Annotated in this window: 106 protein-coding genes and 1 other RNA gene (2 of these 107 only partly in view); 50 read left to right on the top strand and 57 right to left on the bottom strand. The window is 60.5% G+C overall.

Translation table 11 applies throughout. The annotated features are described in order from the left end of the window. Positions 1-55: the end of an isochorismatase family protein gene (locus HB393_RS11515; RefSeq protein ID WP_213805318.1), read on the top strand. 515 nt of this gene lie to the left of the window's left edge; only the last 55 of its 570 coding nucleotides appear in the window; its start codon lies off the left edge, out of view; its stop codon occupies positions 53-55. A gap of 254 nt (positions 56-309) precedes the next feature. Then, positions 310-705: a nuclear transport factor 2 family protein gene (locus tag HB393_RS11510; RefSeq protein WP_213805317.1), complete on the top strand. Its 396-nt coding sequence runs from the start codon at positions 310-312 to the stop codon at positions 703-705. A gap of 693 nt (positions 706-1,398) precedes the next feature. On the opposite strand, the gene HB393_RS11505 is transcribed toward HB393_RS11510, so the two are convergent. After that, positions 1,399-1,815, bottom strand: coding sequence for a secondary thiamine-phosphate synthase enzyme YjbQ (locus tag HB393_RS11505; RefSeq protein WP_213805316.1), 417 nt, complete (start codon positions 1,813-1,815; stop codon positions 1,399-1,401). A 309-nt stretch (positions 1,816-2,124) separates the two neighbouring features. Between HB393_RS11505 and HB393_RS11500 the strand changes: the two genes are divergently transcribed. Further along, positions 2,125-2,451: a hypothetical protein gene (locus HB393_RS11500; RefSeq protein ID WP_213805315.1), complete on the top strand. Its 327-nt coding sequence runs from the start codon at positions 2,125-2,127 to the stop codon at positions 2,449-2,451. Positions 2,452-2,732: 281 nt separating this feature from the next. Here the strand turns inward: HB393_RS11500 and HB393_RS11495 are convergent, their stop codons facing one another. Then, positions 2,733-3,818 carry an SGNH/GDSL hydrolase family protein gene (locus tag HB393_RS11495; protein ID WP_255550992.1) on the bottom strand — a complete coding sequence of 362 codons (1,086 nt, stop codon included), beginning with the start codon at positions 3,816-3,818 and terminating at the stop codon, positions 2,733-2,735. A gap of 412 nt (positions 3,819-4,230) precedes the next feature. On the opposite strand from HB393_RS11495, the gene HB393_RS11490 reads away from it, so the two are divergent. The 4 genes from HB393_RS11490 to mnmG all read left to right on the top strand — a co-directional run bounded on the left by HB393_RS11490 (position 4,231) and on the right by mnmG (position 8,484). Further along, positions 4,231-4,938: a sigma-70 family RNA polymerase sigma factor gene (locus HB393_RS11490; RefSeq protein ID WP_213805313.1), complete on the top strand. Its 708-nt coding sequence runs from the start codon at positions 4,231-4,233 to the stop codon at positions 4,936-4,938. Then, positions 4,935-5,756: a zf-HC2 domain-containing protein gene (locus HB393_RS11485; RefSeq protein ID WP_213805312.1), complete on the top strand. Its 822-nt coding sequence runs from the start codon at positions 4,935-4,937 to the stop codon at positions 5,754-5,756. The genes HB393_RS11490 and HB393_RS11485 overlap by 4 nt, the downstream gene beginning before the upstream one ends. A gap of 45 nt (positions 5,757-5,801) precedes the next feature. Then, complete coding sequence (locus HB393_RS11480; protein WP_213805311.1) at positions 5,802-6,416, top strand: OmpH family outer membrane protein; 615 nt, start codon at positions 5,802-5,804, stop codon at positions 6,414-6,416. Positions 6,417-6,477: 61 nt separating this feature from the next. Beyond that, positions 6,478-8,484, top strand: coding sequence for a tRNA uridine-5-carboxymethylaminomethyl(34) synthesis enzyme MnmG (mnmG, locus tag HB393_RS11475; RefSeq protein ID WP_213805310.1), 2,007 nt, complete (start codon positions 6,478-6,480; stop codon positions 8,482-8,484). A 13-nt stretch (positions 8,485-8,497) separates the two neighbouring features. On the opposite strand, the gene HB393_RS11470 is transcribed toward mnmG, so the two are convergent. Then, on the bottom strand, positions 8,498-9,439 hold the full coding sequence (locus HB393_RS11470; RefSeq protein WP_213805309.1) for an oxidoreductase: 942 nt from the start codon (positions 9,437-9,439) through the stop codon (positions 8,498-8,500). Positions 9,440-9,730: 291 nt separating this feature from the next. On the opposite strand from HB393_RS11470, the gene msrA reads away from it, so the two are divergent. The 4 genes from msrA to HB393_RS11450 all read left to right on the top strand — a co-directional run bounded on the left by msrA (position 9,731) and on the right by HB393_RS11450 (position 14,876). Continuing rightward, on the top strand, positions 9,731-10,378 hold the full coding sequence (gene msrA / locus HB393_RS11465) for a peptide-methionine (S)-S-oxide reductase MsrA (RefSeq protein WP_213805432.1): 648 nt from the start codon (positions 9,731-9,733) through the stop codon (positions 10,376-10,378). A 235-nt stretch (positions 10,379-10,613) separates the two neighbouring features. After that, positions 10,614-13,208: a TonB-dependent receptor gene (locus tag HB393_RS11460; protein WP_213805308.1), complete on the top strand. Its 2,595-nt coding sequence runs from the start codon at positions 10,614-10,616 to the stop codon at positions 13,206-13,208. 113 nt (positions 13,209-13,321) lie between these two features. After that, entirely contained in the window at positions 13,322-13,906 is a 585-nt protein-coding gene (locus tag HB393_RS11455; protein ID WP_213805307.1) for a TetR family transcriptional regulator C-terminal domain-containing protein, read from the top strand. A 169-nt stretch (positions 13,907-14,075) separates the two neighbouring features. After that, positions 14,076-14,876: an SDR family oxidoreductase gene (locus tag HB393_RS11450; protein ID WP_213805306.1), complete on the top strand. Its 801-nt coding sequence runs from the start codon at positions 14,076-14,078 to the stop codon at positions 14,874-14,876. Positions 14,877-14,951: 75 nt separating this feature from the next. On the opposite strand, the gene HB393_RS11445 is transcribed toward HB393_RS11450, so the two are convergent. Further along, the gene (locus tag HB393_RS11445; RefSeq protein WP_213805305.1) at positions 14,952-15,443 is read right to left on the bottom strand and encodes a ferritin-like domain-containing protein; all 492 of its coding nucleotides are present in this window, start codon (positions 15,441-15,443) and stop codon (positions 14,952-14,954) included. A gap of 159 nt (positions 15,444-15,602) precedes the next feature. Between HB393_RS11445 and HB393_RS11440 the strand changes: the two genes are divergently transcribed. Together HB393_RS11440 and rnpB are read left to right on the top strand one after the other, a co-directional pair. Further along, positions 15,603-16,838 (top strand): DUF2252 family protein, encoded by a 1,236-nt coding sequence (locus HB393_RS11440; RefSeq protein ID WP_213805304.1) that lies wholly within the window; start codon positions 15,603-15,605, stop codon positions 16,836-16,838. 46 nt (positions 16,839-16,884) lie between these two features. Beyond that, an RNA gene (rnpB, locus tag HB393_RS11435) (RNase P RNA component class A) lies at positions 16,885-17,341 on the top strand. Between the two features lie 59 nt (positions 17,342-17,400). On the opposite strand, the gene HB393_RS11430 is transcribed toward rnpB, so the two are convergent. From HB393_RS11430 to ruvA, 5 genes are all read right to left on the bottom strand, one after another. After that, positions 17,401-18,111, bottom strand: coding sequence for a secretin N-terminal domain-containing protein (locus HB393_RS11430; protein WP_345945155.1), 711 nt, complete (start codon positions 18,109-18,111; stop codon positions 17,401-17,403). A 59-nt stretch (positions 18,112-18,170) separates the two neighbouring features. Then, on the bottom strand, positions 18,171-18,770 hold the full coding sequence (locus HB393_RS11425; RefSeq protein ID WP_213805302.1) for a hypothetical protein: 600 nt from the start codon (positions 18,768-18,770) through the stop codon (positions 18,171-18,173). Then, positions 18,767-19,333: a sigma-70 family RNA polymerase sigma factor gene (locus HB393_RS11420; protein WP_213805301.1), complete on the bottom strand. Its 567-nt coding sequence runs from the start codon at positions 19,331-19,333 to the stop codon at positions 18,767-18,769. The genes HB393_RS11425 and HB393_RS11420 overlap by 4 nt, the downstream gene beginning before the upstream one ends. A gap of 157 nt (positions 19,334-19,490) precedes the next feature. Further along, on the bottom strand, positions 19,491-20,819 hold the full coding sequence (locus HB393_RS11415; protein ID WP_213805300.1) for a lipase: 1,329 nt from the start codon (positions 20,817-20,819) through the stop codon (positions 19,491-19,493). Positions 20,820-20,904: 85 nt separating this feature from the next. After that, positions 20,905-21,522 (bottom strand): Holliday junction branch migration protein RuvA, encoded by a 618-nt coding sequence (gene ruvA / locus HB393_RS11410; RefSeq protein ID WP_213805299.1) that lies wholly within the window; start codon positions 21,520-21,522, stop codon positions 20,905-20,907. Between the two features lie 216 nt (positions 21,523-21,738). On the opposite strand from ruvA, the gene HB393_RS11405 reads away from it, so the two are divergent. The 4 genes from HB393_RS11405 (at position 21,739) to HB393_RS11390 (ending at position 26,689) form a co-directional block, all read left to right on the top strand. Further along, the gene (locus tag HB393_RS11405) at positions 21,739-21,903 is read left to right on the top strand and encodes a hypothetical protein (protein WP_213805298.1); all 165 of its coding nucleotides are present in this window, start codon (positions 21,739-21,741) and stop codon (positions 21,901-21,903) included. 5 nt (positions 21,904-21,908) lie between these two features. Beyond that, complete coding sequence (locus HB393_RS11400) at positions 21,909-23,549, top strand: cellulase family glycosylhydrolase (protein WP_213805297.1); 1,641 nt, start codon at positions 21,909-21,911, stop codon at positions 23,547-23,549. Positions 23,550-23,675: 126 nt separating this feature from the next. Then, a complete protein-coding gene (locus HB393_RS11395; RefSeq protein WP_213805296.1) occupies positions 23,676-24,023 on the top strand; it encodes a PadR family transcriptional regulator in 348 nt (115 codons plus the stop codon). Beyond that, entirely contained in the window at positions 24,020-26,689 is a 2,670-nt protein-coding gene (locus tag HB393_RS11390; RefSeq protein ID WP_213805295.1) for an ABC transporter permease, read from the top strand. Before HB393_RS11395 ends, HB393_RS11390 begins: the two co-directional genes overlap by 4 nt. Before the next feature lie 11 nt (positions 26,690-26,700). On the opposite strand, the gene HB393_RS11385 is transcribed toward HB393_RS11390, so the two are convergent. The 11 genes from HB393_RS11385 to yajC all read right to left on the bottom strand — a co-directional run bounded on the left by HB393_RS11385 (position 26,701) and on the right by yajC (position 37,091). After that, positions 26,701-27,471, bottom strand: a complete 771-nt coding sequence (locus tag HB393_RS11385) for a YIP1 family protein (RefSeq protein WP_213805294.1) — start codon at positions 27,469-27,471, stop codon at positions 26,701-26,703. A gap of 151 nt (positions 27,472-27,622) precedes the next feature. Further along, on the bottom strand, positions 27,623-28,156 hold the full coding sequence (locus HB393_RS25515; protein ID WP_213805293.1) for a biotin/lipoyl-containing protein: 534 nt from the start codon (positions 28,154-28,156) through the stop codon (positions 27,623-27,625). Further along, a complete protein-coding gene (accC, locus tag HB393_RS11375) occupies positions 28,117-29,622 on the bottom strand; it encodes an acetyl-CoA carboxylase biotin carboxylase subunit (protein ID WP_213805292.1) in 1,506 nt (501 codons plus the stop codon). The genes HB393_RS25515 and accC overlap by 40 nt, the downstream gene beginning before the upstream one ends. A 96-nt stretch (positions 29,623-29,718) precedes the next feature. Then, positions 29,719-30,540, bottom strand: a complete 822-nt coding sequence (locus HB393_RS11370; RefSeq protein WP_213805291.1) for a hypothetical protein — start codon at positions 30,538-30,540, stop codon at positions 29,719-29,721. Between the two features lie 334 nt (positions 30,541-30,874). Beyond that, positions 30,875-31,309, bottom strand: a complete 435-nt coding sequence (locus HB393_RS11365; RefSeq protein WP_213805290.1) for a biopolymer transporter ExbD — start codon at positions 31,307-31,309, stop codon at positions 30,875-30,877. 109 nt (positions 31,310-31,418) lie between these two features. Then, positions 31,419-31,865, bottom strand: a complete 447-nt coding sequence (locus HB393_RS11360) for a biopolymer transporter ExbD (protein WP_213805289.1) — start codon at positions 31,863-31,865, stop codon at positions 31,419-31,421. Between the two features lie 232 nt (positions 31,866-32,097). Then, positions 32,098-32,733: a MotA/TolQ/ExbB proton channel family protein gene (locus HB393_RS11355; protein WP_255551015.1), complete on the bottom strand. Its 636-nt coding sequence runs from the start codon at positions 32,731-32,733 to the stop codon at positions 32,098-32,100. Between the two features lie 270 nt (positions 32,734-33,003). Continuing rightward, positions 33,004-33,735: an energy transducer TonB gene (locus tag HB393_RS11350; protein WP_213805287.1), complete on the bottom strand. Its 732-nt coding sequence runs from the start codon at positions 33,733-33,735 to the stop codon at positions 33,004-33,006. A gap of 183 nt (positions 33,736-33,918) precedes the next feature. Beyond that, positions 33,919-34,881: a protein translocase subunit SecF gene (gene secF, locus HB393_RS11345; protein ID WP_213805286.1), complete on the bottom strand. Its 963-nt coding sequence runs from the start codon at positions 34,879-34,881 to the stop codon at positions 33,919-33,921. A gap of 102 nt (positions 34,882-34,983) precedes the next feature. After that, positions 34,984-36,591: a protein translocase subunit SecD gene (secD, locus tag HB393_RS11340; protein WP_213805285.1), complete on the bottom strand. Its 1,608-nt coding sequence runs from the start codon at positions 36,589-36,591 to the stop codon at positions 34,984-34,986. 191 nt (positions 36,592-36,782) lie between these two features. Further along, complete coding sequence (gene yajC / locus HB393_RS11335) at positions 36,783-37,091, bottom strand: preprotein translocase subunit YajC (protein ID WP_213805284.1); 309 nt, start codon at positions 37,089-37,091, stop codon at positions 36,783-36,785. A gap of 235 nt (positions 37,092-37,326) precedes the next feature. Here yajC and HB393_RS11330 point away from each other — a divergent pair, with 235 nt between their 5' ends. The 3 genes from HB393_RS11330 (at position 37,327) to HB393_RS11320 (ending at position 40,093) form a co-directional block, all read left to right on the top strand. Next, on the top strand, positions 37,327-38,235 hold the full coding sequence (locus HB393_RS11330) for an NADP-dependent oxidoreductase (protein WP_213805283.1): 909 nt from the start codon (positions 37,327-37,329) through the stop codon (positions 38,233-38,235). Between the two features lie 201 nt (positions 38,236-38,436). Next, a complete protein-coding gene (locus tag HB393_RS11325) occupies positions 38,437-38,946 on the top strand; it encodes a heme-degrading domain-containing protein (protein ID WP_213805282.1) in 510 nt (169 codons plus the stop codon). A gap of 175 nt (positions 38,947-39,121) precedes the next feature. Further along, the gene (locus HB393_RS11320) at positions 39,122-40,093 is read left to right on the top strand and encodes an MBL fold metallo-hydrolase (RefSeq protein WP_213805281.1); all 972 of its coding nucleotides are present in this window, start codon (positions 39,122-39,124) and stop codon (positions 40,091-40,093) included. 39 nt (positions 40,094-40,132) lie between these two features. Here HB393_RS11320 and HB393_RS11315 read toward each other — a convergent pair whose 3' ends face one another. Both HB393_RS11315 and HB393_RS11310 read right to left on the bottom strand, forming a co-directional pair. Further along, the gene (locus HB393_RS11315; RefSeq protein ID WP_213805280.1) at positions 40,133-41,278 is read right to left on the bottom strand and encodes a M20 family metallopeptidase; all 1,146 of its coding nucleotides are present in this window, start codon (positions 41,276-41,278) and stop codon (positions 40,133-40,135) included. Between the two features lie 85 nt (positions 41,279-41,363). Then, positions 41,364-41,795: a hypothetical protein gene (locus HB393_RS11310; RefSeq protein ID WP_213805279.1), complete on the bottom strand. Its 432-nt coding sequence runs from the start codon at positions 41,793-41,795 to the stop codon at positions 41,364-41,366. 163 nt (positions 41,796-41,958) lie between these two features. Between HB393_RS11310 and lpxC the strand changes: the two genes are divergently transcribed. From lpxC to HB393_RS11280, 6 genes are all read left to right on the top strand, one after another. Further along, on the top strand, positions 41,959-42,882 hold the full coding sequence (lpxC, locus tag HB393_RS11305) for a UDP-3-O-acyl-N-acetylglucosamine deacetylase (protein ID WP_213805278.1): 924 nt from the start codon (positions 41,959-41,961) through the stop codon (positions 42,880-42,882). Continuing rightward, positions 42,875-43,384, top strand: a complete 510-nt coding sequence (gene folK / locus HB393_RS11300; protein WP_213805277.1) for a 2-amino-4-hydroxy-6-hydroxymethyldihydropteridine diphosphokinase — start codon at positions 42,875-42,877, stop codon at positions 43,382-43,384. Before lpxC ends, folK begins: the two co-directional genes overlap by 8 nt. A 75-nt stretch (positions 43,385-43,459) precedes the next feature. Further along, positions 43,460-45,280, top strand: coding sequence for a tetratricopeptide repeat protein (locus tag HB393_RS11295; RefSeq protein WP_213805276.1), 1,821 nt, complete (start codon positions 43,460-43,462; stop codon positions 45,278-45,280). Positions 45,281-45,454: 174 nt separating this feature from the next. Next, a complete protein-coding gene (locus HB393_RS11290; protein ID WP_213805275.1) occupies positions 45,455-46,240 on the top strand; it encodes a hypothetical protein in 786 nt (261 codons plus the stop codon). 17 nt (positions 46,241-46,257) lie between these two features. Next, positions 46,258-46,569, top strand: coding sequence for a metalloregulator ArsR/SmtB family transcription factor (locus HB393_RS11285; protein WP_255550991.1), 312 nt, complete (start codon positions 46,258-46,260; stop codon positions 46,567-46,569). Positions 46,570-46,834: 265 nt separating this feature from the next. After that, a complete protein-coding gene (locus HB393_RS11280) occupies positions 46,835-47,587 on the top strand; it encodes a glucose 1-dehydrogenase (RefSeq protein WP_213805273.1) in 753 nt (250 codons plus the stop codon). 78 nt (positions 47,588-47,665) lie between these two features. On the opposite strand, the gene HB393_RS11275 is transcribed toward HB393_RS11280, so the two are convergent. From HB393_RS11275 to HB393_RS11265, 3 genes are all read right to left on the bottom strand, one after another. Next, positions 47,666-49,294: a multicopper oxidase domain-containing protein gene (locus HB393_RS11275; protein WP_255550990.1), complete on the bottom strand. Its 1,629-nt coding sequence runs from the start codon at positions 49,292-49,294 to the stop codon at positions 47,666-47,668. Positions 49,295-49,438: 144 nt separating this feature from the next. Then, on the bottom strand, positions 49,439-51,124 hold the full coding sequence (locus HB393_RS11270) for an alkaline phosphatase family protein (protein WP_213805272.1): 1,686 nt from the start codon (positions 51,122-51,124) through the stop codon (positions 49,439-49,441). Positions 51,125-51,312: 188 nt separating this feature from the next. Then, positions 51,313-52,362, bottom strand: coding sequence for an alpha/beta hydrolase-fold protein (locus HB393_RS11265; RefSeq protein ID WP_213805271.1), 1,050 nt, complete (start codon positions 52,360-52,362; stop codon positions 51,313-51,315). A gap of 64 nt (positions 52,363-52,426) precedes the next feature. Between HB393_RS11265 and tgt the strand changes: the two genes are divergently transcribed. Further along, positions 52,427-53,557, top strand: a complete 1,131-nt coding sequence (gene tgt, locus HB393_RS11260) for a tRNA guanosine(34) transglycosylase Tgt (protein ID WP_213805270.1) — start codon at positions 52,427-52,429, stop codon at positions 53,555-53,557. A 61-nt stretch (positions 53,558-53,618) separates the two neighbouring features. On the opposite strand, the gene HB393_RS11255 is transcribed toward tgt, so the two are convergent. From HB393_RS11255 to nadD, 3 genes are all read right to left on the bottom strand, one after another. Continuing rightward, a complete protein-coding gene (locus HB393_RS11255; protein WP_213805269.1) occupies positions 53,619-53,945 on the bottom strand; it encodes a CsbD family protein in 327 nt (108 codons plus the stop codon). A gap of 132 nt (positions 53,946-54,077) precedes the next feature. After that, a complete protein-coding gene (locus HB393_RS11250) occupies positions 54,078-55,949 on the bottom strand; it encodes a glycoside hydrolase family 2 TIM barrel-domain containing protein (RefSeq protein WP_213805268.1) in 1,872 nt (623 codons plus the stop codon). Positions 55,950-56,712: 763 nt separating this feature from the next. Then, a complete protein-coding gene (nadD, locus tag HB393_RS11245) occupies positions 56,713-57,345 on the bottom strand; it encodes a nicotinate-nucleotide adenylyltransferase (RefSeq protein ID WP_213805267.1) in 633 nt (210 codons plus the stop codon). 131 nt (positions 57,346-57,476) lie between these two features. Between nadD and rsfS the strand changes: the two genes are divergently transcribed. Continuing rightward, the gene (gene rsfS, locus HB393_RS11240) at positions 57,477-58,064 is read left to right on the top strand and encodes a ribosome silencing factor (protein WP_213805266.1); all 588 of its coding nucleotides are present in this window, start codon (positions 57,477-57,479) and stop codon (positions 58,062-58,064) included. A gap of 112 nt (positions 58,065-58,176) precedes the next feature. Here rsfS and HB393_RS11235 read toward each other — a convergent pair whose 3' ends face one another. Further along, complete coding sequence (locus tag HB393_RS11235; protein WP_213805265.1) at positions 58,177-61,500, bottom strand: carboxypeptidase regulatory-like domain-containing protein; 3,324 nt, start codon at positions 61,498-61,500, stop codon at positions 58,177-58,179. A gap of 426 nt (positions 61,501-61,926) precedes the next feature. On the opposite strand from HB393_RS11235, the gene HB393_RS11230 reads away from it, so the two are divergent. Both HB393_RS11230 and HB393_RS11225 read left to right on the top strand, forming a co-directional pair. Continuing rightward, positions 61,927-62,382 carry a 23S rRNA (pseudouridine(1915)-N(3))-methyltransferase RlmH gene (locus HB393_RS11230; RefSeq protein WP_213805264.1) on the top strand — a complete coding sequence of 152 codons (456 nt, stop codon included), beginning with the start codon at positions 61,927-61,929 and terminating at the stop codon, positions 62,380-62,382. A 420-nt stretch (positions 62,383-62,802) separates the two neighbouring features. After that, a complete protein-coding gene (locus HB393_RS11225) occupies positions 62,803-64,185 on the top strand; it encodes a carboxypeptidase-like regulatory domain-containing protein (protein ID WP_213805263.1) in 1,383 nt (460 codons plus the stop codon). Here the strand turns inward: HB393_RS11225 and HB393_RS11220 are convergent. Beyond that, complete coding sequence (locus tag HB393_RS11220; RefSeq protein ID WP_213805262.1) at positions 64,182-64,427, bottom strand: hypothetical protein; 246 nt, start codon at positions 64,425-64,427, stop codon at positions 64,182-64,184. The two genes, HB393_RS11225 and HB393_RS11220, sit on opposite strands and share 4 nt — an antisense overlap. Before the next feature lie 124 nt (positions 64,428-64,551). On the opposite strand from HB393_RS11220, the gene HB393_RS11215 reads away from it, so the two are divergent. After that, positions 64,552-66,270, top strand: a complete 1,719-nt coding sequence (locus HB393_RS11215; protein WP_255550989.1) for an alpha-L-arabinofuranosidase C-terminal domain-containing protein — start codon at positions 64,552-64,554, stop codon at positions 66,268-66,270. A 24-nt stretch (positions 66,271-66,294) separates the two neighbouring features. On the opposite strand, the gene HB393_RS11210 is transcribed toward HB393_RS11215, so the two are convergent. The 3 genes from HB393_RS11210 to HB393_RS11200 form a co-directional block, all read right to left on the bottom strand. After that, positions 66,295-67,653, bottom strand: a complete 1,359-nt coding sequence (locus tag HB393_RS11210) for a TrpB-like pyridoxal phosphate-dependent enzyme (protein ID WP_213805260.1) — start codon at positions 67,651-67,653, stop codon at positions 66,295-66,297. 113 nt (positions 67,654-67,766) lie between these two features. Next, positions 67,767-69,161: an energy transducer TonB gene (locus HB393_RS11205; RefSeq protein WP_213805259.1), complete on the bottom strand. Its 1,395-nt coding sequence runs from the start codon at positions 69,159-69,161 to the stop codon at positions 67,767-67,769. Between the two features lie 180 nt (positions 69,162-69,341). Then, entirely contained in the window at positions 69,342-70,259 is a 918-nt protein-coding gene (locus tag HB393_RS11200; protein WP_213805258.1) for a heme-binding protein, read from the bottom strand. A gap of 262 nt (positions 70,260-70,521) precedes the next feature. On the opposite strand from HB393_RS11200, the gene accD reads away from it, so the two are divergent. Together accD and HB393_RS11190 are read left to right on the top strand one after the other, a co-directional pair. Further along, a complete protein-coding gene (gene accD / locus HB393_RS11195; protein WP_213805257.1) occupies positions 70,522-71,418 on the top strand; it encodes an acetyl-CoA carboxylase, carboxyltransferase subunit beta in 897 nt (298 codons plus the stop codon). 78 nt (positions 71,419-71,496) lie between these two features. Beyond that, on the top strand, positions 71,497-72,363 hold the full coding sequence (locus HB393_RS11190; RefSeq protein WP_213805256.1) for a class I SAM-dependent methyltransferase: 867 nt from the start codon (positions 71,497-71,499) through the stop codon (positions 72,361-72,363). Positions 72,364-72,418: 55 nt separating this feature from the next. Here HB393_RS11190 and HB393_RS11185 read toward each other — a convergent pair whose 3' ends face one another. From HB393_RS11185 to HB393_RS11175, 3 genes are all read right to left on the bottom strand, one after another. Beyond that, complete coding sequence (locus HB393_RS11185; RefSeq protein ID WP_213805255.1) at positions 72,419-73,729, bottom strand: nucleotide disphospho-sugar-binding domain-containing protein; 1,311 nt, start codon at positions 73,727-73,729, stop codon at positions 72,419-72,421. Between the two features lie 296 nt (positions 73,730-74,025). Beyond that, positions 74,026-75,780 carry a M20/M25/M40 family metallo-hydrolase gene (locus HB393_RS11180; protein WP_213805254.1) on the bottom strand — a complete coding sequence of 585 codons (1,755 nt, stop codon included), beginning with the start codon at positions 75,778-75,780 and terminating at the stop codon, positions 74,026-74,028. Between the two features lie 85 nt (positions 75,781-75,865). Continuing rightward, positions 75,866-76,183, bottom strand: a complete 318-nt coding sequence (locus HB393_RS11175; RefSeq protein WP_213805253.1) for a hypothetical protein — start codon at positions 76,181-76,183, stop codon at positions 75,866-75,868. A gap of 19 nt (positions 76,184-76,202) precedes the next feature. Between HB393_RS11175 and HB393_RS11170 the strand changes: the two genes are divergently transcribed. Both HB393_RS11170 and HB393_RS11165 read left to right on the top strand, forming a co-directional pair. Next, complete coding sequence (locus tag HB393_RS11170) at positions 76,203-76,985, top strand: hypothetical protein (protein WP_213805252.1); 783 nt, start codon at positions 76,203-76,205, stop codon at positions 76,983-76,985. 67 nt (positions 76,986-77,052) lie between these two features. Beyond that, positions 77,053-77,499 (top strand): thioredoxin domain-containing protein, encoded by a 447-nt coding sequence (locus HB393_RS11165; protein WP_213805251.1) that lies wholly within the window; start codon positions 77,053-77,055, stop codon positions 77,497-77,499. A gap of 41 nt (positions 77,500-77,540) precedes the next feature. Here the strand turns inward: HB393_RS11165 and HB393_RS11160 are convergent, their stop codons facing one another. From HB393_RS11160 to HB393_RS11140, 5 genes are all read right to left on the bottom strand, one after another. Continuing rightward, positions 77,541-80,678, bottom strand: coding sequence for an efflux RND transporter permease subunit (locus tag HB393_RS11160; protein WP_213805250.1), 3,138 nt, complete (start codon positions 80,676-80,678; stop codon positions 77,541-77,543). 33 nt (positions 80,679-80,711) lie between these two features. After that, a complete protein-coding gene (locus HB393_RS11155) occupies positions 80,712-81,932 on the bottom strand; it encodes an efflux RND transporter periplasmic adaptor subunit (RefSeq protein WP_213805249.1) in 1,221 nt (406 codons plus the stop codon). A gap of 15 nt (positions 81,933-81,947) precedes the next feature. After that, positions 81,948-83,264, bottom strand: a complete 1,317-nt coding sequence (locus tag HB393_RS11150; protein ID WP_213805248.1) for a TolC family protein — start codon at positions 83,262-83,264, stop codon at positions 81,948-81,950. Then, a complete protein-coding gene (locus tag HB393_RS11145; protein WP_213805247.1) occupies positions 83,264-83,617 on the bottom strand; it encodes a DUF190 domain-containing protein in 354 nt (117 codons plus the stop codon). Before HB393_RS11145 ends, HB393_RS11150 begins: the two co-directional genes overlap by 1 nt. Positions 83,618-83,715: 98 nt before the next feature. Beyond that, complete coding sequence (locus HB393_RS11140; RefSeq protein ID WP_213805246.1) at positions 83,716-84,501, bottom strand: hypothetical protein; 786 nt, start codon at positions 84,499-84,501, stop codon at positions 83,716-83,718. A gap of 143 nt (positions 84,502-84,644) precedes the next feature. Between HB393_RS11140 and HB393_RS11135 the strand changes: the two genes are divergently transcribed. Both HB393_RS11135 and HB393_RS11130 read left to right on the top strand, forming a co-directional pair. After that, complete coding sequence (locus tag HB393_RS11135; RefSeq protein WP_255550988.1) at positions 84,645-85,355, top strand: response regulator transcription factor; 711 nt, start codon at positions 84,645-84,647, stop codon at positions 85,353-85,355. Beyond that, entirely contained in the window at positions 85,352-86,791 is a 1,440-nt protein-coding gene (locus HB393_RS11130) for an ATP-binding protein (RefSeq protein ID WP_213805245.1), read from the top strand. Before HB393_RS11135 ends, HB393_RS11130 begins: the two co-directional genes overlap by 4 nt. Positions 86,792-87,088: 297 nt before the next feature. On the opposite strand, the gene HB393_RS11125 is transcribed toward HB393_RS11130, so the two are convergent. The 4 genes from HB393_RS11125 to HB393_RS11110 form a co-directional block, all read right to left on the bottom strand. Next, on the bottom strand, positions 87,089-87,514 hold the full coding sequence (locus HB393_RS11125; protein WP_213805244.1) for a hypothetical protein: 426 nt from the start codon (positions 87,512-87,514) through the stop codon (positions 87,089-87,091). A 19-nt stretch (positions 87,515-87,533) separates the two neighbouring features. Next, a complete protein-coding gene (locus tag HB393_RS11120) occupies positions 87,534-88,220 on the bottom strand; it encodes a hypothetical protein (protein WP_213805243.1) in 687 nt (228 codons plus the stop codon). 207 nt (positions 88,221-88,427) lie between these two features. Then, on the bottom strand, positions 88,428-88,892 hold the full coding sequence (locus HB393_RS11115; RefSeq protein WP_213805242.1) for a MarR family winged helix-turn-helix transcriptional regulator: 465 nt from the start codon (positions 88,890-88,892) through the stop codon (positions 88,428-88,430). 60 nt (positions 88,893-88,952) lie between these two features. Next, positions 88,953-89,840: an AraC family transcriptional regulator gene (locus HB393_RS11110; protein ID WP_213805241.1), complete on the bottom strand. Its 888-nt coding sequence runs from the start codon at positions 89,838-89,840 to the stop codon at positions 88,953-88,955. Positions 89,841-89,981: 141 nt separating this feature from the next. Between HB393_RS11110 and HB393_RS11105 the strand changes: the two genes are divergently transcribed. Further along, on the top strand, positions 89,982-90,761 hold the full coding sequence (locus tag HB393_RS11105) for an SDR family oxidoreductase (protein ID WP_213805240.1): 780 nt from the start codon (positions 89,982-89,984) through the stop codon (positions 90,759-90,761). Between the two features lie 115 nt (positions 90,762-90,876). Here the strand turns inward: HB393_RS11105 and HB393_RS11100 are convergent, their stop codons facing one another. Beyond that, positions 90,877-91,677, bottom strand: a complete 801-nt coding sequence (locus HB393_RS11100) for an SDR family oxidoreductase (RefSeq protein ID WP_213805239.1) — start codon at positions 91,675-91,677, stop codon at positions 90,877-90,879. A gap of 148 nt (positions 91,678-91,825) precedes the next feature. Here HB393_RS11100 and HB393_RS11095 point away from each other — a divergent pair, with 148 nt between their 5' ends. Further along, positions 91,826-92,170 (top strand): PadR family transcriptional regulator, encoded by a 345-nt coding sequence (locus tag HB393_RS11095; RefSeq protein ID WP_213805238.1) that lies wholly within the window; start codon positions 91,826-91,828, stop codon positions 92,168-92,170. A 2-nt stretch (positions 92,171-92,172) separates the two neighbouring features. Beyond that, complete coding sequence (locus HB393_RS11090; RefSeq protein ID WP_213805237.1) at positions 92,173-93,168, top strand: hypothetical protein; 996 nt, start codon at positions 92,173-92,175, stop codon at positions 93,166-93,168. A gap of 211 nt (positions 93,169-93,379) precedes the next feature. On the opposite strand, the gene HB393_RS11085 is transcribed toward HB393_RS11090, so the two are convergent. Then, the gene (locus HB393_RS11085) at positions 93,380-95,980 is read right to left on the bottom strand and encodes a Smr/MutS family protein (RefSeq protein ID WP_213805236.1); all 2,601 of its coding nucleotides are present in this window, start codon (positions 95,978-95,980) and stop codon (positions 93,380-93,382) included. Positions 95,981-96,121: 141 nt separating this feature from the next. Here HB393_RS11085 and HB393_RS11080 point away from each other — a divergent pair, with 141 nt between their 5' ends. Further along, positions 96,122-96,703: a zinc ribbon domain-containing protein gene (locus tag HB393_RS11080; protein WP_213805235.1), complete on the top strand. Its 582-nt coding sequence runs from the start codon at positions 96,122-96,124 to the stop codon at positions 96,701-96,703. A 73-nt stretch (positions 96,704-96,776) separates the two neighbouring features. Further along, positions 96,777-97,766, top strand: coding sequence for a porphobilinogen synthase (gene hemB / locus HB393_RS11075; protein ID WP_213805234.1), 990 nt, complete (start codon positions 96,777-96,779; stop codon positions 97,764-97,766). Between the two features lie 42 nt (positions 97,767-97,808). Here hemB and HB393_RS11070 read toward each other — a convergent pair whose 3' ends face one another. Continuing rightward, complete coding sequence (locus HB393_RS11070) at positions 97,809-98,219, bottom strand: ketosteroid isomerase-related protein (protein WP_213805233.1); 411 nt, start codon at positions 98,217-98,219, stop codon at positions 97,809-97,811. Positions 98,220-98,585: 366 nt separating this feature from the next. Here HB393_RS11070 and HB393_RS11065 point away from each other — a divergent pair, with 366 nt between their 5' ends. Continuing rightward, the gene (locus HB393_RS11065) at positions 98,586-99,413 is read left to right on the top strand and encodes an oxidoreductase (RefSeq protein ID WP_213805232.1); all 828 of its coding nucleotides are present in this window, start codon (positions 98,586-98,588) and stop codon (positions 99,411-99,413) included. A gap of 79 nt (positions 99,414-99,492) precedes the next feature. On the opposite strand, the gene HB393_RS11060 is transcribed toward HB393_RS11065, so the two are convergent. Both HB393_RS11060 and HB393_RS11055 read right to left on the bottom strand, forming a co-directional pair. Beyond that, positions 99,493-100,644: a PilT/PilU family type 4a pilus ATPase gene (locus HB393_RS11060; protein ID WP_213805231.1), complete on the bottom strand. Its 1,152-nt coding sequence runs from the start codon at positions 100,642-100,644 to the stop codon at positions 99,493-99,495. A gap of 227 nt (positions 100,645-100,871) precedes the next feature. Then, positions 100,872-101,405, bottom strand: a complete 534-nt coding sequence (locus HB393_RS11055) for a Uma2 family endonuclease (RefSeq protein ID WP_213805230.1) — start codon at positions 101,403-101,405, stop codon at positions 100,872-100,874. Positions 101,406-101,523: 118 nt separating this feature from the next. Between HB393_RS11055 and lpdA the strand changes: the two genes are divergently transcribed. The 5 genes from lpdA (at position 101,524) to HB393_RS11030 (ending at position 105,143) form a co-directional block, all read left to right on the top strand. Beyond that, positions 101,524-102,942, top strand: coding sequence for a dihydrolipoyl dehydrogenase (lpdA, locus tag HB393_RS11050; RefSeq protein WP_213805229.1), 1,419 nt, complete (start codon positions 101,524-101,526; stop codon positions 102,940-102,942). Positions 102,943-103,093: 151 nt separating this feature from the next. Further along, on the top strand, positions 103,094-103,435 hold the full coding sequence (locus HB393_RS11045) for a type II toxin-antitoxin system HicB family antitoxin (protein WP_213805228.1): 342 nt from the start codon (positions 103,094-103,096) through the stop codon (positions 103,433-103,435). Then, a complete protein-coding gene (locus HB393_RS11040) occupies positions 103,432-103,863 on the top strand; it encodes a TA system VapC family ribonuclease toxin (RefSeq protein ID WP_213805227.1) in 432 nt (143 codons plus the stop codon). The genes HB393_RS11045 and HB393_RS11040 overlap by 4 nt, the downstream gene beginning before the upstream one ends. Positions 103,864-103,868: 5 nt before the next feature. Then, on the top strand, positions 103,869-104,636 hold the full coding sequence (lipB, locus tag HB393_RS11035) for a lipoyl(octanoyl) transferase LipB (protein ID WP_213805226.1): 768 nt from the start codon (positions 103,869-103,871) through the stop codon (positions 104,634-104,636). A gap of 300 nt (positions 104,637-104,936) precedes the next feature. Continuing rightward, the gene (locus HB393_RS11030; protein WP_213805225.1) at positions 104,937-105,143 is read left to right on the top strand and encodes a hypothetical protein; all 207 of its coding nucleotides are present in this window, start codon (positions 104,937-104,939) and stop codon (positions 105,141-105,143) included. A gap of 30 nt (positions 105,144-105,173) precedes the next feature. Here the strand turns inward: HB393_RS11030 and HB393_RS11025 are convergent, their stop codons facing one another. Next, positions 105,174-106,085 (bottom strand): DMT family transporter, encoded by a 912-nt coding sequence (locus tag HB393_RS11025; protein WP_213805224.1) that lies wholly within the window; start codon positions 106,083-106,085, stop codon positions 105,174-105,176. 40 nt (positions 106,086-106,125) lie between these two features. Between HB393_RS11025 and HB393_RS11020 the strand changes: the two genes are divergently transcribed. Together HB393_RS11020 and sucB are read left to right on the top strand one after the other, a co-directional pair. Continuing rightward, positions 106,126-107,070: a DUF5996 family protein gene (locus HB393_RS11020; RefSeq protein ID WP_255550987.1), complete on the top strand. Its 945-nt coding sequence runs from the start codon at positions 106,126-106,128 to the stop codon at positions 107,068-107,070. A 192-nt stretch (positions 107,071-107,262) separates the two neighbouring features. Continuing rightward, entirely contained in the window at positions 107,263-108,921 is a 1,659-nt protein-coding gene (gene sucB, locus HB393_RS11015) for a 2-oxoglutarate dehydrogenase, E2 component, dihydrolipoamide succinyltransferase (protein ID WP_213805223.1), read from the top strand. 89 nt (positions 108,922-109,010) lie between these two features. Here sucB and purK read toward each other — a convergent pair whose 3' ends face one another. The 6 genes from purK to HB393_RS10985 all read right to left on the bottom strand — a co-directional run. After that, on the bottom strand, positions 109,011-110,186 hold the full coding sequence (gene purK / locus HB393_RS11010; protein WP_345945150.1) for a 5-(carboxyamino)imidazole ribonucleotide synthase: 1,176 nt from the start codon (positions 110,184-110,186) through the stop codon (positions 109,011-109,013). A 2-nt stretch (positions 110,187-110,188) separates the two neighbouring features. Further along, on the bottom strand, positions 110,189-110,716 hold the full coding sequence (purE, locus tag HB393_RS11005; protein ID WP_345945162.1) for a 5-(carboxyamino)imidazole ribonucleotide mutase: 528 nt from the start codon (positions 110,714-110,716) through the stop codon (positions 110,189-110,191). A gap of 66 nt (positions 110,717-110,782) precedes the next feature. After that, positions 110,783-111,046 carry a hypothetical protein gene (locus tag HB393_RS11000; RefSeq protein ID WP_213805221.1) on the bottom strand — a complete coding sequence of 88 codons (264 nt, stop codon included), beginning with the start codon at positions 111,044-111,046 and terminating at the stop codon, positions 110,783-110,785. A 13-nt stretch (positions 111,047-111,059) separates the two neighbouring features. Then, positions 111,060-111,275 (bottom strand): hypothetical protein, encoded by a 216-nt coding sequence (locus HB393_RS10995; RefSeq protein ID WP_213805220.1) that lies wholly within the window; start codon positions 111,273-111,275, stop codon positions 111,060-111,062. Between the two features lie 29 nt (positions 111,276-111,304). After that, positions 111,305-113,620, bottom strand: a complete 2,316-nt coding sequence (locus HB393_RS10990) for a hypothetical protein (protein ID WP_213805219.1) — start codon at positions 113,618-113,620, stop codon at positions 111,305-111,307. Beyond that, positions 113,617-114,579, bottom strand: the 3' portion of a protein-coding gene (locus tag HB393_RS10985) for a phage portal protein (protein ID WP_213805218.1). The gene runs 288 nt beyond the window's last position; the window shows 963 of its 1,251 coding nt (coding positions 289-1,251); its start codon lies beyond the right edge, outside the window; its stop codon occupies positions 113,617-113,619. Before HB393_RS10985 ends, HB393_RS10990 begins: the two co-directional genes overlap by 4 nt.

The raw sequence follows: 114,579 nt of genomic DNA, 5'->3' as shown, positions 1-114,579 counted from the left end.
AGACACAACCGCCAGCGTGCTGCAACGCCTCCAGGAGGAGATGCCACTCCGCTAGTAGTCGACTTCGGATTCGAGAGAGCAGTTGGAGCAGGAGGCAAGCACGGTGACTCTGGCCTTCCCGCCCGGCTGTGGCAGCCATCTGAATTGGGAGGAAGCACGTTCCCGTTCCCTGCCTGTCTACCGCATCGAAGGAACAGAAAGATAAAACGGTGTGGCTTCGTCCTTGCTTTTGTCAAAACTCGTCGGCGATGATGTGGACGGATCGCATAACAAGAACCCAAGTGCATGGCAAGCGTTATAGGAGGATGAATGGGAGACACCAAGACCACGATTGAGCAGGCGTACTCCGCATTCAACCAGCGGGACGTCGACGGTGCATTAGCACTGATGACGCAGGACGTGAGCTGGCCCAAGGCTTCGGAGGGCGGCAAGGTCGTCGGAAAAGAAGAGGTCCGCGCCTACTGGACTCGACAATGGAGTGAGTTCGATCCCATTGTCGAACCGCTCGCAATGGCCGAGGAAGACGGAGGCAAGACCCGCGTCAGGGTGCACCAACTCGTCAAGAGCCTTCAAGGAGATGTTCTTTCGGACAGCGAGGTTCTCCATGTATTCACTATGAACAACGGCCTCATCGCAGCCATGGACCTCGGAGAGGAAGCAGATCAAACCGCTGGTCCTTCAGCCGCATTCGCCCATCGATCCTAATTGCTATCCAATGAGAAGGCCGCCCGGAGGCGGCCTCTCTGTTTTGACACACTTGCTATTGGCAGCAGCTACCACCATCGCAACAGGCAGGCTCTCCGCAGCAGGCGTTGATGGTTGCGGCAGACGCCGGCAGAGACAAGAGCATAACTGCTGCAACTACCAACGATAGGACTTTGATCTTCATAAAAACTCCTTTAGGTTTTCGGAAAAGAACGACACGGCCGTCAACAATGACGGGCCATAAAATGCAAGCCGAGAGAAAGAATCTCTCTAAATTCGCAGATCGTCCTTAAGCTGAAAAACGGCCGGATGATAGCGCAAACCTACAGTAAGCTCGCGCGGAGCCACGCGGATGAGAGGAACCTGTCTGGAATGGTGAACACTCTCAGAGCGTGGGTTGAAACGGACCCTCTCCGATTTGGTCTCTTCTTTTGCGGCGACCGTGATTGGTGCCTGACACGCCGGACAAGATCCTGGCGCATAGTTCACTGGTAGCGGGCAGCAAGGGGAACGGTCCGGCTGACACAGCGGAAACTCTGCCGAGAGACTCTCGGCAAAAGATGCGCTCGTGATCCAAAGGCATGCCAGAAGAAGCACAAACATTCGGCGGAGGTGGCTGCTCAGACTCACAGTTTAACTTTAGCGCATTCTTCCGCTGCTTACATGACCCTAGGCAGCCGCCTCATGAAGCACTCATTCTCCCACCAGGTGCAGAACGATCTCACGTCTGTGCGGACGTACTCTGTGTTCAAAAAGGTAGACGCCCTGCCAGGTGCCCAGAGCGAGCTTGCTATTCACAAGAGGTATTGAGAGCTGCACCTGGGTCAATGCCGTCTTCAGATGAGCTGGCATGTCGTCGGGGCCCTCCGAGTCGTGTTCATAGGGACCGTCCTCGGGTGCGATCCGGTCGAAGTACGCTTTGAGGTCGGCGCGCACAGTCGGATCGGCGTTCTCCTGGATCAAAAGCGAAGCCGAAGTGTGACGGCAAAAGATCGTCAGAAGGGCGGTCTGCATCTGCTGGCGGCTCGTCCATTCGCGGATGGTCGACGTAAATTCGTAGAGCCCCTGGCCTCGCGTCGCGATTTCAAGGCTGTGCACGGATTGCTTCAATCTTCTCTCTCCTTGTCCTCTCTAAATGCTCTTGGGTGGACATCGTGGTTCGATGTTAATCCCCATGTACGCGGCCGCATATGCATGCGGTCGAAGGCGGTCTTCGTAGGATCGCCTAGGTACACATGCATCATTACCACGTCACCTAGCGCTCCTGAGGCCACCCCTCCCCCCTTGCCTGGGCATAACCGGCTTGTAATGAATGGCTTAACGCGCAGACCCTCTCTCAAGACGAAGATTCTAAAGCGGTTGCGTCCAAATACGTCAGCCAGCGTGACTTACGGGTTGTGGTTCCTTTCGGCTTCGCCCATGAGAAAAGCCCCTGCCGTTGGGCCTGGGGCTTTCTCTTTTTTGATCTCTACTTCTATTTTAGTGAGGGTGTCGAAACTAAAGTGCCACTTGTATGTGGCTGATTTGGCTTGGGTTCGTTGGTTTAAGGGCTTGACATGCGATTTTGCTGAGGTTTTTGGCAGAAAAAAAGGTGGCGAGGCTTATATTTATCCGGACGTCTATCTTCAGATGTTTCCGGAGATCGAAGGGAAGCTCTATGTTAAAACCAATTCCCACGGCACATCCAGCGATCATGCTTGGTTCTTTGGCGATCCTTTGCGGGCTGGTTTTCTACAACTTGCATAGTGGACTTCAGAAGCCGGATCCGGCGATCTCACTCATGATCTCACTCATGGTCGTGTTCGCCTGCGTGAGTTCTCAAAGGAGGAGAGCAAAGGCGATTCGAGAGAAGTATTCCCATGGCCGGCGTCAGGGAGATCGACTCTAAGCACGATCTGCCGGTAGAGCTGGCTCAGAGCGAATGCGTTTTATGGGGTTCGTTCCATTTTCAAAATTGATGTAAGAGAAAAGCCCCTTGCCGGTGGCTTGGGGCTTTTCTCTTTGGTTTTGTGCACTTATTTCTGCCGTTATTTGATGAGGTTGCTGGATTCGAGTTGCGTCTCCACAGCCTTGGCAAAGATGGCGCTCAGGTGGGTGGTGGGGTGAACGGTGTCCGCGAAGACGAAGTTTTCATCCGCGTTGGGCGCGGTGAAGGTCTTCGGGGAGCAGAAGAGGGAGTCGTTGAACTGGCTTGGGTTTGCCAGTTTCAAAGCTGTGGCCTCTGCGATCTCTGCTGCCGCGTTGCAGGCCATGCCGTTGCTTGAGACCTGGAATCCAAACTCCGCGAAGTTTGCGACGACGTTGTCGATGATGCCGAAGGTATCGAGTACGACGATTTTATTGAGGAGACCCTTGCTCTGGAGTTGACCCAGCATGGTCGAGTTGAAGAGCTGGGAGATCTGGGTGAGCGACTGGCCATGATCCGCACTGGAGAAGCCTTGCGGGGTGTTTCCGAGGTCGGGCATGTTCATGAGGGCTACGTGGGTCGCGCCTTTTGCCAGGGCGGTATCGACTAAGTTCGCAAGATCCAAAGCGGATTGGACGATGGCCTGCTGTGCCGCCTGGAGCGCCGCTGGTGTGCCTATCTCCTGGGCGATTTCCAGATTGATGAAGACATCGTTGGCTCCGCCGTTGAAGACGACGAGCTGATTGGGATGGAACCGCTGGTATACGGAGAGGTACTCGTTGAGCTGCTGCGCGACTGGGATGGTGGTCTCAAAGGCGAAGTCGGCGTTTGGGGTTCCGGCGGCTGGATGACCGATGCCCGGCTGCAAGGTGACACGAGATCCGCCCTGGGCGTAGCTGAAGCCGCCGGATGGCTTGAGTGGCTGGCCGAAACCTCCCTGAAAGGCGGGTGTGAGGACGTCTCCGAAGGTGCAAGCTACGTCCTCTATGAAGAGTTTTGCGGGGTTGGTGGTGAACTTTCCACCGCCGAATTTCTCTCCAACGAACTTCTGGTAGGCGCCGACGTCCAGCAGGCTATCCCCGAAGGTGAGCACTTGTAGTTTGACGCCACCGGCTGGGACTCTGGCGGTGGGATCGAGCGTGCAGGCGGCGTGTAGCGATGTGGAGCCAAGAGCCATCGCCATCAGGATTGCCGCGGCGGAAAGCATTGCTCTATAGGGTGCGTTCGATCGTGCAGTCAATTTCTGATATTTCACAGCTATTCCTCGCTCAGGGGGCATGCGTTTGGAGACGCTGCCCTTGATCTGAACAGTGAGGGCGTTGTTTTATTCCGCGAGGGTAAGGATGGGAGAGAGGAAAATTCATGTGTGGGTATCTTGCTCGTTTTTTCTTCGGCTCGTTATTTAGGAAGAACGTCAAATACCTAAATAACGTTTTTCTAAGTAAGGTGGCCCTAAATAAGCCTGGCGCTTGTTTCGCTACGTTCTGCTAAGTTTCGATCTGTTTTTGAGATTGGGGTGGGGAACATGGGGTGTCTTGCGGGCATACTCTTGCAGGAGAGCACGGAATGATGACGGCGACGGCGTTGGGAGTTGAGTCTCTGGTGCTGGGGAGATCGTGATGAGTTCACGGGTCGGGCGGCTGGTCTTCGATGCTCTTCCGGCGCGGGATGCGGAGATTTGTCTGCCAGGTGTTCCGGATGTCTCACCTGCTTCGGAGCCCTCGTTGCTGGGACAACTGTGGCAGCGGCTCTGTTCGGATGAGGAGTTGGCGGAGCAGTTGCAGCGGGGCCATGCGGATGCGTTGACGGTCTTGTTCAAGCGGCATGGGGGATTGTTGTTTGGGATTGCGCGACGCATTCTGCGGAACGATGCAGAGGCGGAGGACGCGGTGCAGCAGATCTTTCTGGATGTGTTTCGTTCGATTGCGCAGTTCGATCCGGCGAAGGGTGCATTCAAGGCTTGGCTGCTGATGTTTGCGTATCACCGGACGTTCAATCTGCGGCGGTCGCAGGTGGCGCGGCGGTTCTTCGATACGGACTCGATTGAAGATGTGTTGCCGGGGTTGTTGCTGCCCAAGGATGCGAAGGCGGATTACTCGGTGGCGGAGGGCGGTATCTTGCTGGGGCAGTTGCTGCAGACGTTGCAGCCACGGCAGCGACGGACGATCGAGTTGGTCTACTACGAGGGGCTGACGGCGGAGGAGGTCGCGATGCGAACAGGAGAGAGCGTTCGGGTGGTGCGGCACAATCTGTACCGGGGGCTGGAGAGGCTGCGCAGGAGCTTCTGCGATGTGCGTCGCGAGAAGACGGATGGGGGTGCGCGATGAACAGCGAGCATGAGGGGTTCGAGATGTTGTGTGCTCTGTTTGTGAGTGGGCAGTTGGCGGGGGATGAGATTGCTGAGCTGCGGGAGCATGTTGCTGGTTGTGGGGATTGCAGGAGGAGTCTCGAGGAGATGGTTGAAGTTGATTGCGGCCTGGCCTCTGCGCAGCAGTCGGGGCGTATGCCGAAGGGGATGCAGGAGCGGTTTGTTGCGCGGGCTGTGAGGGAGGGTGTTCCGCTGCGGGCGGCGGCGTCGGAGGGGTCGTTGCTCTTGCATGGATGGGGATTGGCTTTCGTTGCGCTGGTCTTTGTTGTCTTTGCTGGCTTTGCTTTGAGGGTTCGTCTTTCTTCGGGCGATGTGGGTGCGGTGGCTTCCGTTGCGGTGGATGCTTTGCCGGTGCGGGCTGCGGTGAGTGCGGCTCCTGTACGCGAGGTGCGGATGTCGCGATCTGTGGGGCGCAAGCGGGTGGGGCGCCGGTCTTCTTTGTTGCGGGGGGATGTTTCTGCTGATTTGCAGACGCGGTTTACTTTGTACTCTCCCAGGGTTGCACAGGATGGCTTTGCTGTGTCGCGGATGAGTTTGCCCAAGGTCTCGCGGCTTTCGAGTGAGTATGTCTTACCGGGGCTGGGGTTGCGTGGTGTGGAGGAGGGTAAGGCGTTTCGTGTTCCGCAGCTTTGGCGTGGAGACGATGTGCGGTATGTGGGAAGGTCTGGCGCTAAGGTTGCTTCGTTGCTGTCGCTGGAGCTGCCGCAGAGCGCGGCTTTGCAGGAGATGCGTTTTTCGAGTGCTGTTGTGAGTCCGAGGTCTTCGGTCTCGCAGTAAGGGTTCATCCGTAGGACAACTGTGGTTCGAATAGGAGAGGTCGCTATGAGGCGGTCGTGTAGAGGTGTGTTCTTTTTTGGAGTGATGTGTGGGTTTGGTGGCCCGATGGTTTGGGCTCAGGCTGCGGCGGGGCAGGCGGCGGGCATCGTGGTCGTGAACTTCAATGCTGCGGTATTGCAGACGGCGGAGGCGCAGCGGGATCTGGGTGCGGTGGAGAAGAAGTTTTTGCCGCGGCAGGTGGCGTTGAAGAGGCTGAACGATGAGGTGGAGGCTTCGAGGAAGCAGTTGAGTGTGGGAGGGGACAAGCTGAGTGAGGTGGAGAGGGTGGCTCGGGAGCAGGCGTTGAATGGGAAGGAGAAGCGGCTGCAGCGGGAGGCGGAGGACTTCAGGAACGACTCGCAGGCGGAGTCGCAGGAGGTGTTTCAGAGGGTGGCGCAGAAGGTGTTTGGGGTGTTGCAGGAGTACTCGCAGCAGCATGGGTATGCGGCGGTGATCGAGCGGGGGCCGGATTCGGCTCCGGCGGTATGGTATGCGGCGAGTGCGGCGGATATTACGGGGGAGATTGTGAAGGCTTACGATGCGCGGGGTGGTTTGCCGAACTCGCCCGCTGTTTCGGGGGCTAAGGGGAGGGATTCGGGGGTGGGGCGGGCTCCACGGTGAGGTATTGGTATTTGGAGTGGATTGGGCGCTGGGGCGTCTTTGGCCAGTAAAATAAAGGGTGATGGCGTTTACGGAACAGTACGACGTGGTGGTGGTTGGGGCCGGGCATGCTGGTTGCGAGGCGGCGATGGCAGCGGCGCGGATGGGGCTGCGCACGGCGATCTTTACGCTGAACCTCGATCTGATTGCGCAGATGAGCTGCAATCCGGCGATTGGTGGCGTGGCGAAGGGTCATCTGGTGCGCGAGGTGGATGCGCTGGGTGGGGTGATGGGCGAGGTCGCGGACGCTACGGGGATTCAGTTTCGGCTGCTGAATACGAGCCGGGGGCCGGCGGTGTGGTCTCCGCGGGCACAGTGCGATAAGGCGCTGTACCGGGTGAAGATGCGCGAGGTGCTGGAGGGTCAGCGGAATCTCTTTATCAAGCAGGCTGAGGTGGTCGACCTGGTTCGCGAGGAGGTTGCGGGGGCGGAGCTGCCTCGGGTGACTGGTTTGAAGCTGCGGGATGGGCGGGTGATTCTGGCTGGCGCGACGATTGTCACCACCGGAACGTTTTTGAATGGGTTGATTCACTGTGGCGAGGAGCAGTACACGGCGGGGCGAAGCGGGGAGCCGGCGAGTGTATTGCTGGGCGAGGCGCTGAAGCGGCTGGGTCTGCGGGAGTGCCGGTTGAAGACGGGCACGCCGCCGCGGCTGGATGGGCGCACGATCGATTGGGAGCGGTTTGAGGTGCAGCCGGGGGATGAGGATCCTACGCCGTTCAGCTTCCGGTCGATGGGGAATGGGAGCGGGAGTCCGGTGGGGGCGTGGGCGCCGCCGCTGCGGCAGATTGTGTGCCATGTGGCGCATACGACGAAGGAGACGCTCCGGCTGATTCGGGAGAATGTACACCGGTCGCCGATGTACTCGGGGCAGATTGGCGCGGTGGGTCCGCGGTACTGTCCTTCGATCGAGGACAAGATTGTGCGGTTCCCGGAGAAGACGCGGCATCAGTTCTTCCTGGAGCCGGAGGGTTTGAATACGCATGAGGTCTATATCAATGGGATGAGCACCAGTTTGCCGATGGAGATTCAGGCGGCGATGGTGCGGTCTATCCCGGGGCTGGATAAGGCGGAGATGCTGCGGCCCGGCTATGCGATTGAGTATGACGCGATCGATCCGACGGAGCTGGACCGGACGCTGCAGGTGAAGAAGTTCGCTGGACTGTATCTGGCGGGGCAGATCAATGGGACGAGCGGCTATGAGGAGGCTGCCTGCCAGGGGCTGATGGCGGGGATCAATGCGGCACTGATGGTTCGTGGGGAGGCTCCGTTTACGCTGGACCGGACGGAGGCCTATACGGGGATTCTGATCGACGACCTGATCAGCAAGGGGACGAATGAGCCGTACCGGATGTTTACGTCACGGGCGGAGTTCCGGCTGCATCTGCGGATCGATAATGCTGACCGGAGGCTGACTCCGCATGGACGGCGGCTGGGGCTGATCGACGATGGAGCGTGGGCGGAGTTCGAACGGAAGCAGGCGCGGGCAGAGGCGTTGGAGCGATTGCTGGAGACGGCGCGGGTGCGGATCTCGGAGCTGCCAAGCGATTTGGTGGAGGGTTTGGACGGCGACGGGACTGGCGTTACGGGCACTACGTTCGCACAGTTTTTGAAGCGGCCTGAGGTGGGGATTGAGGTGCTGGCTCCGCTGTTGCGGGAGAGGCTGGCAGCGGGGGGCGAGACGTTCTCGGGTTGGGTTGCGGCGATGGATGCAGCGGGCGGGACGCGGCTGCCGGCGTGGGTGCGGAACGAGATGAAGACGGTGGAGACCGAGATCAAGTACTCGGGGTATCTGGACCAGCAGCGGAAGACGATGGAGAAGATGCGCAAGGCGGAGCGGCGGGGGATTCCGGCGTGGTTCGACTACAGTACGGTGAGCGGATTGAGCCGCGAGATGCAGGAGACGCTGAAGCGCGTGCGGCCGCAGACGCTGGGACAGGCAAGCAGGATCGCTGGGGTGACTCCGGCGGCGGTGAGCCTGCTGCATGTTTATATCGAGATTCAAGGTAAGCGGCAGGCTGCTGGCTAGGCTTGGCTGTCAGCTAGGCGCGTTTGGCTAGTTCCAGGGGGCTGGGGGCGGCAACCTCGAAGGGGATGTTGGTGAGCCGCTCGGACTCTTCCCATAGTTTCTTTGCTACGGCGGTGTCCCTGGCTTTTTCGGGGATCGGGACTGGCACGGGCGGGCCGGACATCTCGAAGAGGCCGCGGGGGCCGTAGTAGCCGCCGGGTTCGGCCTCTCGCGCCACGGCTGCGAAGAGGATGGGCAAGGCTCCGCGGGAGACGTTGTGGGATATGGTGGGCTTCATCATTGCCAGCAGGAACTTCGTTAGTCCGGGCACGATCTTTTGGAGATCGGAGGGGGCGTAGCCGGGATGGGCGGCTGTGCTCATTGCGTTCAGGCCTGCGGTGGAGAGGCGACGTTGCAGCTCCAGCGCAAACATCAAGGCGGCCAGCTTTGAGCGGTTGTATGCGCCCATGGGGTGGTATCGGCGCTCGGCCTGGAGGTTGTCGAACTCTACGCTTCCGAGCTTGCTGGCGGTGCTCGACAGGGTGACGACTCTTGCGCTGGGGGCTTCGAGGATGGCGGGCATCAATAGGGCTGTGAGGGCGAAGTGGCCGAGGTAGTTGATTCCGAACTGAGCCTCGAAGCCGTCCAAGGTTCGATGGCGGCGGGGAAGTCCCATGATGCCGGCGTTATTCACCAGCAGGTCCAGCGGCTCGTCGCCCATGCGGAGGGCGAACTCCCGTATGGACTGCAAGTTTGCCAGATCCAGGAGGGCCATGCGGACACGCGCGTGGGGTAGCTTGGCGCGGATGCGGGAGACGGCTTCTTCGCCCCGGCTGACGGAGCGCACCGCGAGCGTTACCTCTGCGCCTGCGCGTGCCAGCTCCAGTGCTGTATGCCAGCCGACGCCGCCGTTGCCTCCGGTGACGATTGCCCTTCGGCCACGTTGGGATTCGATTCGGTCGGACGTCCAGGCCATGCTCTTGCTCTCCGCTTCTCTTTATCTTCAGCTTTATCTTCTTGAGCCTATTGCAACGTGATGGGTTCGTCTGCTGCACCAAGGGACGTGAGGTGGAACAGATGCCCGGGGAGTTTATTCCGGACTCGCGTTCTTCGCGTCTCGAATCCCCGGGAAATGCTGGTTCAAATGGGTTTCATAAGCGTCTAATCTCAGACGGGACCTGGTATATGGTTCTGGATGGTGTAACAGGATGGGCGGAGCGCAATGCGAAACTTACTGATTGCCGTGGTGGTTGCGGGATTACTTCTGATGGGCTGGAGGATGGTCACGATGAATACTTCTGTGGAAGCCGACCGCAAGGAGCCGATTCCAGCGGCGGCCTACGATGCCGTGAAGCCGGCGAAGCCAGGGCATGAGACGGCGGTGTTTGCGGGCGGATGCTTCTGGGGAACACAGGCTGTGTTTCAGCGAGTGAAGGGCGTCGAAAAGACCACTGCGGGTTATGCGGGCGGGTCTGCTTCGACAGCGACCTACTCCCAGGTGACGACCGAGACGACGGGGCATGCGGAGTCGCTCGAGATCGTCTTCGATCCGGCGAAGATTACGTATGGACAGCTGCTGCGCATCTTCTTTAGTGCGGCGCACGATCCGACGCAGTTGAACCGGCAGGGTCCGGATGTGGGAAGCTCGTACCGGTCGGTGATCTTCTACACCACGCCCGAGCAGCAGAAGATTGCAGCGGCTTATATCGCGCAGTTGGATGGAGAGAAGGTGTTTGGGAAACCGATCGTGACGCAGGTAGTGCCGCTGAAGGGGTTCTATACTGGCGAGGACTATCACCAGGACTACGCCGAGAAGAATCCTAATAACCCTTACATCCAGGTCTGCGATGTGCCGAAGATCGCTGCTTTGAAGGCACAATTTCCGGATCTGTTTCAGGACTATAAGAAGCACTAATCGTAGTTTGTTGGGATCTAACCTCCAACCTCACATAACTTGTCGGCCTGAGGCCACTTGCAGTTCATCGCGAGTGGCCTCAGGCGACGAGTAGCGGCGCTACCTCTTTTCTACCCAATCATTCAATTGATTTCGAGTTCCTTGAACTGTCCGCGTTGAAAGGGGCGGGAGATATTTCTTGCTCCGAAGTCCAAATTTAGGTTAGGCTAATTATTGAAATTAGGCATACCTAAATATGATTCACTACTCCTCAGCGCTGTTTCTATCGGTTCTCTTCCCGGTTATGCCGGGGTACTCGCAGATCAGCGCTCCGTCTGGGTTCGGCCTCGTGGTTCTTGTGGAAGACTCCACAGGGGCGGTCCTCCCGAATGCTTCCGTCAGCCTTCGATGCCCGGGCCAGCGGGAACAGCAGGCAGTCCGGAGCGTTGCGGGGACGTTCACTCTGCCGCTTAGCGTTCAGGGCTGCGTCCTTCAGGTGCAAGCGGAGGGCTTCGCGCCGCTCAGCCAGATTGTCCCCGCCGGGGTCTCCGACGTTGAACTGCGGCTGGTCCCTGTTCGTGCCGAGGCGCAGGTCACTGTGCTTGCCGATCAGGAGATTGCGACCGCCCAGACCACCTCTGCGCATGGGGTTCTCTCGGCTCGCCAGATCGCCGACATTCCTATTACCAACCACGCTACGGGGCTCACCGAGATCCTCACCCGCACGACTCCTGGGGTCGCCGCCGATGCGAATGGATTCGCGCATCCTTTGGGTGAGCACGCCGATACGTCTCTCTCGCTGGATGGACAACCGATCACCGATCAGCAGGCCAAGGTCTTCGCCAACCAGATCGACCCGGCGATTATCCAGACGCTCAAGGCCACCACCGGGGCGCCTACCGCTGAGTTTGGCGATAAGACCAGCCTTATCGTCGAGATCACCACGAAGTCGGGCCGCGATCATAAGCCCTCCGGCTCGCTGTCCAGCGAGTACGGGAGCTTCGGGAGTTGGTCGGAGGCGCTCTCCTTCAGTGTGGGCAGCAAGGCCTGGGGGAACTTTCTCGCCGTGAACGGCGGCGGCTCCAACCGCTTCCTCGACACGCCCGAGTTCGACCCGATCCACGCCCACGGCAACAGCGAAGGGCTCTTCGACCGCGTCGACTTCCAGCCGCGCGAGCGGGATCTTCTTCACCTGAACATGGGCCTTGGCCGCTCGTGGTTCCAGACGCCCAATAGCTTTGACACCGCTGCAGCGGCGCAGGATCGGCGCAGCCAGATACGGAACTCCAATCTGGCCTTTGGCTGGACCCATACGGTTAGCCCCAGTCTGCTGCTTACCTTCACTCCGTTCCTGCGCCACGACCGTGCCGAGTATGTGCCCTCCGCCGATCCTCTTGCCGATTTCACCGCTACGATGGCGCAGGACCGCACCCTTACGAACACTGGTCTCCATGCCCAGGCGCTCTATATTCACGGCCCGCATACGGCTAAGGTTGGCGGCACCTATACCCATACTTTGCTGCATGAGCGCTTCTCTCTGGCGCTGACTGATCCTGTCTACAACTCCCCTTGCATGACCACAGCCGGAGGTGCGGCGGCTGCTCCTGGTATCCGCAGTCCAGGGGACTGCACTGCCGTGGGCCTTCTATCTAACCCTGCCTATCTGCCCGCGCTTCTCCCTTACGACCTCACGCGCGGGGGCGGGCTGTATCACTTCGATAAGTCCGCCGATATCGTCCAGACCGCCTTCTATGCGCAGGATGAGGTTCATCTCGGCGATCTGCTGCTTAGCGCAGGTCTACGCTATGACATCTACGACGGTCTTAGCCGGGGACGCCAGTTGGCTCCTCGTCTTGGGGCGGGCTGGAGGACTCCATTTACTCGCACTCTGCTTCGCCTCTCCTATGCGCGGCTCTATGAGACTCCTTATAACGAGAACCTTATCTTCGCCAACGAGTCTGGCGCAGGAGATACGGGTGTCGGCACCGGCAACCCTTTTGCGGCGTTTCGCTCTGAGCCGGTTCGTCCGGGTACACGGAACCAGTTCAACGTTGGCGTTGCCCAGTCCTTTGGCTCCCACGTCACGGTCGACGCCGACTACTACTGGAAGTTCACCCATACTGCCTTCGACTTCGATACGCTCTTCAATACTCCTATTACGTTCTCCGTGGCGTGGCGGAAGTCCAAGATCGATGGCCTTGCCGTCCGGCTTGCAGTCAGCGATCTCCACGGATTTAATGTCTCCAGTGTTATGGGTCACGTCCGTTCGCGCTTCTTTACACCGGAGGTTGGGGGCCTGATCTTCAACCCTGCTCCGTCCAGCCCGGTCTTTCGCATCGATCATGGCGAGGAGTTCGAACAGACCACGAACTTTCGGTACGATTTTCCACGGCGTGTTCTGGGGAGGCATCGCCTCTGGGCCGGAGCGGTGTGGCGCTACAACAGCGGTCTTGCGCTTCCGGACACGGTTCCCACCCACACCGAGGCTCTGGCCCTAACGCCGGATGAGCAGTCCCAGATCGGGCTCCACTGCGGTGCGGACCGCGCTACCCCGACCCATGCTATTCGCAGTTGCGGGCCGGCTGCCTTTGCGACCGATCGTATTCGCATTCCTGCTCCGGGCACGTACGACGCGGATCGTAACGCTGTGCGCGTGTCTCCGCGGACGCTGATCGATCTGTCCGTGGGGGATGACGGGCTCCATCACTTCGAGCATGCCACTCTGGGCGTGCGGGCTACCGTGATCAATGCCGCGAACGAGGTCGCCCTGTATAACTTCCTTTCGACCTTTAGCGGGACGCACTTTGTGCCGCCGCGCGCTGTCCAGCTCTCGGTCCAACTGACCTTTTAGGCCCTCCGAAGGCTATCGGCTGCCGGGCGAGTCTGGGGCGTTCCTGGGGCGTTGCTGGGGCCCGAACCTGATGCTTGAATCGAAAGTGGTAGCGGACCAGTCTATTAATTGTTATGGCAACAGCAAATACTCGCGATCACCTTATTGAAATCGGCCTTCAAGCGATGCACTCGACCGGTTACGCTTCCACCGGCGTCAAGCAGATCCTCGACATGGCGGGCGTGCCTAAAGGCTCTTTTTACCACTACTTCCCCAGCAAAGAGGCCTTTACTGTCGAGGTCATTCAACGCTATGTCGCGAATGAGACGGCCCTCAGGGAGCCCATCCTGTTGAGCTCCAGCGAGCCTCCTCTGCAGCGGCTTCGCGCCTACTTCGACGCTCAGACCGCTATCTACGAGCGGGCGAAGACACTGTGCGGCTGCCTCCTCGGCAACCTCAGCATCGAGGTCGCCGACCATATTCCTCGCCTGCAATCTGTTCTCGGCGAGACCTTCGTCTACTGGCAGGGAGCCCTTGCCGCTGTGCTGAGCGAAGCCGAAGCCCGTGGCGAACTTCCGGCCTCTCTCAAGCCGTCCGAGACTTCCGGGTTTATCCTCAACGCCTGGGAGGGCGCCTTGGTGCGTATGAAGGCGGAGCAATCGCTGGAGCCGCTCCGGACCTTCCGCCACTATATCTTCGATATTCTCCTCAAAAAGTAGTCGTAAAAGGGCAGGGCGAGACCTCCTGCCCGTGCTTTCCACAGAATCCACAGAGAGATGCTCTCCTCATTTAGAAATATATGAACTTTTCGAATCTACTAACCAACCGGTCTACTCTAAGTATTGGGCGAACTGATAACCCAGAAAATTTCGAACTAAAGAGGACGCTATGACTACCAATCACAAAGGAACCGCACTTATTACCGGAGCCTCTACAGGCATCGGAGCCGTCTACGCTGACCGCCTGGCGCGCCGGGGCTACGACTTGATTCTCGTCGCCCGCGATCAGCAGCGGCTCACCGAGCTCGCCACCGCGCTTACCGCCAAGACCGGCCGTAGCGTCGACACGCTTCCCGCTGACCTCACTCATCCCATAGATGTTGAACGGGTTGCGCAACGTCTTCGCAGCGACGCTTCCATCTCCGCGCTCGTCAACAATGCTGGCGTGGGAGCTACAGCAAAACTTGTCGACTCCAACATGGAGGCGATGGAGAGCATGATTCAGCTCAATGTCACGGCCCTCACCAGCCTCACTCTCGCTGTGCTGCCTGGCTTTGTCCAGCGCGCCAACGGCCTCATTATCAACATCTCTTCTATCGCCGCGCTTGCTCCGGAGATCCTCAACGGCGTCTATAGCGGAAGCAAGAGCTACGTGCTCTCCCTTACTCAGTCGCTGCACTCGGAGCTTGCGGATAAGGGTCTTCGGTTCCAGGCGGTCATCGTCGGACCTACCAGCACTCAGTTCTGGGCGAAGGCCGGCCAGCCGGTCGAGAATCTTCCTCAATCGTGGGTGATGTCCCCTGAAGAGATGGTGGACGCGGCGCTGGTTGGCCTTGACCAGCAGGAGCTCATCACCATGCCATCGCTGCCTGACGCCTCCGACTGGCAGAACTTCGAGACGGCACGCCTCGCGCTTCGCCCCAATCTCGGGCGCAACCACCCTGCCGAGCGCTATCTGACCACCATCTAATCGTAGGCAAAAAATTGGGCCGCCTCATCAGGGCGGCCCTTCTTGCTGCAATAACAAAACAAACAGCTACGGCGACTAAGCCTGCTTCGCCGCTACGTTCACTTGCTTGGAGATTCCGGTCAGCTTTTTGTCCGCGGCCTTCTCCTCTGCGAGGGTTTCATCGAGCAGTGCGGCGATCTCGCTTTGGCCGAGCAGCTTGGCGAAGTCGCGCGCTGAACCGTAACCGGCCATCTCGTAGTGCTCGACGCGCTGTGCCGCGGAGATCAAGCCGGCATCCCGCACCTCGCCCTTTTCGGTGTCTTCGAGCATCTCGGATCCCTCTTCGAGTACGCCCTTCATGCCGACGCAGGTCTTTCCCTTGGGGCTCTTGCCCAGGATCTCGAAGATCTGTTCGAGACGTGCGATCTGTCCGTTGGTCTCTTCGAGATGGCTCTGGAACGCCATCTTCAACTCCTCAGAGGTAGCTCCCTTGGCCAGCTTCGGCAGCGCCTTCGTAATTTGCTTCTCTGCCGAGTACAAGTCTTTCAGTTCATCCACGAACAACTCATCCATCGTTCCTACACTCATGACCCACCTCAAAAATTTGATTTTGTAACCACTGCAACCGATACGATGCAGGTTCCATCTATCTGGCATGCTCGTTGTTACTTTTTTTCTTATTCCAGAGATTAATTTTTTGATCCTACCTACTGACCACTTACAAAAGCGGCGATCGAAGTTACAACAATGATCACGAACTACTCTAAAACCAGCACTGTACGGCCCTTTTCGAGACAAGCAATTCTCACGCAAAGGCGCAGATTGAAGATGGCTCAGTCTGCCCATGCTTACGTGAGGGGTAACACCATCAAGTTTTACGAGTGGCTCAACTCAGCTTCGGCCGCGTGCCTGGTGCCTGACGGTCCACCGGTTTGGATATGTGGTGATTGCCACATAGGCAACCTCGGGCCGGTCGCGAGCTCCACGGGAAAGATCGAAATTCAGATTCGCGACCTCGACCAGACCGTCATTGGCAACCCCGCGCACGATCTTATCCGTCTTAGCCTCTCGCTTGCGATGGCGGCTCGCAGCTCCGATCTGCCGGGCGTCACTACCGCGCTGATGATCGAGCAGGTTGTGTTGGGCTATAAGCAGGCGCTGCTTCGCAGAGGCTCCAAAGTAACCGAGAAGGACGTCGCCCCGGTTCACCTGGTGATGAAGCAGGCGCTCAACCGCAAGTGGCGTCATCTTGCGGAGGAGCGCATCGAAGACGTTACTCCGCACATTCCACTCGGCTCTCGCTTCTGGGTGCTCTCTGCCGCGGAGCGCCGCGAGATCGAGCGACTCTTCTCGCAGGAGGAGGTTCGCCGCCTTATCACCAGCTTGAAAGCCCGCGACGACCATGACGTGGTTCAGGTTCTCGACGCCGCTTATTGGATGAAGGGATGCAGCTCGCTTGGCCGTCTTCGCTTCGCCGTTCTGGCTGGCATCGGCAAGCGGCATGGCAATGGGCTCTGCATCGTTGACATCAAGGAGGCGGTCAAAGCGGCGGCACCCCGCGCGAAAGATGCCGCAATGCCTCGGAACAACGCGGAACGAATCGTCACGGGAGCCAAGGCGTTGTCTCCTTTTCTCGGCGAACGTATGCTGGCCGCGCAGTTCCAGGTCAGTCCTGTGGAGTCCCACTCGGTGGTCCTCCGCGAGTTGATGCCGCAGGACCTCAAGTTCGAGATGGAGCGGCTTACCCAGGGCGAGGCGATCGCGGCGGCCAATCTCTTTGCAGGAGTGGTAGGCAAGGCCCACGCCCGGCAGATGGATCAGCCTACACGCCAAGCCTGGGCCGCGGAGCTTACCCGGTCCCGCTCCAAGACCCTTAATGCACCGTCCTGGATCTGGAGCAGCGTCGTCGAGCTTGCCGCCAGCCATGAGGCCGCTTACCTGCAGCACTGCCGTCAATATGCTTTGGAGAAGACTCCGGCTTGAGCGCCTTCCGAGACTTGGACCGTGCTCTCTGCGCTACACTAGACCTGCAGACGGCTGGATGATCGCTGCCTCACGCACCGCAAGGCGTCATGAGGGGGAGGAAAGTCCGAACTCCGCAGGGCAGTGTGCCGGATAACGTCCGGGACGGAGGTTTCAAGACCTCTGGACGGCCAGTGCAACAGAGAAGATACCGCCAAGCCGGTCGTGCAAGCGAACGGAAGGTAAGGGTGAAAAGGTGCGGTAAGAGCGCACCGCGCCGGCAGTAATGTCGGCGGCAGGGTAAACCCCACACGGAGCAAGACCAAATAGGCAGGGAACTAGCCGCTCCTCTTCAGGCGGATAGTGCGTATCGGCCCGATGCGCCCAGGCGAAGAGATCTGCAAGAGCGTCAGCTCGAAGCCGAAGCCGAAACCTGCGGGTAGGTTGCTAAAGCGCCGCAGTAATGCGTCGCGTAGAGGAATGATCGTCTAAAACAGAATTCGGCTTACGGGCCGTCTGCAAACTCAAATGGCCCCGGCATCCCAAACAGGATGCCGGGGCCACTCTCTTTTGCCTTAGACCTTTAGCGCACCTGTTCCATCACCACGTCGACATCCAGGTGCCGGGTGCTGCCCGGAATATCCACCGATCCTAAGATCAGCGGCTTGCCCGGCGATAGGACCGAGGTGCCCTCCAGAACGGTCTGCCGGATGATCGGATCCTGCGCACCTAGTCCGGACTTCTCCTCCGCTACGCTCGATTGCTCCACCTTCGTACGCAGGCGCACTCCATTGGCGAACTCTTCCAGGGAGGCGTCGAAGTTCATTCCTACGTCGAGGTACGTCGCCTGGTTCTGCGAGGAGGTGTTGCCAGAGGTGTAGGTTCCGGTGATCACTGGGATCTTGCTGCCCTGCTTCAGGACTGTCCGTTGTCCTGCGACCACGATCATGGCGAAGTGTTGCGTCCCGATACGCTTGCCGCTATCCAGCTCAGTCACCGTGTATGTCAGGCGGTAGGTCTTTTTGGGGCGGTCGAGGTCATTCAGCAGCTTCTGCGCGAGCGCCTGTTGATCCGGAGTGGCTTGCAGGACGATTGCGTTCTGGTTCGTGACCGGAAAGATCTTCACACGGGGGTCCAGCATATTGCGAAGAGTCGTTATGACCTCGGTCGCGTCCTGTTGCGAGACGTTGTTGAGGTAGAAGGTCTTCTGAACTGTATCCGGGCTCAGCTTGGCTGTGGCGGTCTCCGTCTGCGCCCATGCGCCGGGTTCCCCCAGGGCCAAGGCTAAAGCCACTCCAAGGATCCAGTTCGCAGATCTCATACTCCATCGCCCTCTTCCATCGGTGTTCGACTTCATTCGTTGTCCTCTTTCGTCGGTGCTCCAAAAAATCTCTGAACGTCGGCCTTCTCATCCGCGTTCCGCATGGCACGTATCGCGGGATTCAACATCGCCAGCTCCGTCGGATTTCCCTTGTAGACTACGCGCCGTAGGAGGCGCTCCTGCTCCGTCAAAGGCATGGGCGGCGCCAGCGAACTCGGAGCGAGCATCTCCTGCATCGCCAGTGAGTCCTCACTACGAACCTTCGCGACCCGCAGCACAGTTGGCTTCTTCTCCACTCGGATGGAAGGCCTGGACGGCGACTGCTCGACCTTAACTTCCTTCGCGACTACCGGTGCCAACGGCCTTACGGCATCCACGCGCCGCTTCGACTGCGTGGTCTCATAGTGGAAGCGGTGGGCCTCAACCGCAACCAGCAAGGCGACGATCGCAAGCGTCGCGACAGCGGCTCCGCTCCAAAGCCAACCCGGTGCCGCGACCAACCGGGACGAGGAGCGCTCCGCCTCTCGCGTCCGCACCGCCGCCAGTATCCGCGCCTCCAGCCCCTCCGGGGCCTGTGCCTCTCGCAGCACGTTCAACGCTGCTTCGATCCTCGCATCCTGCTGCTCGCTCATCGCTCCCCTCCTCTCGTCCGTGCCGAATCCAACCGTTCCCGCAGCCGTCCTCTGGCTCGAAACAGCAAGGCCCTTATGCTCGATTCGCTACGCCCTACGACCTCTGCGATCTCTGCCGTGCTCAACTCTTCGATCGCCGAGAGCAGCAGCGCCTCCCGCTCTCGCTTCGGCAGCTTGTCGATCGCGGCAAAGACCTCCGCCATCCTTCGCGCCTCGACGATCCGCTCGTCCGCTCCCAGTCCCCTGGCGACCATCGTCGCCGCCAGCGCGTCGTCCATCTGCTCCGGCGTTATCCGCCGCTTGCGATCCAGCGCTAGGTTCCACACGATCCGTATCAACCACGTTCGTGGGTCGCGTACCTCGGCGAGTTTGCTCTGGTGCTGCATCACCCGAAGAAACGCATCCTGCACCGCGTCTTCTGCCTCCGCCGCATTGCGCAGAATCGAGAACGCCACACGGTAGAGCAACCCCGAATACTGCGATACCAGCGCCACGACGTCGAGCTCTACCTTCGACTCCTCCGCCACCGGGCACCGCAAACCCACCATCTCAATCGCCGCCATAAATGCTCTTCATAGAGACAGACGGACCGCCCTCCATTCCGCTCGATTTAATCTCGGGCCTACCACCGCCTTCTCCAATGCTGTTCCTCATTACGGCGACTCTTTAAAAGAGAGAAGGCCCGCACGAGGCGAGCCTTCCTGTTTTCAACGAATCACTTCACCAGAGAAAATCAACGATCGGCAGATCCTTGCCCAGGTCGCTGGACCCTCGCACTACCATCGCCTCTCCGCGCAGGCTTACCTTCGTGCCGTCCCCTGCGACCGCAGCGAGAAACGCGTCTCGAAGCGGCAGTCCGCCCGGCTCCTCCGGCGCTACCTTCCCCTCGATCAGCACGGGGTCGCGATCCCGCGAGAAGTAGCCCTGGGGCCGTTCAATCAGGACATAGCGCGTCTGCGCCTGCAGCTCTGGCTCCGCTGGAGCGGGTTTAAAGCGAAGGTTCAAGAGCGCTGTCGAACGCGGAATCGGAGCCTTGTAGTAGCGCACATGCCTTCCCTCGAACTCGAGGGCGAAGCAATACTCCTTCCCGGGGGCAGCGCGCATCGGTCCCCACTTGCCATCCGCCGTCGTCGTTATCTCATAGACAGGCGTGCCCTGCGCTCCGTCTCCACCGATTGCATAGACCCGCAGATGCGCTCCAGCCAACGACTGATTCGTCGCTATGGGCCCTGCAAAGGCAGTGACCAGCCCGGAGATTCGCGGAGCCTTCTCCGGCGTCACCGACAGAGTTCGTGGGGCGCCGCCCGTAATGAAGCGGTACATCTCCGCGAAGGCACGCGGTTGGAAGGCCAGCTCCCGATGGTCCAGCCCCGCAAGGACGACGTTCTCCGCGCCCTTCAAAGCTGGGCCGTCGTAGCCTATGCCCGTCATCCTCTGCGGCATACCCAGCCCGATGCCTGTCGGCTGCGCATACTTGTCCAGGGAGTCGCTTCGCAGCGTCATCATCTTCACGCCTGCGACGACCTCCTCGCCGTCGGTTCCCGGGTGGTTCAGCGCTTGCAGATACGGGCCCTTTCCGTTGAACTCGCCGTTCAGGTTCTCGTCCGTCGCCATCACCCCATGGTTTGGAGTTCCGCACAGCACCGCATACTCCACACTTGCGCTTCCGCCGTGCATCAGGTAGTTCCGAATCGTCATCCCACCGCGGCTGCTGCCCACCAGCGCGACTTTCTGGCTATGCGTCTCCGCGATTACCTGGGCGACGTACTCGCGCAACTGCTTCGCCGCGTCGCTCGTTGACGAGCGGAAGGGCTCTTCTTTCGTATCGTCTGTACGCGCCTGGGGATTGGTGAACCGGATCGAGTACAGCCGGTTCGCCGGGTAGCCGTTCGACTCGAAGAGCCATATGGTTCCGATCCACTTCGCGGCGTCGTCCCCATTGCCATGCACGAAGACGATCGGAATCCGCTCAGGCCCGCGGTCCTTCGCCTCTCCCACCCCAACACCAACCACCAGTAGGACAATCAGTATCCGCGCGATTCGAGACATGGGTTTTTCCTCACCGCAACTCTACGGCAGCCAGAGGCCCTCATTCTCAACAATCGATCAATAATTTTACAAATAACGAAGTTACCTACCGCACGGTCCCCATCGCGGCACGAAAGAGCGCCTCGAAGTCGCGTGCCAGCTCCGGATGCTTCTCCAGCACCGTCTCCACTGCCTTCAAAGCCGTCGGCCGCGGATAGCCCAGGTTCACCAGCGCCGAGAGTGCGTCTTCTCCGGCGACTCCAAAGCGCAGCGGCGTGGGCGCCACCATTCCGGTCGTTCCGCTGACGAAGACCGCTGCCAGGTCGTCCAGCTTGTCCTTCAGCTCCAACACGACGCGCTCCGCCGTCTTCTTCCCGATCCCCGGAATCTTCGTCAGCATGGCCAGGTCGTTCCCGCGGATGGCCCCTACGAGCCGCTCGGAGGAGATTCCGCTCAACACGGTGATCGCCAGCTTCGGCCCGATCCCGCTCACACCGATGAGCCGCTCGAAGAGCCGCTTCTCCTGCAGGTCGCTGAAGCCGAAGAGCGCGATCTGGTCCTCCCGGACGTTGGTGTAGACGTGCAGCGCTACCTCCGCGCCCTCCGCCGGGAGATCCGTGAACGTCGCAACAGAGATACTTACCTCGTACCCCACCCCGCTACACTCCACCACCGCATGGTTAGGAGCCTTGGTTAAAACTGTTCCGCGAAGATGCGCAATCATGCCCCGATTGTACTTTGGCGTCTGCTCTGCCTTTGGGGCTGGTGCAGGCTCTCTCTCGTGGTGGCGATCACGCTATTCAGTTTCCCTTAGGAAAATCATTTCCTCTTCAGCGCTCGACGACTCCTTCGCCTGCGGCAATCTTCACTACAAACAAAGGTCTTACACGATCTCGCCATAAACCCTGCGTTTGGAAGCTGCATTGCAACAACATCAGTCATGAGCATCCAATCCTCATCCCTGCAATCCCGGCGACGCGTCTCCCACCCCGCACCCAGAGTAGCCGGAGCCTTTCCGGTGGCCCAGGTCTGCGAGATCTGCTGCCTCGTTCTTTGCCGCGTCATCGTCCCCAAACTCGCGCACGGCTTCGATCTCGCCAGCTAGAGGCTTTGCTCTCCCGACGAATTCGCCGCACCAGCCTAGCGTATGCTCCCATCATGCTGAAGATCGCGTATAGCATGCTGGCGCTGTGGATGATCCTGCTGCTCCACCCTCTCGCGTCGGCATCGACGTCCCCCCCCGGCGAAGGCTTCTGGCACACGCGCGGCAGCCAGATCCTCGACGCTTCCAATCGCCCTGTCCGCATCGCTGGCGTCAACTGGTACGGCTTCGAGACCACCAAGGCCGTCGCCGGCGGTCTGGACTTCCAGGACTACCGCACGATCCTCCAGATCATCAAGCGCAACGGCTACAACGCCCTCCGCATCCCCCTCTCGAACCAGATGGTCGAGACTCCTTCCATCCCGGTCGATATCAAGTTCAGCAACGCCAATGGCCCTATCAACAGCGATCTCAAGGGCCTCAACGGGCTCCAGATCCTGGATAAGATCGTCGCCTATGCTGGCTCGCAAGGTCTCAAGGTCATCCTCGACAACCACCGCTCCGAGGCCGGCGACGGCACCGGCCTGTCGGGGCTCTGGTTTACGCAGGCCTATCCCGAAGCCGCCTGGATCGCCGACTGGCGGATGCTCGCCCGCCGCTACGCCTCCAGCCCTACCGTCGTCGGCTTCGACCTGCGCAACGAGCCCCACAACGCCTCCAAAGGAGGAGCCTGCTGGGGCTGTGGCGGACCCAACGACTGGCGCTTCGCCGCTGAGCGGGCGGGCAACGCTGTGCTCGCCATCAACCCCCATCTCCTGGTCTTCGTCGAGGGCATCGACACGGTCGAAGATGACTCCTACTGGTGGGGCGGCAACCTTATGGGAGTCCGTACGGCTCCGGTCCGGCTTAACGTTCCCCACCAGTTGGTCTACTCCGCCCATGACTACGGCCCCGTCGAGGCCACGCAGCGCTGGTTCACCCCTGAGATGTCAGACGCCTCGCTCGCCGCGGTCTGGACCCGTCACTGGGCCTTCATCGCCCAGCAGGAGATCGCTCCCGTCTGGCTGGGCGAGTTTGGCGTCTCGCTCCCCCAGACCGGCACTCCGACGGACGCCGAAGCCCTCGAATCCCGCTGGTTCCAGAGCCTCCTTCACTTCCTCGTCGAGAACCCTCGCATCGGCTGGACCTACTGGACCCTCAACGGCTCCGACCGCTACGGCATCCTCACCCCCACCTACGACGCCCTCAGCAGCACTACGCGCCAGAGCGCCCTCGCCACCATCCAGGCCTCGTCCAAGACAGTAAGTTCGAAGCCGCTGCAGACTGCGACCCCCATCCCTGGACCTCAACCTGCGGCCACGATCTCATCGGCGACCGCCGTCCTCGCTCCGATCCAATGCCACATCACTTACACCAACCTCAAGGACTGGAAGACCGGCTTCACTGCTGGCGTCGCCATCCAGAACGTTGGCTCCACTCCCATCCATGGCTGGGCTCTCACCTGGACCTTCGATGGACAACAGAAGATCACCCAGCTCTGGAACGCGCGCTATACCCAGAACGGTACCTCTGTCACCCTCACGAACGAGACCTGGAATGACTCTATCGCTTCCTCCGGCGAACAGGCCGCCATCGGCTTCAATGCCACGTACACCGGCGAGAACCATGTCCCTACAAATTTCAGCCTGAACAACATCCCCTGTAAATAACTCTGCCACAGTGGGGTTTGCCTCAGCCTGAGCGTATCGCACGATTGCGCTCCTGTTGCTTTCCCAATAGAGTTGTGGCATTCTCCTGTTGGTAAGCCAAATGAATGTCACACAGGACGAAGCCGCATGAGACAGAAGAAGGATGTCCAGCAGGGAACGCTGGCCCTCATGGTATTGAAGACCCTCGACGTGTTGGGGCCGCTGCACGGATACGGCATAGCGCGACGCATCGAGCAGATTAGCGGTGAGCTGCTTTCGGTCAATCAGGGCACGCTTTATCCCCTGATGCTTCGGCTGGAGCAGGAGGGCGCCATCGCATCGGAGTGGGGTGCCTCGGAGAGTAATCGCCGAGCGCGCTTCTACCGGCTGACACGCGCTGGACGCAAGTTGCTGGAGGCCGAACGACTCGATTGGGAGAAGACAGCTGCGATCATCGCCCGCTTCTTTGAGATGAAAGCGGAGGATCTGGCATGAGAGTGCTGACCAGGTTCTTCACGCGTCTTCTGAACTTCACGACCATGCGCCACGACGACGAGCGCCTCAGAGAAGAGATGGAGTCACATCTGGCGGCCCAGGCTGAGGAGAACATCCGCGCCGGCATGACTCCCGAGCGGGCTCGTCGTGAGGCTCGCCTAAGCTTCGGAGCGGTGGAGGCCGTTCGCGAGCACTACCACTCCGAGAAGGGCCTGCCATCAGTAGAGAATCTCTTGCTGGACGTACGGTATGCGTCTCGTGTGCTTCGCAAGTCTCCCGCGTTTGCGGCCGTCGCTTTGATTACGCTGATGCTGGGCATCGGAGCAAACGTCGTGGTCTTCGGAGTGCTGAATGCGGTGCTGCTGCACCCGTTGAACGTAAGCGACCCACAGAACCTGTATCAGATTCGCCATAAGACGTGGATGAGCGGAAGGTTGCTGACGACGTCGTATCCTGCGTTTGAAGATCTTCGGCGGCGAAACACCACCTTCAGCGGAATGGCCGGGTTCTATGGATATTCGAACGCACGGTTGAACTGGCGTGCGAACGCGGCGATGAAGATCTCAGGTTATGAGGTTACTGGAAACTACTTCGATCTACTTGGGGTGCGTCCGGAGGTTGGACGCTTCTTTCATGAGACGGACGAGCATGGCCCCAACTCAGCGCCGTATGTAGTGTTGAGCGATGCGCTGTGGCGGAAGACTTTTCATGCCGACCTTGGAATCATCGGAGCGACGGTGGAGATGGATAAGCATCCATTCACCGTGGTGGGCGTGGCGCCGCCCGAGTTCCAGGGCACGGAGAAGTTTCACTGGCCGGACTACTGGCTGCCCATGGTGAACGAGCAGCAGGTGGAAGGATGGGACTCTTTACACAGCCGGACGGCCATCGCGGTGACGGTGATTGGCCGGCTCAAGCCCGGAGTGACGCAGCAGCAGGCGACGGAAGATCTGAATGCGATTGCGGCTCAGTTAGCGAAGGAGTATCCGCAGACCGACGACGGACAGGAGCTTCGACTGATCCACCCCGGGCTTCGAGGCGACGAGGGCGATGTGATTCGCGGATTTCTCCTGAGTGTGACTGCGCTGGCGTTGCTAGTGCTGGGTGCGGCGTGTGCCAACCTTGCAAGTCTGTTTGCCGCACGCGCGGCGGATCGCAGCCGGGAGCTGGCGCTGCGTGTGGCTCTCGGGTCGAGTCGTTGGCGGATGGTAAGGCAGTTGCTGATTGAGGCGGTGATGGTATCGCTGATGGGAGGAGCGGCGGGACTGGGGACGGCGTACTTGCTGCTGGGTGCGCTGAATCGGTCGCCTCTGTTCGCTGGTCAGTTGACGGTCAGTGTCGATGCGCGTGTATATCTTGTCGGCCTGGCGTTGACGCTGGGAAGCGCCCTGCTATGTGGGATGGTTCCGGCGTTGCAGGTTTGGCGCAGCAGTCCTTTGCAGATGATGAAGGGTGGGCCGGCGGAATCGATGCAACTGCGCAGGTTTGCCCTGCGAGACGTGTTGCTGGGTGTGCAGATTGCCGTCTGCACGCTGCTGGTCACGGCCTCTTTGGTGGCGGTGCGTGGCATGGTGCGGGCGCTGCATGCGCCGCTGGGTATCCAACCGCAAGGGGCGATGCTGGTCTCTATGGACCTGACCGATACGGGACAAGCAAGCGACGCGGCACTTGGGACTGACGCGACGTTGGAGAGGCAGAAGGCGGTGCTAGAGGCGGCACGGAGCATCCCTGGCGTGACCGCCGCGGGTATGGTGAGCCAGACACCTATGACCGGCGGCATCCACGGAACTCCGATCTTTCCGCCTGGGGCAACCGATTTCAAGCTGAACAACGCTGTGCTGGCTCCGTACGTGTATCGGATGTCGCCGGGATACCTTGCGACTGCGGGCATTCGGCTGCTGCGCGGACGCGATGTCTCATGGCAGGACACGACAAAGACGCCGTATGTCGCCGTGGTGAACGAGACCTTTGCGCGAAAGATGTGGGGCGAAGCTTCTGCGATCGGGGAGCGCTTTATCCTGTCGAACCACTTGACGGAGGTAGTCGGCGTAGCGCAGGACGGTAAGTACCACGATCTCCAAGAGGCTCCGCAGCCAGCCGCCTATCTGCCGTCGTCGCAGGACGGGGTTGGCGATATGGTCTTTGTGGTGCGATCACAGCGGGCGCCGAGCGAGATGACGGCGGCGCTGCAACGCACACTGAGCGGCATCGCACCGAATGTACCCTTGATGGTGCAAAGCTGGTCCGATTCGCTTGCGGGCGAGTTGTTCCCGGCACTCGCGGCAACCGTGGCGTTGGGAGTGATGGGTCTGCTGGCGGCGATGCTGGCGGTGACAGGCATCTTCGGCATGGCAGCGTACAGCGTGAGCCGGCGCATGAAGGAGCTGGGAATCCGTGTGGCATTGGGCGCACGCAAGATCGAAGTGATGAGCGCCGCCGTCGGCCGTCCCATTGTGCTGCTCGGCGTTGGATCGGTGGTAGGTCTGCTGGCGGGAATCTTAGGCCGCCGCCTGCTGGGACAGATCGTGTATCAGGCGAATCCGAGCGATCCGATAGTAGTGGTTGGTGCTGTACTCACGATGGCGCTGCTGGGCATTGTGGCGTCCGCTATTCCTGCCCGCCGAGCGCTTGCCGTCGATCCGTCCAAACTGATGCGGGATGAGTGAGGGATCTCCCCTCATCCCGTAAACGCCGCGAGCCCGGTCTGAATCAAGACCCACAGTCCCCACCATCCGAAGACCGTCACTGCCGCAGCTCCACGCTTGATTCCTGCCACTGTAGATATGCCGATCGTCAACAGCACCGCCACCCAGATCGCCAGGAGATCCACTGAGCTCAACAGCGTCACCAGCCAGTGCGGGGTATCCCCATTCATCAGGTAGTACCCGACATTCGTGCCTACTGTGTTCTTGATGTTGAACGATTCCCCCGACATGCCCGCGAACACCGTCACAATGGTTAGCAGTGATGTAATCGACAACGGCAGAGCCCCATAGAACCAAACCGCCAGCATCTGCTTGTAGGTGGCTCTTCCTCCAAACGCGAAGTTCGCCGTCGCCAGCAAGATCCCCGCGCACACCGCGCCTCCAATCAGCATGAACACCGGGGCGACATACATGAACTTGAACTGCATCTCCATGCTGTGACGGATCGTCGCGGCCTGCTCCGGTGTGCTGCTCGCCAGACGCTCCTCCAAGGAGGCCGATTGATGAATCACCCCATCGATTAAGGTAGGCAAGCCAATCTTACTCAACACCACATACGAGAACAGAATCGCCAGCAACGACATGAAGAGATACGGCAACCACCAGCTCGCGTTGCGCCGTATATCTTGAAACGTCTTCGAGGGCGCGACGAATACATCGGCCAATCGCTCTACCTGGCTCAATCCCTCACGTCCTGCGGGCCTATCGGCGGCCCCTTCCACCATCGCCACGTTGTCGCTCATCCCATCTCCCATCTGCACAATGGCTGTCACGGATATCGGCGCTACAGTGTTGTCTTTTGGAACTGCTCAGGATTGTAGCGCTGGCCCAACATCTTCAAAAGAACATTCGTCCGGGGCATCAGAAACTCACGAATCCAGATCCCAAAACGGCCTACTCCACCACCACCAGCACATCTCCCTGCTGTACGGTCTCACCCACCAACGCCGGCACCTTCACCACTCGCCCGGCCTTCGGAGACTTCAATTCGTTCTGCATCTTCATCGCCTCGATCACCACCACTCCCTGATGCTCTGCGACCTCATCCCCCACGCCGACCAGCACCCGCACAACCCGTCCCGGCATGGGAGCCTTCACCGCACGCGGCCCCGCACTTCCGGCTGCCCCGCCCCTTCGTCCCTTCAGCGATCGTGGATCCTCCACCCTGAATCCATACCGCCTTCCTCCGATCACAATCGTGTCGCCATCCAGCACGCATCGGTACTGTCGGCCCGAGCCCACCAGCAACGAGATCACGCCGGACTGCAAAACACTTACATCTACCCCCAGAGCTCTCCCGTCTACGACGCACTCCCCCGTCCCGCCATCGCGCAGCCCCTCGGGGAGCTCGACCTTACATTGCTTCCCCTCGACCTCCAGCCATACCGTCATGCCCGCAATCCCTCCCGGCGGGCGGACAGCCCCCATCGACTCTCCTGCACCGTGACGGCAACAGGTTCGCGCTGCGTAGCCACGGCGGAAAAGAGCGCAGCCGCAGCCGCCACTATATCCTCAGGAACGTCGCCAGCCTCAACCAGAGGATCGGACTCCAAAAGCCGTTCAAGATACCCCGTATCGATTCGTCCAGCCCGAAAATCTTCGTCCCTTAGGATGCGCTGAAAGAGGGAGATATTCGTCTTGATCCCGCCCACCACATACTCGTCCAGGGCACGCAACATCCGGTCGATCGCGATCTCCCGCGTCTCGCCGTACGCTACCAGCTTCGACAGCATTGGGTCATAGTCCAAAGGCACCACCCATCCCGCGTATACACCGCAGTCCTCGCGTATCCCGGGGCCACCCGGCTGCACCAACTGCGTTATCCTTCCGGGCGATGGGAAGAAGCTGTTCTCCGGATCCTCCGCATAGATCCTGCACTCCACCGCATGTCCCCGCAGCCTCACGTCCTGCTGCCGGATACCCAGGGGCTCCCCGCTCGCGACCCGCAACTGCATCTGCACCATGTCTAACCCCGTGACCATCTCCGTCACCGGGTGCTCCACCTGCAGCCGCGTGTTCATCTCCAGGAAGTAGAAGTTCTCCTCCGCATCCACCAGAAACTCCACCGTCCCCGCATTGATGTACCCCGCGGACAGCGCCAGCCGCACCGCTGCCTCTCCCATCCGCCGCCGTAGATCCTCGCTCACCACTGCCGATGGAGCCTCTTCGATGACCTTCTGGTGCCGGCGCTGGACGCTGCACTCCCGCTCGCCGAGGTAGATGCACGCGCCATAGTCGTCCGCCATGAGTTGGATCTCGATATGCCGGGGCCGCTCGATCAGCTTCTCCAGGTACACCTCACCCGATCCGAAGCTCCTCTCCGCCTCGCTGCTCGCGGCTACGAAAGCCCCAGCCAGCTCCTCGGCGCGATGCACCGCCCGCATCCCCTTGCCGCCCCCACCTGCGGCCGCCTTCAGCATCACCGGATAGCCGATCTCCCCAGCGACCTGCTCGGCCTCCTCCACCGATGCCAGACCGGTTACGCTTCCAGGCACCCGGGGCATTCCCGCTGCGTCCGCAGCTTGCCGAGCCTTCGTCTTCGACCCCAACCGACGCATCGCACTGCCCGGCGGCCCGATAAAAGTAACGCCAGCAGTTACACAAGCATCGGCGAAGTCCGTATTCTCCGAGAGAAACCCATACCCCGGATGGACCGCATCCGCTCCCGACCGCCGGGCTACCTCCAGGATCAGATCGCCCCGCAGATAGCTCTCCGTCGCGGGAGCCGGACCCAGGCGGTACGCCTCATCCGCATGCAACACATGCAGCGCCCCGCGGTCCGCATCTGAATAGACCGCTACCGTGTGCAGTCCCATCTCCCGGCACGCCCGAATCACCCGCAGCGCAATCTCACCGCGATTTGCTACCAACACCTTTTGAATGAGTCTGCGCACGCCGCAATTCTATCTCACACTCCTAGGCCAGTCCGTGCGCAAAACAAAGATGGCCTCCCATATGGGAGGCCATCTCTCGAAACGAACCGCTAACGGCTACTGCATTGTTACGCCGCCGGAGTTCTTCTTTTCCTTCTCTAATTCATTAGCCTTGCGTGCGCCCATCGCCTTCTGGCTCCACTCATCGGCCTTCGCCAAATCTGCCTTACGCGCGGCGTCGTCGCCGCACTCCAGATCCGCCTTGCGACGATAGGTGAGATTGAGGTACTGCATCGCATCGTCGTAGGTCTTGTTGAGATCGACAGCCTTCTCCAAAAACTCCAGACCCTCTGCGACCGTAGCCGTGTTGGCGGCCTTCAGCTTCTCGCAAGCGCCCTTGCTCTTCTTCGGATTGCCGTTTCCGTCGTCCGTCAGACCGTCCGCGGCGAGAATCGTAATTGCCTGCTTATACGACTGCATCCAGTCCACGACACCGATGGTGTAATACGCCTCCGGGTCATTCGGAGCCAGCGCGATTACCTTCTTCTCGTACTCTTTCGCCTCGTCCAGCTTCTTGATGTTGCGGTCGATCGAGGCGATCTGCTTCAACGCGGTCAAGTCGTTCGGATCCTTCGCCAGGACTTCATTGAATCCATCGATCGCCTTCTGGGCAATCTTCAGGTTCTCCGGCGTATCCAGGTTGGGAACCACCTGGTAGGAGTAGGAGGTCGCCAGGTAGAGCTTCGCTTGAGAATAGTCTGGATCGAGCGAAATCGCGGTCTGGAAGTGATTGACGGCCTCTTCATAGCGTGCATTCTTGAACGCCTGCACACCTTTGCCGAGCTGATCACGCGCCTTCAGCTTATTGCATCCGGTTGTGCTACCCAGCAGCATAGCCAGCAAAGCGGCCGTAACCGGAATCCGTGCGGTTAATCTCATGGGGCGTGTCATCTCCTTCAAAATAGGCGCGACTTTACTGTCCGGTATGGCAAAACGGGTATTTCACAATTATAGGCTTGCCGATTGATTGTAACGGCATATAAGCATCTATGCCTAGACTTACGACAACGGAAACTAAAGGAACATTACACATCGACTAAATTTGCCAGGGCCAAGGCATAGCATCTCTGAATCAAGCCACTCACCCAAGACGCTGCTTGCCATCTTCAAGTTTCACACCAACCACGTAAAGATTTGATGTAGAAAGGGAACCGTCAACAAACGAAGGGCGACCCATGGTGCCGAGCCGCCCTCGCTTCATATCACTCAAAACTTATTGGCCTGACTCCACGCGAGGCGTAATCAGTCCGATATTGTCCACTCCGGCCTGATGCCCGAAGTCAATCACTTCGGCGACCTTGCTGAAGTCCAGATCTTTATCGCCCTTTACGAACATGACCTTCTCCTGCCGCGCCGAGAAGATCTCAACCAGCTTCGGCTCAATCGCCGTCTTGTTGAAGTCGTCCTGATTGATCTTGTAGGAGGGTGCGCCCGCGCCATTCGACAGCACCTGGACGACGATCGTCCGGTCATTGGGCTGATCGTTGGTCTTGTTCTTCGGCGGCTGAGGAACCAGTGTATCCAGTCCCTTCGGGGTCACCGGCACGATCACCATGAAGATGATCAGCAAAACGAGAAGAACATCGATCAGCGGCGTTACGTTGATCTCCGATACTGCTCCACCAGAAGGACCTGCACCCATTCCCATAGTAATTCTCCTTAATACTCCGGATAGCTCTCAAGCCTCCGGTCCATCGTTCTCAATCCAGCCGTCACGCTAGAGGTTCAACACTGCCATTGATCGACTCAGGCAGAGACTACTTCTTCGTCGGTGGCGGAGTATCCGTATCGCGCTTCTCCGTCAGCAATCCGAGCTGGCTCACGCCCGCTGCGCGAATGCCGTCGACCGCGTCCATCACCTTGCCGTAGTTCGCCCGGACGTCGGCGCGCATGTACACCTGCTTGCTGGTCTTGTTCTCCAGCTTCGCAGAGATCTTGCCGCCAAGATCGTCCAGGGTCACCTGATCTCCACCCAGGAACGTCCGGCCATCGCGCGTTACAGCCACGATCACGGCGTCTTCCTTGTTGGCGTCTTCCATCACCACCGCGGCATCCGCCTGCGGCAGGTCGACGTTCACCTTGTTGTTCAACATCGGTGTGATGACCATGAAGATGATCAACAGCACCAGCATCACGTCCACCATCGGCGTCACGTTGATGTTGGAGTTGACCTTCTTGCCTTCGTCCCGCTTATTGATACCCATGCCGTTTACTCCATCCTGATCTCAACGCGCGAATCTTGATACCGGACTCTCATCGCCCGCTGGCAGCGCTATTTGCCGCACTTGCACAACAGGCCAATCTGTAAGCCTCCACCGCCATCTTTCTGGGAGGCCTTGCCTCCGGGTACCGTTCGCTGGCGGTACCCGGAGAGACAAAGCATGATTCCAGTAAGGAAGGCTCGTGGCAATCACCCGAAGGTGACGTTCCAACGGTTTAGCGGTGGCTCTGCTTGATGAAGTAGTCCACCAGCTCGCTCGAGCTGTTGTCCATCTCGACGTCGAACGCTTCCACCTTACCGGTGAAGTAGTTGAACGTCATAACGGCGGGGATGGCGACCAGAAGGCCGAACGCCGTCGTTACCAGGGCTTCCGAGATACCACCGGCGACTGCGCCGATACCCGAGGTCTTCTGCGTGGCGATCTGCTGGAAGGCGTTCAAAATACCGACCACTGTGCCGAACAGGCCGATAAAGGGCGCCGTCGAACCGATCGTGGCGAGGCCACCGAGACCGCGCTTCAGCTTCGCGTGAACGATTGCCTCAGAGCGCTCGAGGGCGCGCTGCGAGCTCTCAACCTGCTCTTCGGTGATGGTGCCGCCCGAACCGAAGCTGCGGAACTCCTGCAGACCGGCGGTGACAACCTCAGCGAGGTGCGACTTCTTGCAACGGTCGGCGACCTTGATCGCCTCATCCAGACGGCCGTCCTTCAACGCGCCGGCTACCTTCGGGGCAAACTCACGCGACTGCTTACGGGCAGCGGAGAAGTAAAGCGCACGGTCGATGATCACAGCGAGAGACCAGATCGACATGATGAAGAGAAGAATAACGACTGCACGGGCCAGATTGCCCATGTTGCCCCAGAGCTGCAGGGGGCTGAAGCCGACCTGCGCCTCCTGGAAGTACAGCGCAAGGGTCGAAGGTACATGAGCGAACTGCGTGAGTTGAGCGAGAGCGTGATTCACTGGAATCTTTCCTCCTGGTTAAAGCCTGGTTGAACTGTATCGTTCTCAATTGGGGAACGACATACCCCAAAAGTTTCATCCTGCGGGACCTTCAAGAGAGGTTAGAGAGCAACCATCCCTTGATCCTTCCCATCCCGCAGCATTTGAACTGAAATACGGTTAGCTGCCAAAGTTGAAGTTCACCGTCACCGTGGTATCTACCTCGGTCGGCTCACCGTTCAGAAGATATGGTTTGTAGCGCCAGCTACGGACAGCCTCAAGCGCCGCACCCTTGAGCATCTCCGGGCCGCTGACGGCCTCGAGGCGCTCAATCGTGCCGGTCTTCGAGATCACCGCGTGCAACACCACTGCTCCGGAGACGTGTGCCGCCTTGGCAATCGGAGGATACGTCGGATTCGAGCCGGAGATCTTCGCACCCGACATGACACCGCTCGAGACACGAGCCGGGCCCTTCGGTGGCGCGACCTTGACGACTGGTGCAGGCGCACTACCAATGCCGCCCAGAACACCGCCCGGGACGCCGTTGCCGCTACCCATGCCAGACATACCGGCGACGCCGGCCATCTGCGGCGGAGGAGCAGCATCTTCCTTCAGCATCTTAATGTCTTTGGGGATCTTGGTTGGAGCATGCAGACCCTGATCAACCTCTGAAACCATCTTGATCGGCTTCACGATCTGAGCCGGAGGCGGCGGAGGGGGGGGCGGAGGCGGCGGAGGCGGCGCGGAGAGCATCGCCGTCATTGCCGTCTTCGGCAGCGCTTCGGGATACAGCAACGGAATCAAGATCATCGTGCCCAGGATCGCGCCGTTGAAAATAAACGTCCCAATCATCCAATACTTGGACTTGGTCTTGATCTTGCCACCGGATTCCATTAAGGAGTCTTCAAACATGTGCAGCCTCTCATTCGTGAGGAAGAGCTAGTGAGGTTAGACACCGTACCGTACAAATTTGTTCCCGCTTCGTTGTATGGACGCCAGCTTTTAAATTTGCTTCATGCCAGCCGGTCGAATCACAGGCGACGTTGCCTGCTAGACCATTGCTTTGGGATCCCGGCCGCCAGGGCTTGCGCCCCGTTAGACCTTCGCCCGTTTTCCTGCCGGCAGCGTCGCAACCTTACCCCGCGACGCACGCCAATCCTGATATGCCACCAGCATCGGGGCGGCTACCGCGATCGAGGAGTAAGTCCCGATCAGAATGCCGACCACCAACGCGAAAGAGAAGCCGTGCAGCACCTCTCCGCCAAACAGATACAAGGACAGCACCGTGAGAAACGTCAACCCGGACGTCAATACGGTTCGACTCAAAGTTTGATTGATACTTCGGTTTACAACATCCGAAAGCGACTCCCGACGGCTCAACGCGAGGTTCTCGCGAATCCGGTCGAAGACGACGATCGTGTCGTTCATCGAATAACCGATCAATGTTAGGATTGCTGCGATTACAGTAAGTGTTATCTCCTGGTTCGTCAAGCTGAACGCACCCACCGTGATCAGCGTGTCGTGAAACACCGCTACCACCGCCGCCACGCCGTAGATCAATTCGAACCGGAACCATAAGTAGATCAGCATTCCCAGCAGCGAGTAGCCCGTCGCCAGCCAAGCCTGCTTCTGCAGCGCTTTACCCGCCGTCGGCCCGACGATATCCACCTGCTCCAGGCTCGCGGCGGAGTCGTGATAGTACGCCGCCAGCGCCCGCTCCACGCTCTCGCGTCCCACGTCGTGCGCGGCATCGGTCGCCGTCGACTGCGGGAGCGCGATGATTACCTTGTTCGCCGCGTTTCCGCTCGGATCGCTGATCCGCTGGATCAGTGCATCGCGTACGCCCGCGTTCCGCATCGCGTCGCGGATATGGTCCTCATTCGGGGTCGAAGAGAACGCCACACGCACCTGCGTGCCGCCCTTGAAGTCCACACCGAGCGGAACATGGTGCCAGAACAAAATGCTCAGCAACCCCGCCACTGAAAAGATCAGCGAAAAACCAAGGAAGTACCACTTCTTGCCCAGCCAGTCGATATTCGTGCTCTTGAACAGTTCCACGCTCTTACGCCCTCAGCGGAGGCATCAAGCCCCGCAATCTCTCGAACTCAAAATCCAAACGCCACGGCCAGGTACCTCGCCGCGGATCATCTCCGCCGCAACCTAGATCGACAACGCCGCCCCACGATCCTTCTTCGACAGAATCGTGTCGAAGATCAGCCGCGAGACAAACACCGCCGTAAACAGGTTGGCCGCCAGACCGAAGACCAGCGTGACCGCAAAGCCCTTCACCGGCCCGGTCCCGAACAGGAACAGAATTCCCGCCGAGACGATGGTCGTAACGTGCGTATCGACGATCGTCACCCAGGCATGGGCGAACCCTTGCTGCACCGCCGAAACCGCCGTCTTGCCCGCTCGAAGCTCTTCCCGGATGCGCTCGAAGATCAGCACATTCGAGTCGACGCCCATACCGATCGTCAGGATGACACCCGCGATGCCCGGTAGCGTCAACGTCGAGCCAGTAAAGCCCATGAACCCAAGCAGGATCAGCAGGTTCAGCATCAGCGCCAGATCCGCATTGATGCCCGCGCCCTTGTAGTACACCAGCATGAACAGCATCACAGCGACCATGCCGACCACCGATGCCATCACACCCTGGCGAATCGACGCAGCGCCCAGGCTCGGCCCGACCGTCCGCGTCTCCAGGTAGGAGATCGACGCCGGCAGAGCGCCCGTCCGCAGCATTAGCGATAGATCGTCCGCCTGCTGCTTCGTGAAGCCGCCCTCAATCTCGCCCCGGTCGCGAATCGCCGAGTTGATCCCCGCCACCTCGCGCACCTTGTTATCCAGCACGATGGCCATCGAACCCGGCGTAGCGCTCGAAGCCTGATGCTCCTGGGTGTACTTATAGAAGCGGTCCCCCGCCTCCGTCGTCAGCGTAAACGTAATATTCGGACGCCCGTTCTGGTCCTGCGAAGGCTGCGCATCGCGGAAGTCCGTACCCTCCACCTCGCTCGCACGCTTCAACAGCCAGACCTGCTCCGGAGCGCCCGCCGAACCGGTCCCCTTCAGCAACATCGCATCCGCCGGAAGTACACCCGCATTCGCCTGCAGCGCATCCTGATCCGTCGCAAACGGCCCGCCCACCACTGCATGGATGGCCAGCTTCGCGGTCGACTGGATCACCTCTTCCACCTGCCCCGGATTACTGATACCCGGCAGCTCCACCAGGATCTGGTTCTCGCCCAGGCCGTACTTCTGAATCAGCGGCTCCGCCACGCCCAGCTTATCGATGCGCTCGCGGATCGTCTCGATCGACGTGTCTACCGTGCGCGTCGCCAGATCCCGCTCCGCCGACTGCTTCATCGTCAGCGTCGAGCTGCCGTTCGACCCCGACGCCACGTCATAAATCGAGTAATCGCTGTTTCCCAGCACCGTGCGCACATCGCTCTGCTTCGCGACCGGCACGCCCGAGACCACAATCGCCTGCGGCCGCGACGGATCCGTCTTTCCCACCGTCGCGCCTACCACGCCAGCCTTCTGCAGATCGGCCTGCAGCCGCGCCACATCGCGATCCGTCGCCGAAGCGATCGCCTCGGCCACATGCACCTCGAGCACCAGGTGCGTGCCGCCCTTCAGGTCCAGGCCCAGATGGATCCGGTCCGTAATCGACTGCTTCAGTCCGCCATGCGGAATACCCACAATCCCGAATACGAAGACTACCAATACCGCTACGATGAATGCCGACTTACCGGCCAGATTCTTGCCCATGATTTTTATTGAAGGCTACAGCCGCGTGACCAATATCCCAGCCCCGCCGCCGCTATCCTTGCTTCTTCCTCGACCGTATCAAACGGCTATATCGAATGAGTGAATTTGCTCTGTCTACTGGCTACTACCAACCTGCTGCAATCTTTACTCTTACCCGAACCCGAAATCCCGTTTTGAATCATCCGTGAAATTTAAGCTTCATCCGGAGTCGTCATCGCCGAGATCGCGCTTCGCACAAACTCCAGCTTTACGCCGTCCGGCTGCACGCGCAACACGACTACATCGTCCTTCACGCTATGCACCGTCCCGCGAATGCCGCCATTGGTCGTCACCTGATCGCCCGACTTCAACTGGCTCAACATCTCCTGCCATTTCTTCTGCTTCCGCTGGTTTGGAGCAATCATCAAGAAATACAGCACGACAAAGAACAGTACCGGCAGCGCTAAGCCGCTCAAGCTGCTCAGTCCGCCCGACAAACCCTGCAACCACATCGCTGGCATCGCCACTACTCCATTCACCATCTAACTCTTTGTCAACCGGACTATCCGTTTCGGCGGCTTTAACCATAAGGACCAGCTTCGGACGCAGCTTCGCCGCGCGCCGAAAACTACGCTCGACCCCTAAGCATCGCGTAACCGCCCGCCCCTGTCAAGAAATGTCCGCGTCACCATTGCCCTTCCGTCACCTCTGCTCCCGCCGGATCTTCGCGCATCCTACCGTCGAGAGGTGCCATCCATGAAAGCCGCAGTCCTGCACGAATACGGTCCCCCGAAGAATCTGAAGTACGAAGACATGCCCGACCCCGTCCCCGCCGAGGGTGAGGTTCTCGTCCGCATCGCCGCCGCCAGCATCAACCCCATCGACTGCAAGATGCGCAGCGGCGAGGCTAAAGAGAACTTCTCCGTCGAGTTCCCCGCCATCCTCGGCCGCGACCTCGCCGGAATCGTCCACGAGATCGGCCCTGGCGTCACCGGCTTCGCCCCGGGAGACAAGGTCATCGCCCTCACCTGGAAGACCTACGCCGAACGAGCCGTCGTCCCAGCCTCAGAGCTCACCCTCCTCCCCGAAGGCCTCGACCTCGCCGAATCCGCCGCCCTGCCCCTCGTCACCCTCACCGGCGAGCAACTCATCACCCGCGGCGTCCAGATCCAGTCCGGCCAGACCGTCCTCGTCACCGGAGCCGCCGGCGGCGTAGGCCGCTCCGCCGTCTGGACCGCCAAAAAGGCCGGAGCCATCGTCATCGCCGGCGTCCACAAGTCCCAACTTAAAGAGGCCGCCGGCATCGGAGCCGACGAGATCATCGCCCTCGACGACTCCGCCGCCATGCAAAAGCTCGGCTTCCTCGACGCCTTCGCCGACACCATCGGCCACGAGACCGCGGAGAAGCTCCTCGGCAAGGTCAAGTCCGGCGGAACCTTCGCCTCCGTCCTCAATGTGAGCTCCTACGCCAAACTCAACCCCACCCTGCGCATCGTCTACGTCAGATCCGTTCCCGACGCAGCCAGCCTGCGTATCCTCGCCGAAGACGTCGCCGCGGGCCACCTCAAGATCCCCATCGACCGCATGCTCCCCCTCGACGAAGCAGCAGCAGGTCAGGCCGCCGTAGAAAAAGGAGGAATCGGCAAAGTCCTGCTCCTCGCCTAAACCTCACATACAGCGGCCCAATTTGGATCCATGAGCGGACGATCTGAGCCCGGGATATCGATATAAATCAAAGAGGGGCTTTTGCCCTGGACCTTCTTCTCAGAGAAGCGTAGGTCCTGTCAGCCGAAGCCCCTTCTCAATCATTCCCACTCCAAAAGCAGCTATCCTGAAGCCAACTTCACCGAAGCGCTCAGGAGCCGAATGCCGATCCCCGACGACCTCACCACCCTCGCCCTCCAGGAAAAAGAGCTTCACTTCCCCCAGTTCGACCACGACACCGCATGGGCCCTCGGCCTCATCCTCCGCGAGCTCGCCGTAGCCCGCAAACTCTCCATCGTCATCGACATCCGCCGCTTCGGCCAACCCTTCCAGCCCCTCTTCTACACCGCCCTGCCCGGCACCACCCCGGACAACTCCCGCTGGGTCCTGCGCAAATCCAACACCGTCGCCCGCTTCCACCGCAGCTCCTACGCCGTCGGTCTCTACCTCAAGCACACCAACACCACCATCGCGGAAAAGCACTCCCTCCCCGACGAGGACTACGCCGCCCACGGCGGCAGCTTTCCCCTCCACGTCGCCGGAGCCGGAGTCCTCGGAGCCGTCACCGTCTCCGGCCTACCCCAGCGCGAAGACCACAACCTGGTCATCGAAGCCCTCTGCCTCCAACTCCGCCTCGACCACCAATCCCTCCGCCTCCCCACCCTCCAATAACTAAACCCACACCAGGAACAGCTACTGGAGCGAATGCTCCACCCTTTTGCAGGCTCATCGCAGACAGGGTGGAGTATCGGGCAGAGCCGACCGACCTCCACTTCTTGTTCAATTGAACCCCCAACACCAGAGCAGCTCGGCTAAACTCAAGGGCGAAAGCGACAGGAGGCATTCCATGGTCCCCCAAGCGTCAATCGATATCACACGTCGTCACTTCCTCACTACGGGAGCTCTCACAGTGGCCGCGGCATCTCTCGCTCCCGGCTCCTTACTCGCCCAGAAAGACAACCCGACCGGCGGCCTCGTGGGAGGCGCCTTTAAAGAAGCCGCCACGGAAAAGGTCACGGTTCAAACCCTTCGCCGCAATATCAGCGTCCTGCTGGGCGCGGGTGGAAACATCGCCGTCCTCACCGGTCCAGACGGAAAGCTGCTGATCGATGCGGAGATCGTCACCGCCCGTCCCAACGTCTCGAAGGCCCTCGCCAGCATCAACGGCGATCCCATCAAACAACTGATCAACACCCACTGGCACTTCGACCACACCGGTGGCAACGAGTGGGTCCATGCAGCCGGAGCCAGCATCCTGGCGCACGAGAACACCCGTAAACACCTCTCCAAGCCCACGCGCGTCGAAGGTAACTGGCAGTACACCTTCCCAACCGCGCCGGCGGGTGCGATTCCCTCGACCGTCTTCACGGACGACCACTCCCTGCACTTCAACAACACCACGCTCATGCTGAAGCACTACCTGCCTGCCCATACGGACTCCGATATCTCCGTGCACTTTCCTGAGGCCGACATCCTTCACACCGGCGACACCTTTTGGAACCGCGACTACCCCTTCATCGACTACGCCACGGGAGGCAGCATCGACGGCCAGATCCGCGCCGCAGAGGCCAACATCACAAAAGTAACCTCCAAGACGATCGTCATTCCAGGACACGGGCAGGTGGGCAACAAAGCCGACCTCGTCCTGTTCCGGGATGTGTTGGTCGAGATCCGCGGCAAAGTTGCTGCCCTCAAAAAACAAGGCAAACCGCTCCCTGAAGTGATCGCGGCAAAGCCCGGCGCACGCTACGACGCGGAGTGGGGCAAACTCTTCCAGAACCCAGCCGACTTCGTTGCACTCGTTTACCAGGGCGTCTGAGCGCAAGGAGCCCGCAAGGCATCCGCTGTAACGCCGACTTTAGTCGAGCGTAGCCAGCATCGCGGCGAGCAGTGCAGTACGTGGGATGAGGTGTTCGGTAAGAATGTGCTCGTGCGGGGCATGGGCTCCAGCGCCGATGGCTCCCATGCCATCGAGCGTCGGCACGCCGAGGGCGGCGGTGAAGTTGCCGTCGGAGCCTCCACCTGTGGAGGACTCTTCAAGCGAGAAGCCAAGCCGCCCGGCTAGTTGTTTGGCCTGCTTGAACAACGCGATGGTGCCGGGCTTGCGCTCCATCGGCGGCCGGTTGATGCCTCCGGTGATCTTGAGCGTGCAGCGGGGATCGGTAGTCTTGAGGCTACGAAAGAGCTTCTCTACGTGACGGGCGTCAGTGGTCTTGGCGATGCGGACGTCGACCTCCACCTGCGCATGCGCGGCGACGACGTTGGAACGGGTGCCACCGGAGATGACGCCGCAGTTGACGGTGAGCTTGCGGTCGAGGTCGGTGAAGGCCGAGATGGTCTGGATCAGGCGGGCGAGCTCAAGGATCGCGGAGTGGCCGGCCTCGAAGTCCACGCCGGAGTGGGCTGCGACGCCAGTGACCTCAACGAGGTAGTGGCCGACGCCTTTGCGGGCGGTCTTGAGGGCAAGGCCCTGGGCTGGCTCAAGCACCAGAACAGCAGAAGATTCGAGTGCCAAACGCTCGGTGATAGGACGCGAGACGGGACTGCCGATCTCCTCTTCGCTGTTGAGCAGCACGGTGATGGGGCGGTTGATCTTCAGGGCCTTAAGGGCCTCTATCGCCGCCAAAGCCATCACGACTCCGGCCTTCATGTCGAGCGTGCCGGGACCTTCGATCTTAGTGGCGGACTCTTTCCAGGGCATGTTGGCGAGGGTGCCGAGCGGCCAGACGGTGTCGAGATGGCCTAGAAGGAGAATGGGCTTCTTCTGCGAGCGCGTAGGGCCGAAGCGGAGCTCCAGAACGTGGCCGAACTCTCTCTGCTTGTGATACTTGGCTCGACCGCCTAACTCCCGGGCCCAGCCCTCGGCAAGAGCCATGGCGGCGTTGATCGTGGCGGGGTCCTCGCTGGGAGACTCCTGCAGGACGAGCTCGCGGAGGTGGGAGACGATCCAGGGTCGGCGGGTTTCGAGGTGGGCTAGGAGGGCTTGGGGATCCAGCGGGGCCATGGATGGATGCTAATGCAAAAGGCTAACGGTGATGAGAGGGATAACTGCTGATTAGAGCTTGAGGATGGGCTGTTTACTGCATCGATTACTGTTTGCTGCCGTATGGCAGCGTCCTTGGCGCGGACGCCGCGATGGCGGCTCGAAGACTGAGGAGCAGCAGGACCAGGGTGATGGTCGACTGGATCAGGACGCGGGGGTCCAGGATATTTCCTATGAGGCGGCCGAAGGTAAGGACGACGCCGAGCCAGGCGAGGCAGCCGGCGGCGCAGACCCAGGCCAGGGTGCGGTCGTTGGGGCGATTCACGCGCATCAGGTTGAGGGCAGCAAGCAGGAGCTCCGCGATGCCGCCTGAATCAGCCCAGAGCAACGCCATAGGGTTCGTCTTGTAAACCGCATAGGACCCCATGCAGTGCAGGAGGGCGCCCACGATCATAAGGCCGCCGAAGAGGCGATCCAGAAGGACGAAGCGGGCGGGTTGTCCGGTTGCTTCCAGCGAGGCGGCCAGGGGTGTTTGCACGTTGCCGTAAGCTACCGCCTCCTAATTTCATGTGTCAAGGGGAAATAGCGGGCGCCCGGGAGGGGGAGTGACCGCCCGGATACGTGCTCTCAAGTGTGGCTTTTTTGCCACAGTAACCGGTTTGGCGGGGGATGTAGTCTAACTGGTGCGAACAGGAGTGTGTGTGGCGCTTGAAGCTCACTATGAGCGAACGATCCTTTCGGAGATAGAGTTCAACGGAGTTGGGCTGCATAGCGGCGCTCCGGTGAAGATGCGATTGGTGCCCGCGCCCGCTGGCTCAGGCATCGTCTTCCGGCGGACCGACCTGGATAACTTCGAAATTCCCGCGATTGGCCGCAATGTAGCGAAGGTGAGCTATGCGACGAGCCTGATGCGGGGAAGCGTCCTGATCTCGACCACCGAGCATCTGTTATCGGCTCTGATCGGCTTCGGTGTGGATAACGTCATCGTCGAGGTGGATAACCTCGAGGTTCCCATCCTGGACGGGAGCGCTTTGCCGTATGTCCTGGCCTTTCAGACACATGGGTTGAAGCAGCAACGCCGTAAGCGCGAGTATCTGAAGATCCTCAAAGAGATCGAGGTCCGCGACGGCACCAAGTTTATCGGGGTCTACCCGGGGGAGGGCTACCGGATAGAGTATGCGATCGACTTCCCCGCGCCAATCGGGGTGGAGACCTTTCGCGGAGACCTGGCGACAGGAGATTACGTGGAGCTGATTGCTCCTGCGCGAACCTTTGGATTCAAGGAAGACGAGGCGATGCTCCGGAACATGGGGCTGATCCGCGGAGCCTCGGACGAGTGCGCCATCATCCTCTCCAAGCGTGGAGTCGAAAATGGTCCACTGCGCTTTATGGACGAGTTCGTACGGCACAAGGTGCTGGACCTTATCGGGGATCTGGCGCTGGCAGGACGGCGGATTCAGGGACGTGTCGTCGCCGAACGCGCCGGTCATGCGATGCATACGGCTCTGGTGCAGAGGCTGATGAGAGACCGGTCGGCGTGGGAGCTGGCGCATGGATACGACGAGGTGGGCTCGTCTGTCCAGGAAGTAGAGATCGCCGTGGGGATGCAGGCTGTCCATGCCTGAAGGCCGGTCGACCGCGGATCTTTCGGAGCCAAAAAAACAACAGCCGGCTGCAATTGCACTCGGTTCGAATGTGGGCGACCGGGAGGCGAATCTTCGCGAGGCCGTGGAGCGGCTGGGTGCTCTGGGGATAGTCACCGCGGTCTCCTCGTTTTACGACACGGCTCCGGTGGGATATTTAGATCAGCCCCGGTTTTTGAACGGAGCCCTACTGCTGGCGACATCGCGAACCCCAATCGAGCTGATGCGGGAGCTGCTAGCAGTAGAGCGGGCCATGGGGCGCGAGCGGGAGACCGTCGTCCAAAAGGGGCCGCGGGTCATCGACCTGGATCTGCTCCTGTTCGGCGACGCTGTGCTGGAGACCGAGGAGCTAAGTCTGCCGCATCCGGCGATGGCGGAGCGGCGGTTCGTCCTGGAGCCGCTGGCCGAGATCGCCTACGGAATGGCCCACCCGGTACTAGGAGCGACCGTAGGAGAGTTGCTGGAGCGGTTAGGCACGGCGTAGGTCTCCCCTCAAACTGCGTACAGTTATAGGTAAAGATAAGAAGTCGGAACGACTTCGTTCGAGAAGAGGGGATTCATGAGAGCTGCTTGTCTGCGGTTGGCGATGGTGATCTGTCTGGGTGCAAGTCTGGTGGCGGTGGCCGAACAGGCCTCCTGCCATATGGCGACGGAGTCCGATGAGATGGTAGCGCCCGAGAAGCTCCCGGCTCCATTGAAGCTGACAGGGATCGGAAACGGTCATATCGAGATCACCTCCTCCAGCCCGGAGGCCAAGATGTGGTTCGACCAGGGCCTCAACCTGCTGCATGACTTCTGGGACTACGAGTCGGCGCGGGCATTCGAGCAGAGCGTGCGGCTGGATCCGAAGTGCGCGATGTGCTGGTGGGGACTCGCGCAGGCCGAGGCGTTTCGCAGGGACAACACCACCACCTGGTCCGACGACGCGCTGAAGCGTGCGGTAAAGCTGGCGAAGGACAAGAAGAACACCACCGAGGCGGAGCGCCTCTACATCGAGGCGGCAGAGGCGGCTCACAAGGAGCAACCGACACGGTCAGGCAAGGGACCGAACACCGGCGGCAAGGATGGAACGAAGCCCGTGGCCTACAAGGACTCGAAGGAGACCAAGGTCTTCCGAAAGCTCGTAGCTCTGCAGCCGGACGACGTACAGGCAAAGATCTTTCTCGCGGAGTCCTTAATGGACGGCTTCGAGAAGGACGGCAAGCCGAAGCAGGGAACGGTACAAGGCCAGGCGCTGCTCGAGGCTCTGCTGGTCACGCACCCCGAAGACACGGCCGCCAACCACTACTGGATTCACGCCATGGAGCCGAGCCTGAATCCCGAGAGAGCGCTGGTCAGCGCAAGAAAGCTTGGCCCGTTGACGGCGTCCTCCGGCCACATGGTGCATATGCCCGGACACATCTTCTACCGGACCGGAGACTACGAGACAGCACGGACGTCCTTCGTCAACTCAATGGAGGTGGATGAGGCCTACATGAAGGCGCAGGGCGTGAAGGTGGAGGACGATTGGAACTACGTCCACAACCTGATGTACCTGATCGCGGATCTGCTGGAGGCAGGACGCATCGGCGAAGCCACCGAGATGTCCGCCAAACTGAACGCCGCGCATGGCAGGTACGGGACCTCGCTCTACATTCGAAGCGCGCGGGACCAGATGACTCGTCTGAGCGAAGAGCTGCCAGTGGCGTTGCGGGCGGGGGAGTGGTCGCGCGCGACGGCGATGCTGGAGAAGAGTTCGCCCGAGAAGGATTGGGTGAATCTGGTGGCTCTGCGAGACTCGCTGCTGGACTACACACGAGGTATGGCGGCTCTACAGGACGGCGATATCGCCAAAGCAGCAAAGTTCAGCACAGCGTTGGAAGAGCGGGTGAAGACCAAGCCCGACGCTGCAGCAGGGGGCGCTCCCATGGCGGCGATGCCAGGGATGGCAGGGAAGAAGGACGCCGCGCCAGGTCCGATGCATAGCTACATAGGAGTAGCGGCGCTGGAGCTAAAGGCCGCGGTAGAGATGGCGCAGGGCAAGGGTCCGGAGGCCGAGGCCAGCTTCGCAAAGGCCACCGCCGCCGAGAAGGATCTGGGCTACCGCGAACCGCCGTTCTACATCCGTCCGGTGGGTGAGACGCGGGGAGACGCCCTGATGCACGCGAAGCGCTACAAGGAGGCCAAAGCGGCCTACGAGGCTGCGCTGGCCGAGCGGCCAAACTCGGGCTATCCGCTGTACGGGATCGCCGAGGCAGAGGCCGCCGCAGGAGATCTCGCCGGAGCGCGGGCCGCCTACGGAACCATGTTGAAGGCCTGGGCGACAGCCGATGCTGGACTGCCGCAGATGGTAGCGGCGAGGGCCTGGATACAGGGCCATACGGCTGCCGCAGGCGAGTAACGGGGCGTATTCCTTTCCCGCTGAGCACTTGAAATCGCTGTACTGCATCTTAAGAACGTTGATCGCCGGAACAGAAGGGCGTACAGAATGCCGCAGACCAAGGGAGTTGGATTGGCACAGCCAGGGAGATTTCGGCATCGAATCAGGCGTCGAGTCAGTCTAGGGCTTTGCATAATGGCCGCGTTCTCCGGCGGACGGCTGCGCGGGGATATGGCGCCCAATGCGTCGGCCAAGGAGGTAGTGCAGCGCATGCTGGCGGTAGAGGATGCGGAGGCGCTACGCAAGGGCCGCTACGTCTACCTCTCGAAGGAGCGGTCGGAGCGCACCGGTGGCCGAGAGTGGACCGAGCGCGTCGTGGAGACAAGTGTGGGCCGCATGCGGCGTCTGGTCGCGGAGGACGGTCACGTCCTCACCGGACAGCGGGCGCAGGCAGAGCAGGCGCGGCTGGCAGACATCGCCAGCGACCCCGAGGGCTTTCGGAAGCGCTCGGAGGCGCTAAAGAACGACGAGCAGCACGCCAAGGAGATGCTCGGGCTGCTCTCGAAGGCGTTTCTCTTCGACGGGATGCACCGGGAGGGTGATTTTATGAGAATTAATTTCAAACCCGACCCCGGATATGCACCTCAGTCCTTGGAAGAACGGGTGCTCCACGGAATGGTCGGAACCATGTTGGTGGATACAAAGACATTACGGCTCCGTCGCCTGGAAGGACGGCTGCCGGCGGACGTAAATCTCGGCTTCGGATTGCTTGCGACGATCAAGGCGGGCAGCAACTTTTCGACCACACGAGAGCCGGTTCCAGGGAATGAATGGAAGACCGCCGTGTTGGATACAGATATCAATGGGCACGCGATCTTCTTCAAGGCAATCGGGAAGAAGGCGCATGCGGAGCATACTGAGTTTGTACCAGTCCCGATGGAGATGACTGTGGCTCAGGCGGCCGCAATGCTTCAACGGTAAATTGGGAGTAGATGACTATGGCGGAGATGACGGAGCGGGAGTTCAGGGCAATCAGCAAGGCGATCGGCGAGCCGAGAAGATTCCAAATCCTGCGGCATATTGCAAGAACAGACTGTATGGCTTGCTCGGATCTGCGAACGCAGTTTCCGATCTCGGCGGCGACGTTGTCGCATCACCTGAAGGAGCTCGAGTCCGCAGGTCTGATCGATACAGAGCGGCGAGGAAAGTTCATGGATGCCAAGTTCCGCAAGCAGGTATGGCAGGGATATCTTGCGGAGCTTAGGCTTCTACTCACTGAATGCGAGTTTGTGACGCCCGTCGCCTCGTAGAATCTCCAACCCGGCAGAGGCGGCTTCGCGCTGACCTATACGAATGACGATGACCCGTCTTTTAAATAAAGACCACAACGGGATCTGACAGATAAAGACTGACAGGACGAAGCTTGCATTAGCTTCGTCCTGCCCCTCCGCCTCTTCCTTGGCGAAGGGCGAAGTTGCAACGCATTCTTGTTGAATCGTTTATTAGACCTCCTCATCTGCTATTTAGATACTTATCGAAACATCGAACAAGATGTGCGATGACAGAGGACGAGAGATGGGTACGTTAACAGGCAAGGTTGCAGTGGTAACGGGAGCGTCAAAAGGTATTGGCGCATCGATTGCAGAGCACCTGGCGGCCGCGGGAGCATCTGTAGTTGTGAACTATGCGAGCAGCAAGGCGGGCGCGGACGTAGTCGTCGCGCACATTACGGCCAAGGGCGGCAAAGCAATTGCCGTGCATGGCGATGTATCGAAGCTGGAAGATGTGACGAACCTCTTCGCCGAGACCAAGAAGGTCTACGGCAGGTTGGACATCCTGGTCAACAACGCGGGAATCTACGAGTTCCTGCCGCTGGAGTCCATCACTTCGCAGCACTTCCATAAGCAGTTCGACCTGAACGTTCTGGGCCTGTTACTGGCGACCCAGGAGGGCGTAAAGCTGATGGGACCAGAGGGCGGATCGGTCATCAACATCAGCTCGATCGTAGGTCCAATGGCGTCTGCCCAGGCGTCGGTGTACAGCGCGACCAAGGCGGCTGTGGATGCGATCACGGTCTCATTGTCGCAGGAGCTGGGACCGAAGAAGATCCGCGTGAACTCTCTGAATCCCGGCATGATCGAGACTGAAGGATTGCACACCGGCGGGATCGCAGACAGCGACTTCCGCAGAAGCGTGGAGGCGACGACGCCGCTCGGACGCATCGGGCAGCCCAACGACATCGCCACAGCAGCCGTGTTCTTCGCTTCGCCCGATGCGGGCTGGGTGACAGGACAGGTCGTGGTCGTGGCGGGTGGAAAGCGTCAGTAAAACTTGTTCTGAAGACGAATTGAAACAGAAGAGGAGGAGCGGCCAGCGCTCCTCCTCTTTATTTAAGCCACGCTGGCCTCAAGCAATAACCTCGAAGGGCCGCATCATGTCGTTGGCCTCATGCTCGAGGATGTGGCAGTGATAGAGATACTTTCCGGCATAGCCCTCGAAGCGAACGATGATGCGGGTGATCATACCGCCAGGGCATTGAACGGTGTCCTTCCAGCCGAGTTCGTTGGGCGGGGGCGGAACAGCCTCGGCCGTGAAGCGGAGCTTCCTGTTGAGCAGATAGTCGGTAGTGTCGAAGGGACGCCGGTCGAGAATCTGAAAGCGCACCAGGTGAAGATGCATGGGGTGGGTGTCTTCGGTGAGGTTGACGAACTCCCATATCTCGGTGGAGTTGAGCTTGGGCCGCTCGGTGACGGGCTCGTGCCAGTGCTTGCGGTTCAGCAGCATCACCATCGATCTCGCGTAGTCGTCCTTGTACTCGTGGAGCGTGATAGCGCGGGTCGTGATCGCGGCTGACTCCGGCGTGCGCAGAACAGGGCGTAGCGTGCGAGGAATGAACAACGCCGGAGCGTTGATGGCAGCCTGCGATGCCACCCGAAGCTGCAGCAGATCCTCCGCTCCGGTGCGCAGCGTGAGCGTCTGTCCGGCAGCGTGGCTGAGATCGATCAGCAGATCCGCCCGCTCCGCCGGAGCCAGAGAGACATGCTTCAGCTCGACCGGCGCGGCGAGCAGGCCCTGGTCGCTGCCGATCTGGATAAAAGGCTGATCGTTGGAGAGGGACAGATTGAAGAAGCGGCTATTAGCCACGTTGACGACGCGCAGCCGGTAGACTCGCGGCTCGGCCTCGAAGTACGGACGGATCTTGCCGTTGACCAGCAGAGCATCGGCGCTGAACTCGGGAATCCACGGATGCTCCGGATCGCCGGAGGTGTCGTAGAAGAGCTGACCATCGGCGGTGAAGTCGCGGTCGTAGAGCAGGAGCGGCAGCTCGTACCTTCCGCTGGGAAGGTTGAGATCTTCCTCCACCTTATCGCGCAGAAGGAACATGCCGAAGAGTCCGGCATAAGTATTCAGCCGATTGAGACCCATCGCGTGGTCGTGATACCAGAGGGTCGCGGCGTCCTGCTGCAGCGGGTAGTGGCAGGTGCGGCTGTGGCCGGTCGCGAACCAATCCTCGGGATAGCCGTCGTCCTGGGACGGAACCTTCGCGCCGTGCAGATGAGCGATTGCGCGAACCTCGGGGACGTCGCTTCCGCAGCCGTGGAGCGAGTGGTCGATAGGAAGGAAGTGCCGGATGGGAAGGTCGTTGGTCCAGCGCACTGTAAGGGCTTCGCCTGAGCGCGCCTCGATCAGAGGAGCCAGCGCGCCAGGTCCGTAGCTCCACATGCGCGTGGGTGGAACGTCGCGATGCACCTTGGCGTGAATCTCCTGCATGGAGAGGGTGAGGGTCTGTCTTCCATCTTGAAGGTGAGGACGCGCAATCGCCGGCAAGGGCAGGGGATCGACGAAGGAGGGAAGCTCGCGGGCCTGCAGCATCGGAGCTTTGCTTCCAGGCGCATTGGGACGGGCAGTTGGCCCCTGAGCCGGACGCTGCCCCATCTGCATCGACGCCATCTTCTGGGAGAAGGCAGTCGAGGAGCGATAGAAGAGGCCCACTGCGGTGGCTTGCTGAAGAAATCTACGGCGGGAGGGGGACAAAGAATGTGCTCCAGCATCGCTGCGAAGGCATGCGACGCAAAAGAAATAAGCACGCATCTTTCGGAACTTGAACCGCGAGATTCGAAAGATGCGTGCCTGTGAAGTGCGACCGTACGGGTGAAGGCCATCGGGGATGGCCGGAGTTTAGTTGCCGCTCGTAACCGCGCCGGTGGCGGTGTTGAGGATCAACGGAGTTGCGTTGGGTGCGGCTGCGCCGTTGCTGAAGTCGAACATGTTGTTCAACGATCCGGCGCTGCTGTCGAACGAGCCCTGACCGATGCGTTGACCACTGAGGAAGGTGTCCTCGATGAACTTCAGCACCGAGCTTTGGTCGGTGACGGTGGAGTCGATATAGTTCTTCTTGGCCCACGAGGAGACGACCAGAAGCGGAAGACGAGGACCGTAGCCGCATCGCCCCTGCGCGTGAGGCTTGCCGTCGACGCCGGGGAGGGCGCTGCTGGCTGCGGTGGCACTAAGGCAGATGCCGGCCCCGTTGAGTTTGTCGGAGGTTGTGGCCGAGCCGTTGACCAGGTTTATCACATGGTCATACCAGCCGTCCGAGTCGTCGTAAGCAATGATGACCGCGGTGCTGGACCAGAAGGAAGACTTCTGCAAAGCATTGATCGTCGTGGCAACGAAGGTTCCTTCGTCAATCGGGTCGGAGTTCGCAGCATGACCATCCTGAAAAGCAGGAGCCTTCAGGAAGCTGACGGCAGGCAGGTTGCCAGCGGCAAGCGCGTCCGTGAAGTCATGCATATCGTACTGGTGGTTGGCGGCGTCCGTCGTCCCAATCGCCGCGACCGAGCTGGGCCTTGCATGCGTCGGATTCGCGGTGCTCGCGTAGTACTGGAAGGGCTGATGGTGAGGAACGTAGTCCGGAACAGCACCGGTCTGCCCCGAGACAGACAGCACGGTCGAGCGCTTGCAGTTCGTCGTCCCGTTCGGGTTGGTGATGGAGAGATCGAAGCCACCCTCAAACCATCCCCAGCTCACCTTGGCATCGTTCAGAAGGTCGCCGACGTTCTTGCCCGCCATCTGCAGATACTTGCTGGTGGAAGAGCAAACATCGCCATAAGGATCGCCGTCCGAGATGAGCGTCATACCACCATTGCCGTCTGCGACCGCCGAGGAGCCCAGGCCGATGGTGTTGGCAGCGACGATCCCATTGGTCTGTCCCGAAATCAGGTTGATCGCACCAGGAGTAGAAGGCCCAAAGGTGGTGTTGAAGGAGTGGTCGCTCATCGCATAGCGCTGGGCATAGTTCCAGTAGGCGGTGACGGTGTTGCCGTCGTAGTAGCCCATGGTCAAACCCTTGGTCGAAGAGACCGCCGAAGCCCCGCTCGAGACCGCCAGTGCCGCAGTGTCAGCCGAGCCGACCGAGAGCGGGAAGAGGTCCATCTTGCCGTTGTTGAAGGCTCCCTGCTCGTCGGTGTAGCCGTGGTCCTGATCGGCGGTGAGCGCCTGCGCTGGAGAGAGCCGGTAAGGGTTGGCCGCACCCGCCGCATTCTGGCCGTTCATGTTCGGATTGTTGGTCAGCAGGCCGGGGTTGCTGACGTAGTTGTTCGGAACAGGAGTGCCTGTAGCAGCCGTAAACTTCGTCTCGCCTGGCAGGTTGAGGGCATTCGGATAGCTGCCGAAGTAGTGATCGAAGGAGACATTCTCACCGAAGATAACCACGACATGCTTGATAGCTGCGGAAGCGGTAGTAGGGGTCGCGGTGGGCGTGGAGTTGCCATTCCCATTACCCGGGGGATTGCTGCTGACACCGGAGCTACAGCCGCTTAGAACCAGGGAGGAGGTGAGAGACAGGGCAAGGAGTTTCCGAAACATTTCGATGGTTACCTCAACGGCGGGGAGATATTTGATATCTCTTAAAATATTTAAGCCCGATAAAAGACTGAGGGATGAATCGGAATTTAAGTATCGATGAATTGTTGTTTACAAAAGATATGGTGGATTGTGTTCATGCATCTCTGGAAAACAGAAAAAATCAGCCACAATCCCACCCCGCACCGCCGTTATCGATTCGAGATCGAGACCCGGAACGGCAGCCGGGCAGCCTCGGCTGGATCCTGGGTGTAGGTCTGGCTGGTCAACGCCGGGTCATAGTCGCGCCACAGCCACGTCATCTCCTCGGGGAACTCCGCCCCGCCATGAACCTGGCTGTGCGGACCGGTCCCGAAGCTGAAGCGAAAATCATACGACTTCAGCTTCAGAGCATTCGCCATGCGCAGGTTCGCCAGAGGCCACGAGCCATAGCGGTCGTTCTCCTGATCCCCACTCCCGTCCTCGATCCAGACCCGCAGATTGCGATGAGCCTCATGCAAAATCTTCTCTGGATAGTCCTGGCCACCATCCGGAACGCCCGGGTCCTCATGCCACTGAATGCTCGTAAAGCTGCCGATCCACGAGATCACCCGGCTGAACTGATCCGGCATCTGCCACGCCGCATTGAACGAACAAATCCCCCCAGAAGAAGACCCCGTAATAGCCCGGCTGTAGGCGTCCTTGCGCAGGTTGTAGTGCGACGCAACCTCAGGCAGCAGCTCATCGCGCAGAAACCGCGCGTAGCGGTCCGACACCGTGTCGTACTCGGTCGAGCGCATGGAGTCCTTCACCGTGCGCGACCACTTCTTGCTGTACGCCTCGACGAAGCGCCCCGTGGGCGTGTTCGGCGCGCCAGAGATATCCCCAGGATTGACGAAGACAGCGATCATCACCGGAATCTTATGCTGCGCAATCAGGTTGTCGATCACATTCAGCGCAGGATGCGTACTGGTGGTGCGGTCAAGATATCCGGAGCCGTCCTGAAAGACCATCAGGGCCGCTGGAGTCTTGGGATCGTACTGCGCAGGCACATAGATCCAGTAGTCCGACTGCATGCCGTCGTAGATACGGCTGGTATGGCTGAGCTTGGGCGAGAGCGTCCCCGCCGGCACACCAGGATGCTGCAGCGAGTCCGCCGTAAGCTCGGCCTGCGGGCTGGCCTTTGGCGCAGGGGTCTGGGCGGTCAGGTTCTGGGCGGCGGGCAGGACGAGGCAGAGCGCGAGCAGAAAGGTCTTCTTCATGACGAATCTGACTATATCGCGTGATATCGAAACGGGCTACGAGATAGCTTCTACAATTTGAAGAATGCTTAAGTTTGAAGTAGACGGAACGGCGGAGGGTGGAGGCCGTCGCGCAAGATTGCTGCTACCCCACGGAGCCGTGGAGACACCGGTATTCATGCCGGTCGGCACCGCGGCCAGCGTCAAAGCCGTGGAGCAAGGCGTACTCGAAACCCTGGGCGCGGACGCCGCCGGCGCGCAGATCATTCTCGCCAACACCTATCACCTCTACCTGCGGCCCGGGCACGAGCTGGTGCGCCGCATGGGCGGAGTCCATCGCTTCATGAGCTGGAATCGGCCCATGCTGACCGACTCCGGCGGCTTCCAGGTCTTCAGCCTGAGCAAGCTCAGGAAGATCACCCCCGACGGCGTCGAGTTCCGCTCGCACCTCGACGGCAGCAAGCACTTCTTCTCGCCCGAGCACTCCATGGACGTGCAGATCGCCCTCGGCGCGGACGTCATGATGGCCTTCGACGAGTGCGTCGAGACCCCCGCAACCTGGGAGCGCACACGCGAGAGCATGGGCCTCACCCACGCCTGGGCGCAGCGCAGCCACGATCACTTCCAGGCCCACAAGCACGAGGTGCCCTGGTTCGAGACCTTCGGCGGCCAGACCCAGAGCCTCTTCGGCATCGTGCAAGGCGGCATGTACGCCGACCTGCGCAAGGAGAGCGCCGAGCGTCTGGTCGAGATGGACTTTCCCGGCTACGCCATCGGCGGCCTGGCAGTCGGCGAGCCACGCGAAGTCACCCGCGAGATGATCGCTCGAACGCTGGAGCATCTGCCCAAAGACAAGCCACGCTATGTAATGGGCGTCGGATACCCCGACGAGATCGAAGAGTACGCCAGGATGGGCGTCGACATGATGGACTGCGTCCTCCCCACACGCGCCGGACGCCACGGCCTGCTCTTCATCCGCGACGAGGCGGGCAAGGTACAACGGCTCAACATCAAGAAACTTGAGTTTGCGGAAGACCAGGGACCCATCGACCCAGGATGCACATGCCCGGTCTGCCGACGGTACTCGCGAGCCTACCTGCGCCACTTGTACGCCAGCGGAGAGCCACTATCTGCAGTCTTGAACAGCATCCACAACCTGGCGTTCTATCTCGATACGATGAGCCGCGTACGAACGGAACTGGCCAGCGCTGTCTAAAGAGGGTCAGAGAGCACCGCCCCCTGACCCTTTGAAATTGCTCTAAGTCTGCGCTTAAATCCTAGCGATTCAAATCGTGGATCGTCTGGCCTGCCGCATGAGCTACCTGTCCCGCAGCATCCTTGAGGGACCCGGCGACTTGGTCGCCAATGCCTTCTCCCGCGAGGTCGTCGTCGCCAGTGGCCCGCCCGAAGCCTTCTTTGACCTTGCCCAGAATGCTCGAGCCAGCTCCGGAGGCACGCTGCTTCGAGCCCCAACGGAAGGTGCGGTCGGCAGCATCTTCGACGTCATCGAGACCGGTCGAGTGCTGCGGTGAGGATGCATTGAGGACGACGACTGCCGCGACGCCGATGGCGGCTCCTGCGATGATCCAGGGAATAGCTTTCATGGAAGGCTCCTGCGCTGGTTGGATGCAGGTGGCGTCACCGTTTACTGCCCGCTGAACGTTACATTTTCCCAGGCTTCATGCGGCTCAAGGCGCTTAAGAGGATCACCGAGCCGCACGAAGCAAGGACAAGAGTTACTCCGCTTTGCCTACAGATTTATCTTTGTAGATCTTCTGGAACTGGAAGAAAGCCAGCTTCTTCTTGCCATCTTCCGAGATAAGACCCTTGCGATTAAATCCGTCCTGAAGCTTGGGAATATTGCGCGTAGGAGAGCGGAAGTCCGCGAGAATCCAGGGGACCAGGCCGCGCACCTGCGGAATCTTGCTGAACATGACGAACTGGTGCTCGAAGACGTTGACCTGCTGCTCCTCGGTCCAGCGCTCGTTCTTCCCACCGTGGCGTCCCTGCTTGGCCTCCGCGCCGAACTCGCTGATGAGGATGGGCTTCTGCGGAAGCGTCCAATGCACCTTATCGGCGTCCTCGGGACGCATCACATACCATCCGACGTACTCGTTCTGTCCGACCACATCGAGAGCATCCGTAAAGGGATCGTCCTGCACAATCTCGTTCCCGTTAGCCTTCGGTCCGAGCAGAGCGGAGGTGATCGGCCGCGTCGGATCGAGCCTGCGTGCCTCGTTGGCGAGCTCGGTCAGGAACTTGGTCCGAGTCGGATTGTTGGGCGTCTCGTTGGAGACCGACCACAGGATGACCGACGCCTTGTTGCGGTCGCGCCGAATCATCTCGTTCAGCATGAAAGTCGCCTTGGCGTAGACCTCGGGCTTGTCGAAGGAGATGTGCTGCCACAGCGGAATCTCCGACCACACCATGATGCCGTCACGGTCCGCCGTGCGCTCCATGCGCTCGTCGTGAGGATAGTGTGCGAGTCGCACAAAATTAGCGTTCAGCTCTTTGAGAAAGCTGAAGATGTTGTCGACGTCCTTCTGGTTGGAGACGCGCCCGGTGCGGTAGGGCGCTTCAGCGTGCTCGTTGGCTCCACGAAGGAAGATCGGTTTCCCGTTGAGCAGAATCTTGGTTCCTTCCACGCGAATATCGCGGAAGCCAATCTCGTCCGTAAGAGTATCCGTGAGCGAGCCCACGCCCGACTCGATATGAACCTTATAGAGCTTGGGAGACTCCGGAGACCAAAGCGTGAGGGCTTTGGTCTGCAGCGTAAACGGGGCGCGCCCGGTGGCATCGGTCTCGAGCGCGGCGGTCGCACCGACCTCCGGGATGGAGAGGTTGACGGTCGTGCCCTCCGGTGCGCCTTCGACGTGAATATAGCCGGTAAGCTGATCGGTCGTACCACGCTTCAGGTGAATATCGTAGTCGTCGACGAACGCCTTAGGCACATCGATGAGCGAGACGTCCCGCGTGAGACCGCCGTAGTTGAACCAGTCGATGCCGACCGACGGAATGCCATCCACCATGCGTGTCGAGTCGACCGCGATCACCACGAAGTTGTTGCCAGGTCGAAGAACAGCAGTCACCTCGCAGTCAAAAGGAGTGAAGCCGCCCTCGTGATCGCAGATGCGCTTTTCGTTGACCCATACGAAGGAGCGATAGTTAGCCGCGCCGATGTGCAGGAACGTACGGGACTCAGCCTTGGGCTGATAAGTAAAGTCACGCTGATACCAGAGAACGCCTTCATAGCGAAAGAGCGTAGGGTCCTGGGTGTTCCAGTCGCCAGGAACCTTGAGCGTCGGAGCCGAGGCAAAGTCGTACTCTTCGTTGTGTGCGCCCTTATCGATGTCGATAATAGGGTGCGTGTTGAGCGCATACCCATTGTCCCGAACCTTGCCCTCAGAGGTATAAAGACTGCGGCCAGGCGGCTGATCCACAAGGTAATGCCAATCGCCGTTGAGGCTGGTGGCAGCGCGGTGGTCGACATCCACGAGGAGAGTCTTCAGCGGCTCCTGGGCCAAGGCAGCCAAGGGCAACGACAGGCCGGCAGACGCAATCAAGCCGGTTCGCGCAAGACTGCGGAACATCCGGGAAAACAGTGACATACGTTCAACTCTCCTCATACAGCATCACGAAACGAACGTTGATTTGCACAGCATCACGAAAGAAACGGCGATCCGCACAGGCAATAACATCAGGCCAGAATGACAAACCGCAAGGCCGGGATAACCAAACGTCAGGCCAGAACGACCAAACATCAAGCAGGGGTGACAAAACACAGACCGGGGGTCACAAAAATGTCAGGCCAGGATGACAAAAACATAGACCAGGATGATAACTTCGCGAGACTCCGAACATGACAGCAATCGCTCTGTAACCGGCGAACCACTCTGTAACCTTTGGTCGGACCAGCATACAGCGGCAGCTACACATCTGGCAGCAGCACAACGCGGGTGCCCCATCCTTTCCGACAGTCTCATCGTCGGATAGGGTGGGGTATCGGGCAAAGCCCGACCGCACTCCTTTCCCAGCCCACAAAGCCCGACCATTTCTCCCTTCCTAACCACCCGAAGACCCACCTTCGTCATCACTATCCCACCAAAAAACTGTCAACCCCCACCACCCACATAAAACCCAGCTAAACTACCACCCATCAACAGATAAAACTTTATAAAAAGTGGCACTTTAGTTTCACCCAAATCCATAAAATAGAACTAGAGACAAAAAGCCCCGTCAAAGGTCGGGGCCTTCCGCATTTAACACAAAAAAGGAGACGTAACCCAAGCTGGCTGAAGTATTTGGACACAACCCGTTTAGAATCCTATACTTACGGGCGATAAGGGCCCATAAGCATATGCAAATAAACGGCTACGCCCAAATACCCCCCCCGGGGGGGGAGGGGGCAAGGTAGAGCCCACGCTCCCGGATATAACCCAGCACCGCCCCCGGCAGCAGCTCCGCACAAGCATCCCCCTGGGACAGCCGCCGCCGCAGCTCGCTGGCCGAGACATCCTCATGCACCCCGCGCAGCAGATGCACCCGCCCAATCTGCTCCGGAGTCAACGCCAGCGAAGAAAGATCTTCCAGCGAGAACCCGGGACGGCTGGCCACGATCCACTCCGCCATCTCCAGCAGCCTCTCCGGCTGGTGCCAGCGCCGCAGCCCCAGAAAGCTGTCCGCGCCCACCAGCACGAACACCGCAGCCTCCGGCATCTCCCGCCGCAGCGCCGCAACCGTATCCACCGTGTAGTTGGGAGCCTCATCCACCCGCGGAGCGTCCACCTCTGACACCGCGAACCGCGCATCGGCCTCGCAAGCGAGCGCAACCATCGCCAACCTGTCCGCAAACGGCGTAGGAGTTCCCTCCGGCTTCAACGGCTGCCTTCCCGCCGGAGCAAACAGCACCCGCTCCAGCGCAAACGCATCCGCCGCAGCAGCAGCGATCGCCAGATGCCCGCGATGAACCGGATCAAAGGTGCCGCCAAACAGAGCTACGCGCATGGAACAAGGCTACCCTACGGCTCGTCCGCATCGATAGCCAGAGGCAACTATCCGCAAACGATCTCGTAACAAACAGCACAGAACTGGCATCCCCACCCGCAACCCGATACCATAAGGGCTCAAGGAGCACCATGCCCTCAATCGAAAGCTACGAGTTGCTTCTCGCCGCTGCCGCCGCCTGCGAAGATAAAAAAGCCGAAGACATCCGCATCCTCGCTCTCGACCCAGCCGAAAGCGGCCTCACCGACTACTTCCTCATCTGCAACGGAACCAACGACCGCCAGAACGTCGCCATCACCGACGAGATCGAGATCCGCCTGAAGCGCGACTTCGGCACCTACCCGAACTCCGTCGAAGGTCGCCGTCAGGGCGAGTGGATCCTGATGGACTACGTCGACTTCATCGTCCACGTCTTCTCCGCCGAGAAGCGAGCCTTCTATGGCCTCGAACGCCTCCGCAAGTCCGCGACCACCATCAGCGTAGAAGACCTCAACACCGAACTGAAGGAGCGCATCGCAGCCAACCGCGCCAAGGCGCCGGCTAAGAAGACTGCAGCGAAAGCAACCAAGAACGCTGCTCCAGCAAAACCTTCACCCCCGGCAAAAGTATCGCTAAAAAAAGCTACCAAGACAGCCGCGAAAGTAGCCGTCAAAAAAGCAACAACGAAAGTAGCGAAGAAGGCAGCAAAGAAAGTAGTAACGAAAAAATCGAAGTCGTAAGAGCTAAATCAGGCTCTCCAAAGAGCAGCGTTGAGCGAATAGAAATATATCGAACTTCATAAAGAATAGGCACCCAGTTGGGTGCCTCTTCTTTTTGAAACGTCATCATCGTCTAGAAGGTTACCTTGCCCCAGAGAACAATCTGACGACCGCCTGGTGAAGGTCCGCCGGAGTTGCCTGGCTGACGTGCGTTCGAGGTGTTCAGGTAGTTGCCACTGCCGATATCCAAGACGTTGGTGTCGAGAATACCGACATCGTTGTGGTTGCCGATGTTCTGTACTTCACCGCGGAGGATAAGCCGACCGCGCTCGAAGTGCAGATACGACAGACCGATACCCTTTTCAAGTGCGATATCGTTCCGCGTGGTGCCTGGATTAGAGAAGCTATTCCTGCCGATCTCCTGGCGGAGGAATTGGTTCTGAGGTCCATAAGGAACGAGCCAGTGTACCGTACCTGGATCAACAGGGATCAAATTTCCCGTTGTATTGAGAGCATTCGCGATGTCGTAATAGACACCAGGCGTTGCATCAATGAGCCCACCATCGATTCCACCCGTATCGAGGGGAGCGCTTCTATTCCCCAACATCGGCCGATCATTAGCAGCGCTTCCATCTCCGTTCGTATCCAGACCGGCCGCGTTGAACGATGTGTAGGTACCGCTCTGGAACTGCTCGACACCCGACAGCGTCCAGTGCCTGGTAAAGAGTCCCAGCAGCGCGTTGGCAGCGAAGTTATCCGACCGAAATCCAGCCGGTGACCAGACATAGCTCACAGAGACATAGTGGCGGTGATCGTATCCGGAGTTTGCATAGTCCTGACGGCGGCCTTGAGGAGAAAGGTCGGCAGTGTAGGACGTCTGAACGCCGGTGGCTGCAAAGATCTCCGAGCCATTGTCCAGGTTCTTGCTGTAGGTATAGTTGGCGTTGATCTGGAATCCATGCGAGAACGCATGTGTTCCTTCAACCTGAACACCATTGTAGTTGGATCCGGCGAAGTTTCCCCGTGCAATAATCACGCCCCGATTTGGATTGAGCCGCGCTCCATTGGCGAAGTAGTTGTACTGTTGGTTGGCAAAGAGTTTCTTACCCAAACTACCCACATAGCGCACAGCAATAGAGGTCGCTCCAGTAACTTGCCTTTCCACCCCCAGGTTGTACTGATAAGTTACCGGGTTGACCGCATTATTGACTTCGCTCGTCACCGAAGATTGGGCACTCAAATTGGGAGAGATTGATCCAATCAGGCCCGTCGCATTCGCGAGGCCGTTCCCCGTCGTGGAGGTGAGAGTACCGGACACCGCGTTGGGAGAAGATGCTGCGCTGTTCGTTACGATATTGCTGAACGTGCTGTCGTAGAAGATTCCGAAGCCGCCGCGAAGTACGTTCTTGCCATCACCCAAAAAGCCGCCTGTGTGCGGAGAGTAGGCGAAGCCGATACGAGGCGCAATATTGTTCTTATCGTTATTGACCTTAACCACCGTATTGATTGGCTGATAGATGTTCGTCGGATCCACGCCAGGGAACTGCAGCGAGTTAGCAGGGTTGCTCAGATAGTCGTAGCGGATACCGACATTGACAGTAAGATCTCCGGACAGCTTGATATCGTCCTGCGCAAATACGCCGCTGCGCCATCCGTGGGGATCGATGCGCGTATTTCCGAAGGTCTTGGTCGCCGTGCCTGACGGCCCCAGTTGATTCTGCAGGAAGTTGCCGAGCGCCGAGATATAGGTTCCACCCTTGTTGAAGGTGAGAGTCCCTTTCGCGTTGAGTTGAACGATATCCGTCTCGATGATGCGGCCGATATCGAAGCCAACTCGCAGGGAGTGACGCCCCTTTGTGATTCCGACCGTATCCTGCAACTGGTAGAGATCTTCGTGTCTTCCCTGGGGGAAGTTTTGATTCGGACCAAGGGAGGAAGCGCCGTCGGAGTCCACTGCAATATTCGCGATATTCAGAGTCGACAGTGCATTGAGAGGATTGGCTAAAGTGGCTGCCGTTGGAGAGAACGTAAAGCCAAGGCGAGCTTCGGAGCCGCGAAGTTCGTTGACGATATTCGGGGTGAAGACGTGCGTCCAGTTTCCTGCACCGAGTTCGGTCGGCCCACCTTGCTGCGTATCGAAGCCAACGAGAGCGCTTCCGTTATTGAAGAAGTCCGGCGTTAAAGACTGGCGATCATGCAGATAGCGAAAGGAAAAATTATCTTTTTCGCGGGGGTTGAAGTCGACGCGGTAGGTCCACTGTGTGTCTGGATTGCTCTGGTCAGCGTTCTGCCTCTGAAAGTATCCGGTCGTGACGATGCAGCCTGACGCCGGGCAGCCTGGTTGGGGACCTACGTTGATGGTGGAGACAGTACCCGATCCAGGAAACGCGACGTAACTCTTCAGGTAGTCGCCATTGCTAAGGTAGCTATCCAGCAAAGCAACCTGAGGCCCGCCGATCTGCTGCAGTACGTTATAGCCATTCTGGTCAGGGAGTTCCAGACGGCTCGGAGTCTCTTTTCCATACAGACGCGAGATCTGAAGAGCTCCGAAGGCGAAGAGCTTGTCCTTGATAATTGGGCCACCGAATGTAAAGCCATAGATGTGTTGATCGAAGCGCGCCTTCACGGGGGGAACGTATCCCGGAGGTGGCGTTCCGCTCACCTTACCCTGTCGCGTTACGCCATCGAGGGCATTCAGACCGGAGCCGTCGTAACGCTCGAAGACCGTTCCATGAAATTGATTGAGTCCAGCCTTCGTAATCATGTTTACGACTGCGCCACCCGCGCGTCCATACTCGGCAGAGGCGTTGTTGGTGATCACAGTCTCCGACTGAAATATATCTGGAATCTGGGGTTGAAAGGCTTGCCCTCCGATTCCCACATCGTTGATCTCCTGACCGTCCAAAAGAAAGTTGTTCGCGCGGGGACGAGCTCCATTGACCTGGATGTTCGTTCCATTACTGAAGCCGGCTCCCTGGCTCACTATCTGAACACCGGCGACCGTCGTCGCAAGGTCGATCGGGTTGAGCGAGAAGATTGGAAGGAACTTAAGCTCCTCTCTCCCGACAACTCCCGCAAGCTGGCCGTTCACAGTATTGATGCCAGCCGAAGTTGCTTCTACCGTAACCGTTGCGCTGGCCGAGCCTGTGTTAAGAAGAATGTCGTAGCTTGTAACAATGGAAGGGCGAACATTTAGACCAGAAGCCTGGGAGACGTTGAAGCCCGACTGCGAGCTCGTGATCTTATACCGTCCGGCGGTCAACGCTTCAATGCGGTAGGCTCCATCTCCAAGCGACCGGGTCTCGCGGGTCTCGCCACTCTCCTCATTCACCGCGGTAATGGTTGCGTTGGCAATCACAGCGCCTGTTGAGTCGCGTACGACTCCGGCCAGAATACCTTTGCTCGTCTGCGCGACAGCCGCGCCCACCAAAACCATAGAAGTTACAAGCACTATCATTAAAGCTCTCAAACGCATAGAAGTTACTCCTAGAGAATTGAACCGGTGAAACCTGCTCTGGATCGCAAATCGATTCTTAACGGCATTTCTTTCAAGCCTCCGCATCAGAGCCTCATCAAAGAAAATCACCTAAGGGGCCCGAAAGCTGAATGGCTGTGAATCAGGGGAGTCAAATGCGGTAGTGAAAGCTGGAATTGCAATTGGAGGACCAATGCACAACCGTCGAATTGGGTGGTCAAAATTGATCACACCCCCTTAAGTTCGACGGCGGCAAAATCGCGAATCTCGCACGAATCTTTACATCGTTCTCACATGCGTCTCGGCGCATTTTGATTGTTCCGTTTTGGTACATGCAATAACGCCATTCGTCTTTATGGAAATTGGAATAAAGGAAAGTGAATATCTGTAAGAATGTAGTTCCTTCTTATGAAGATCACTCTCTCTGCCATCTTGCCCCGCAGCGCACGCAGTAAAGCCGAGGCCACCGATCGCCTCGTCGCCGACTACATCACACGCACCACGCGCTACTTCCCCTGCACCTCGCAGCTCTTCGACACTGAAGCAGCTCTGCTTGACTGGCTCACCCTCCAACCGGGGCGCGTCCGTGCCTTCGCCATCCTTCTCGATAGCCGTGGCCAACAGTTCACCTCCGAGGACTTCGCCGCTCGCCTCGGCCGCCTCCGTGACGACGGCATTCAACGCCTCGTACTGGCCATCGGTCCCGCCGACGGCTGGTCCTCGCAAGCTCACGCGCGCGCCGACCTGCTCTTCTCTCTCGGCCGCCTTACCCTTCCACACCAACTCGCCCGCGTCGTCCTCGCCGAGCAGGTCTATCGCGCGGCCACCATTCTCGCCGGGCATCCATATCACTCGGGACACTAAGTGTTACCGGATGTACGAATCTGCAAGTAGCTCCACGCCGTGAACAACTAAACTTAGTGTCCTCCACGATATCAGCGAAGCCATCGGCTACAAGATGCTTACGCGTGTCATCGTCAAAGTTCTCATCTACTGTCCCAAAATGGTCCGTATCATTCCGACTGACGACAACGCCCATCCATTCTCGTGAGAGTTGTGACACCATCACGAAGATGCGCGAAGCGTATCCACCCATACAGGAGAAGTTTTCCAGGTGCGGCCCCCGTTGTCTTAGAGACTAAGAACGATGTGAGGGAATGCATAGCTTTCTATTGCTCCCATATGCACAACTTCCCCAGCAGACAAGTGTCTACCCCCAACACCCTCTACTTCGCAGCTGCAACTTCGAGCTTCAGATTCCAAAGACTGAATCAAGGATGACGTATGCACCGCTACGCACACCTTCTACTCCTTCCGCCGATGTTCTCTCAACTGGCCGTGCGCTCCTTCGCGCAACAGTCGCCATACGTCGTCGGCAGCACCATCACCGGACATGTGATCTGCGCAGACACTAATACCCCCGCCCGCTTCGCCAAGGTCTTTCTCAAATCCACAGCTCCCGACCACAGTGGCGAAGACTTCCTCAAGCGGTTTAACGACGATCTAGATAAGTCAACCGCCGGAGACGGTCCGCAAGCGAAACCGGTCAAGCCGCCCAGCGAAGAGCAACAGCGCATTCGTTCCGCAGCCGCACGCAACATGAATCGGGCGACCGATCTACTGAGTGCCTCTACCGTAGGTCTCGACGGCTACTATAGCTTCGCCGGCATCAAGCCCGGCACCTACTATCTCCACACGGTCTACAACGGTTATGTCGATCCCTTCGATGAGTTTTCTGCTGAGGATCTCGAAAGCACCGATCCCGCCGTCCACGCACGCGTCGCAGCCAGGCTCGTCACTGTGAACATCAGCGGAACAGACTCCGCGCGTGTCGATCTCCGCATCGAGCGTGGTGCCGCCTTGAGTGGTCGCGTGGTCTTCGACGATGGCACTCCCGCCGCCGGATGGATCCTCTCCGTCATCCACCCGAAGTCCGTGGAAGATCCCGCCGATGTTCTCATCTCCAACCTGTCCCAGGTGATCGCCTTAGGCAAAGGCATCCCACTTCCCATGACCGACGACCTCGGCCACTATCGCATCGCCGGTCTCCCCGCTGGCGATTACACCTTGCGCGCAAACCTCCGTACCGCGTCAATCGGCATCAGCGCAGCGAATATCGGCGACGGAGGCTCCGGCATCGATCTCGCTGTCTACAGCGGTAACACCTTCAGCCGCAGCGATGCGAAGTCATTCAAACTCGCCGCCGGCGAAGAACACGCCGGCATCGACATCACGATTCCTGCACGATCGCTGCACAACATCATCGGTTACGTCGCGGCAAAGACCGACGGCCACACTCTCAACTCCGGCGAAGTCTCTCTCACCAGCAAGGGCAACCCGGCGCTTCACCTCAAAGCTGCCATCCGTGACGACGGCAGCTTCCACTACGAATATCTTCCTCCCGGCGCCTATACCATCACGGTAGACGATGCCGCTGACTCCAAGATCACCGGCTCCGGTAACAACTTCATGGGCCTCAACATTCCGGACCAGGAGATCACCCACAAATACGGCACCACCACCACCGACATCACACTCACCGACAGCGACGTCGATTCCATCCATCTCACCGTCGCCGAAGTCTCCTGGACCCCACCGGAAAAGAAACCCCGAACGCAGCTCAGCGGTCCGGACGACGCAGTCGGGATCTTCGACACCGCTCCTTAATCCTCACTCCGCCGCTCCTTGGCCTTAAACGCCCGCGTCACCGACCCTGCATCTCCGATGCACTTATCCGAGACCCGCACCGGGCTCGCGCACTTCCCCGCCGCCGCCCGCGTGAAGCTCCGGAACAGCCGGTTCACATCCACTTGTCCATTCCGCACCTCGCGCTCCACCGCCGAGTGCATCGCCGACAGCAACTCCCCCCGCAACTCATTAAAGACCTTATCGATATAGATATAAGCCATTCATCCTCCCACCACATCTCTCTCGCAACGATACAGCCATCTCACCCTCACCTTCTCAAACTTGCGCACCGCCCACATCCTCTATATCGTTCTCCTCAAACCTTGAATGAGGAACCATTCCCCCATGAACTTTGATTCGCCTGCATCGTCGCGCCGCTCCTTCCTCAAGACATCGACCCTCGCCGCCTCCGCGCTCGCCCTCCGCACCAACCCCATCCTCGCCCAGGCCACTCACGCCGACGCCCACATCGAGATCCTTCCCGCAGAACCCATCGCTACCATCTCGCCTGAGATCTACGGCCACTTCATCGAGCATCTCGGCGGAGTCATCTACGACGGAGTCTGGGTTGGCGAGAGATCCAAGATCCCAAATCAGAACGGCATTCGCACTGCCTTCATCGAAGCCATGCGCGCCATCCAGGCTCCGCTGCTCCGCTGGCCCGGCGGTTGCTTCGCCGACTCCTACGACTGGCGCGACGGCATCGGCCCTCGCGACAAGCGTCCCGCCCGCTCCGCCTTCTGGAACCAACAGGACAACAACCAGTACGGTCTCCACGAGTTCATGCACACCTGCCGCGCCATCGGCAGCAAGCCCTACCTCGCCGCCAACCTCCGCACCCTTCCCGCCCGCGACTTCTACCAGGAGGTCGAGTACTGCAACGCCCCCGCCGGCGCAGTCCCCTCCAACTCAGCCGCACCTGCCGCGCCCAACGCCTTCGCCGCACAGCGAGCCGCCAACGGCGACGCCCAGCCCTTCAACGTCGATCTCTGGGGCGTAGGCAACGAGTCCTGGGGCTGCGGCGGCAACCTCACCCCCGAGGAGTACGCCGCCGAGTTCCGCCGCTTCACCGCATGGACTCCGAGCTACGACAAGACCTCCCTCCGTCTCGTAGCCGTAGGCCCCAACGGAGACGACATCGACTGGACCACACGCCTCTTCCAGGCACTGCACGCGAACCCCGAGCGCCGCCACCTCTGGGGACTCTCCATCCACTACTACACCTCCGGCAGCCCCAGTAAGTTCGCCGCCGGAGACGCCCTCAAGTTCAACTCCGACGATCACTACGACCTGCTCACCCGTGGCTCCATCATGGAGAAGGTCGTCACTGATCATTGGAAGGCCATGGGCACCGCCTCCAAAACTCTGGACCACCAGACCGTAAAGCTCGTCGTCGACGAGTGGGGCGCATGGTACGGCAAGGGCACCGAGCTGGCCCCGCAGTACAACCTCTCCCAACAGTCCACCATGCGCGACGCCCTCCTCACCGGCATCACCCTGGACATCTTCCAGCGCCACGCCGACAAGGTCGCCGTCGCCAACGTCGCCCAGACCATCAACTGCATCCACTCCCTCATGCTCGCGCAGGAGGACAAGTTCACCCTCACCCCCACCTTCCACGTCTTCCAGATGTATCTGCCGCACCGCGGAGCCCAGGCCGTCCGCGCCGAGTTCACCGCGCCCGCGATCTCCAACCCTCTCGCCAACGCCCCCATCCCCGTCGGCGGCAACAGCTATACCGGCTCGCTCGAAGCAGTGAAGACTCTCGCCGGACTCAGCGGCAGCGCCTCCATCTCCCCCACCAACCCTAAGCTCCTCACCCTCACCGTGGTCAACCCCCATCTCGATCGCCCGCTCACCACCGAGGTAGCCATCCGTGGAGCCAGCATCGCATCCGCGACCGGCACCGTCCTCGCCAGCCCCGACATCCACGACCACAACGACTTCGCCCATCCCAACGCGGTAAAGCCCGCAACCGCCCGGCTCGCCTCACCCACCGGCGGCCGCCTCACTCACACCTTCCCTCCAGCCAGCGTAACCAGCCTCCAACTCACGTTGGCTTAGAAGAGTCTTCATCGGCAGCGGAGCTTACCCCACAGAGGGTAAGCCCGCCAACGCCATCGCAATCTCGTCCTCTGGATAGTCGTAGTTCTTCAACTTCCCGGCCTCATAGTCGATGTATGCCTGCATGTCGAAGTTCCCATGCCCGGAGAGGTTAAACAGAATCGTCCGCGCTTTGCCCTCCTCCTTCGCCAGCAAGGCCTCACGAATGGCTCCTGCGACGGCATGATTGGCCTCCGGCGCAGGAACGATCCCCTCAGCACGCGCAAACTGAATCCCTGCGGCGAAGGCATCCAACTGCTGCACGGACTCCGCCTCAATCAATCCCAGGTCCATCACATGCGAGACCAGCGGAGCCATGCCGTGATAGCGCAGCCCACCCGCATGAATTCCTGGCGGAATGAACGTGCTTCCCAGCGTATGCATCTTCACCAGCGGCGTCAGGTGGCCGGTGTCTCCAAAGTCATACGTAAACCTGCCCTTGGTAAGACTGGGACAAGCAGCCGGCTCCACCGCGATCACCCGCGCCTGGCTCTGCCCTTTGATCTTGCGGCCAAGATACGGCATCACCAGCCCGGCAAAGTTCGAGCCGCCTCCCGTGCAGCCTACGATCACATCGGGCTCATCGTCGGCCATGGCCATCTGCTCGATCGCCTCCAGCCCGATCACCGTCTGGTGCAGCAGCACATGATTCAGCACGCTGCCCAGCGCGTACTTGGTATCGGGATCCTTTGCGGCTACTTCGACAGCCTCTGAGATCGCAATCCCCAGCGAGCCACTCGACTGCGGGCTCTGCGCAAGGATCGCCCTGCCGGACTCCGTCTCATCGCTCGGGCTGGCCGTGACGGAAGCTCCAAAGGTCTCCATCAGCCCGCGGCGGTACGGCTTCTGGTCGTAGCTTACCCGCACCATGTAGACCTTGCACTCCAGCCCAAAGAAGGCGCACGCCATCGCCAGCGAAGAGCCCCACTGACCTGCTCCTGTCTCGGTTACAAGTCGCTTCGTGCCTTCCTTCTTGTTGTAGTAAGCCTGTGCAACGGCGGTATTCGGCTTATGCGATCCCGCAGGACTCACGCCCTCGTACTTGTAATAGATCCGCGCCGGAGTATCCAACGCCCTCTCCAGACGGCGCGCACGAAACAGCGGCGAAGGACGCCACCGCGCATACACCTGGCGCACCTCGCCCGGAATCTCGATCTCCCGTTCAGCGCTCACCTCTTGCAGGATGAGGCTCATCGGAAACAGCGGAGCCAGATCCTCCGGCCCAATCGGCTTCAGTGTTCCAGGGTGCAGCGTCGGAGACAACGGCTTCGGAAGATCGGGAAGAATGTTGTACCAGGCTTCGGGGATGCGGCTCTGCGGAAGGGTAAATTGAATCGAGTCCATACCCGACATTTTACGAGCGGAAATTCAACCCTAGCGAAGCTCTCTAACATCGGGATGTAGCTCTATCAATCGAACCGTCGACCGCATCGAATCCAAAATTTATTCCCGATGAATCACCGGTTCAACCTGAAGTCGACAGACACTAAAGTCGACACATCCACCGGCTGTCCATTCATCAGGTAGGGCCGGTACCGCCACGTCGAGACAGCCTCAGTCGCCGCGCTCCGCAACGCCGGATCCCCCGAGATCACGCGTAGATGCCCCACCACACCACTCTTCGAGATGATAGCCTGCATCACCACCTGCCCCTCCACACCACGCGCCTTCGCAGCCTCCGGATACGCAGGCACCCGCGACGAAACGAGATTCGCCTCCATCGTCGCCGGATTCACAGCGACGGGAAGAAATTCCTCCGTCTCGCGCGGATCTACAGCCTCGTCGTCCTCCTCTGTCACACGCCGCCTCGGCCTTACCGGCGTCGCCGGTACACTCAGCGCCTGCTGCCTTACGATCGGAGCGGGCGACAGGCTCGACGGTCGCGCTCTCTGCTCCCTCGGAGCCTGAGGCTCTGACGTAGAACCTCGTGGGGTAGGCGCAGTCGCTGTTACCCCCACCTGACCATTCAGCGGAGCCGGAATAGGTACGGCAGGAGAAGGAGTAGAAGCAGCGGGAGGAGAAGAACGAACAGGGCTCTCACTCCCTTCTCGATTCCCAGAAGCATATCTCTCCCGCAGGGGCTCACCATACCTCTGCCACAGATCCGGCCCATACCTTACAGCAAAGAAAGCTCCAGCCCCAACGACGACGACCAGCACCGCCAACAGAACGAAGCGATTCCTCTTCCGCTCAGGATTCCTCTCCGCATAGCCCGACAACGGAACAACGATGGACTCGTCATCCTCTGGATCGAACGAAACCTTTGCATCGGAACGCGACGGCACGGTCTCCGACTCCGGTACCAGTACGATCCTCCGATTCTCCTGCTGCCCACCCCGTACGAAAAGCGGCGTCGGCTCCGGCGCCTGCAGAGGCACCAAAGGAAGCTCGTCACGAATCGGCAGAGCTTCCACCGGCAGAGCCGCAGGAGCCACTGGCAACGAAGACGCCTCCACATCCTCGACCGGCTCCGTCTTCACAGACGCATCCACCTCATCACTCGCTGGGTCCTCAGCGACACCCACCGGACGATGAACATCCTCCCCCGCAAGCATGCTGGCAAGCTCAGTAACCAGCCGATTCGCTTCTCCTCCAGCCCTCTTCGCCTCCGCGACACTCGCTCCGGTCACGCCTTGCACAATCGCCTCGAGAATGCGCGCATCTCCGGAGGCCATACCCGGCACGCCACCCTCCTCGCTCATCCTGGCCACCATCGCCCAGAAGTCCATCGCGAGGTGCTTGTTCTCCTCCAGCGCCCGCATGAATCCCGCGAGGTTCGCCGGAGATCCAAACGGCACCTGGTGCATATCGCACAGCAACGCAATCTTCCTTACATAAGGATCCCCGGGCATCGACGAACTGCTTCCTGCATTTTGGCGCGTAGACATGCTTCAGATAGGATGCCTGCTTCGCGCAAGCGGCGCGTCGACCCGCGCCGTCACTGTAACTCTATGATTCGCAACAGCCTCGGCGCCAAAAAGAGACAGCCACCCGAAAGGTGGCCGTCTCCAGTGCGATCTACAAACGAGCGATTACTGTTTCACCAGCGTCGCCACAGAAATATGCGGCCAGTGAATAATCGGCGCACCCGGCTTCGGCGGGAAATCCAGAATGACCCGTTGCACATACTGCAGCTGAAGGAACGGTGCTCCATCCGTCGGCTGTACCGTCTCAATCCAGAAGATGGCATCCATCTGCAGCGCATTGGCATTCCGAACCACGAACGGAATATTCAGAATCCCCGTCGATCCCTGAGCGGCGGTCGTGGAGATCTGGATCACCGTAGTATGCGTGATGTTCTGATCCTTGATCGACGCCAGCAGCGCCAGCGACGGATTCCGGATCGTCGCCTGCGCATTCAAGCCAGCCGGAAGACCCGTCTCCGGCAGAGCCGAGTTAAGATAAGGCCCCACATACGCGGGATCGGTGATGATGTCCTGCGCCGGAGTATTCAAGCCCGGAATCGTCGCATCGGTAAAGGGAAAGGTATCGACCGCATCGATCACAGGACCTCCATCGACCTCCTTGAGAAACGTGCTCTGCGCCAGCAGCGAGTTTCCGTGCGGGATCGTCGATTGACGCACCACCGTCGGAGGGTCCTTCGGGTCGGTCGTCTCCGGCACATGAATCCATACGCCGGTCTCGATGTGCAGCGCACCATGCGTCAGGCCATCAGCTACCTTCTGCAGATAGTGAAGTCCATGCACATTGATATCGCCCTGCTCGGAGCCACGATTCGGAATACCGCCACCGATGATCGTGAACTGCAGATCCTCGATGGTGCTGTTGATCTCAAGAAAGAACGGCTTTTGATTTTGGAAATCGGGGCGCGCAATCAGGTTGAATCCGGTGCCGATCCAGCTTCCTGGCAGCTCCCGAAGTGGCCCGAGTTTAGGATGATCGATATCAAAGGGCGCGGACGCCCTGGAGGCAGGTCGAACAGTTGACATAACGCACTTCTCCTCTGCTGCATCTGCAGCATGAGCACTCGCGGAAGCGATTGCTTGGGTGGAAAAACAAGCTACGCAACGATCTATTCCGGAGCCAGAAGAACTTTGCCCTTAGCACCATAGCGGCCTCTCTCGCCCCGCATCTTTCTCGCGAACTTCCACCGCAGGCCGGGAATAAAATCCTCGGCGCCGCTCCGAAACACCCTCAATCCCTCCCGCCCCGCTACAATGGTCAAGGCATCTCCGGAAGGGCAACGAAAGCATGACCTGGTTCAAACGCGAAGATAACGAGATCGTCAACGACCCCGAGAAGACGGTCCGCACCGAGGGCCTTTGGGTCCGCTGCCCATCCTGCAAACAGATCGTCTTCAAGGCCGACATCGAAGCCAACCAGCAGGTCTGCCCCAAGTGCGGCTACCACTTCCGCATCGACGCCCGCTCCCGTATCGAGAACCTCCTCGAGCCCGGCTACCAGCTCGTGGACCTCGAGCTCCGCTCCACCGACCCCCTGAAGTTCACCGACCTCAAGCCCTACTCCAAGCGTCTCCTCGAGGCCCAGCGCAAGACCGGACTCAACGACGCCATCGTCAACGCCATCGGCCACATCGGCCCCGCGCCCTTCGCGCCCATCCCCGTGGTCCTCTCCGTCATGGAGTACGCTTTCATCGGCGGCAGCATGGGAGCCGTCGTCGGCGAGACCATCGCCCGCGCCGTCGACCGTTCCCTCGCCACCGGCCACCCGCTCATCATCATCGCGGCCTCTGGCGGAGCCCGCATGATGGAAGGCATCGTCTCTCTCATGCAGCTCGCCAAGATCTCCGCTGGCCTGGGCCGCCTGGACGACGCCGGCATCCCCTACATCTCCGTCATGACCGATCCCACCACCGGCGGCGTCACCGCCAGCTTCGCCATGCTCGGAGACCTCAACATCGCCGAACCCGGCGCTCTCATCGGCTTCGCCGGCCCCCGCGTCATCGAGCAGACCATCCGCCAAAAGCTCCCCGAGGGCTTCCAGCGCTCCGAGTTCCTCCTGGAGCACGGCTTCCTCGACGCCATCGTCCCCCGCAAAGAACTCAAGCTCTACCTGGCCCAGGCTCTCACCTGGATGTCCAACAAAACCGAACCCACCGAAACAAGCACCAACCCAGGCAATCAATAAAAGGCAATCAGCAAATCGGTGTCATCGGTGTAAATCGGTGTTAAGCCTCACGCTCTTACAGCCCTTCCGTCTGAGCCCATGCAAGAATCCCGCCCATCCCGCACCGCACTCCGCGTAGCTCTCCGCCGCGCCGCCCACCAGCTCTACGACTCCCCAGTCATCTTTCCCGACCCCATCGCCGTCCCCATCCTCGAGCAATACACCGAAGAGCTCCACAAGACCGCCACCAAGCTCCACAAGCCCTTCTCCGTGGCTCTACGCGCCTTCCTCGTGGCCCGCAGCCGCTACGCCGAAGACACCCTCGCCACAGCGGTCTCCAATGGCATCACCCAGTACGTCCTCCTCGGAGCAGGCCTGGACACCTTCGCCTACCGCAACCCCTACCCTCACCTGCACGTCTTTGAGGTTGACCACCCCGCCACCCAGCAATGGAAGTGCGACCTCCTCCACCAGACCTCCATCCCCATCCCGCAAAACCTCACTTACGCACCCGTAGACTTCGAGACCCAGTCCCTCCCGCAGCAACTCCACGCCGCTGGCTTCGACTCCAAGGCTCCCACCCTCTTCGCCTGGCTCGGAGTCGTCCCCTACCTCACCCTGCCCGCCTTCCGCAGCACCCTGGCCTTCATCGCCTCATGCGCTCCGGGCAGCGGAGTCGTCTTCGACTACGGCCTTCCCCGCCACGCCCTGCCATTCTTTGAGCAGCTGGCCCACGACTCCCTCGCCGCCCGCGTCCAGCTCGCCGGTGAGCCCTTACAGCTCTTCTTCACTCCCACTGAGGTCGCAGCCGAGCTCCACGCCTTCCACCACCTCGAAGACCTCGGCCGCCAGGAGATCAACGCCCGCTACTTCCCTCGCCACGCCGACTCACCCTCAGCCAAACGAACGGCACCCCTCGCCATTCGCGGCACTGCCGGCCACCTCATCAGCGCATGGCGCCGCTGAATCGGAAATTATCGGCCCTTCAATTCCAGGCTATAAGATAGGGGTGGCTTGCGGCCTACCTGGACGAGGGCCGAACTCGTGCCTTTCGCGGAGCGTCCTCTGCGATCGCTGCTTCGACCGCCATCGCAACGGTCTTCAGCGCATCGTAACGCGAAAGACTCTCCTTCATCTTCTTCGCTCGCTCGCGATACCTCGGATCACCCAGCATCTCCCGAACCGCTGCTCGAATCTGCTCCGGCGTAGGTGAACCTGTCTTCAGATTGATCCCTGCGCCAGTCCACGCGAGGCGAGCACAGACCCTCGGTCTGTCCTCCTTGTCTCCCCCTGCAATCACCGGCACTCCGAGGCTCAGCGCCTGCTGCACGCCGTCCAATCCGCCGTTGGTCAGGAAGACATCTGTCTTCTTCAGCATCGGTCCATAAGGGATGTACGACTCTACGGTCGCATTCGGCGTGCGCAGAATCTGCTCCACATCGCCTCCACCCGAAGTAACCACGACCTCTACGTCTTCATCGGCCAGAGCCTTCAAAGCCGGGTTGATCAACTCATCTACATCACAGCTCGCAAGCGTCCCTTGCGTCACGAACACCACCGGACGCGAACGGTCCAGCTTCTTCATCCATGCCGGAGGCTCCGTCACCGTCTCCTTCGGTAGGATCGGGCCGGCGAAGTGAAAGTTCTTCGGCTTGTTCTCCATCGGATACTCGAAGTCCTCCGCGCTGAACTGCAGGAACACATCCGGAAGCGTGTACAGACGGTCGTAGAAGATCTCTCCAGGACTAGGAACTCCCAGCCCCTCAATCACCCTGTCCAGATGCTTGTTCCCCGGTCGAAGCGCCTCGTTGAACAGCCGGTTGTCCTCGGCGATCTGCTTCCGGCCCTCCTTCGTTGCATCCGGGCCCGTAAAGGGCGAATAGGCCACATCGCGCAACGCCGATCCCACCACGCCACAAGCGATCATCGGAGGACGAGCCTCTCTTGGCCCCAGTAGGAACGGAAACGTCCCCATAAACAACATGTCCGTCAGGACAAGGTCGATACTCTCACTCTTGATAATCTTTCGAATGCAACGGTACTGCGCCGGAATGGAGTCGCCCAGTAAGTACTTAATGTAGAAGTTCGTCTGGTCCGGTCCCGGCTCTATCTTCTTTAACTCTGGAAAGCTCTCGCTCCAGTCATTGTGATCGAAGTTGGCGTTATCCAGATGTGGCTCAAAGGACAGACCCAAAGCCAGCACCCGCTCACGGCACCCCTCCGAGGTGTTGAAGATCACATGATGTCCGCGCTCTCTCAGATACTCCGCCGCCATGAGCATGGGATTGATATGCCCAAGGGCGGGAATTGCGCAAACAAGGATACGGCTCATGAAACTCCTCTGGGAAATGGTTGCTGCCAGGAAACGCATCGGCCGAACAGAACAGACACATGCATCAATGTATGTTTCGTGAGAGTACATAGTGGTTAACCCATACCGCCGCCGTCTATTCCACGCGCCCTCTCCAACCCCAACGAACACGCTGAGATCAGCACCCACAAAGCAGTTCTTCGATACCCACCTAACCCCAAACAAAGCAGCACAATGCGAACATACCTAGCCTTAAATAAGTAGGGGCGGCTAAGGAGCCGCCCCTATCTAACTACTTATCTGTACTGCTTATGCGGCTACTTATCTGGTTCACCGACCTCATTCGGGTAGATCCCCGGAATGGGCGCGATAGCCTTTCGTTCGTTCTCCGGATGCGGGAACGGCTTGCGCGGCATCATCGCCTCGCGCTCGCTGGTGTTGTAGAGGAAGATCGCCTCCACCACCGCAGCCTGCTCCAGATCCAGCGGATGCAGCCGGTCGTAGGTATCCATATCCGAGTGGTGCGTTCGCGTCTCGTAGTCCATCGGGTCCTGAATGTACTGGAAGCCCGGCAGACCCACCGCGTCGTACGACAGGTGGTCCGTGCCGCCCGTGTTCCGGTAGCTGATCGTCGATACGCCAAGATCCTTCAACGGCGCGATCCACTGTCGGAAGATCGGAGCGATCGCATAGTTCTCCTGCGTGTACACTCCGCGAACCTTGCCTGTGCCGTTGTCGAGGTTGTAGTAGGCATCGAGCGTCTCCCACTCCTTGGTCGTCGTCAAAGCTCCACGCTGACGAAGGTAGGTGGGCGCGTTCGGGTCCGCATCTTTCGGCTCCGCGAAGGTACCGAAGTGCTGCTTCACGTACCCCTCCGATCCGTACAGGCCCTGCTCCTCGCCGGACCACAGCGCGATCCGGATGGTCCGCTTCGGCTTCACGCCCAAGGCCTTCAGGATGCGAACCGCCTCCATCGCCACCACTGATCCCGCGCCGTTGTCCGTCGCTCCGGTGCCAGAGATCCAGCTATCCAGATGCCCGCCGACCATCACCACCTGATCCTTCAACTTAGGATCGGTGCCCGGAATCTCCGCGACGGTGTTGAAGCCATGCTCATGGTCGCCTGTGAACTTGGTCTCGATGTTCAGCTCCAGCGTCACCGGAACCTTCGCCTGCAGCAGTCGCGCCAGCCGGTTGTAGTGCTCGGTCATCATGACCGCATTCGGGATCGTCACTGCCTTGTCCTTCGCCTGCGCGCCGCGAACCAGGTTCGCGCCGTTGTCGTCGAAGATGATGCCAGTTCCGCCGCCATTACCGCCGTCTCGCGAAGGAGTGAGAATCGCCGCCACACCTTCTTCGGTCATCATCTTCAACGCCGCGGCCTTCAACGCGGCCAGCCGAGCGCGATCCGCCATCGCACGCTGCGGATCGGGAGCGCCAGAGCGTCCCACCGTCGTGGGATAGGTCTCCATCTCCGCCAGTTCCTCGGTGGTGTAGCGGTGGAACAGTGGCTCCGTGATATCCGGAGTCGGCCGCAGAGCGCCCAGCAACACGATCTTGCCGCTCAGCTTGCCCTTGTACTTGTCCAGGTCCTTGATCTCCTGGGCATCCACAAATACCGCCTCAGCGGAGACCGGGCCCTTCGTCGCCGGCGACCAGGGAGCAGCCTGCGCCCACAGCGGCTCAGGATCGGGCGAGATCATCCGAACCCATGTGTTGATCTGCTGCCAGCCCATCCCGAACTCGCCCCAGTCCTCCAGGTGCGCGTTCTCCAGCCCGATGGTCTTCAGCGTATCCCGCGTCCAGGCATTCGCCTTCGCCATATTCGGCGAACCCGTCAGCCGCGGCCCGATCCCATCCGCCAGCGCTCCGGCGAACTGCATCACATGCGAGTGCTTGAAGCCCTCTTCCCGTATCCGCGAGTACATCGTCAGATCGACGTTCTCCACCGGCGGCTGCGCAGCGTAGTAGGACGGCAGAGAGCCCGGAGGTGCGGCGATACAAGGAACGGAAAGGCCGGTAGCAGCAGCCGAAAGGCAGCTCCAGCGCACAACGCGACGTACGAGTGACATGCGGGGTGGTCCTCCAAGAAAGTTAGCTTTTAACAGAAGAAAAAAGCATAGCAGACCCAGGAAGACCTGACAGAGACCGAACTAACTAACTACGCCGCAGATGCCGTTTCGCCCACAGCGTTCCGAGATATGCCAGCGCCACCGCCAGCACTGTGATTCCCGCGCAAAGGCCCGGTCCCTTATAGCTCCACGAGAGATCGATCCCCTTATGCGTCAGGCTGTTGACGATAGGAATGCCGACGATCCCCAGGAACGTGCCCATAAAGAACGCCACGAACCCGGACGCCAGGCTCATCAACAGGCTCGCGAACCACCCCAGGTCTCCCACCGGAACACCAAAAAGGTACCCGCCGCCTAGCGTTCGCGGTCCGGTCTGCGTTTCGATCTCTGAAGCCTCTGCCATACAGTTAGAATACTTCTTTATGGCCGAAAGCGTTCAAACCGGACTCATCCAGGCGACCCAGGTGGCCCGCGACACCGTCCTGCAGCAAGCCCCCAACGGCCTCCACTATGCCTCCTACGGCGATACCAATATCGCCGCGCCGGACCTCGCCCGCATGGTGCAGGCGGTTCCAACCACCATCGCTGCCGCGCTCTCGCGCAAGGCGTACTACTTTGTGCCTCTGGCGATGAGCGAGACGAAGCCAGATCCGGTCGCGGATGCGAAGTCCGAGGTCATGATCTCCTCCGCCTACACGCCGGACCTCAGCGAACACGCCATCTGCCATCGCAACGTCAACCTCGGCTCCAGCGAAGGCATCTTCATCTCCACACGGCTCCTCGGAGACCGCTTCGCCCTTGCCTTTGAGTTCTTCATCAACGTCGGCCACGCATTCGTCGACGCTGTCGGCGTTCCCGACTCCTTCACCGAAGCCGTCTGGACCCAGGCTGTCGCTGACGTCCGCGGCGAGACCAGCCAGGACGCCTGGGAGAGCCGAGCCCTCTCGCTTCCTGCCGCCTCGGTCGACGCCAAACCTCGTATCGACGAGAAAGCGAAGACCAACTACATCGAGTCCGCCTTCTCCGACGCGGTCGCGATCTACCTTCTCTCCCTCTCTGTAGACTTCGACTACTCCGAACTCCGCGAGCGCGAGTACCCTCTCCTGGCTCCCCAGCCTCTGGCTGAGCGGCTTCGCCTGGTCGCTAAACTCTTCCCGCCCAATCCCACCTACGAGTTCGCCATCCGCTACCGACGCCGCGCCTGACGGTCTGCACCTTCCGGATGCAATTTACATCCAACTTAGGGTAGAAAGATTGTCTCCGGAGGCCTCGATGCCCGTCATCCGAACCTGTAAAAACTGCGGTCAAAAGAACCGCGTCACCGCCACTCATCTCGCCGACACCGGCAAATGCGGAGCCTGCAAGAATCCCTTGCCAGCGCTCAGCGAACCCCTTCAGGTCGACACCGCACTCTTCGACGAGATCATCCAGAGCGCCCGCGTCCCCGTCCTCGTCGACTTCTGGGCCGATTGGTGCGGACCCTGCCGCGCAGCCGCACCCGAGGTCGCCCGCACCGCCGCCGACATGGCAGGCAAAGCCCTCGTCCTCAAGGTCGACACGGAGCACGACCCGCAGCTCTCAGCCCGCTTCAACGTGCGTGGCATTCCGAACTTCGCCGTCTTCCTCCACGGCAAACTCATGCAGCAGCAAGCTGGCCTGGTCAATCACGACGTGATGGAGAGCTGGTTGCGGATGGCAGCAACCTCACCATCCGCCTGACAGACTTTCCAAACTTGCGGGATCCTTGAAGGGACGAGTCTCTACGCGAGTGTGGTGCGATTTCGGTAGACCAGGATAAATCCGGCTGGGACCAGAAAGATCGTCAACAACACCGAGACGGTGAGACCGCCGATCAGCGCCTGGGCCAGGGGAGCATACGACTCGCTCCCTTCTCCCAACTTCAAGGCCATCGGCAAGAGCCCAATCAACGTCGCCAGGGAGGTCATCAAGATGGGCCGCAGCCGCACACGGCACGACGTGATGATTGCCTCGTGCGCTTGCATGCCTTCTTTGATCAGATGATGGGCAAACTCAACGATGAGAATGCTGTTCGACAACGCAATGCCTGCCAGCATGACCACTCCCATCAGCGACATTACATTCAAAGTCGTTCCCCACAACAGCAATGCAATCAGCACGCCGGTGATTCCAGGCGGAAGCGCGAGCAGGATGATGAAAGGGTCGACGAACGAGCGAAATTGCGCCACCAGAATGAGGTACAGCAGGACGACCGAGAGGATGAGCCCGATCGCGAAGCTACGGAACGATGCACTCATAGACTCCACGCTTCCCATCAACGTCGCCTCGATGCCATGCGGCGGCTCCGTTGTGTCGAGAATCTTGTGGATCGCAGTTGCGATGCGGCCTAGATCTTCCTGCTCTGGCCGAACATACACGTCGACCGACCGGCGAATCTGTGTGTGATCCATCTCTGTTGGAGCGTTGAATTGCTCGATATTTGCAACCATATCCAGTCGCGTTGGCCGAGAGATATTGACGCCATGCAGCGGAATCGCCTTCAAATCATCGAGCGACTTCACTTGCCCTTCCTTGTACATCACTGTCAGGAAGTAGTTGTTTCCACTCTTTGGATCGATCCAAATGCTGGGCGCAATCATCTGGTTCGAGGTCAACGCTGTGATGACATTCGACACGACCTCCTTCTCGGTCAGTCCGAGTTCGCTCGCCCGTGTGCGGTCGACCGTCAACCGCAGAGACGGATAGTCGATGTCTTGCGGGATATATACATCTGCCACACCATGAATCCCGCGGATCTGCGTAGCGATCCTCTGCGCGAAGTCGTAGTCGCCAGTCATATCCGTTCCCGTAATCCGAACGTCGATCGGCACCGGCGATCCCATATTCAGCACGCCATCCACAAGACTTCCAGTGGAGAAGAAGGCCTGTAACTCTGGCATCTCCGAAGTCATCTTCTTCTTGACTTCGCTAATGTAATCGAAGCTGCTCGTAGCATGCTCCGGCTGCAGCGCCACTTGCATAAAGCCGGTGTGCATCGCGGAGTTCGGCGAAAACAACGATGAAAACCCAGGATCGAGCCCAATATTTGAAACGATCATTCCCATGTCATGCTTCGAGACGATCTGGCGAATGAGCTGTTCGAGCCGCGCCGTCTCCTCTTCCGTCGCCTCCAGCTTCGTGCCCGAAGGAGCTTTGAAGTTGATGACAAACTGCGCGGGATCGGTGCGCGGGAAGAACGAGAGTCCAAGCAGCGGGAAGAGGCCGAGGCTCAACAGGAAGACAACGCCGAAGATTGTGAGCGTCGCCTGCGGTCGCTCCAACACCCTTCGCACCAGGTTATCGTACTTAACTAATAGAACGTCGAACATCGCTGCGAAGCGCTCGTTGAATCGCGCTCCGAAGCTCTTCTTCGCTGGTGCTTCGTCCAGCATCGTATGTGTGTCGCCATGCGCGCTCTTAATGAACCTGGCGCAGAACAAAGGCACTACCGTAAGGGCCACGAAGTATGAGGCGAACAATGAGATCACTACCGCAAGCGCCAGAGCAGTGAACAGGAACCGGCTCACTCCATAGAGCAGTGTCACGGGAAAGAAGACCACAACAGTTGTGAGAGTACCTGCGAGCACCGGCAATGCGACCTCGCGGCCACCCTTCTCCGCCGCGACGGCAGGAGACTCGCCTCCCTCAAGGTGCCGGAAGATGTTCTCCAAGACCACCACCGAGTTATCAATCAGCCTCGATAACGCAAGCGCAAGCCCGCCGAGCACCATGCTGTTTACTGAACTGCCAGCAAGATGCAGCACCAGGAATGTCGTCAGCACCGACAGCGGTATCGAGAAAAATACTGCCAGTGTCGCTCGCATGCTGCCCAGAAAGATCAGGATCATCAGGCAGGTGAGAAAGAGTCCGATACCGCCCTCGTGCACCAGGGTCTCGATAGCCGTCTTCACGAAGCGCGATTGATCGAAGACCACCTTGGTCTCCAGAGTCGAGGGCACATCGTAGAGCTTCTTCAGCGTCGTCTGCACTCCATTTACGATCGCAATTGTGTTCGAGTCTCCACCTTGCTTGAAGACCGGCACGTAGACCGCGCGGGCCCCATCCACGCGCACGATGTTGTATTGCAGCGAGAATGCATCCTTGGGTACCGCAACGTCGCCGACACGCACCGGCGATTGACCCACCATCTTCAGTGGCACTTGCGCGATGTCGTCCGGTCCCTTCAACATCGAGTTCGTGTAGATGTTGTAGTCGTATCGACCGACCTGCACATCGCCCGCGGGAAGAATCACATTGGAGTCGTTCACAGCGCGAACTACATCCATGGGACTGAGCTGATTCGCCTCTAATTTGAAGGGATCGGCGTAGAGCATGATCTGCCGCCAGCGGCCACCGAAGGGCTGCGGCACGGACGCGCCCGCCACGCCCGCCAACTGGTTTCGGACAAAGTTCTGTCCCACATCCTTGAGTGTGCTCTCATCGAGCCCGACTCCTTTCAGCGTCACCAGTGCAACGGGCAGGCTTGAAGCGTCCTGTTTCAGCACGATCGGCGGATACGTGCCCGGTGGCATGTCTCGCATATCGCTCATGGCGAGAGTCGCAATCGACGATGCAGCGGCGTCCGGATTCGTCCCCGCACGGAAGTAGACCTTGATCAGGCTCGCGCCAGGCAGAGAGCGCGACTCCATATGGTCGATTCCGCTTGCCAAGGTAAACATCCGCTCCAAGTGATACGTGATGTTTGTCTCGATCTGTTGCGGCGGCATGCCGGAGTAGAACGTGGCGACCGCAACGACAGGAAGCTCAATGGGCGGGAACATATCCACCGGCATGTCCGCTGTACTCACGGCGCCGAGGATCATCACCAGAAAGCAGAGAACGACGATCAGATATGGGTTACGTATTGCGAATCCCGACATGGCGAATGGTTCCTTGCTTGGCAGTGAGGATGGTTAGCTGTGACTGTTCGTGTCTGATTCGTAGGAGGCCGTTCGCGACGTAACCTTCTCGCCGTCCGCTAGACCGCTGTGCCGCCCGACAACGACCTGATCACCGCTCTGAACGCCGTCGAGGATCTCGACCCTCGTGGCTGTCTGCAGCCCGATGGTCACCTTGACCAGATGCAACTGGCCTCCGCGAACGGCATAGACATGCTGCACCGTAGTGCCAAGGCCTTCGACTGCATCCACAGGCACACTCAATACATTCGTATGGGTCGCCAGATGGAGATGGACCTCAGCGTACATCCCTGGAACCAGCGTGCCATCGCGATTCGGTACATCGACCTCGGTATCCATCGTGCGTGTCGAGGTTTGCAGTGAGTCCGTGAAGCGCGTGATATTTCCGGGGAACGTCCGGCCCAATGTCGTGACATTTACGTTCACCGTATCGCCGTTATGGATATCCGGCACTGCGCTCATCGGTACAGGAAGCGTAAGCCGCAGAAGATTGTTCTGCGCCAATCGCACCACCGGCATCGCCTGTGTCTGCGACGAGATGCCCGCCTGGATCATCGAGCCCGTGTTCGCATACCGCTTTGTAATAACGCCTGCGAAGGGTGCGCGAATCGTCGCGTATTGCAGCATCGCATCGGCGCGGGAGCGCTCTGAGTCGGCCTCTAGCTTCGCCTGCTCCGCACTCTGCAACGCCGACTGTACGCTGGCCAACTGCGCAGCCGCCTCCAGATCGTGTGCCTGGGCTACATCTACCTCCTGCTTCGGCACCAGGCCCGGCTGCTTCGTCGCCACATCCTGAATCCGCTGAAAGGAGAGGTGTGCAATATTCGCGCTGGCTTCCGCGCGTTTCACCGCACTCCGCGCCGTGATGATATTGGCTTGCGCCGCGGCCAGCCCAGCGGTGGCCTTCGCTCTCTCATCCTGCAGCTCGGGCACCTCGAGCGTCGCCAGGAGATCGCCCTCGCGGACGTGGTCGCCGATATCCACCTTGATGTTCTTTACGTAGCCGGCGACCTTCGCCATCACATCTACATCCTGGTACGGCGTGAACTCCGCGGTGAGTACCAGCTCGTTGGTCAGGTTCGCAGGCCGTACCGTCGCCGTCGGCACTGTCGGCAGATCGGCCACAGCGGCGGCTGTACTTCGGCAGGACGTCAGCAGGCAGGATGTTCCGGCAGATGCCGCGATCAGCATCGCCATTCGCAGAGAGAGGGGCATGGAGGTTGATCCTTTTTAGTTCAGAAGACCGGCAGCATAGTCGAGCTCAGCGCGCCGGGTGAGATAGTCGTAGTTCGCTCCCGCCGCGGTAATCTCCGCGGAGGTCTCGCTCAACTGCGCTTCGTTGAGCTCTACAATGCTGCCCAGACCAGCCTCGTATCGTGCCTGCGCCAGTCGCAAGGCCTCACGACTTTGTGCTACAAGCCGAGCTGAGACACTCAGGCTGCGGTACACCTCGTCCGCCTGATACCACTTGTCACTGACCTGCTCATTTACCTCGAGCTTGGCTTCCTCCACGTCCTTGGCTCGCGCCTGCGCCTCGAGCTCTGCCTCGGTGCGGCGAGCTGTGAACAGACCGCCGTTGAAGACCGGAATGTTGAGGTTGAAGCCAATCGCCGCGTAGTTATCCTGCAGCGTGTGGTCGTGGTACGGAATCTGTCCTGCCGAACCGATCACATTCAACGTGGGATAGCTCAAGCGCTTCTCCGCCGCGGCGAAGCTCTGGGCTGCATGTCCCAGCGAGATCGCAGCACTGAGATCCGCACGCTGCACGAGCGCCTGGGCCATAAACGACTTCGCGTCCGGTGGCAACGCCGCGGGTAGAGCCTCTTCGACGAGCGCCGCTGTAATCGGCTGCGTCTCTCCCATGGCGCTGGCGAGATGCGCACGCTGCTGATGGACGATGCTCTCCGCGCGCACGACCGCAAGCTCAGCCTCGCTCTCGAGGACGTTGGCGAAGTTCACGTCCAACGTCGAGCGCAGCTGGCTCTGCGCCAAGGCGCCGACCTGCTGCGAGATCAGTTGCCTGTTCGCCTGCGCCTCCCGCGCAGCTCTGAGCACAGCCTCTGCTCCCATGACCTGGAAGTAGGCTCGTCTTACGTTCAGGCGAATCTGCGCGCCGGTTAGGGTCTCTTCATCCTTCCGCGCGTCCGCCAGCGAGCCTTGCGTGTTGATCAGCGCGCTGGTACGGCCAAAGTCCGTCACCATCTGCACCAGGTTTGCTCCGTACGCAAACCGGTCCGAGATGGCGGAGGTCGTGACCGCGCCTGCTGCGGTGGAAGCTCCCGTATCCGCGACGCGCACGCCTGTGGCGTTGAAGGCTACGGTCGGCAGAAGCGCGGACCGGGCCTCGCGGATACGTTGCGTCGAGGCGCGGGAGCGCAACTGGGCCGCGAGAAGCCGCGGCTGGTTTGCCATCGCAATCGACTCTGCCTGCGCCAGCGTGAGCGTCGAACCAACGGGCGCTGTCGAGGAGAGAGGAGCCTGACCCACGCCTGTGCCCGAAGAAAGCAACAAACCCAGAGCCAAGATGTACGCTGCGACTCGCACCATCAAGCCAAAACCTTTTCCGCGGTTGTCAGGTTCTTGAGAATTTCCGTCGGATGCGCTTCGATCAAACCATCCGTGACTAGAGTCAACAGGTCCGGAAGGATTCCCCGGACCTTTTCGGTCTCGTCGACGAAGTAGATGATCATCGGCAGATGCCGACCATTCACATCGCCCGAATCCCCGCGGTGCAGACGGTGGTGCGAGCCGAATCCGGCGTGGGCACGCAAGGCAGTCGCTCCATCGATGCCGCGCTTCTCCAGGAAGCGCAAGATGTCTTCGTAGAGGAAGCCTTGCGTCGAACCAGTATCCTGGTTCAGGTGAACGGTTACCTTGAGAGCCGGTCCTGCTTGCAGCATCGCGTGATCTCCAGAGGTCTAATTGGTGGCGCTAAGAAATGCAAAGAGCAGAAGAGCAAAACTGCATGACTCTCCGCGAGGAGATGCCCACACAGAGGTTATTGCGTGACCGCGTTCGAGCCATCGCCGACGACTTCGAGCAGCGCGGCGCTCTTGGCCCAGATCTTCGCCGAGCGGCGGCGCGAGGCTAATGCGAGCGTGGAGACCTCGCCAGTCTTGCCGGCGCTCAACAGGGTTACGTCGGTGAAGCCATACAGTCCGCAGGCGGAGGCGGAGAACAGACCCATCGACTGCTCGGTGTCGCTCGCATCGCAGTTCTCCGGTCCGTTGCCGGAGGTCGAGATGAGGTGAGCGTAGACTCCGCCGCGCTTACGGTATCCAACGGTATCTCCGTCGCGTGAGGTGACCTCGCTCTGCGACGGGACGACCTGATCGCCGCCGATCTGGGTCGTTGTGCTCAACGGATCCATGTCGGTCGCCTTGGGGCGTTGCGCGTCCCACACTGTGACGGGATCTGCCATGGCGCGTACATATACTTGCAGCGGCAGCGTCTTGCCCTTGCTCTCGATGGAGTCAAAGTGGATCGCCAGCGTGGAGACTGGCTGCTTCGCATAGGGTGTCTTATCGAACGTAAAGGCGTTGGACGTCACCACATGTCCCGTCACATGCGCGCCTGCAGGCAGGATCTCGCCGTTCGCGAGCCGCACCTGTTGGGTGGTCTTCGCGGAGACCGTGTCGCCGGTGTGCGAGTGGTTGGTGTCGATGCTGCGCTCGAACTGAATCGGCAGCGTCGTTCCTGGCGACAGCAACGTTGCGGGTGAGGCCTGCGCCATGGCAAAGGAGGCGGAAAAGACAGCGATCGCGGTAAAGACGGGAAGTTTCATCTCAGCTCCAGCGCCGGAAGATCCGGTGACAGCCTGAGTGGACCACGAAACCGCCTTACAACCGCCTTACATCTCCCTTACATTTCGCACGCTAGCTCTTGCCCTGCCTGCCATAGTGGTCAATCATCAATCAGGGAGAGCCTTTGCAAGCATCATCGACCACGCCCAGCCGGATACTCGTCGTAGAAGACGACAACAGGATGGCGAATCTGCTCGTCTCGGCGCTTACGAGTCATGGCTATGCGGCGACGCTGGCACGCACGGGCGAGGAGGCGTTCTTCCTGATTCACAGCACACGGCCGGATCTGGTGGTGCTCGACCTCACCCTGCCGCAGCGCGGCGGTCTGGAGATTCTTGCCCAGATTCGCGAGCAGCAGCTTCCCACGCGGGTGCTTATCCTCACCTCGCATAACTCCGTCGAAGACCGCGTCCTTGGCCTCAATACTGGGGCGGACGACTACCTCGGAAAGCCGTTCTCTTTCCCGGAGCTGCTGGCGCGCATTGGCTCTCTGCTTCGGCGTACTTCTCCGCCTCCACGCTCCGACTCGGCGGCGATTGCGGATGTCCATATCGACACGAAGGCTCGTGTGGTGAGCCGTTCCGGAGTTCCGATCGAACTTACGCCGCGCGAGTACGATCTGTTCCTCTACCTACTGGAGCATCGCAACCAGGCGGTCTCCCGCGAGATGCTGACGAAGGATGTGTGGCGCGAGACCTCGCGGTTTACGCCGATCGACAACGTGATCGACGTTCAGATGACGCGTCTTCGCCGCAAGATCGACGATCCATTTCCGGTCAAGCTGCTGCATACGCTGCGCGGAGTCGGCTTCATCCTGAAGGAGCCCGAAGAGTGAGACTGCTTCGCTCCACCAACATTCGCACACGACTCGCCATCTGGTTCGTCGCGATTCTTGCGAGCGTGTTGACGATCTATATCGCGGCGCTCTTCGTCTTCCAGTACATTCTGCTGGAGCGGCAGATCTTCCACGACGAGATCCAGGACGTCGAGACCGTCGAAGGCCTGCTTTACTTCGATCCGAGCGGAACGCTTCGCCTGGAAGAGAGCTACCACTCGCATCCGCAGTCGCGGCTGCTGGAGGATCGCCTGATGGAGGTCCGCGATCTCTCGGGCAATGTTCTTTACAGCAGCGACACGTTGAAGGGCTCGGCTCTGGGCGGCGCGCTGATGGCCGGCGAAGGCATCAGCTCTTACAATGAGCGGTCCACCGCGATTGCGGATGGAACCAGGGTTCTGCTCATCAGCCATGTTCATCCGGTGCAGGGCAAGCTGGTGCTTATCCGGCTGGGATACAGCATGGATCCGCTGCACGACCAGATGCAGCACTTCTTCCTGCTGCTTCTGCTCGCTACTCCCATCGCTCTGGTGGCCGCTGGATTCGCGGGCTTGACCATCGCGCGGCGGACGCTTCGTCCGCTGGACCTGATGGCCGCCCGCGCGGAGCAGATTACGGCGAGCAATCTGCATGACCGCATTGCGGTCGAGAATCCGCACGATGAGCTGGGCCACATGGCTCGCGTGCTGAATCACCTGCTGGGACGGCTTGAGCAGGCCTTCGCGCAGTTGCAGCGCTTCACAGCCGATGCGGCGCACGAGCTGCGGACGCCGCTCGCCTCCATCCGTTCGACCGGCGAGCTGACCTTGCAGGAGGCTCGTCCGGAGGGAGCGTATCGCGATGCCATCAGCGGCATGCTGGAGGAGAGCGTGCGGCTGAACCAGACGATCGATGGGCTGCTTCTCCTGGCCAAGGCCGAGGCGCTTCAGCCGGATAGCGCGCCAGTCTCCTTCTCGCTCGTGGAGCTGGTTCACGAGATCCTCGCGCTGCTGGAGGTGCTGATCGAGGAGAGGCAGATCACCGTCCTGGAGGAGCACGAGACGGAGGTGCGCTGGTCGCTGATCGCCGACCGCAGCCTGATCCGAATCGCACTGCTCAACGTGCTGCACAACGCAGTCAAGTTCTCGCCGGACCACTCTACGCTGCGCATCTTTTACGGACGCGTGGAGCGCGGGGGGCGCGTCTTCCACAATGTGTGCATCCACGACTCGGGTCCGGGGATCGCTCCGGGGGAGCATCTGCGGGTCTTCGAGCGCTTCTTCACCAGTGCCGTCCACCAGGTCTTCACGCATCGTGGCGCGGGGCTGGGCCTTTCTATCGCGCGGCTGATCATCGACCGCATCGGAGGGCGTATCTACTTCGACCAGGCCGCGGTGCAGGGAGCCAGGTGCTGTATCGAGCTGCCGCTGCCTGCCGAGGGTGTGGACCCCGTATAGGCTGTGTCCCCCCGGGGGGGGTGCCCCCCCTTGCCCGGGCGTAAGCGTAGTGGATTCATGCGCTTGCGGGCTTTGGCCCGCGCTAAAATATTGCAGGCAGATGGGTTACGGCCAAATATTGGCAAACAAAAGAGATAGGGCCGCGGATGTCGCGGCCCTTCTCTCTTTCTAAACTCTCTGGTTCTATTTTAGCGAAATGGCAATAACTAAAGTGCCACTTGGGTGGAGGATATTTTTGTGGTGTAAGTGGTTGTTGTTGCGGGTTTTAGGGCTGGAGTTGGCGGCTAGAGGTGCGGTTTAGGGGGTTGACAGCTTTGCGGAAGGGGCCGGGGCGTCGTTGAGGAGGATGCGTAGCGGGCTGAGGGGGCCGAGGGGCATCAGGTCGAATTCCATGAGTTGGGCGCGGCCCAAGGGGAGCTGCTCGAGGAGGGTGTGGGCTTCCTCGACCGACGAGACGTTGAGGAGGAAGACGACGCCCTTGCCGTCCTGGCGGACGTACCACTGATCGACCTTGCCGGAGAGGTAGAGGCGGACGGTGTCGGGGACCTCGTGCGGCATAATGCTCTTTCTCTGCTCCAGGGTGAGGGGGCGGACCACATGGCCGATGGCGAGGATCTTGGTGGTGGGGACGGGTGGGGCGGCGGGGGTTGGGGCGGTCTGGGCGGTGGCGGCGATGGGGAGCAGCATGCTTCCCATGAGGACGATGCGGGAGAGATGGGACATGGGAGTTCCTAGGTGTTGGTCAGAGTGCGGGTTGGGGTGTGGCGACGAGGGTTTTTCTCAAGATCACAAGGTGGCAGAGCAAGACCGATGGCACGATGAAGGCGGGCAGAAGCACGAACGGGAAGTAGAGGATGGCGACGGTGGGCTGGTTGAACGCGATCCGCTGAAAGGGGAAGGGGGCCGAGAGCATGGCGCGGATGAGGGCGTTCATCACACTGAGGAAGCAGATGACGTTCCATGCGCCCAGGAATTTTTTGCCGACGAACTGCTTGCTGTAGGCCCACCAGACGATGGGCGCGGTTAGGCCGGCGAGGATATCGAGGTTGCCGCCCTCGAAGGTCATCAGGGCTGGGACCTGTTTGAAGAGGAAGAGCCAGTAGAGGCAGATCTCTACCAGGATTCGGACGGAGTGAAGAAGCACTGTCCACTTGAGATCCATTGTGGCGATGAGGCGCTTTCCGGCGGGGAGGAAGGCGAGGACGAGCACCAGGAGCAGAGGAGGCGCGATGACCAGAAGGAAGCGGGGAGGAAGGGCGGAAGTTTTGGTATAGAAGCCTGTCGAGGCTACGGCAGATTGCAGGAGGATCCAGAGGATCGACCCGATCCACACGGCTTTGGAGTGGGTGGCCTTCACCAGGAGGATGAGGGTGATGAGCGCCGTTGCTAGAAAGAGGGTAATGAGAGGCAAAGAGACGGATAGATCCATGCTTGTAGACCTCCTAAAACCGCTCTGCTGATGATGGCTTCGTTGAAGCTGAGTTCGGTATTACGGTTTTGCAGGGTGGCTATTTTTCGGGGGTATCTATGCCGTCTCGATTTATCGGCATATGCCCACAGTATGGCATAGGTCAGGTGAAATCTTCCGATTCAGGGAGCTTGTATTTTTTAGAGATACTGAGTGCTGGACGAGCGCTTAGTCGAAGGCGAGGGTCTTCAGGCGGTCGTCGTGAGCTATGGACAGAAGAATTTTGCGAAGCTCTTTGGTTGCGTCTTCGCCGTAGATGCTGGCGAAGCGCTTTTGCGCCTGACGCCAAAGTGGGTAGGCCTCGGCGATCTTGGCCTTGCCTCTACGCGTCAGAAGGATGTGACGATGACGGCGATCCGCGGGGCTTTCCTGAAGCTCTATGAGGCCGTCCCGTTCGAGGGGTCGGAGGTTGTGACCGAGGGCGGAGCGGTCCAGGACCATGACATCGGCTAACTGGGTCATGGTTGGAGGAGAGTCGCGCTGCAGAAACAACTCCGCGAGGATCACCATCTGGGTGGAGCGAAGTCCGCTGGGGGCGAGTACGGTGTCGTAGAACTGGGTGACGCGACGGGATGCCTTGCGCATGGCCGTTGCGTTGCAGGTGATCTCTGTAAAGTCCAGCGTCTTCGCCATGAATACTCCCCTTCGTACAGGGTAACTGAGTTATCCCGTTGCGAATGGGGGCATATGCCTTTATGCGGCGGTGAGTTTTAGCGAGGCGGCGTCACGTCGAGGCGAGACTCCGAACATGCGGGAGTACTCGCGGCTGAACTGCGATGGGCTCTCGTAGCCGACCTGGAACGCGGCGGTCTCGACGTTGACGGCGTTCGAGACCATCAAGCGCTTGGCCTCAAGCAGACGGAGCTGCTTCTGATACTGCAGCGGCGTCATGGAGGTGATGGCCTTGAACTGACGATGAAAGGCCGATGGGCTCATCTGGGCTATGCGCGCCAGTTCCTCGATTCGCACGGCCTCGGCGAAGCGATCGCGCAGGGCATGGATGGCGCTGATCACGCGCTTGGTGTGGCCGCTGGCCAAGGTCAACTTCATGACTTCGCCGCCGTGCGGCCCGGTGAGGAGCCAGTAGCAGATCTCGCGCATGATGGCGGGGTAGAGCAGGCGGATGGCTTTTGGGGTTTCGAGAAGTCGCACCATCCTCAAGGCACAGTCGGCGAGAGGGCCGTTGAAGTCTGTGACGCAGACGCCGCGTCCTACGTGGTCGGGCGGCTGAGGCAAGGTCTCCAGCTCGTCCATGACCTCACGCAGGATGGGGATGTCGAACTCGATGATGAGGCCGAGGTAGGGCTCTTGCGGACTCGCCTCGGCGACTCGTCCGAAGGCGGGCATCTCCAGGCTGACCAGTAGGGCCTGTCCGGCTCTGTAGTCGAAGCGTCGATCGCCGAAGATGGCCCACTTCGCGCCTTGAACTACGACGCAGAGCGCGGGTTTGAAGATGAGGTATGCGGGGCGCTTCTCGTGATCGGAGCGAAGGATGGTGACTCCTTCGATTGCTGTAGCGTAGGGGCTTTCGCCAGCCTGCGTTTCGGTGTATCGCTTTACCGCTTCCAAGAGTGCGTCCATAGCTCTTCTATTTTACTTCTATTGGTCGCTGGTTTGCATGAAAGAGAAAGCAGGATTAGGCAAGAATTGGAATAGTTTGAGTATTCATATTTCATCGAAACGACCGTATCTTCAGTCAAGGAAAGACATCAGGAGCAAAACATGACAACCGAAGATACCTTGATTTTAGGGAAGAAAATAGCAATCGTTACGGGAGGAAGCCGCGGGTTGGGCCGCAACACCGTGCTTAGCCTCGCACGGCGGGGCGTTTCGTCGATCTTCACCTATAACTCCAATCGGGCAGAGGCGGATAAGGTTCTGGAGGCGGTGCGCGAGATGGGAGGAAGGGCTGTCGCGCTGCAGCTCGACCTCAACGATATGCACTCGTTCGATGCGTTCGTGGGGCGGGTTCGGGCCGCCCTCGCTGAATTTGGCGCGGAGCGCTTCGACTACCTGGTCAATAATGCGGGAATCTCGCTGCACAAGGCCTTCGACCAGACGACGGAAGAGGAGTTGGACCGGGCGTACAACATCAACTTCAAAGGGGTTTATTTTCTGACCCAAAGACTTCTGCCGTTGATCCATGACTGTGGCCGGATCGTGAACATCTCGAGCGGGCTGACGCGCTTCACGGTTCCAGGGATCTCCGCCTACTCTTCCATGAAGGGCGCGGTGGAGGTGTTGAGCCGTTATCTGGCGGCGGAGCTGGGTGGCCGTGGTATTTCGGTGAATACGGTTGCTCCAGGGCCGACGGCAACCGACTTCAGCGGCGGGATCGTTCGCGACAATCCGGAGATGAACAAGAGTATCGCGGGCATGACGGCACTGGGCCGCGCCGGAGTGCCAGATGACCTCGGCGGGATGATCGCATCTCTGCTCTCGGATGAGAACCGCTGGGTCAACGCGCAGCGGATTGAGGTCTCTGGCGGTATGAAGTTGTAGGGAGATTGGCTCCGGCCCGCTTCGACGAGCGAGGTCGATACGGCTATGTGTAGGAAGGGCGCTCAAAGTAGATTTGAGCGCCCTTTCGTGTGCGTTTGCCTCCGTTGGATTGGTGTTAGATGTGGGACATGGCGCCGTCGATTGTCAGCTCTGAGCCCAGCATGTAGCTGGATTCGTCGCTGGCGAGGAAGACGACGGCGTCGACGATCTGGTCCCAAGTGGCGTGAGTGGCGAGGGGCATCTGATCCTGAAGGCGATCGGCCATCTCGTGCCACAGCTCTCCGGTTGGGGCTGTGTCTTGGGCGTCCGAGGTGGAGGCGGGGTCGGAGTTGACTGCGTTGAGCCGGATGCCGCGCGGCGTGAGCTCGGCGTTGGCGTAGGAGCGTACGGCGGCTTTGGCCGCGGTGAGGATCCAGCGGGCTGGCATGTGGACCTCGTCCTGCCAGTTGGAGGCGTTGAGCCAGGAGGTGTTGATGATGACGCTGGCTCCGCGATCCATGAGAGGGAGGGCCTGCTGGATGGTGAAGAAGGTCCCCTTGAAGTTCACATCGAAGATCTGCTCGAGGTAGGTGTTGTTCTTCGCCTCGGACGCTGCGGGGATGGCGACTGTCTCGTTGATGAAGAGGATGTCGAGCTGGCCGTATGCCTCGCGGACGTGAGCCATGGTTGCGGCGGTGTCGCGAGGGATGCCGGCGACGGCGTTGATCGCGAGCGTACCTTGCGGAAGCTCACGGAGCGCGGCGGCGAGCTCTTCGGGGTCAGTTCCTGTGATTGCGATCTGGGCGCCATCGGCGGCTAGTTGTTTCGCGGTAGCAAGGCCGATGCCGTGGGAGCCTCCTGTGATCAAAGCCGTTTTGCCTGCGAAGCGCAGGTTCATCGTAGGTATGGATGTTGCATTCATTGACGTTGCACTCATTTGGTCCTCCTTTGGCCGTCGTTCCTCTGTTTTGCCTGCAGGAGAAACACATCTCGGGCCGATTGATTGCATCCGCTTCGGTTTTTTTTAGGCACTAAATTTAATTGACGGGCCTATATTGTGCGACGTACAGTGTGTATAGCACAGTATGAAGACGTTCCCCACACTCGAGGTCTTCGATTCTTTACGACAGGAGCTACGGCGCGGTTCGCTGATTCTGGCGGTGCTGGGGCAGTTGCGGAGCGAGCACTATGGCTACACGCTGCGCAAGGCGCTGGCGGATCAGGGCCTGGCGATCGAGGAGAGCACGCTGTATCCGCTGCTGCGGAGGCTGGAGACGCAGGGTCTGCTGACGAGCGAGTGGCGCGAGGAGGAGCGGCGGAACAAGCGCTTCTACCGGCTGTCGGATGAGGGACGAGAGGTTTTGAAGTTGTTGGTGGCAGAGTGGCAGGGCATCGATGCCTCGCTGCGGACGATCCTCAAGGAGGAATAACGATGAACGATCTACTGGAACGGTATCTGCAGGCGGTAGGGCGATATCTGCCGGCGAAGCGCCGGGAGGATACGCTGGCGGAGCTGCGGGCGAATCTGCTGGCGCAGGTGGACGATCAGGCGGAGGAGCGCGGGCGTGCGTTGACGGATGCGGAGGTCGCTGCCCTGCTGAAGCGGCATGGAACGCCGATTCTGGTGGCGATTCGGTATCTGCCGCAGCGGTCGCTGATCGGGCCGGCGCTGTTTCCGTTTTACTGGTTCACGCTGCGGCGTGGGTTTCCGCTGGTGGTGCTGGTCTATGCCATCGTACAGGCGATGGGGGCGGTGATGGCGGAGTCGGCGGTGGAACGGATGGGCGAGGCGCTGCTGCGCTTTCCGAGTGTGGCGCTGATGTTCTGGACGGTGGTGACGCTGGTGTTTGTGGGTTTGGAGTTTGCGCTGGCGGCGTATCCTATGCGGTCGAGCTGGGGGAGGAATTGGGATCCGATGAAGCTGCCGCCGGTGAGCGATGAGGGGAAGTCGCCTACGTTCGCGACGCGGATGGCAGATGTGATCGTGACCGGGCTGCTGTGGTTCTGGCTGCTGGCGGTGCCGTTCAAGCCTTATCTGTTGCTGGGGCCGGGGCTGCAGTATCTGCGGTCGATGCCGGCGGGGTTGTCGCCGGAGTGGCGGATTTTTTATCTGCAGATTGTGGTGTTGACTTTGCTGCAGTTGGTGTTGAAGGTTGCCGCGCTGCTGCATTGGAATCGTCGATGGCAGCGGGGGTTGGCGCTGGTGATCGAGGCGGTTGGGGTTGGGGCGCTGGCGGTGATGGTGCAGGCGCGGACGTACTTTGTGCCTTCGGGCGATGTTAGCTTTGCGGGGAGGCTTGCTTCGATCAACTCTGCGGTCAATCTTGGATTTAAGGTTGCTTTGGCGATCAGTGTGGGGAAGTTGTTGTGGGATGTGGCGAGGCTTTGGAAGGGTGCGGGGCGGTATGGGGCGCTTGCTCTGCAGTAGATTTGGGGTGCTGAGGGATTACTCTCCCACCCTTCGCTAGAGACAGAGGCGCGAAGGATGGGGCACCCGGGCGGTTTGGGTTGGGTGAGGAGGACGAGCCTTTACGGTGTTGGCGGAGCGAGGAAGGCGGTCGTGCTTTGCACGATACCCCACCCTATTTGCGATGAAACTGCAAAAAGGGTGGGGCACCCGCGTTGTGCTGCTTCTTGGGTCATTGTCTTAGTTCGACTAGGGTTGCGCCTTGGCCGCCTTCGTTCTGGGCGGCTTCGGTGACCTCGGAGACGTGAGGGTGGCTGCGGAGGTATTCGCGGAGGGTGCGGCGGAGGACGCCCATGCCGGTGCCGTGGACGATGCGGACGCGGGGCAAGCCGGCGAGGAAGGCCTGGTCGAGGTAGCGCTCGACCTCGGACTGAGCCTCGTCGGCGGTGCGGCCGATGACGTTGATCTCGGAGGAGAGGTAGTCGGAGTTCTGCGAGGTGGAGACGGTGACGTTGCCTCTGCGGCGGGCGGCTTCGAGAGGGGTGGCGACCTTGACGGTCTCTACTTCGGCGATGTCGTCGATGGCGGCGCGCATCTTCATGGGTCCCATGGAGACCTCGAAGTTCTTGGGGTCGATGACGCGGTCTACGCGGGCCTGGCGGCCCAGGGATTTGAGCTTGACGAGGTCGCCGACCTTGATGCCCTTGGGGATGTGGGGCTGGGCGCGGGGGTCGTTCTTGTCGGCGCGGGTGGTGTGGGCGACGACGGTGGAGTTGAACTGCTCGGAGAACTCGCGGCGGAGGCGGGACATGCGGAGGTCGGAGTCGCGGGAGATCTTCTGGGCGATGGTTTTGTCGTCGATGGCTTTGACGGTCTCGCGGAGCTGGTAGGCGAAGTCCTCCATGAGGGAGTTGAGCTTGGCTTCGAGCTCGCGGGTGCGGGCCTTTTGTTCGACGCGGCCTTCGACCTCGACGCGGGCCTTTTCGCGAGAGAGCTCCTGCTCGCGGAGGCGGAGGCTCTCGCGCTCGGCTGCTGCTGCGGTGAGCTGGTCGTGGAGAGAGTCGAGGAAGGCTCCGATGTCGGCGGTCTGGGTGGTCATCTGGGCGCGGGCGGCGGCGATGATGTCCGCACGGAGGCCGAGGCGGGCGGCGATGTTGAGTCCGGCGGAGGCTCCGGGGACTCCGAGGCGGAGCTGGTAGGTGGGGGTCAGCGTCTGCTGGTCGAAGCCTACGGCGGCGTTGAGGACGCCGGGATGGTTGGCGGCGTAGACCTTGAGCGAGGTGAGGTGGGTGGTGATGCAACACCAGGCGTTGAGCGCGAGGAAGTGTGAGGCGATGGCGACGGCCAGGGCTGCGCCCTCTTCGGGGTCGGTGGCGGAGCCGAGCTCGTCGAGCAGGACGAGGGAGTCGGCGGTGGCCTCGCGGGAGATGCGGTCGAGGTTGACGACGTGGGCGGAGAAGCTGGAGAGGTTGCGCTCGATGGACTGGGCGTCGCCGATGTCGGCGTAGACGCTGGTGAAGAGGGGGAGTTTCGCCTCTTCGGCTGGGACGGGGATTCCTGCCTGGGCCATGAGGGAGAGCAGGCCGAGGGTCTTGAGGGAGACGGTCTTGCCGCCGGTGTTGGGGCCGCTGATGATGAGCTGCTTTGCTGTGGGGGGCAGGATGATGGTGAGGGGGACGGGTGTGGTAGGGGCGGTGTCGGCTTCGCGGGCGGCGGCTTGCATGCGGAGTTCAAGCAGGGGGTGGCGGGCGGCGGTGAGGGAGAGGGTGGCCTGTTGGGAGTCTGAGGCTTGGGAGGGTTCGGAAGAGACGGTTCGCTCTTCGAGCGAATACCCCACCCTTTGCGATGAAGCTGCAAAGGATGGGGCACCCGCATTGGTGCCAGTGAAGATGGGGCGGGTGCAGTTGAGGGTCTCGGCGAAGCGGGCGCGGGCGGCGTGGGATTCGATCTCGGCGAGGATGCAGGTGCCGAGGTGGATCGCTGTGGCGTTCTGGCCGAGGGCGCGAGTCATGGCGACGAGGATGCGGTGGATCTCGGATTGCTCCTCGTCGAGGAGGCGGACGAGCTCGTTGTTCTGCTCGATGGTCTCGAGGGGTTCGACGAAGACGGTCTGGCCGGAGGAGGAGGAGCCGTGGATGACGCCGGGGACTTTGCGTTTGAACTCGGCTTTGACGGGGATGACGAAGCGGTCGCCGCGGACGGTGATGAGCTCGTCCTGTGTGCTGCCGCCGTCGGAGAGGGCGCGGAGGGAGCGGCGGAGGCTGTCTTCGATGGCGCGGTGTTGGCGCTCCATCGCGCGACGGATGCGGCGGAGCTCGGGGGAGGCGTCGTCGTTGAGGCTGCCGTCGGGCTCGATCTTGCCGCGCAGAAGGCGCAGGAGCGGAGCTAAGTCGTGATCCAGCAATGGTGCTGAGAGCGCGGCGATGGCGGGCCAGTCGTAGCGGGTGGCGTTGGGGGCGGGGTCGACGAGGTTGCGCCAGGCGGCGACGCGCTCGACGACTTCGAGGAGGTCGCGGATCTGGATGGACTCTAGGGCCGCGCCGTCGATGCTGGCCATCTCGAGCAGCGTGGTGGGGTCGAAGAGGCCACGGAAGTCGAAGCTGCCTCCGGCGACGAGCATGCGGCGCAGCTCGGCGGTGCGCTGCTGCTGCTGGTCGATCCAGGGGAGGTCGGCGCAGGGCTCGAGGGCCAGGATCCAGGCGCGGCCGAGGGGCGAGAAGGTGCGTCCAGCGATGTGGTCGCGGAGGCGCGGCCACTCGAGGGAAACGGCGCTCGATTCGTGGAGGGGAGACGGAATTTGGGGGAGCAGATCCAGCGGGTTCACGTCTATCATCGTAACCGCCTGGCATCGTGCCCGCGTGGCGTCATAGCTGTACGCAGAGACGAGGAAGGGAACCGGGACTGGCTGGGTTGCGTAACAACGGTGGTACATGGGCCTGGAGGAGAACGCGGGTTTCGACCCTGGAGGTATGCGATGGTCTGTCCGGCGTGTGGAACGGCGATAGCGGGAGAGGGACGGTTTTGTCCGAAGTGCGGTGCGCAGGTTGCTGGGCCGCAGATGGCTGGTGCACAGATGCCGGGACAGCAGCAGGCGGCGGGGTATGGACCTCCGATGTATCCGATGCAGGCCCTAGTGACGCCTCGTGTGCAACGGAATCTGCAGGCGCTGGGGATTCTGTGGTGCGTGTATGGAGCGTATCGGGCGATCGGCGGGCTAGCGGGAATGTTCTTCCTGCAGATGGCGTCGATGCGAGGGTTTGGCGGCTTCATCAACGGCGGATGGCCCTATGGAGGCCACTGGGAGCATGGGCCGGTGTGGTTGGCTGCGCTGGTGCCCTTCGTAGCGATCTATACGGTGATTGTGACTGGGCTGGCGCTGCTGGTGGGCTATGGGCTACTGACGCGAAGGCCCTGGGGTAGGACGCTGGCGATCGTTGCGGCGGTTCTGGCGCTGTTCAAGCCGGTGTTGGGAACCGCACTGGGGATCTATACGCTGTGGGTGCTGGCTCCGGCGCAGTCGGGCGCGGAGTTCGACGCGATTGCGGATCGCAGCTAACGCGGCTGCGCTGATTATCGCGCAGAGTGCGTGGCTGTGGCCTGTAAACGGCGCGACCTCGTAGACTATTGGTATGAACTTTCCTGCTACACGTCTGCGCCGTCTGCGCCGGACCGAGGCGATGCGGTCGCTGGTTCGCGAGACGCACCTTCATCCGAGTGCGTTGGTCTATCCGCTGTTTCTGTGCCCCGGTGAGGGTGTTCGCAAGGAGATCACCTCGATGCCGGGCGTCTTCAACCTGTCGGTGGATGAGGCCTTGAAGGAGGCCGAGGAGTGCGCCGCGCTGGGGATCGGCGGGCTGTTGCTGTTCGGCCTGCCGGCGGAGAAGGATGAGCAGGCCTCCGGGGCGTGGGCTGACGACGGCATCGTGCAGACGGCGGTGCGGGCGATGAAGCGCAACCGCAAGCTGGACTCGCTGCTGCAGATCACCGACGTTTGTGTGTGCGAGTACACCTCACATGGGCACTGCGGAATTGTTACGCGGGATGGCGATCACTTTGAGGTGGAGAACGACTCCAGCGTGGCGCTGCTGGCGAAGACGGCGGCGTCGCAGGCCGCAGCGGGAGCGGATATCGTCGCTCCTTCGGACATGATGGATGGGCGGGTGGCGGCGATTCGCGAGGCGCTGGACGCGGGCGGATTTCATCAGACGCCGATTCTGAGCTATGCGTCGAAGTTCAGCTCGGCGTTCTATGGACCGTTTCGTGAGGCGGCGGACTCGGCTCCGCAGTTCGGCGACCGGCGCGGATACCAGATGGATGGCGCGAACATGCGCGAGGCGATGCGCGAGATCGAACAGGATGTCGCGGAGGGCGCGGACATGCTGATGATGAAGCCGGCGATGCCCTATCTGGATGTGATTCGCGCGGCGCGGGAGCGGTTCGACCTGCCGATGGGCGCGTACCAGGTGTCGGGTGAGTACGCGATGCTGCATGCGGCGTTCGAACGGGGATGGCTGGAGCCGGAGCGGGCGATGATGGAGTCGCTGCTGTCGATTCGGCGGGCGGGAGCGGACTTTATCGTGACTTACTTTGCGAAGGATGCGGCGAAGGTGCTGGGGTAGGTGGTCTTCTTTCTAAGAAGACCACCTACGTGGGCGGACGATTTAAACGCCAAGCTGTTTGAACATGGCGGCCAGGTTGTAGTAGTCCCGGCAGCCTTTGATCTTGCCTTCGTGGAGTTCAAAGATGCTGGCTCCCCGGACTGAGACGTACTTCTTGGTGGCGGGGATTCCAGGGAAGTCGCCTAGCTGCGTTCCTGTCATGAGCCATTGAACCGCGCCCTGGCTTCCCGTGGCCATTTGGGACTCGAGTGTGACCTTGAAGTCGGGGAAGGCACTTCTGGTCTGCTGATAGAAGTGCTGTATCTCGCTCTTTCCGTTCATTACATGTTCCAACGCCACATCCTCGTAGACGCAGTCGTCGGTGAAGAGGGAGATGAATCTTTCCGCTGCGTCGGATGTGGACCAGAGGCTCGCCCAATCTTCGAGGACGCTGGTTAAAATTTCAGACGACATTTTTTCCTCTTTCTGCATTCCAGTGATTCAAAGCAGTGATGCATGGTGGGTTTTACGCGCTCGCGTATTGTGTAGGGACACGTCTTTGCGCCTTTTATTCCGCCCATAGAGATGCCCGCTCAGTGGAACGAGTAAGATGTTGGCGTTTCCGTTTCGCCCGTTATCTGGGATTCTTCGGATGGGTACGCTTATCTGCGGTGCGTAGCTTTTTTGCGAGCGTAGGCCATCCACGACATGCTCGAAGATCCCCTGAACGTATTCTTCTGAGATCGCGCCAATGCCCATTTGCGAGCAGTTGTAGATGGAGCATGGAGCAGATCGATGGTGGCGACGGGATCGAAGATATTTCGTTATAGGAGGATGTCCATGTCGCAGAAAGTATGGTTGGTTACAGGCGCTTCCCGAGGAATTGGAGCTGAGATCGCAAAGGCCGTTCTAGCCGCTGGGGACCAGTTGGTCGCCGCGGCCCGGAAGGTCGAGACTCTGGATTACCTCGGCAAACAAGACAATGTCTTCAACGTCGCGATGGATGTAACGAACGAGGAGGGAGTTCAAGAGGCTGTGAAGCTTGCCCTCGCTCACTTCGGACGCATCGATGTCCTGGTGAATAACGCAGGCTACGGGCTGCTGGGAGGAGTCGAAGAGAGCAGCGGGACGGAGGTAGAGAAGATCTACCGGACCAATGTCTTCGGTCTGTTGAACGTAACGCGGGCGGTCCTGCCGAGCATGCGGGAGCGGCGTTCGGGCTACATCTTCAACCTCTCCTCGATCGGTGGCTATGCGTCGGTGGCTGGGTGGGGCGTCTATAGCTCCACCAAGTTCGCGGTGGAGGGAATCTCGGAGGCGCTGCATGCAGAGGTCGCGCCGCTGGGGATTCATGTGACGATTGTGGAACCTGGATACTTCCGCACGGACTTTCTCGACGCCAGCTCGATGGTCTCGACCAAGACCCAGATGCCGGACTATGCGGGAACCGTAGGCAAGATTCGTGAGTTTGCCGTCGGCCATAACCATCAGCAGCCCGGCGATCCGACCAAGATTGGCGCAGCACTCGTGCAGTTGGCAAATGCCGCGAATCCGCCGCTGCGTCTGCCGCTGGGTACGGACGCGTTAGCTACGATCGCTGAAAAGAACGCCTTCGTCGCAAAAGAGACGGACCAGTGGAAGACACTCTCCGCTTCCACGGACTTCTGAGTCGGGTACTGTCATTAGGATGATGGGCTTGTGAAGAGCCGTTGGCGATTCTGCCGGCGGCCCTTTCCTTTGTGCCGTCTTACATGGAGAGCATGGGATCGTTCAGGTGGGAGCGTAGCTCTTCCGGGTGATAGCAGTGGGCGGAGGCTGTCTCTCGTGAGATGCGTCCTGCGCGGACCAGCTCCGCCAGGGATTGGTCCATGGTCATCATGCCCTCTGCGCGGCCTGTCGAGATGTGGGAACGGATCTGGTGGTCCTGGCCGGTGCGAACCAGGTTGCGGATCGCGGGAGTCGCCATCATGATCTCGACGGCGGGATAACGTCCTACATGGCCGATAGCAGGGACGAGCTGCTGCGCGATGACTGCGAGAAGAGCCAGGGAGAGCTGCTGGCGAATCTGAGACTGGTTGCTGGCGGGAAAGCTATCAAGGATGCGGGACATCGTCTGGGCGGCGTCGTTGGTGTGCAACGAGGAGAGGACGAGGTGTCCGGTCTCGGCGGCGGTGAGGGCGGCCGCGATGGTCTCGCTGTCGCGCATCTCGCCTACCAGGATCACGTCGGGGTTCTGGCGCAGGACGGCGCGAACGGCTTGAGGAAAGCTGGGAGTGTCGTGGCCGACCTCGATCTGCTCGACGATGGAGCTGCGATTCGCGTGCTGGTACTCGACTGGGTCTTCGATGGTGATGATGTGGTCGCGGCGGCGGGCGTTGATGCGGTCGATGAGCGCGGCCATCGTCGAGGTCTTGCCGCATCCGGTGGGGCCGGTGAGCAGGACCAGGCCTTGGCGGCGTTCGGTCAGTCGCGCGAGGACCGAAGGGAGATGAAGAGACTCGATGGTCGGGATCTGCGCGGGCAGCACGCGGATGCTCGCCGCGAGGGTGCCGCGCTGGTAGTGAACATTGGCCCGGAATCGCCCGGTCGAGCCGCGAACGAAGCAGAAGTCCAGGGCTCTGCTGCTATCGAGCTCGCTGGCTTGTTCGGTGGTCAGGAGCGGGAGCAGAAGGTTGCGAAGGTCCTCTGGCGACAGGGTCTTGCCGGACGCTATGAGCAGCGATCCGTTCACCCGCAATGTGACAGTAGAGCCGGCGACGAGGATGATGTCGGAGGCGTTCTGTTCAGCGGCCTGGGCGAGGAGCGTATCGAGAGAAGTCCTCTTATCCGCCTTGGTTCCAGGCATGGAACGATTCAATTCATCGACGAGCCGCGATAGATCACTTTCGTATACCGACACTCCAACCTCCAAGGCCTGGCGAAAGGCGTATGCCTTCCGCAGAATCTCTTTAGAGGCTTAGACGAATGCCGTCTAGCGCTGGATGTCGCCGCTTTGTCTTTTCCATGTCTCGCTGCTGCTGGGCCTGTTGGGAGTTATTGCCATGGCACCGCAGTTGGCGTTGATCGGTACTCTCGTGGGGAGGGGGAGCTTCGCAATAATTTATGAGACTGGCGCGGAGGGAGCAGCTAGGACTGGGTCTGCATCTCGTCGAACTCGGCGAAGATCTCGCTGAGTGGAACGCGGATGGGCGTTCCGGGCACGGTGAACTCCTGATTCGCGGGCTGCTGAAATCCCTCGCGGGTAGCGACGTAGGCGTGGCGGCTGACGGGATCGACCAGCCAGATGTGCTCGACGCCCATGCTTGCGTAGTCATCGACGCGCTCCTGCATCGCGCTCATCGTATCGCGGGGCGACAGCACCTCGACGCAGATGAGCGGGGCGGTCTTCACGATGGCGTCGACGGGGTCGGAACGGCGCAGGACACAGACGTCTGGGATTCGGTAGTGATTTCTCGAGGTCTGGACTCGCTGTTCTGGAAGGACAACGATATTCCAAGTGCGCCGATTCGCATGGAATATCGCTAAGAAGATTCCCTGCAGTAGTGCGTGTGGCCGTTCTCCCACGTTCCGTTCCCTTACTTCGCCGTCGATATAGTCGCAGTCCGGCCTGTAGGTTGTGTTCAGGTACTCGCTGACCGGGATGAGGGTAGCGCTCGCCATGAACCTAGTATCGCGCCAAATCCTGGCGTCCGCCAGTCAGTTTCCCTATCGAAAACCAGCTTTTTCTCAGCGGAGGTAAAATTATAGGGTTGCTATAAGTTCAGGATTGGAGATTCTCTTGGCAGATACGATCTACGACGTTGTGGTTCTTGGTGGTGGTCCGGCTGGTTACACTTGCGCGATTCGCGCCTCGCAGTACGGCCTGAAGACTGCGTTGATTGATGCAAATGAGCGCCTGGGCGGCACTTGCCTGCTGTGGGGCTGCATTCCTACCAAGGCGATGCTCTTCACCGCCGAGTTGTGGGACCATCTGAAGCACGCCGACCGCTACGGAATCGACGTGACCGCTCCGAAGCTGAACTGGAAGGGCGTTCTGGCGCGCAAGGATGACGTGATCATGCGTCACACCAAGGGTCTCGACTTCCTGATGAAGAAGAACAAGATTAACGCCATCAAAGGCTATGGCCGCTTGACCGGGTCGGCCAAGGACGGTATCCACACCATCGACGTGAAGCTGAACGACGGCAAGACCGACACCATCAAGGCGAAGAAGGTGGTGCTGGCGACCGGCTCCGATGCGCGTATGCTGCCCGGCTACAAGGCCGACGACACCATCCTGACCAACTACGAGATCCTGAAGATCGAGCAGATGCCGAAGTCGCTGGTGGTGATCGGATCGGGCGCTGTGGGCGTCGAGTTTGCCTCGATCTTCAAGAGCTTCGACGCCGAGGTGACGATCCTCGAGATGCTTCCGCGTGTCGTTCCTGTCGAGGACGAGGACATCAGCAAGGAGCTGCTGCGGCTCTACAAGAAGCGCGGCATCGACGTGAACCTCTCCATCAAGGACACCAAGATCGAGAAGAACAAGGACGGCGCGCTGGTCACATGGACCGACGCGAACGGCAAGCCGCAGAGCAAGCAGGCGGAGAAGGTGCTGGTCGCCGTCGGACGCTCGCCTCGCACCGGCGATATCGGGCTGGATAAGGTGAAGATCACCCCGGAGCGCGGCTTCATCATGACCAATGAGTGGATGGAGACGACCGAGCCGGGGATCTATGCCATCGGCGATATCGTCGGCGGACTGCCGCAGTTGGCGCATGTGGGCAGCATGGCTGGCATGGTCGTCGCCGCGAAGATCGCCGGCAAGTACGCTCGTCCCATCAATCGCACGCGCATCCCGGGCTGCACCTATACGGATCCGCAGATCGCCAGCGTCGGCCTTACCGAGACGCAGGCCAAGGAGAAGGGCTACCAGGTGAAGACCGGCAAGTTCCCGTTCGTCGGCAACTCCAAGGCGACGATCGTCGATGCGCACGACGGCTTCGTGAAGGTCGTCTCGGACGCGAAGTACGGCGAGATCCTGGGCGTCCACATCATCGGGCCGTATGCGACCGAGATCATCGCAGAGGCCGTTACGGCCATCGAGCTGGAGGCGACGGTCGAGGAGATGATGTTCACCATCCACGCCCATCCGACAGTAGCGGAGGCGTTGCTGGATGCCTTCAGCAGCGTGGAAGGCATGCCGATCAACGTTTAGGAAAACCAAGTCCGTAACGGCGAAGCCGAGCACTTGGTGCTCGGCTTCGTTGCGTTTCTGGATGCATTTCGGTGGATTAGCTTGCAATCTTTGCAAACCTCAGTTGAATACGGCTTTTTCCGCTTCTTTTATACTGTCTCTGGAGGGTGCGATGACCTATAAAGTCGAACTCGTTCGATTCGGCGAGGGATACTCTGTCGCATGCCCAGAGCTGCCGGGTTGCGCGTCGCAAGGTGAGACCGAGGAAGAGGCGATCGAGAATATCAAATCTGCAATTCTCGACTATCTGGCTGCTACGAGAGATGCCCATCGCACAGAACCCGCGTCCACAAAGGTACGGTATATCTCGGTTCCAGAGCTTCTTCCCGATAACAAGTCCGCACCGATGACTCCCTTTGTCGTGAAGCCCCTTCGTACGGGTCTTCCCCAGAATCTTAACTACGACAAGGTCAGCTTGTTGCTCGAGGAGATCGAAGGACCTCTACACCGGTGATCCTCATCGATGCCAATCTCCTGATCTATGCTTACGATCCAGCCGCCGGAAATCATCACCGGGCTCGTGCGTGGCTAGAATCTGTTCTATCCACTGAGCGTGAGGTGGGGCTTCCGCTCCAAAGCGTAAGCGCCTTCCTGCGGATTCTCACTCAGGTTGGGTTACCGGGCGCCCGGCTAAGCATGGCTGAAGCGATCGACATCGTAGACACATGGTTTCATCTACCATCAGTTCGCCTGCTCTCGCCCTGCGAAACTCACTGGGAGTTGCTTCGCGAGATCCTGATCGAGAGTGAAGCCAACGGGCGGTTCGTCACTGACGCCCAGCTCGCAGCTTTAGTGTTGGAGTTTGACGGAACCCTCTACACGACCGATTCGGACTTTTCCCGTTTTCCCGGCCTTCGTTGGCAGAATCCTCTCGTCCCTTAGATCCTATGTTCGTTCATTTACTCCATCTAGGCCGCGTCTCTTACGTCGAAGGTCTCGCGATCCAACAGCAGGTCATCGCGGCGCGTAAGCAGAACGTCATCGCCGACACGCTCCTCCTGCTGGAGCACCCTCCCGTTATCACCCTGGGACGCAACTCCCACCGCTCCAACATCCTCGCCAGCGACGAGCTTCTCGCCAGCCGGGGAGTGGAGTTGCACGAGATCAACCGCGGCGGCGATGTGACCTATCACGGCCCTGGCCAGTTGGTCGGATACCCTATCGTGGACCTGCGCGGCGACCTGCCGGGCAAGAAGGGTCCGCACCTTGGCCCGGTGGACTATATGCGCCTGTTGGAAGAGGTTCTGATCCGCACCTGCGGCGACTTCGGCGTGATGGCCCAGCGCATCCCCAAGCTCACCGGCGTGTGGACGATCGCGGGAGGAAGTATTCCCGAGAAGAAGATCGCGGCGCTCGGCGTGCACGTCTCGCAAGGCGTCACCTCGCACGGCTTTGCTCTGAACGTCACGACCGATCTTCGCGACTTCGACTGGATCATCCCCTGCGGGCTTACGGGACGGCAGGTGACGAGCCTGGAGTTGGAGGTCGACTCGGACGATCCGGCAGAGCGTCAGCCGACCATGGAATCCGCAGGTAATTCCGTCAGCCGCAACTTCGGGTGGGTCTTCGGACGGCAGATGCTGTGGTGCGAGTCGGTGGAGGCGTTGCTCGATCCTACGCGCGGCCTCGAAGGCGTCGCTGCGGGCGAGCAGTAACCTGCTGCTGAGCAGGCTGATAAAAAGACGCTCGCCGACGGTCAAGTGGACCGCTAAAATCAGTCCCCAGAGGGCTCCATCCATGAAGAAGTTTTTGACGTTGGTATTTGTGATCTGCGCCTGCCTCCCCTCCTTCGCTCAACCAACTTCCTCAGGGAACGGCAGATACAAGGAGACCTTCCTCATGAAGCCGCCGAGCGGCGCGACATCTTCGCCTCGCAGGCGCGGATTGCGAGCAAGGACGACCTCTCCAACTTCACTCGCAGGTGGTTTCAAAGTCACGGCCAGAGCGTACCGTTTGTGATCGACCCGAACGATACGCTGACCCGCGAAGTGAACGCGGACAGAGCCTTTGGGACACGCATCGGCGTCTACCATACTCCGACCTTCTTCGTCGTAAGCGAGAAGGGGTGCGTGAACGTCGATGACCCTAACCTTATCGATCAGACGGTGCAGGCCGCGCTCTCCCAGGCTGCGGCGCCTGTTCGGAGCGGGCCGCGCAAGTAGCTCGCGCCAATACAGTTTGGCGGTCGTTGATTACTCGCCTATCTGAATCGTGGGCGCACGCCGCAGGCCTGCTCTATCCTTCATCTTGCCCGCGAGCCACACTGCCGCGAGAATGAGGCATCCTCCGAACCATTGAAGCGGCGTCATTTGTTCGCCGAAACAAAGAAACGCCCAGACTGCAGTGAGGGGTGAGACGGCCAGCAGAACCACGGACGAGATGGTTGCGGGGAGATGTCCGAGTGCGTACGTCAGGCAGAGGTATCCGGCGAGCTGGCAGACGACGCCTAGGCCCAGCAGCGATGCCAACGAAGATCCAGACGGAATCGCCAGGCTGGTCTTCGTACCGATCGCAAACAAAAATAGAACAACCGTACTCGCGATGGTGGAGAGCGAGACCAAGGTCAGCGTTCCCATTTGTTCGCGGGCACGTTCCGTCACCAAAAGATAAAGCGCGAAACACACCGACGCAAAGGTGGCAAGCAGATCACCCCGGGTCCTCGCGGGAGCGTGGATGTGATCGGCGTAGACGATCAACCAGGCCCCAATCGATCCCAGGAGCAAGGCCACCCAGAAGCTGCGTGAGGGAAGGTTTCTTGTCAGCAGCCAGGTGAAGAGACCGACGATGAGAGGCGCGTTGTTGCCGAGGAAGGTCGCGCTGCCCGCGCCCGTCTGTAAGACGGCTACGTTGTAGCACCCGATATCTGTCGCGAAGAAGACCCCTCCTAAGATCGCGAGTAGCAGCATCTTGCGAGAGATCGCGCCGTGATGGACTCTCCGGGCCAACAGGATGGTGCAGAGAGCAGCGGCGGCGATGAGCATTCGGTAGAAACCGGATGCGACGCCCGGCATGCGTGTCCAGCGTACGAAGATCGCGGACCAGGAGATGGCAAGCACCCCAGCAGCAAGGGCCATGAAAGGCAAGAACTTTGTGATCCGGTTCATCTCTCTGATTCTTCCGCGTGTTACTCTTGGGCCGAAAACCATGCAGCCGACCGAACTCGATATGCCAAACCGTCCCGATGACATCTGGCCCGCTCTTCCCCAGGCGGCGTGGAGTGAGACCTGCGCCACCCTGCAGCTCTGGATGCAGATCGTGGGTAAGGTTCGGCTCGCACTGATGCCTAAGATCAACCATACCTGGAACGTAACGCTCTACCCCACGGTGCGCGGTCTCACCACCTCGCCCATGCCGTACGGCACCCGTATGTTGCAGATCGACTTCGACTTCATCGATCACACGCTGGTGCTGGAGACCAGCGAGGGCCACCGCAGCACCCTGCCCCTCAAGCCCATGACCGTCGCGGCGTTCTACCAGCAGGTGATGACCGCGCTCGAAGACCTTGGTACCCCCGTCAGCATCTGGCACATGCCGGTTGAGGTCGCGGAGCCGATCGCCTTTGAGAAGGACGAGACGCACCAGGCGTACGACCCTGAGTCCGCGCAACGCTTTTGGCGCATTCTGCTGCAGACCACGCGGGTCTTCACCCTCTTTCGCGCCCGCTTCACCGGCAAGGTAAGCCCCATCCATCTCTTCTGGGGAGCGCTCGATCTGGCCTGCACGCGCTTCTCCGGCCGTCCCGCGCCGGAGCACCCCAGCATGGCTGGCCTGCCCGATCACGTTACCCGCGACGCCTATTCGCACGAGGTCAGTAGCTGCGGATTCTGGCCCGGCGCGCCCGGCATGGAGGCGGTCTTTTACAGCTACGCCTATCCAGAGCCGCCCGGCTATGCCGAGAGCGCAATCGCGCCCGCCCAGGCCTTCTTCGACCCGAAGCTGGGCGAGTTCGTCCTGCCATATGAAGAGCTGCGCCAGTCCGCGGACCCGGATTCTGCCCTGCTTCAGTTTTTGCAAAGCACCTACGAGGCGGCCGCGAACCTTGCCCACTGGGATCGAGCCGCCCTGGAAGTCGCAGCGAAGGACGAATAACGCATCCGGCGATTGCTAAATGGTGCCGATCCTTCAGGTTCAGCGCCGGACCGTTGATCGTGCCATCCCACCCACTGCCGATTATCGGCTAAACATGCCAGTTATCCACTGACCGACTTATAATCCAGAATTGCGCGGCTTGATCGCATTATGCCGCGCTGAGTGCTAAGTACAACCAGGATAAGGACCCTCATGCCGACCGACGTAGTCATGCCCCAGATGGGCGAATCCATCACCGAAGGCACCATCACCAAGTGGCTGAAAAAGCCAGGCGACAGCGTTCAGCGGGACGAACCGCTCTTTGAGATCTCCACCGATAAGGTCGATGCCGAGATTCCCTCGCCCGCTGCGGGCACCCTGGAAGAGATCAAGGTCGCTGAGGGAACCACCGTTCAGATCAACACCGTAGTCTGCACCATCGCCGAGGGAGCCTCCTCCGGCGCTGCCGCTCCGACCCCCACCCCGGCCAAGGCCGAGACAGCCGCTGCCCCCGCCGCCGATACCGCGACCCCGGCAGCCGTCGATACTCCCGCCGCCACGCAGGGCAATCCGCCCGCCTCTGCCAGTCCAGGAGCAGCCGGTCCGGGAACCGACATCGTCATGCCCCAGATGGGCGAGTCCATCACCGAGGGCACCATCACCAAGTGGCTCAAAAAGGTAGGCGACACCGTCCAGCGCGACGAGCCGATCTTCGAGATCTCGACCGACAAGGTCGACGCCGAGATTCCCTCGCCCGTCGCCGGCGTCCTCACCGAGATCAAGGTCACCGAGGGCACCACCGTTCAGATCAATACCGTGGTCGCCGTCATCGGCGGTGGCGCGGGTGCTCCGGCTGCGAAGCCTGCTGCCCCGGCTGCGGCTGCTCCGGCCGCCTCGGCCCCTGCGGCATCCGCGCCGGCTGCATCGGCCTCTGAGGGCGAGAAGGTCCGCTCCTCGCCGCTGGTCCGCAAGATCGCCAAGGACAACAACGTCGACCTCACCCAGGTCCCGGGTTCGGGAGCCGCTGGCCGCGTCACCAAGAGCGACATCGTCGGCCATCTCGAAGGCGGAGCCAAGCCCGCCGCCGTCGCTCCGGCAGCGCCATCTCCGGCTGCATCGGCTCCTGCACCTGCCAGGCCCGCCGCCCCGGCTGCAGCGCAGCCTCTGCCCGGCGAAGTGGTCCCCATGACCCGCATGCGCGCCATCATCGCCCAGCGCATGGTCGAGTCGAAGCGCACCAGCCCGCACGTCCACACCGTCTTCAAGGTGGACATGACCCGCATCGTCAAGCTGCGCGAGAAGGAGAAGAACAAGTACGAGCAGCGCAACGGCGTGAAGCTGACGTACATGCCCTTCATCACCCGCGCCGCCATCGTCGCGTTGAAGAAGCACCCCATCGTCAACGCCGCCGTGCAGGGCGAGGCCATCCTCTATAACAAGAGCATCAACATCGGCATCGCCGTCGCGCTGGAGTGGGGCCTGATCGTCCCAGTCATCAAGCAGACCGAGGAGAAGAACTTCCTCGGCATCACTCGCTCCATCGTCGATCTCGCCGACCGCGCCCGCAACAAGAAGCTCGCTCCGGACGAGGTCTCGGGCGGGACCTTCACCCTGACCAACTCCGGCATCTTCGGTGAGCAGTTCGGCACGCCGATCATCGCTCAGCCGCAGGCGGCAATTCTCGGCATCGGCGGCCTCAACAAGGAAGCCGAGGTCGTCACCGACAAGGACGGCCAGGAGTCGATTGCGATCCGCTCGATCCAGCGCTTCACGCTGGGCTTCGATCACCGCATCGTCGACGGCGCGGACGCAGGCAAGTTCATGTCCGACTTCAAAGCCTACCTCGAGAACTGGACCGAAGACATCGGCTAGTCCAATCTCTCCTCACCGAAACGAAAAAAGCGCGGCAAGCTCATCGAGCCTGCCGCGCTTCTTCTTGTCCTATTGTCCGAAATACCCTTCTACAGCAGCGCCTTCGCCTGCAGCACCAGATCCACGGCCTCCTCGGTCGTCCTGCCCACCGCCGAGAGGTGCCCCATCTTTCTTCCCTTGCGCGGCTGCAGCTTCTCGTACAGATGCAGTCGAACCCCGGGCACCGCCAGTGCCGCATCGAAGCGCGGCTCACGCGGACCGTCCTCATCCATCCAGAGGTCGCCCAACAGATTCGCGATCGCCGCCGGCTGCACGATCTCCACATCGCCCAGCGGAAGACAGCACACCGCCCGCACCAACTGCTCAAACTGGCTGGTCTGGCAGGCTCGCTCGCTGGAGTGGTAGCTGTTGTGTGGCCGCGGCGCGAGCTCGTTGACCAGCAACTGGCCCTCCGTGGTGCAGAACATCTCGACGGCGAGAATTCCTTCCAGTTGGAAGGTATCCGCGATCGCTTCGGCGATCACACTCGCCTCCACGGCCATCGTCACCGGAAGCGGCGCAGGCATCACGCTCCAGGCGAGAATCTGCTCTTCATGATGGTTCCACGCCGCCGGATAGACCTTCACCTCGCCCGCCGGGGACCGCGCCACCAGCACCGAGATCTCGCGCTCCAGATCGACCGCCTTCTCGACGACCCCGGGGCCTTCGCCGAGCGCCGCCCAGGCATCCCGCACCTCGTCTTCAACCGGCACGCCGGGCTTGAAGCCCACCTTGCCCTGCCCGCGGCCATCGTATCCGCCGGTAGCGCTCTTGCAGAAGCAACGGCCCCCGAGCGCGGCCACCGCCTCGCGCACCTCTTCGAGCGAGTTCACCGCCCGATAGTCTCCTATCGGAAAGCGATTGCGCCGCAGCCAGTTCTTCTGCTCCACGCGGTTCTGGATGATGGCCAGCATCTCTCCCCCCGGCCTCACCGGAGCGAAGTTCGCCGCCGCCGCCATGCTCGCCGGGGCGATCTGCTCGATCTCGAGCGTCACCACGTCGCAGGCCCGCGCCAGGTTCGCCGCCTCGCGGCTGTCGTCCCACCCGGCCTCGATGCACTCGTCCACCACAAACCGCGCCGGACAAGCCGGATCCGGATCCAGCACCAGCAGCCGGTAGCCCATGCCCCGCGCCGCCATCGCCGTCATGCGGCCTAGCTGCCCGCCGCCAAAGATTCCGATCGTCGCACCCGGAAGGATAGGTTTTGTTCTCTCAATTCCAGACACGCTTAAGCACCGGCCTTTTTGGTTGATACTTCCAGCTCGGCAAGGTCGTCCAGACCCTGCGCAAGCACCTCGTCGCGCCGTGCCGCACGCCACGCCACCAGCTTCGCCCGCAGCTCCAGATCGCCCGCGGCGGCCAGCATCGCCACCGCCAGCAACGCCGCGTTCGCCGCACCCGCCGCGCCAATCGCCATCGTCCCTACCGGAACCCCCTTCGGCATCTGCACAATACTCAGCAGCGAGTCCATCCCCTGCAACGCCGTCACCGAGACCGGCACGCCCAACACCGGCACGATGGTCTTCGCCGCGAGCATTCCCGGCAGATGCGCCGCACCACCGGCTCCCGCGATGATCACCCGCAGCCCGCGATCCACCGCGCTCTCCGCGTACTCGAACAGCAGGTCCGGGGTACGGTGGGCGGAGACCACCCGCGCCTCATGCGCCACGCCAAACTCCCGCAGCATCTCCACCGCAGCTCGCATCACGGTGTAATCGCTACGGCTTCCCATCACAACTCCAACCAATGGACCCAATGGATCGGCGCTCATGGCCCGATTATACGGTTTCAGGCCACCACCTCGGCCACCGGCCACACCCCATTACGACTTCATCCACACGCTCGCGTTCAAACACTCCACCACTCCATCGATGATCCGGCCCAGGCCCTCCGTGAAGCGGCCCGAATCGGCGATATGCTTCAGCGACACCGCATTCGCCACATCGATCGCGGCCCCTACGATCTCTACCGCAGCCTCCCTCTTCTGCACCCCCGTCTTCTCGCCAAACCGCGCCTCGGTCCTATGGATCACATCCGGCACCAATGCGACTGCCCGCAGAAACAACTTCATAAAATCAAAGTCCATCGTGCTCCTCCCCTTAGCGGCGCAGCATATCGATGGCCAGATGGATCATCGTCAGCACCGCGCCGAAGGCCCCGGCCAACCCTTTCATCCGCTGCACCGTCTGTTCGTGCCGCTCCACACGCTCCTCCAGTTGCGTCAGCCTGCCCGGCTGCCCGACCCCCAGCAACTGCTTCATCTGGCTCTGCAATACGCTTAACTCCGCCAATACCTGCCCTTCGAACTCCGTCATATCCCACCTCCACTCTCCAACCTCCAGCCTTACCCGACCGGAAGATTCGTAAACACCGCACTTGAAAATCGTGAGTACACCGGCGGCGTCGATCCATCAAACATCCGCACGTAGTACCGCTCCACCTGCCCCTCCCGTGGAATCGCGAAGCTCCGCACCGGGCTGCGCAGCACCAGGTCCTGATCCACGCCCGGCTCGAAGTCCCAATCCCGCCGCCGCACTTCGAAGCCCCCACCCGCAGGCGGAGCCGTCCCCGTATCCACCTGCAACACGGTCGCCGTAGAGCTCACCACCTGCAGCAGTTGCAGGTTCGCCAGCGCGGCACCCGGTGCGCTGAGCGCGGTCTCCGGCAGCAGCGCATCCTCCGCGATCGCCTCGGACAAGCTCAACCCCAACCCCTCCGCCCAGTCGTTGGCGAACTCCATGCGGTAGGTCAGCGCCTCAGGAGCGGACATCCGGTCCACGATCCCCACGCGCCGCACCAGCACATTCGTCGTCTGCCCGCCTCGCGTCAGAGCCAGCACATCCCCCGGCCACACGTCCGCGGGATTGGTCGCCTCGTAACTCCCCGTAATCGCCGCCGCACGGCTCGACGCAAAGCTCAAGATCGCCAGCGCCGCGCTCTCACAGTCGACAGAGCTGCGCGCCGCAGGCCGCAACACCTTCCCCAGCCAGCGCGCCGCGCCCGGCATCCCGCCCGCTGCCTCCGTTGCGACACTTGCGCTATCCTCCAGCCGCGCCACCGCCCGCCTGCCCCGGCGATACGCGACGGTTACAATCTCGCCCGCCACCGGAATCCGGCCCGCCAGGAATGTAACCAATCCAGTGCTATTTACCATGCAGTCGACGCCCTCGCCCGCCACGCCGATCAGCCGCGTTCCAGTCACTCCGCTTGGCAACGTGCTCCTAACCCACGCCGAGCCCGCCTGCGTCACCCGGCAGTACCCCATCGACCCGAAGAGCTGCACACTGTTCACCGCCGCGAAGCCGCAGGTCGCGGGCGAGACCGTCACCACACCGTCGTACAGCACCGTGGCCGGCGTATTCGACGAGACCCCCAGATCCTGCAGCTCAAAGACGACCATCATCGGCGCATCCACCAGGCCCCCGCCAAAGCTCTTCACCACGCCATCCACCAGCGCGTAGTAGAGCTGCTGTACCCGCTCGGTCTCCACGCAGTGCAGCCGGATGCGCAGCGTATAGGCGTGGCCCTGCAACGCCGTCAGCGCAGTGCCCACCTCCGCGCCATTCACAAACGGCACCACCAGCGTCGAGCCTCCGCTCTGCCGGACGTTGTACCCCGCGAAGCAGTTCTCCCTCAAAACAGCACCACTATAAAGCCCGCACACCACGCCATCGCTCGCCGCATCCAGACGCAGGCTTCCGGCTTCCACCACCAGCGTCCCACCCATCTCGACCGGATCGATCGCCGTCAGCGTCGTCTGCCCGTCGAGGCCGTTGCCGCCCGTCATCGCCAGTCCGTTCGCGCCGAAGCCCAGATGGGACCCTCCATCGGTCACAGTCCACACCCGCGCATCGAAGACGCCCAGGTCGAAGCTCTCCGACAGCAACTGAGAGCTCTTCCCTGCCGCCTTCGGACGAAACGGCGCCTCCGCCAACTGGAACGCCGCGGTCGTCCCATCGCCCATGAGCAGCTCGCTCACATACGCGTCCGGCTCCAACTCGCCGCTCACCGTTACGTCGTTGGCCAGCTCCTTCACCGAACCCAGGCTCAACGCCGCGATCTGCAACGTGCCATCGCCGTCGCTCAAGGGATGCGTCACCGTCCCCACCGACTGCAGCGTCAAAGCGCCATCCAACACCCGGTACGCCGCATATGCGCCTGCCGCAACGCCGCTCGCATTCTCCGACCAGTTCTGCGTCGGCTCCGGCTGAAACACCCCAACCTGTCTCCCAGCCGCGACGCCCTGGGTTGTAAACAACCCCGCGTCCACACGATCCGTCAGCGTCGTCAGCACCTGTCCGCCGGACTGCCCCAGCCCCGCGCCACTCGTCGCGACGCTCTGCTTATCGAGCAGCCACTCATCGCTGATCGCGCTGAAGGCGGTGCGATACACCGGCCCCGTCGTTCCCGTGCCCGCATAGATCTGCTGCGGCTCCGTCGCCACATACCCCGTAAACAGAGCCGTGCCATCGTCCGAGGTCACCACCACCCGCGCCCGCCGTACCAGCGCCGCCAGCGTGCTTCCGCCCACCGCGACCATTCCACTGCACCGCGAAGGCGCATTCAACGCGCGGTCGATCTTCACTGGCCCATCGACGCAGATGTGCCCCGTATAGTCCACCGCACCACGTCCATCCAGGTTGTCGAAGCTCACCCTCACCGCGCCACCTCCGCCGCCGCAAGCGGCAACAAGCCGCGCATGGCCCGCACCTCATCCACCGTCAACACTCCGGCCCGGAGCAGCTCCGCCTGGATCTGCACCTCCTCCAACTCGTCCCGGCTCTCCAGCTCGTTGAAGCAAAACTCGAACTCCCGCCAGCCCAGCTTCTTCGCGAAGAGATCGCGCGTGATGTGCTCCTGCAGCAGCTTGGCCACCGGAACCACCGCGCTTTGGAACGCCTCGTCCGCCATCTCCGCCGCCGTCGAGCGGTTCACATCCTGTTGCAGCCCTAGCAGCATGGGAGGCAGATCGAACGCATTGGCAATCATGCGAATCAGCGCCTCCTGCCAGGCCAGCCGCAGGTCCGCATCCGTGCCGCCCGCGAAGCGCAGCACCTCGGGCTTCTGCTCGCAGCTCAGCAGCGGAACCCGCCCCGTCCCTTCGATCTCGTCCTGCCACCAGCGGATCAGCCGGTCGTGCTGCTCCGGCGTGGCCTCGTTCAGCCACAGCGCATACTGCACCACCGAGTTGCTTGCCAGGCGGCCCGCATACCGGCTCGCCGACAGAAACTGGTTCACCGTCTCGAAGGCCACCTCCAGCCGCCCCAGCCCGAACGAAGAGTGTGTGCGCGGATTCAGCCGCACATACATCAACTCGTCGTCGCGCAGCGGCACCAGGCCAGCCGCCCCCAGCCGGCCCGTCGCCTGCGCATAGCGCGGCTTGTCGGCACTCCCATCCCACCGTCCATCGATCTGGATGGTCGCCCCATCCACCGCCCATAGGTGAAAGGGACGTAGCAGATCCCCCGTCGCCTCCATCTCCACCGCGCCAAACCCGCCCACCAGCAAATCCTCCAGCACCTGCTCCCACAGCACACGGAAGCTATCCGCCGCGTTTGGCTCCTCCAAGCACCGCCGCAACACCGCCATGCGGGCCGCAGCGTCCTCCACCTCCGCCTC

It is taken from the genome of Granulicella sp. dw_53 (genome assembly GCF_018449545.1).
In the GTDB taxonomy this organism is placed as follows: Bacteria; Acidobacteriota; Terriglobia; order Terriglobales; family Acidobacteriaceae; genus Edaphobacter.
This window is presented reverse-complemented; position numbering and strand designations above follow the sequence as displayed.

Coding starts and splice junctions, on each gene's coding strand:
- HB393_RS11510 (WP_213805317.1), top strand. CDS start 310: ATGGGAGACACCAAGACCACGATTGAGCAGGCGTACTCCGCATTCAAC.
- HB393_RS11500 (WP_213805315.1), top strand. CDS start 2,125: ATGAGAAAAGCCCCTGCCGTTGGGCCTGGGGCTTTCTCTTTTTTGATC.
- HB393_RS11495 (WP_255550992.1), bottom strand. CDS start 3,818: ATGCTTTCCGCCGCGGCAATCCTGATGGCGATGGCTCTTGGCTCCACA.
- HB393_RS11490 (WP_213805313.1), top strand. CDS start 4,231: ATGAGTTCACGGGTCGGGCGGCTGGTCTTCGATGCTCTTCCGGCGCGG.
- HB393_RS11485 (WP_213805312.1), top strand. CDS start 4,935: ATGAACAGCGAGCATGAGGGGTTCGAGATGTTGTGTGCTCTGTTTGTG.
- HB393_RS11480 (WP_213805311.1), top strand. CDS start 5,802: ATGAGGCGGTCGTGTAGAGGTGTGTTCTTTTTTGGAGTGATGTGTGGG.
- mnmG (WP_213805310.1), top strand. CDS start 6,478: ATGGCGTTTACGGAACAGTACGACGTGGTGGTGGTTGGGGCCGGGCAT.
- HB393_RS11470 (WP_213805309.1), bottom strand. CDS start 9,439: ATGGCCTGGACGTCCGACCGAATCGAATCCCAACGTGGCCGAAGGGCA.
- msrA (WP_213805432.1), top strand. CDS start 9,731: ATGGGCTGGAGGATGGTCACGATGAATACTTCTGTGGAAGCCGACCGC.
- HB393_RS11460 (WP_213805308.1), top strand. CDS start 10,614: ATGATTCACTACTCCTCAGCGCTGTTTCTATCGGTTCTCTTCCCGGTT.
- HB393_RS11455 (WP_213805307.1), top strand. CDS start 13,322: ATGGCAACAGCAAATACTCGCGATCACCTTATTGAAATCGGCCTTCAA.
- HB393_RS11450 (WP_213805306.1), top strand. CDS start 14,076: ATGACTACCAATCACAAAGGAACCGCACTTATTACCGGAGCCTCTACA.
- HB393_RS11445 (WP_213805305.1), bottom strand. CDS start 15,443: ATGAGTGTAGGAACGATGGATGAGTTGTTCGTGGATGAACTGAAAGAC.
- HB393_RS11440 (WP_213805304.1), top strand. CDS start 15,603: ATGATCACGAACTACTCTAAAACCAGCACTGTACGGCCCTTTTCGAGA.
- HB393_RS11425 (WP_213805302.1), bottom strand. CDS start 18,770: ATGAGCGAGCAGCAGGATGCGAGGATCGAAGCAGCGTTGAACGTGCTG.
- HB393_RS11420 (WP_213805301.1), bottom strand. CDS start 19,333: ATGGCGGCGATTGAGATGGTGGGTTTGCGGTGCCCGGTGGCGGAGGAG.
- HB393_RS11415 (WP_213805300.1), bottom strand. CDS start 20,819: ATGTCTCGAATCGCGCGGATACTGATTGTCCTACTGGTGGTTGGTGTT.
- ruvA (WP_213805299.1), bottom strand. CDS start 21,522: ATGATTGCGCATCTTCGCGGAACAGTTTTAACCAAGGCTCCTAACCAT.
- HB393_RS11405 (WP_213805298.1), top strand. CDS start 21,739: ATGAGCATCCAATCCTCATCCCTGCAATCCCGGCGACGCGTCTCCCAC.
- HB393_RS11395 (WP_213805296.1), top strand. CDS start 23,676: ATGAGACAGAAGAAGGATGTCCAGCAGGGAACGCTGGCCCTCATGGTA.
- HB393_RS11390 (WP_213805295.1), top strand. CDS start 24,020: ATGAGAGTGCTGACCAGGTTCTTCACGCGTCTTCTGAACTTCACGACC.
- HB393_RS11385 (WP_213805294.1), bottom strand. CDS start 27,471: ATGAGCGACAACGTGGCGATGGTGGAAGGGGCCGCCGATAGGCCCGCA.
- HB393_RS25515 (WP_213805293.1), bottom strand. CDS start 28,156: ATGGGGGCTGTCCGCCCGCCGGGAGGGATTGCGGGCATGACGGTATGG.
- HB393_RS11370 (WP_213805291.1), bottom strand. CDS start 30,540: ATGAGATTAACCGCACGGATTCCGGTTACGGCCGCTTTGCTGGCTATG.
- HB393_RS11365 (WP_213805290.1), bottom strand. CDS start 31,309: ATGGGAATGGGTGCAGGTCCTTCTGGTGGAGCAGTATCGGAGATCAAC.
- HB393_RS11360 (WP_213805289.1), bottom strand. CDS start 31,865: ATGGGTATCAATAAGCGGGACGAAGGCAAGAAGGTCAACTCCAACATC.
- HB393_RS11355 (WP_255551015.1), bottom strand. CDS start 32,733: ATGGGCAATCTGGCCCGTGCAGTCGTTATTCTTCTCTTCATCATGTCG.
- HB393_RS11350 (WP_213805287.1), bottom strand. CDS start 33,735: ATGTTTGAAGACTCCTTAATGGAATCCGGTGGCAAGATCAAGACCAAG.
- secD (WP_213805285.1), bottom strand. CDS start 36,591: ATGGGCAAGAATCTGGCCGGTAAGTCGGCATTCATCGTAGCGGTATTG.
- yajC (WP_213805284.1), bottom strand. CDS start 37,091: ATGCCAGCGATGTGGTTGCAGGGTTTGTCGGGCGGACTGAGCAGCTTG.
- HB393_RS11330 (WP_213805283.1), top strand. CDS start 37,327: ATGAAAGCCGCAGTCCTGCACGAATACGGTCCCCCGAAGAATCTGAAG.
- HB393_RS11325 (WP_213805282.1), top strand. CDS start 38,437: ATGCCGATCCCCGACGACCTCACCACCCTCGCCCTCCAGGAAAAAGAG.
- HB393_RS11320 (WP_213805281.1), top strand. CDS start 39,122: ATGGTCCCCCAAGCGTCAATCGATATCACACGTCGTCACTTCCTCACT.
- HB393_RS11315 (WP_213805280.1), bottom strand. CDS start 41,278: ATGGCCCCGCTGGATCCCCAAGCCCTCCTAGCCCACCTCGAAACCCGC.
- folK (WP_213805277.1), top strand. CDS start 42,875: ATGCCTGAAGGCCGGTCGACCGCGGATCTTTCGGAGCCAAAAAAACAA.
- HB393_RS11295 (WP_213805276.1), top strand. CDS start 43,460: ATGAGAGCTGCTTGTCTGCGGTTGGCGATGGTGATCTGTCTGGGTGCA.
- HB393_RS11290 (WP_213805275.1), top strand. CDS start 45,455: ATGGCCGCGTTCTCCGGCGGACGGCTGCGCGGGGATATGGCGCCCAAT.
- HB393_RS11285 (WP_255550991.1), top strand. CDS start 46,258: ATGGCGGAGATGACGGAGCGGGAGTTCAGGGCAATCAGCAAGGCGATC.
- HB393_RS11280 (WP_213805273.1), top strand. CDS start 46,835: ATGGGTACGTTAACAGGCAAGGTTGCAGTGGTAACGGGAGCGTCAAAA.
- HB393_RS11270 (WP_213805272.1), bottom strand. CDS start 51,124: ATGTTTCGGAAACTCCTTGCCCTGTCTCTCACCTCCTCCCTGGTTCTA.
- HB393_RS11265 (WP_213805271.1), bottom strand. CDS start 52,362: ATGAAGAAGACCTTTCTGCTCGCGCTCTGCCTCGTCCTGCCCGCCGCC.
- tgt (WP_213805270.1), top strand. CDS start 52,427: ATGCTTAAGTTTGAAGTAGACGGAACGGCGGAGGGTGGAGGCCGTCGC.
- HB393_RS11255 (WP_213805269.1), bottom strand. CDS start 53,945: ATGAAAGCTATTCCCTGGATCATCGCAGGAGCCGCCATCGGCGTCGCG.
- HB393_RS11250 (WP_213805268.1), bottom strand. CDS start 55,949: ATGTCACTGTTTTCCCGGATGTTCCGCAGTCTTGCGCGAACCGGCTTG.
- nadD (WP_213805267.1), bottom strand. CDS start 57,345: ATGCGCGTAGCTCTGTTTGGCGGCACCTTTGATCCGGTTCATCGCGGG.
- rsfS (WP_213805266.1), top strand. CDS start 57,477: ATGCCCTCAATCGAAAGCTACGAGTTGCTTCTCGCCGCTGCCGCCGCC.
- HB393_RS11235 (WP_213805265.1), bottom strand. CDS start 61,500: ATGATAGTGCTTGTAACTTCTATGGTTTTGGTGGGCGCGGCTGTCGCG.
- HB393_RS11230 (WP_213805264.1), top strand. CDS start 61,927: ATGAAGATCACTCTCTCTGCCATCTTGCCCCGCAGCGCACGCAGTAAA.
- HB393_RS11225 (WP_213805263.1), top strand. CDS start 62,803: ATGCACCGCTACGCACACCTTCTACTCCTTCCGCCGATGTTCTCTCAA.
- HB393_RS11220 (WP_213805262.1), bottom strand. CDS start 64,427: ATGGCTTATATCTATATCGATAAGGTCTTTAATGAGTTGCGGGGGGAG.
- HB393_RS11215 (WP_255550989.1), top strand. CDS start 64,552: ATGAACTTTGATTCGCCTGCATCGTCGCGCCGCTCCTTCCTCAAGACA.
- HB393_RS11210 (WP_213805260.1), bottom strand. CDS start 67,653: ATGGACTCGATTCAATTTACCCTTCCGCAGAGCCGCATCCCCGAAGCC.
- HB393_RS11205 (WP_213805259.1), bottom strand. CDS start 69,161: ATGCCCGGGGATCCTTATGTAAGGAAGATTGCGTTGCTGTGCGATATG.
- HB393_RS11200 (WP_213805258.1), bottom strand. CDS start 70,259: ATGTCAACTGTTCGACCTGCCTCCAGGGCGTCCGCGCCCTTTGATATC.
- accD (WP_213805257.1), top strand. CDS start 70,522: ATGACCTGGTTCAAACGCGAAGATAACGAGATCGTCAACGACCCCGAG.
- HB393_RS11190 (WP_213805256.1), top strand. CDS start 71,497: ATGCAAGAATCCCGCCCATCCCGCACCGCACTCCGCGTAGCTCTCCGC.
- HB393_RS11185 (WP_213805255.1), bottom strand. CDS start 73,729: ATGAGCCGTATCCTTGTTTGCGCAATTCCCGCCCTTGGGCATATCAAT.
- HB393_RS11180 (WP_213805254.1), bottom strand. CDS start 75,780: ATGTCACTCGTACGTCGCGTTGTGCGCTGGAGCTGCCTTTCGGCTGCT.
- HB393_RS11175 (WP_213805253.1), bottom strand. CDS start 76,183: ATGGCAGAGGCTTCAGAGATCGAAACGCAGACCGGACCGCGAACGCTA.
- HB393_RS11170 (WP_213805252.1), top strand. CDS start 76,203: ATGGCCGAAAGCGTTCAAACCGGACTCATCCAGGCGACCCAGGTGGCC.
- HB393_RS11165 (WP_213805251.1), top strand. CDS start 77,053: ATGCCCGTCATCCGAACCTGTAAAAACTGCGGTCAAAAGAACCGCGTC.
- HB393_RS11160 (WP_213805250.1), bottom strand. CDS start 80,678: ATGTCGGGATTCGCAATACGTAACCCATATCTGATCGTCGTTCTCTGC.
- HB393_RS11155 (WP_213805249.1), bottom strand. CDS start 81,932: ATGCCCCTCTCTCTGCGAATGGCGATGCTGATCGCGGCATCTGCCGGA.
- HB393_RS11150 (WP_213805248.1), bottom strand. CDS start 83,264: ATGGTGCGAGTCGCAGCGTACATCTTGGCTCTGGGTTTGTTGCTTTCT.
- HB393_RS11145 (WP_213805247.1), bottom strand. CDS start 83,617: ATGCTGCAAGCAGGACCGGCTCTCAAGGTAACCGTTCACCTGAACCAG.
- HB393_RS11140 (WP_213805246.1), bottom strand. CDS start 84,501: ATGAAACTTCCCGTCTTTACCGCGATCGCTGTCTTTTCCGCCTCCTTT.
- HB393_RS11125 (WP_213805244.1), bottom strand. CDS start 87,514: ATGTCCCATCTCTCCCGCATCGTCCTCATGGGAAGCATGCTGCTCCCC.
- HB393_RS11120 (WP_213805243.1), bottom strand. CDS start 88,220: ATGGATCTATCCGTCTCTTTGCCTCTCATTACCCTCTTTCTAGCAACG.
- HB393_RS11115 (WP_213805242.1), bottom strand. CDS start 88,892: ATGGCGAAGACGCTGGACTTTACAGAGATCACCTGCAACGCAACGGCC.
- HB393_RS11110 (WP_213805241.1), bottom strand. CDS start 89,840: ATGGACGCACTCTTGGAAGCGGTAAAGCGATACACCGAAACGCAGGCT.
- HB393_RS11105 (WP_213805240.1), top strand. CDS start 89,982: ATGACAACCGAAGATACCTTGATTTTAGGGAAGAAAATAGCAATCGTT.
- HB393_RS11100 (WP_213805239.1), bottom strand. CDS start 91,677: ATGAGTGCAACGTCAATGAATGCAACATCCATACCTACGATGAACCTG.
- HB393_RS11095 (WP_213805238.1), top strand. CDS start 91,826: ATGAAGACGTTCCCCACACTCGAGGTCTTCGATTCTTTACGACAGGAG.
- HB393_RS11090 (WP_213805237.1), top strand. CDS start 92,173: ATGAACGATCTACTGGAACGGTATCTGCAGGCGGTAGGGCGATATCTG.
- HB393_RS11085 (WP_213805236.1), bottom strand. CDS start 95,980: ATGATAGACGTGAACCCGCTGGATCTGCTCCCCCAAATTCCGTCTCCC.
- HB393_RS11080 (WP_213805235.1), top strand. CDS start 96,122: ATGGTCTGTCCGGCGTGTGGAACGGCGATAGCGGGAGAGGGACGGTTT.
- hemB (WP_213805234.1), top strand. CDS start 96,777: ATGAACTTTCCTGCTACACGTCTGCGCCGTCTGCGCCGGACCGAGGCG.
- HB393_RS11070 (WP_213805233.1), bottom strand. CDS start 98,219: ATGTCGTCTGAAATTTTAACCAGCGTCCTCGAAGATTGGGCGAGCCTC.
- HB393_RS11065 (WP_213805232.1), top strand. CDS start 98,586: ATGTCGCAGAAAGTATGGTTGGTTACAGGCGCTTCCCGAGGAATTGGA.
- HB393_RS11055 (WP_213805230.1), bottom strand. CDS start 101,405: ATGGCGAGCGCTACCCTCATCCCGGTCAGCGAGTACCTGAACACAACC.
- HB393_RS11045 (WP_213805228.1), top strand. CDS start 103,094: ATGACCTATAAAGTCGAACTCGTTCGATTCGGCGAGGGATACTCTGTC.
- lipB (WP_213805226.1), top strand. CDS start 103,869: ATGTTCGTTCATTTACTCCATCTAGGCCGCGTCTCTTACGTCGAAGGT.
- HB393_RS11025 (WP_213805224.1), bottom strand. CDS start 106,085: ATGAACCGGATCACAAAGTTCTTGCCTTTCATGGCCCTTGCTGCTGGG.
- HB393_RS11020 (WP_255550987.1), top strand. CDS start 106,126: ATGCAGCCGACCGAACTCGATATGCCAAACCGTCCCGATGACATCTGG.
- sucB (WP_213805223.1), top strand. CDS start 107,263: ATGCCGACCGACGTAGTCATGCCCCAGATGGGCGAATCCATCACCGAA.
- HB393_RS11000 (WP_213805221.1), bottom strand. CDS start 111,046: ATGGACTTTGATTTTATGAAGTTGTTTCTGCGGGCAGTCGCATTGGTG.
- HB393_RS10995 (WP_213805220.1), bottom strand. CDS start 111,275: ATGACGGAGTTCGAAGGGCAGGTATTGGCGGAGTTAAGCGTATTGCAG.